This window comes from Fibrisoma montanum, assembly GCF_003583365.1.
In the GTDB taxonomy this organism is placed as follows: Bacteria; Bacteroidota; Bacteroidia; order Cytophagales; family Spirosomataceae; genus Fibrisoma; species Fibrisoma montanum.
On record NZ_QXED01000017.1, the window covers coordinates 1 to 93,272 of the forward strand.

Here is a 93,272-nt window from a genome sequence, read left to right on the forward strand (position 1 = left end):
TGGGGGCGTGGGGGTAAGGGCATGGGGCTGGGGCGTGGGGTTAGGGGTTGGGTGGATTACGATCTTACCCCATGCCCCCGGCCCTTAGTCCCCTGCCCTTACCCCACGCCAATCAATCATTCACCCAGGTAAATCCGTCTTTTTCAATCAGGGCCGTAGCGTCGTCCGGTCCCCAGGTGGCAGGCGCGTAGGTCGGCAGTTCCGACGACGAATCGGCTTCCCAGGCATCCAGAATCGGCTGAACAACCTCCCAGGCCGCATCGACCTGATCGGCCCGCATGAACAGCGTCGCATCGCCGGCCATTACGTCGAGCAGCAGGGTTTCATACGCTTCGGGCTGCTGGCCTTTAAAGGCAGTCTGGTAGCTGAACACCATCTCGACCGGATCGATGTGGAGGGTCTGCCCCGGACGTTTTGCCTGGAACCGCAGCCGAATGTCCATATCCGGCTGAATACTGATCATCAGCCGGTTAGGCTGGAACGCCTGTTTCGTTTCGGCCGGGAACATGTAGTGCGGAGCCGGCCGGAACTGAATCGTGATAACGGTCGTCTTCTCGGGCAGGAATTTTCCGGTGCGCAGGTAGAACGGTACGTTTTCCCACCGCCAGTTGTCGACGTACAGCTTCACGGCCGCAAATGTTTCCGTCCGCGAGTCAGGCTTTACCCCTTCCTCCTGCCGGTAACCGACAGCCTGCTTGCCTTTCACCTCACCGGAGCCATACTGCGCCCGAACCGTTACGTCTTTCACCTGATCGGGAGTAATCCGCCGAATGGCGTTCAGCACATCCACGTTTTTGTTCCGCACCTCGTTGGCATCGAAGGACACCGGCGCTTCGGTAGCGACCATGCAGAGCATCTGGAGCAGGTGGTTCTGGATCATATCCCGCAGCGCCCCCGACTGTTCATAATACCCGCCCCGGCCTTCCAGCCCGACCGTTTCGGCGGCCGTAATCTGCACGTGTTCAACGTACTGCCGGTTCCAGATCGGCTCAAACAGGGCATTGGCAAACCGCAGCGCCAGCAGGTTCTGCACGGTTTCTTTACCGAGGTAGTGGTCGATCCGATAAATCTGCTCTTCGGCAAACAGACCGCCCAGCAGTTCATTGAGTTCGTGCGCACTCTTGAGGTCGTGCCCAAACGGCTTTTCGACCACAATCCGGACGTGACTCTTGTCGTGGCACAGATCCAGCTTACCCAGGTTGGTAGCGATACCGGGCACGAGCTGTGGCGCTACAGCCAGGTAGAACACGATGTTCGGCTGGCTGCCCCATTCGCTGGTTTTCTGGTCGACCAGATCCTTGATTTTTACGTAAGCGGCTTCGTCACTCCCATCCATCTGGAGGTAGGTGATGCAGGGCGCAAACTCGGTCCAGTAGTCCTCGGGACCATTTTTACGACGCGAAAATTCCTGTACGCCCTCCAGCAGCCGCTCCCGAAACGACTCGTCGGTATACTGGCTACGGCCAATACCGGCCACGGCAAAACGCTCAGGTAAATACTTGTCAATGAACAGGTTGTACAGCGCGGGGGTCAGTTTGCGGAGGTTCAGATCTCCGCTTCCCCCAAAAATGAACAGGACAGTGGCCGCTGGCCGTTGGTTGGTAGACGTCATGGAGCGAAACGTTGGCAGTTGCCGTTCAGGTACGGTCACCAGCTACGGTGACAGGGCGGTGCAAGATACTCCCGCCTGCTATGCGGTACAAATTTGGCTATGTTATGGTTTCGTGTTGCCCGACTTTCCGTTACTTTTGGCCTGTAATTTTTGCCTGTAATCGTCTCATGAAAATCGCTATTGGCTCCGACCACGCCGGCTTTCGGTACAAAGAACGTATCAAACAATTCCTCATCGACCTTGGCCACGAGGTTACCGACATGGGCACCTATTCGGACGAACCCGTTGATTATCCCCTGTTTATCCGGCCGGTAGCGGAAGCCGTAGCGCGGGGTGAAGTTGAGCGGGGGGTCGTTCTGGGCGGCTCCGGTAATGGCGAAGCGATAGCGTCCAACCGGGTAAAAGGCGTACGGGCGGCTCTCTGCTGGAACGAAGAATCAGCCCGGCTGGGTCGCCAGCACAACGACGCCAACGTAATCTCGATCGGCGAGCGGATGATGGACGAAGAAACGGCGCTCAAACTCGTCCGGATCTGGCTCGATACGCCGTTTGAAGGAGGCCGCCACCTGAAACGGATTCAGGAACTGGATACGTATTAACCTCTATCAGCGAGCCATAAGCGGCTATCAACCCGGCAATCCGTTCGTTTAACCAGAAAGTGATAGTCCCGGCAGCGGCTACGGCTTTGATCTTTCTGGCTGCTTACGAACAGGACGGCACGTTTTTCTGGTCCATGACGCCCGAAATCGCTGCGGGTTGGTTGCCGGCCTGAATCGGACAACGTGCTTTTTGCCGGTTGGGCATACAAAGCTGAAGTTCACTCCTGCGCGTAACGTTCGGACAGAACGCTCAGGCCAGGTGGCTGTTCCGGCAGCCCGTGGTTCGCTATGGCTAGTTGCGAATCAGGGGATATTTTTCTGAAACGAGTTAATTTCATACTCAACCCGATGCACCTTATTATCCCGAAGAAGTACACTGATTAGCATGGTGGCTGCAATCGGCATATCATCCAGCACGGCCGGCTGCCAGGTAGGCATGTAGTTCAGTGCGTCGACAAACCGCTGAATTAGTTCCTGTTCGGGCTTTGGACGGAAGGCAGCTTCCAGTGTTGGCGTAAGTTTCGACACCGTGCCATCTTCCTCGACGGTCGCCAGCAGTGAAATGAAGGCGGGCGAATTGGCAAGATCGACATTCAGATGAAGGAGCTGTTTGCGCAGATAATCAACCAGCTTTTCTTTTCCTCCGTTAAACTCGGCCTTTCGTATCAATGGTAAGCACGGTGTTACGCTGCCATCCGGAGCGAAGCACTGACCATTTTTTAATTGACCCTGGCGGTAATACTCCCTGCGTTTTAAGGTTCCATCCGGATAATATACGGCCAATGGTCCGTTGACCGTCGCTTTCTTGTAGTCACACGCCAGGCGCAGCTGCCCATTTTCGTACCAGTACCGGGTTTGTCCCTGTTTGATCCCTGCAGTAAAATTGAGATAATGTTCTTCGGACAGCCGCTGGCCGGTTCTGGAAAAACTTCGCAGCGTAGCCAGCCGCCTACGATTATCGTGAAAAATAACCTCGTACACACGGGTTCCATTCTCAAATTGAAAGATACGTTGTTTGGCTGCCTTCTTCGATGTATCATCAATGCAAATTCCACTCAACGAAAAGAGCCAACAAAGTGCTGCAATACCGCTCATACGCTCATCCTGTAAGCCTACGAGTTACAAATAATCTTCCGGTCCGACAAACCCGCCGGCTTTCATACCGACTTGTCTGATCTGATCGAATACACCGGCCAACTGAGCGCTCGGGGCCGTTTGTATCATCCAGCGACAGGGCGCTTCGGTCCGGCACTGGCGCTCTTCCATCTGGTAGGAGAAGCTACCGATCCGAACCAGCAACGCATTGGTATCCGACCTGAAATCGAAAAACACATCCCGCCACTGGTCATTCGCGTCCTCGCTGCTGACATCCCCCCAGAACAGGACTCGTCCGTCTTCGAATAACGTCAGGTTGCCCCGGTGCAGCAGACAATCCGAACCGGGGGGCTTCCACGGCGTGAACGTCCAGTTTTTAGTTGCCAAAACCGCCAGATTCGAACTATGGGTAGTACTTAATGTCTCTATTTCCTGATCCGATAACGCCGACGGTACGCCTTCGTCAAACGGGTTCAGAGGGTTATGCATCGGTAAATGCATCGGATGACTATCCATACATTCGCGAAGTTTTATAAAAATAAGCCAGGATATAGCAAAAATGGCATACAGTTAACAAGTCTACAATAACCATATATGTAATTAATTATTCGGTACACTACAAGGTTATAAAATACCCACCTACCGTTTCGTTATCTCGCTAAACACTTTAGTGCTTCGATTACAATGCCGCCAATCCGTCTCAAATTATCATCTGCGACGTCTCAAAATCGTATTGAGTCGAAGCCGGGTCGCTGATCCGCCACTTTTGAGCCATCAATCACGAACGAATGGCTCACAACATGGCACGTTTATTTACCCTCGTCTGTCTGCTCCTGCTGAGCAGTTCCCTGTCAGCCCAGAGCATCCGGGGCACCGTTACCGAATCCAACGCGCAGCCAGTCCCTTTCGCAGCGGTCAAACTCCTTGCGGCCGCCGACTCGTCGCTGGTCACGGGCACCGTTACGGACGAAGCCGGCCGCTTCTCGTTCAGCAACGTAGCGGCCGGCCGTTATTTCACGCAAGTTTCATTTGTCGGACGGGCCAACGCCACCAGTCCGCTGTTTGCAGTAGCCACCGACCAGCCGCTGACCCTCTCCCCGATCCGGCTCGCTGCGGAGGCCAAAACCCTGAACGCCGTAGTGGTGAAAGCGCGCCAGCAGGTTGTGGAGCAGCAGGTCGATAAAACGGTGCTGAATGTACAGGCCGACGCAACGGCTGCGGGCAAAACGGCTTACGAGCTTTTGCAGCAGGCACCCGGCGTCGTGATCGATCCGAACGACAACATTCAGATGGCCGGGAAACAGGGGGTCAACGTTTATATCGACGGCAAGCCCGCCAACCTCTCCCCGACCGACCTGGCCAACTTGCTTAAATCGACACCTGCTTCGACCATCGACAAGGTAGAACTGATTACCAATCCATCGGCCCGGTTCGATGCGCAGGGCAATGCCGGTATTATCAACATCCGGTTCAGGCGCGACAAGTCCCTGGGGTTGAATGGCAGCGTTACGGGCGGCTACTCGCAGAGCACACACAGCCGGCGCAATGCGGCTACGGATCTGAACTACCGCAGTAAAAACCTGAACCTGTTCGGCAATGTCGGTTGGGTGGGCGGCTACCAGCGCACCCAGATCGCAATCAACCGAAACATTGCGGCCAGTCAGGTATTCCGACGCTTTGAGCAGCGGGGCTACGATGCCGATGGCTGGGACAACGTCGCGTATAAAATTGGCGCGGATTATTTTGTCGACAGCCGCCAGACCGTCGGGGTCGTGGTAACCGGCAACGGAGCCGACAATCGGTATGTTACGTACAGCCTCACTCAGATCAAAAACGCAGCCGGCCGTATTGATTCGAGCCTCGTAAACCGCAACGACAATCCCAATCAGAACAGCCGCATCAACGCGGCCCTGAATTACCGCTACGCCGACACGCTGGGTTTGGAACTAACCCTCGACGCCGATTATACGCGGTTCACCAACGACAACCCCAGCCGCATCACCAACGACTATCGCAATGCCGACCAGCAGCTAATTCGCCGAACCGGCAACGTCTTCGATGCGGCCACGACGATTGCCATCCAGACCCTGAAAGGCGATCTGACCAAAGTCTGGAAGACAAGCCGGACTAAACTGGAAGCTGGCTTCAAGAGTACGTACGTCCGCACCAATAACAACCTGCTGGCCTTTCTGCTACAGGAAGGCGGTCTGACGACGCCCGACGTGACGACGCCCGACGTTAGCCGAACCAACCAGTTTCAGTACCGCGAGAACGTCAACGCCCTGTACGTTTCGGTTAATAAAGAGCTGAAAAAATGGACGCTTCAGGCGGGACTCCGGGCCGAGCATTCCGACGTAACCGGCATCTCCAGAGACCTGCGTGACCGAACCATCAACCGACCGGACGCGGCCCGACCGAACGCGGCCCGACCGGACACAACGTACCTGAACCTGTTCCCAACGGCTTTTGTCCAGTACCAGGCCACGCAGCACAGTCTGTTTCAGGTGAACTACGGCCGGCGGATCGGGCGGCCCAGCTACCAGGACATGAACCCGTTTGTGTACCAGATCGATCCGTATACCAGCCAGCGCGGCAATCCGTTTCTGCGCCCACAGTACACCCACAACGTCGAGTTTGGCTATACGTACAAATGGGCCACTACGCTGAAACTGGGATTCAGCCGCTCCGAGGATTTCTTCACCGACATTACCCATCAGGAGGGTATTATCACGTACCAGACCGTCGAGAACGTAGGGCGGGCCGACGTCATCAGCCTGTCGGTCAGTACGCCTATTTCCCTGACCAAGTGGTGGAACAGCTACGTGTACGCCGGGGCTACCTGGAACCGATACGTGGCTACGCTGGACGAGGGGCCGCTGGATGCCAGCGCCCTGGGATTCAACGCCTACATGCAGCACACGTTTACCCTGCCCAAAACCATCACGATTCAGGTATCAGGTTTTTACAACGCACCTACGCAGCAGACCATCTTTTACACCCGCGGGCTCGGCAGTCTGAATCTGAGCGTTCAGAAAAAGGTGCTCAATCAACGGGGCACGCTCACGCTCGGCGCCGAAGACCTGCTCAACACCATGCGCTGGGCGCAGTCGGTCAACTTCGGACCGCAGCAATTTGACCTGTACCGCAAGTGGGAAAGTCGCCGGGCCAAGGTGCAGTTCAGCTACCGCTTTGGCAGCCAGAAAATCAAGGCCGCCCGCGAACGTACCGGCAGCGAAGACGCCGATCGGATCAAAGTCAAAAGTGCTAACTAACCCCCAATCAATACAATGACACGACGAACGTATCTCTCCGTCTGCCTGCTTCTCGGCGTATCGGTCAGCCTGTTTGCACAAACCAGTCCGCAGCGCGTAGCGTTTGTGCTCAAAAATACGCTGGGTTACCACCGGATGTTTCGGGTTGCCGGTCCCGGTATCGCCTATGGGTTCACCATGAACCGCAACGAACGTACCCCGCAGAACTGGCCTATCGGTTCAAAACTCTATTTCAGCGATGACGGCGAAACCAATGGGCCGCTGATCCTGACCGTTACGGCCGACGACGCCGGCAAAACCCTCACCACCGATGTTGCAGTGCCACCCGCCGGCGTTAAACGAAAGTTCGTACGTAACGCCGACGAGATTACCGTCCGGTTCCGGAACAACAGCATCGGCTTCCGGAAAGTAGCGCTCATTACGTACAAACCTGGTGAGGAAGGCAATGGCACCAGCATCTTCACGATGAGTCCCTATGCGGTTACGAAGCGAACATTCCCCGTAGGCACGAAAGTGTATTTCGCCGACGACCAGCAGGTGAGTACCGTCATGAACGGCGACCGGATCGATACCAGCAAACCCTTTCTGGTTGTGAAGCGGTCGGACGCCGGTTTCACGTATAATATTTTTAACTAAAGCACCTCTAAAAATAGAAGGCCATGAAATCAGTATTCATTTCATTCGTTTGGCTGATGTGGCTGAGCGATTCAACGACGTTGATCGACCCGGGTAAGCAGTTTGTTGTGGGCGGCAATAACAACGGTGCCTTTACCATCAGCCTGCGAAACGTAGGGAATGTACCGGTCGAACTGGCAGAGCGTCAAAGCGACGGGAAAGTGATCGCCCTGGATACGCTTCGGCCCGCCGGGCAGCGGACGCTGACCTATAAACCCGGCTCAGCGGCCCTCTTCACCAATTCCGGCAAGGAGATGGCCGTTCTGAAGCTGACGTTGTCGGGCGACATCATGCTCAACATGCGGTATACCAACTGATTTACTTCCGAGCCGCCCCTATTCCAATAGCTGAAAAAGGCTGAAATCCGTATATTACAGCACTCAACCCGCCTACTCACTGGATGAACTTTTATTTCAATAGTTACTCCACCCCGCTGCTCTTCGGCTTTATGCAGGGCTGGGTGTATGCCATCCTCCTTTGGGTACGGGGCCGGCGCGAGGAACGACTGTCCGACGTACTGCTGGGGTGGGTGCTGGTCGGCATGTGTTTCAACATCTGGGAATACATGCTCGGCTTTGGTGGCCTGGAATTCCTCTGGCGCGAACTGGAGTTTTTTCCGCGCACACTCGGGTTTCTGTTTCCTCCGCTGTGTTATTTCTACCTGAAAAGCCAGTTTAACGCCGATTTCCGGTTCAGTCGGCGCGACCTGTGGCACGCCGTTCCGTTTCTGCTCGACGCCGGGTACCACGTCCTTGTTTTCCTGCAGGGGCCCGCGTTCGTCGAACGGTGGAAAGAAACAGTACACTACCCCTTTCACATCGAAGACATCACCTACGTTCTTTCCACCGGTCAGGATATTGGTTACCTGTATCTTTCGTTACGGCTGTACCGGGAATACCGGGCCTGGATCAAAACGCAGTTCTCCGACACCGAAACGATCAGTTTCCGCTGGTTTCGCAATTTCCTGCTGGCACTCACCATCAGTTCGGTGGTCAGTTTTACGGTTACCCTGCTCGACATCTGGCTGGACTTAACGTACTGGCAGGACTGGTGGGACGAATTGTTCGGTGCCGTCCTGATCTACTACGTCAGCATTGCGGGCTACAGCCAGCCCCAGCCCGCCCGGCGACTTGTTTTTTCCGACACCCCACCCATCCGGCCTGACGACACGTCTGACCGAATAGCCGCCCAGTCAGCGACGGATCCATTACCTGTTCCCGCCAATAACGAGGTCACGATCGAACCAAATCCCGACATTCAGGAATGGAAAGAAAAGCTACTGGTACTGATGGCCCAGGAAAAACCGTACCTCGAACCTGAGTTATCCCTGTCGGATCTCGCCCGCCGGATGCATACCAATTCGTCGGTGCTGTCGCAGGTGATCAACGCAGGAACGGGCCGGAACTTCAATGATTTTGTGAACGAATACCGCGTTGAAGAGTTTAAACAGCAGGTCAGCAAGCCGGCGAATAGTCACCTGAGTCTGCTGGGTATTGCCCTTGAGTGTGGTTTCAACTCAAAAGCGACGTTTAACCGGGCGTTCAAGAAATTCACCGGTGTATCGCCGAAGACGTTTGCGGATGATCCCACAAAGCCCGACAACCTGACGGTAGCTTCCCCGGAAAGCCCCCTGCTAAACCAGTAAGTCCAGGTACTTTTGCGGTCATTTAGAAATTTTTTTAGGATAATTTTTCAGAAAATTTTCAAAAAAACAATCCGTTTACTTTCTGAGCAAAACGTAACATTTTACATATGCCATTTTTAGTACTTGATCTCGAAATGACCGGTCCGGAACCGGACTACAATGAGATTATTCAGGTTGGTGCGGTACTGTTCGACGACAACTGGATTGAGAAAGGCCAATACCTTACCAACGTTTATCCGGAGAACGAAGATGCCTTTTCGTCGCACTCCGAAAAAATCCATAATCTATCGCTGGCCGATCTTCAGGACGCGCCAATGATCTATGATGTGCTGCCCGAGCTGGAGGAATGGATCATCAAGCAGTTAGGTATTCGCAAAACGCAGCAAACGACCGACAATGAGTTTTACCTGCGCAATGTGATCATCTGCGGACAGAGCGTTATCAACGACATAAATTTTCTGAAAGAAGCCTACCGCTACGAAAAACTGAAGTGGCCCTACTCCCGGACACTGGTCGATCTGCACACGCTGAGCTATTTTGTGTTCCGGATTCTGCGCAAAAACGGCCGACCCGTGCCGCGCGGCCTCAGTCTGCGCGATATTGCCGGGCATTTTGGTCTGGAGCGGGAAGGCGATTTTCACAATGCCCTCGAAGACGCCATCCTGACGGCGCAGTGCCTGAAAGAAGTGTTCAGGCTGGGCGATGGCATGACACTACCCTAGCGGCCGTCGGCCCCGGGCCCATAGGCTGGACACCCAGCTCCCTCCGGCAACAAGGATCAGTCCGGCCGCCCAGCGCCACGGACTGGCCCGTTCGAGGGGGCGGGTATCGCCAATCAGGATCAGGCCCGCCCACTGGTTCGGCAATTGTTCGAAGCGACTGGCTGTTCTTAGCCAATCCTGCTTAGCCTTTTGCAGAGCAACGTCTTTAGGCAGCCCTTCCCCTAAATACTTGAATAGTAATCTGGATAATTCGTAAGTGGCTTTGCTGTCGACACCCCACAGGGTTGTCACAACGCTGGGCACTCCTAGTGAGGCTAGCCCCCGGGCCAGACTGAACACCCCCTCTCCCCGTTGATTTACTCCTACCCCCGTCTTGCAGGCCGTCAACACCGCCAACTGGGTGTGAGGCAGCGTACCGTCGCCCAGTTCCGACAACCGTAGGGTGGAGTCGGCGAAGTAGATCACCGGTTCACGGTCAGCACTGTCGGCGTCGGCATGGGTAAACAACTGCAGGATGCGGCAAGCCGGGGCCTGCGTCAGAAAAGCACCACGAGTAGCTTCCTGATGGGTTAATAAAGTAGAGGCACCAAACTGTCGGGCGATTGAACGTAGCGCTTCATCTGACCCCAGCAACGTTGCCTGGTGCAAAGCGGGAGCAAATCGCACAGGTGCCATTCCCAGAAAATTGTTGCCCGACCAGCCAAACACGGGCGAATCAAGCCTTTCTTTCAGGAGCAGGCGGGCCGAATAGATGTAGCTAAAAGCGTAGTCGTTTACCAGATAACGCGGTTCGGCCAGTGAGCCACCACGGTTCAGAACGTCGAACGGAATAACTTCTCCATCCGACGATACAATGACCCGCCCGTTGGGTAAGGTAAGTGGGGCAAGTACTTGCTGGTATAAACGGTAGCCTAATGTCAGAAACCGTCCTAATTCGGATCGGCGGTTCAATGCTTCAGTGGACGCCAATAGCCGCTTAAATTCCCTTACCTCCCGGCTATGTGCGGTGATTGGCTTTTGTGTGAGCGAAGCTCCGTCGGCTGTTACACCCAGAACGTAAAACGCGTTATCGCCTTCAAAGTAGCTTACAAACGACGCCTTCTCTGCTTTCAGATAACGTTGCAGATCATCGAGAGACGTAGTGGTCGTATCGTACCTGTAGCGAAAATAAGACGGACTGGTTTGCTCCAACCGCTTCAGGAAGTTATCAAATTGTTCCTGAGCATTGGTCAACGCTGTCTGCAGACTATCATAGGTCATCGTCCCGGCTTGTTGATTCGACAAGCGCTTTTGCAACGAGGCCTTTGTTGTCCGTAGGCTTTCTTCCTGCTGCGCCTGCTGGGGGGATAGTTGCTGACGAGCACCTAGCTCATTTAGTTTATCAACCAGCATCACCGCCCGACTTTTTTCAATGAACCGAAACGCCTGTTCAGCATTACCCAACCGCCAGCAGGTCTCGATCGCCCGTTCGTAAATACCCCGCGTTTTCTTCCGCCAGTATAACTTCGATTGCTGGCCGGTGTGCTCCCAGCGCATGTAATCAATCATTTGATCCACCTTCTGATACGTATTGAGAGCGTGGATGAGTCGCTGGCGACTATTAGTAGCAATACCGTAATCAAGCCACGTATCAGCTTTGTCCTGCATTAGCGTGAGCAACGCTTCCTTACGAAGCGCCAGCCGAACCGTTTCTGCCGGTGGATTTTCGGTTGGATCTGTTTGAGTAAAGTCACTCAGCAGGCTATTGAGTCCTTGTTGATACAGCGTCAGCGCTTTATCAAACTGACCTGTTTTCCAATAACAGGCAGCGAGATTATCCAGAATTCGGGCCCGAATCAACCTGTTCTTCTGCAGCGCGAGTGCCCGCTCATTGCATTGGATTGCCAGCCCGTACAACTTTTGTTGGTAATACAGAAACCCAAGATTTATCTGCACGGTAGCCTGCAATTCCTCGTCATTGGCCTTCAGTATCATAGAAGCGGCCCGCTTATATGATTCAACTGCCAGGGCGAAACTACCCCGTTTACTCTCAATATCGCCCAGCAAGAGGTAGTAAGCCCCCAGGTTAGTTTGCCCTACGGTATGCGCCAACTGAATCGCCTGCTGAGCATAGGTGGTTGCCTCGTCATAGCGCCTGAGCCAGTAAAGGCCATACGCTTTTTCACGTAGCAACAAGGCTCTTGATGCGTTATCACGGATTAACAACGCCCATTGCTGTCCTTCTTCAGCATGGACAATCGTTTGCTCATAATCCCCTTCCGACGAAGACAAATACGCCAGATTAACCCGGGCCTGAATCCCCCATGATCGGCTTTGAGGCCATTTCATGGCTTTTTTTAAAGCCTGGCCGAACGCTTTTTTGGCCCAATCGACCTTACCTTCTACCGAATACAGGTAGCCCGACAGACAAAAAGCCTGAGCTAGCAACGGATCGGCCTTCGGGTTACGTTGCCCTAAGTGCAAGGCCCGGTTAATGGTTGTTCGTGCCGAATCATTCTGTTCTATGAGCACGAATTGATTCCCCCTGAATACCAGCAGCCAGACATATGCAGAATCCGTCGGGTACCCACAGGCAAGCCATCGTTTTTGCAAGTCACTGGCCTTTTTTAGAGCTGCTTCGGGCTTCAATGTAGTCTGGTGACCGAGTGCCAGCACATCCTCCCGGATGCGTACGCATTGGGCATAGGAATCTCTTCCGGCCGCCAGCCAGCTAGTCAGTATAACTCCTATCAGCCAACCATACCGCATACGGAACACACTTTTGCAGCCTTATTCAACAGGTACCAATAGCCCGTCTGCAATAAAAGCGTTGAGCGAACTAATCAGTCCCTGGTTGGGCATTGCCCTCAACAGCGCCTTCCGCGTTGAATTCTTATTCGGCAAGCGTGCCTGTAAAGCGGCAAACGCGCTGGCGTAAGGTGTTGCATATGAAGACCCCTTTACGGGTGGTAATCCAGGCAAATCAACGAGCGGCTCCTGGAACATCGCATCCTGACCGCTACCAATGCCGACATTCACGAATGTCGGCGAAAAATTCTCTGCGACCGCAAAGCCGTTATTCATCGAATTAACCGTCGTCACCGTAACTACGTTAGCAAACTGACTACTGTAGCAGGCTGGGTAGCGCTTGTCAATATCGAGATTAACCGTCTGTCCCGGATCAAGATCACCCCGGTTTCCGGCTGCATTTATGAGCCATATTTTAGCACGCTGCAACCGGGTTACGTATTGAGTCATCAAGTCATTTTCGACACTATCGTAAAAGCCCCAACTTGCATTGATTATAGTTGGCCGCTCACGCAGATGACTGGACAACAGGTACTCGAATCCGCAAAAGATATTAAACAGCAAGCCAATCCCTTCGCGGTCTATCACTTTCAGGGGCAGTATACGCACCGGACGGTTCAGCGCCTGGCTCACCCGGCTGATAATGGCCGCAATCCGGCTGCCGTGCTTACTTCGCTCGTCGTCATCATACGGGTTATTCTGATCGTGCACAAAGTCCCAGCCGATGTAGTCTGGTTCAATCGACCCACACATGGGATGGCCGCCATTATGCAGAATTGGTATAGATTCTACGTTAGGATATGCAAAGTCGATGCCGGTGTCCATCACGGCCACGATTGGGTAGCCGGACCAACGCGCTGATCTTGCCAGAATACGTCGGAGTTGCTGATCGAAGGAAGCCGGTCTGATGGGTACGACAGAATCACTTCCATCCGACGATTTTTTGACCCTTGGTGGTGGCGGAGGAGGCTGCTCTGTATCCGGACTAAATTGCACATCGTTGGCACTGCTCTTCGTTACCTTCGGCGGTGGTGGAGGTGGCTGCTCTGTATCTGGACTGTATTGAATCGCAATGTCCCCGGTCAGCAGGTGTGCTTCCGAATCCTGTTCGCCCTCCAAAAGCACCAGGTTTGGATTACAACGGCATACAGCAATCACCTTTGCCTTTGCTTTCAGTTTAGATCGGTCCGTCCGAGCATCATCGCCTTCTATGAACACCGTACGGGCCTGATCGAACAAAGGTCTATCAAGCCGGGTAACCAATTGATTCCGAACAACCAAACGGGTCGGGTTTCCGGGATAAGGCACTACGTCAGGAATGTCGCGGCCTTTATTCCTTAACTCAATTATACGATCATGAAAATTTACTCGGTCTCGTGTCAACTGATTGGACTCGTGAGGCTTGCTCATACATAGGGTCAGTAAATAGTGGATTAATCAGTTCAGTCCAGGAGCAATCTATGGTAAACGAAGGCGGCACTTCTCTTGCCTAGATTGACCAATGGCTTAGTCGCAATACTTCCCTTAAACGGTAACAAGCCCAACGAATCAAGTGCATTGAGCTCGACAATGACTATAATGTCACAAATTATGCACTGGCAGAAACAGAAGAGGTTACTTACTTTTTCTGATATAAGTCAAAGTTGCTCTATCAATAGTTCAGCCGCTCCTTTCTCATCCAAGTTCTCATCAATTACCCGTTGAAGCAATATTTTAGCTTCCCGTTTATCTTCCGGTCGACCACGCTTCAAGTAAGCGAGAGCCTGGTAAAATAAACCAGGATTGGCGCTGAGATCCAGTTGGCTTAACCGGCGAAACTGAGTAATCGCTTGGTCGTAGTTTCCCAGCCGGAGGGAAACAACGCCCGCGTATTTCAACGCCGTGTCGTTGTCAGGCTGTCGCTGAAGTATACCCTCGAACACCCGGCCGGCGTCGGCCAGTCGATCCGTATTGAAATACTCTACCCCGGTCTGCAGGCTGTCAGCTTCGCCACCCATTGACGGCGACAGGGTTGAAAAATTGTCGGTGATGTATTGGTCGACCCGGGTGTTCAGGTCGGTGGTTTGCGCTATCTCCGTCTGCCCGTCCAGCCCCGATGAGAAACGCACAAAGTACCAGCCAAAACCCAGCAACAAGACAAGGCTGGCCGCTGCCGCAATCCACCGGCCAGACGTACCGCCCCAGAGCGGACGCACGGGGGTTTCTTCCTCAAAGGCGGTGTCGGGCAGCTGGTGCCGGAGCGTTTCAAACTCGGCCCGGCGCTGCTGGCGGGCTTCCTCCCGCGCGGCCTGCTTTGTCAGCAGATAAAACGCCAGGGCGTCGGCCAGAGCCGGATCCGTCCGGAGCGCATCGTCAAACGCGGCTTTCTCCACCGGCGACAGCTGGCCGTTTACATACTTTTCGATTGTTACAAAATCATCCATACAAATACGTCAATTAAACCGGTGGTCGATCACAAGCCGGGGTATCAGGGTATGTGTCCTGGCCCAGCCGCTAGTCAACTCCCTGCGTCCAGACCGCCCGCAGGCGCTCCAGGCATCTGAGCCGGCTGGTCTTCGCTACAGCAGCGGTGTTATAACCGATCTGCTGAGCGATCTCTTCATCGGAGTATCCTTCGCCCCAGGCCATCAGCATGGCGTAACACTTATCGCCCAGCTCTTTCAGGTGGCGCTGCAGACGCTCCACACTCCCCTGCGCAATCAGGTTCTGCAGCACCGACCGTGCTTCGTCGGGCAGTTGCGCGTAGGAATCATCGAGCGAAAGGGCATCATGAACACTACTCCGATTAGTCGTCTTTTTCCGGATTAAGTCAACACATTTATTCGTAAATATTTGATAGATATACGTTTTGAGTTCAGAACGACCTTCAAAGCGTCCAGTGGTGACGTGTTCTATTACGGAGAGGACCGTATCGGAGTAGGCGCTGGCGGTGTCGTCTTCGCTCAGCCGGTGTTTGTGGGTGCCGGATCGGATCAGGTAGGCGTACTTTTCGTACAGCTTATTTTCAAAATACCGTCGCTGCGTACCTCCGGTCCGGATACCAGCGATCAAGTCTCCATCGGAAGGATGTTTCGGAAATTTCCGCATAGAGGAAGGGGTTGGACACCGGTAAGGTACTGAATTTTAGCAAAAAGTCGGGCACAAACGGGTATTGACTTAACGAAACGGGTCAATCGCCAGGTCATCGGAACCTACCAGACTTCCAGTTCTTCGACCGACAGCGGGCAGCGAAACGACACGATGGTACCGGCCCCCGGTGCCGACTCAACCCTAAGCTGACCGTTCAGAGCAGCCGCTCGTTGCTGCAGGCTCCGGAGGCCGTTGCCGTAGCGGGGCGCATCCGGACCGGGTGAAAATCCGTCGCCGTCGTCGCGAACGGTTAGCCATAAGGTTCGTTCCTCCACCCCCACCGTCACGTAAACGTTATGAGCGTGTGCGTGCCGGATTACGTTGTGCAGCATTTCCTTCACCATCAGGAACAGGTCGCGCCGACCATCCGGCGGCAGCACCCAGGCCGGATCGTTGGCGGGGAGTGTCAGATGCAGTTGCGTGGGCTGGTGTTCGAACAGACCGAGGGCGGTTTCGCGCAGCCGGAACGTAAAGCTCTCCAGCGATGTCTGGCTCGAATTCAGACTCCAGACAATCTCCCGCATGGACGCCACTACCCGTTTGGCCGTCTGCCCGATCTGCTTCAGGGTAGCTTTGGCCTGCTCGGACTGCTGATCCACCTGACGGGCGGCTACCTGGCTGAGCAGGCTGATGCTGCTCAGGTCAGAACCAACATCGTCGTGAATATCGCGGGCAATGTCATCGCGGATACGTTGCAGTTTTTCCTGTTTCCGTTCGTTTTCGCGGAGCTGTTCGATAAGCTCCTCCTGATAGCGAATTTTTTCTAGTTCATTTTCCCGGTGCCGCAGCGACATTCCCAGCGTGAAGCACAGCACTTCGCCAACCACACCCAGTTGCAGGGGCGTGATGGGAAACGTTAAGGCGTTTTCGCCCTGCAGCAGCCACGAATCAGGCAGGTAGTTCATGAACAGCGCTATAATCGAGCCGATCAGCAACCACAACGTACCGGCAATGAAGTACGACACGACGGGCTTACGCAGCCGGAAAATCTGCGGAACAATGTACAGGGCAATCGCGCTGATCGTCAGCCGATTGGCCATATACACCGCACTACGAACGCTGGCCGACACATCGAGCAGCCAGAGTAGCGTGTCGAGGATCAGAGCCCCGACGAACACGCCGGTCAGGCTCCGCATCAGCCGGTACGTCCGCGGGGCCTGCTCGCTTAAATCGATGAGCAGTATCGCAAACCGGATATACAGGATGTAGGCAATTGACTCAGCCAGGGTTTCGGGGTAATAGGCCCCGGGCTGATAATCGGGCAGCGCATACCCAATGTCGCTCAACCGAAAGTCGAGCACCATGCAGGCAATGTACAGGGCGTACTGCCAGTAAATTGGTTTCTGCTGCTGAAAGTAGCTCAGCAGGGAATAGAGCGCCATCATGATGAGCATGCCATCAATCATCAGGCGCGTATCAGCGGATGTGGGCATACGGATAAAGCATCAGCACTATTGCCTGTCGGCTTTTTTAGAACCAGAATTCCGGCTACACCTGGCCGTTTCTACGTACTACTCCGGATTGCTATAAGTAAAAATACGCATTTAACTGCCCGTTGTATCGGCTCTCTGCTATTTTTTCGCAGATTTGTCCGTAGTGGCTGAACGCAATTGCGCCAGTTACTATACGACACTGTCAGCAACGCTTTTCGATTCTACCTACGCCGTACTCCAACTCGTTTACGCCTTCCCTTTTTAACTGCCTCCTGACACGCACCGACCAGTCGGTGCGTGTCGTTTTTAGCGGAGCCGCAACCCCGCCATCACCTGCGCCTTTGTCAGCAGCCGTACATCACCGGGCTGCATGCCTTCCGCGGTCAACTCTTCAATGGCCCAGCGAACCAGCCGGAGCGTGGGAAACCCAACGGCCGCCGTCATTTTTCGCACCTGCCGGTTCTTGCCTTCGTGCAGGGTAATGGCCACCCAAGAGGTCGGGATGTTAGCCCGAAACCGGATCGGTGGGTTCCTGTCCGGCAGGATGGGTTCCGGCACCAAACGGGCGTCGGCCGGGAGCGTATGATACGGTTTGCCATCCACTGAAATCGTCACGCCTGTTGCTAGTTGCTGCAACGCTTCGTCCGTAATTTGCCCGTCCACCTGAACGTAGTACGTCCGGTTGTGCCGAAACTTTGGATTGAGGAGCCGGTGGTTAAGCGCCTTATCGCTCGTCAGCAGGAGTAAACCCTCGCTGTCGGCATCGAGCCGCCCTACGGGGTATACGTCCTTCGCGAAGTCGAACGCCAGATCCGCCAGGGTCGATTTATCCCCTTCCCGACTGAATTGCGACAGCATCAGGTAGGGTTTGTAAATGAGAAAATACACGGTGTCAATGAGCCAAAGAGTGAATGAGTGAATGAGTGAATCAATGCCTGCGATCTACTCACTGCCCGGCGGCCCGGTCTTTCGCCCTTTCACTCATTGACAAATGCACCGGGCAATGATCGGCATGTACCGCATCGGGCAATTGCCGACAGTCTTCCACTTGGTCGCGGAGATTGTCGGTGACGGAAACATAATCGATACGCCAGCCTTTATTATTCGTGCGGGCACCGGCGCGGTAGCTCCACCAACTGTAGGCCACCTCGCCGGGGTGTTTGAACCGATACGCATCGGTCATGCCGCTGCCGAACCATTTGTCCATCCAGGCCCGCTCCTCGGGCAGAAAACCGGTTGTGTTCTTGTTACGAACCGGGTCGTGGATGTCGATGGCCTTGTGAGCGATGTTATAATCGCCGACCACGATAAGCTTCGGCCGCTCCTCGCGCAGCCGCTGTATGTAGTCGTAAAAATCATCCAGGAACTGCATTTTCACGCCCTGCCGTACGTCGCCGGTTGTGCCGGAAGGAAAGTAGCAGTTGAGGAGCGTGAGGTCGCCAAAATCGGTGCGCAGGATACGGCCCTCGCAGTCGTAGGCCGGTATGCCACAACCGGGCATCACGTTGTCAGGGGCGATTCTGGAAAACGTAGCGACGCCGGAGTAGCCTTTCTTTTCGGCTGCGTGCCAATGGTAGCGGTAACCGAGTGCGTCAAACACGGACAGATCCACGACATCGGCGGTCGCTTTTACTTCCTGAAAGCAGAGGATGTCGAAATTGTGTTGCGTCAACCAGTCGGCAAGGCCGTTGCGGAGAGCCGCCCGGATGCCGTTGATGTTGTAGGAAATGAGTTGCATAGGTTTATTTACTATGCTTGTTAGATTCTTCGTTAAGCTTCCGCTGCTCTTCCAGCAAATCGTCAATCATCAGCACGTCGCTTAGGTCCTTTGGTCTGCGTGCTAACACTTTCAGTTCTCGTAAATCATTAATGTGTAGAAAATATATCTTATGCCCCCGCGTAGTCGTAAACAGTCGTGCCCTTTTACGGCAAGTATCATAATCAAATTTTTGATGGGCACTGGTCATCACATCAAGCGGTACGTCGTGAATCCTGACAAACTGCACTTGAGTGAAATCAGCCTCCCGCATGGCCGACACATCTTCCTCGTCATACCCAAAATCAAGCAGTGCTTTATCTCGGTTTGTATTATCAGGCCTTTACCAGACATCGGCGTCTTGCGTGAAGCGTACTATTCCATTTAACACGAGAGCTAATCCACCAGTCAAGATATACTCCAGCTCATATCGATCAGCAACTTCAACAAAGTCAAGGAATTCGCTGCCCTCTACGTCCATGCTGTTTTACTGATTGTGATTTGTTTTCGCAATTTTTCGGGTGGCGTTGTCAACCCATAATACAATCTCCTAAGTTTAATAAAGGCATTCCAGCACTCTTCAGGAGTCATTCTGGCATTTTCCCGAATGATCTCCTTGTTCAGATCGACAACATTGTCATAAAACGATATGCGTTTTTTGACTTTCATAAATTAGTAGCTTAAAAACAGAGGACGCGATTGGCTTGCGTCCTCTGCGTTTCCTTTGCGAACTCTGCGTTTAAGACAATTACAGCGGCCCCGTTACCAGTTCGCCTTCGTTGGGAACGATCTTTTTCCGATCAGTAAACATCAGGGCAAATACCACCAGCACCACGGCCGCAATCCCCGCCGGAACGAGCCAGACCGAGGTCCAGTCTTTCGTACCATCGGGGCGGGTATACATATCCAGCACAATCCCCGACAGCTTCGAGCCGATGCCCATACCCAGCCCGTAGGTGGCCAGCGTAATGAGCCCCTGCGCCGACGATTTGATTTTGGCCCCGGCTTTGTTGTCGGTATAAATCTGGCCCGTCACGAAAAAGAAGTCGTAGCAGACGCCGTGCAGCACAATGGCAATGTACAGCATCCACTCCGTCGATACGGTGCCATAGCCGAAGCAGATGAACCGCACAATCCACGCAACCAGGCCGACAATCAGCATTTTCTTCACGCCCAGGCGGGTGTAGGCCAACGGAATCAGCAGCATGAAAACCACTTCCGACGCCTGCCCCAGCGACATTTTGTTCTCTACGTTCTGCATTCCGCCATCCGTCAGCGAGGGGTTTGCCATGGCGTAGTAGAACGACAGGGGAATACAGATCAGCACCGACGACAGGAAGAAAATAGCGAACGAGCGGTCTTTGAACAGCTTGAATGCATCCAGCCCGATGATCTGCGCAAACGATGCACTGCCGGTCTGCCTCGGTGGGGTATTGGGCAGCAGAAACGAGAAAATACCAAACACAACCGCCGTATACATCGACAACTGGAAGATAGTCACCTTGTCGCCGAAGCCGTAGAAACCCACGATGTTCGTCACCACGATCCAGGCGATGGTACCCAGCACCCGGATACCCGGAAACTCCTTCTCGGGGCTGGTCATCTGCTGCATGGCAATGGACGTAGTCAGGGCCAGCGTCGGTGCAAAAGTGAGGCAGTAGGTCAGAATCAGCCAGAAAAATTGGTCGGGGTTCTGCTCCTGAATCAGGAAGTACAGCACGACGGCCCCGGCTAAGTTCAGGACGCCGAGCACTTTCTGGGCGGCAAAGTAGCGGTCGGCGATCATACCGACAAAAAACGGAGCGACGATCATAGCGAGCGAAAACGCGGTGTACGCATTGCCAACCTGATCGCCCGACGCGTTGAGCTGCGTCAGCAAATATTTACTCATCTGGCCGTACCAGGCTCCCCACATGAAGAATTGCAGAAACATCATGGCGGAGAGTTGAAAACGGGTCGAAACGGTCATTGTGGGTTCGGTTAATTGTTTGAACGGATGAAGATAGACAACCGGCGCTGAAGTGACAAGTGGCAGCCCGCAAAGTTGCCGGTTACGAAATTGATGGTGACAAACACAACGAATGTTCCTACGTTTGTTATTTCTCAATACACCATCGTATCTATGCTTTTTTTTACCTGTTCACGTAAGGCGCTGTCCGCTCTGACTGCGCTTCTTTTATTCACTACGGTTGGTTTCGGCCAGAAAGTTGACCTCGACCGTTTCTATTTCGAAGTCAGTTACCTGAGCCTGCCCCGGGAGTTTGTCGAGCCGGATCAGCGTTCCTACGGCGTTCGCGTCGAAACGGCCGCCACTGTCGGGTCGGCCTATCCCGAAGCCGAGATCTACGAAAAAATTCGCCTGTTCGGGTACCAGAAAACCGAATCGAACCCGACGGTGGGCGTTCAGGTACGGTTTGATAACGTTCGGTTCGAGAAAACCGAGATGCGCTCCCGGACGGTCGAGAATAAAGACCGGGAAGGCAAGGTAACCAGCCGGACAACGTACTACACCCTCACGGCAACGTACAGCGCCGGTGGCGTGTACCGGATCTACGGCCCCCGCGCCGATGCGCCCGCCAGGAAGCGCACCGAAGAGCCGGTCAAAGATGCAAAGCCCAACCGGTTTTTGCAGGCCGTAACGGTCTCTACCGAGTCAACTCCCGCCAGTCAGCCGCTGGCATCGAGCGGACTGTTTCCCAGTCAGATTACGTACAGCACCAAAGAGTTCACCTCGGCCGTTGACGCATCACGCTATTTTGAACAGAACCAGGCCTCGATCAAAACCGAGCTGATCAACAAGTACGTAAACGATGCCATTCAGGACGTGAACGGCAGCCTGAACGGCTGGTATGGCTACGTACCGGTGCAGAGCCGGGAACACCTCTGGATTCTGGATTCGAAGAAACACCCCGAATACGAGGTGCAGCAAGAAGCTATCAAAGCCGTTAAAGACCTGATGAAGACGATGTCGGCCACCCAGCCGGTCGCATTGCTTACGGAGAACCTACAGCCGGTGATGGCGTATTTTCAGGCGCTGAAAACCAAATACGCCGGGGATGACAAGCAGGAGCGGAAAATGCGGTATTCGGCTTACTACAACCTGGCCAAGCTGTACTACTTCCTCGATCAGCCCGACAAAGCCATTGAAGAAGCCAACGGTCTTATCAAAAACGACTACGATCCCTCCGACGGCAAGAAATACGCCGAACTGGCCGAGGACCTGAAAAAAGAGCTGGCCAGACACCGGCTGGAATCCCGCCACATGCCACTGTAACCTACAGTTCAGACCCGGCAGCGCCCGCCCGTGATTTTCGCTTGTCGCGGCAGAAACTGAGTACCGGATGCCGTTCTTTTTTCGTTAAATAGGTATCTTTGATTCTGCTTACAATCAACTATTCATGAAAAAACAACTGATTGCTTTGTTTGCCTTTGTGGCGATTCCAGCGGCTACGTTTGCTCAGACAGCCGACGACGTGCTCACCAAGCACATTGCCGCACTGGGCGGACAGGACAAAATCAACGCGGTGAAAACAGCTCAGTACGAGCAGACTATGTCGGTGATGGGTCAGGAGCTGACCGCCAAAACCGCTGTGGTAGTCGGTAAATCGTCGCGGAGCGATCTGTCGATCATGGGCCAGCAGATTACCAACGTAGTCGACGGCGACAAAGGCTGGGCCGTGAACCCGATGATGGGCGGCACCACCCCGAAGGAAATGACCCCGGAGGAAGTGAAGTTGTCGAAAGCCAACAGCCAGATTCTTGGTACGCAACTGGCTTACCTCAAACAGAACAAGTATCCGTACGAACTGGTCGGCAAGGAAAAGCGCAACGACAAGGATGTCTTCAACATCAAGGTATCGCAGCCCGAAGGGACCTACAACTACTACATCGACGCCAACACCTACCAGTTGCTCGGCTCAAAAGCCCTGATCAATGCGCAGGGGCAGCAGGCCGAAGCCATCGCTACGTATTCGGACTTCAAGCAGGTCGACGGCCTGACGGTGCCGTTCACGGCTGAAATATCGAGCGCGAATCTGCCGGCTCCCGTCGTTGCCAAAATGACGAAGCTGACCCTGAACGCGCCCATCGATCCGGCAATCTTCGCGTTGCCGAAGTAAGCCGCAGCGGTACTCCATGCCCGCGGGCTACGAACCCGACACCGTATGCAAAAAGGCCGGTTCCTGCGCAGGAACCGGCCTTTTTGCGTATCCGGCTACATCTACTCGCTTATTTTCAGTATCTTCCTACCCTCGTTAACCTGAACAACCTGTATTCATGCAACACCATTCCTTACGTATCACCCGCTTCGGGATCCTGGCGCTCAGCCTCAGTATGAGCGCAGCACAGGCACAAACCCTGACTGGCTTCTCCCCGGCCCGCCAGGAAACCCAGCGCAAACTGGAGGCCGAGTTCAAGCAGCACCAGTCGTCCGCAGCGTTTAAGAACCACCTGGAATCGCTCAGCAGCGTGCCGCACGTAGCCGGCTCGCCCGAGAACGAGCGGGTTCGGGACTACATCGCCGAAACCATGCGGAAGGCCGGCTGGCAGGTCGACATTTACCCGCACGACATTTACCTCCCCAAAGGCCCCGGTGAGATTGCCGTAGAACTGGTCGAACCGGTTCGCCAGCCGCTGAACATCCGGGAGTACGTGTTCGGCGAGGACAAATACAGCAAAGATCCGCGTATAATGCCCGGCTGGAACGCTTATTCCGGCTCCGGCGACGTAACGGCGGAGGTCGTCTACGCCAATTACGGTACCAAAGAAGATTTCGAGCGGTTGAAAGCGATGGGCATTTCGGTGCAGGGTAAGATCGTGATGGCGCGCTACGGAGCCAATTTCCGGGGCTACAAAGCCCAGCACGCCCAGGCCGCCGGTGCCGCAGGCGTTATCATCTACACCGACCCGGCCGACAGCGGCTACATGAAAGGGCTTACCTTTCCGGAAGGCCCACAGCCCAGCGAAAGCATCATCCAGCGCGGCTCCCTGCTGACGGTACCCTACACCGGCGACCCGCTGACGCCGTTCGAGCCGGCCCTGCCGATGGATGGGAAAACCAAAATCAAACGACTCGACCCGAAGGACGTAGCGCTGCACAAAATTCCGGTGACGCCCCTGCCCTATGGTTCAGCCGTTGAAATCCTGAAACGTATGACCGGTACCAAAGCCGTACCGGCTGGCTGGCAGGGTGGGCTGCCGTTTACGTACCGGCTGGAAGGTGGCTCAAGCCTGAAAGTGCGCTTAAAGGTGCAGCAGGAGAAAGCCATCACGCGGGTGTATGAAGTGGTCGGTACGCTGACCGGCTCCGAGTTTCCGGACGAGTGGATCATTGCCGGCTGCCACTACGATGCCTGGTCGTATGGCGCAACCGACCCCAACAGCGGCACAGCCATGTTGCTGAGCCTGACGGAATCGCTCGGCAAGCTGGCCAAAGCCGGACAACGGCCCCGCCGGACCATTAAAGTAGCGCACTGGGATGCCGAAGAGTTTGGCGTCATCGGCTCAGCGGAGTGGTCGGAGCAGTTCCGCGACGAACTGACGCAGAAAGCCGTCGCCTACATGAACTACGATGCGGCCGTATCAGGCCGGATTTTTGGGGCCAGCGCGTCGCCTTCGATGAAGAAACTTCTAATCGAAGCGACGCAGGCCATTCAGTATCCCGACTCCAACAAGACCGTTTACCAGCACTGGCTGGCTCAGAGCGCGGGCAAACCCGGCTCAACCCGCGTTACGGGCTCGTCGGCACCGGCCGTGGGCGACAACGAACCGGTTATCGGTAATCTGGGTGGCGGCTCCGACCACATCGGGCCGTACATGCACGTCGGGATTCCATCGCTCAACGCCGGAACGGGTGGTCCAACCCTGTATCATTCGGCCAATGACGACCTGTTTTTCTACAATAAATTTGCCGATCCGACTTACAAAATGGGGCCGATGGTCGAACAGGTGGTTGGCACGATGTCGCTGCGCCTGGCCAACGCCGACCTGCTGCCCTACGACCTCGCCCGCTACCCGACTGATCTGGTAACGCACCTGAAAGCCGCCGAAAAAGCAATCAAAGCCTACGCCCCGACGTATTCCATCGAACCGCTGCTGGCAGCCGTAGCTGAGTTGAAAAAGAACGCCGATGCCTGTGAAAATGCCCGGCAGACGTACCTGCAAAGCGGCCGGACCGACAAACTGGCCGACCTGAATAAAGGGCTGCGGCAACTGGAGCAATCGTTCATCGATCCAAAGGGCATGGCGTTTGGTGCGTGGTACCGGTCGCTCTACGCATCCTCGGACCCGTACAGCGGGTATGCGTCGTGGATGCTGCCGGGACTCCTGTATGAAGCGTCGCTGAAATCGACGGCCAACCTCCCCGACCTCGAAGCGCGGTACAAAAAAGCCATCAATACGTTAAGTGAACGGTTGCAGGCACTAAGTCAGGGTATGGGCGCTCCGGCGATGCTCGGCGGGGGTAGTCGGTAGTCAGTTGTTATCAGCTTGCTTTTGCAGAATTTTGAATCTGTTTTCTACAAAACTTACTACAGGATATACCTCAAACGCATAGCCATCAGTATCGACAAAGTCTGCTTCAGCAAAGCTTTGACTGCGTACATTCCCCGAAATGGATGTACGCAGTCAAAGAAACTCGTATCAATCGCTTATGAATGGATAACCCAACTGACTTATTGCTGTACTTCCGCCAGTTTTACGATATTAAGGCTGATGAATTTGACAAACTGAAAGCCTGCTTACGCCCTAAAGTTTATAATAAAGGCGATTGTATTGTTTGTCCGGGAGACATTCAGCACGAATTGTTTTTTGTACGAAAGGGCATACAAATGTCCTACGCCATTATCGGCGACAAGCAGCACATCATTGCCTTCACTCACTCGCCGAATCTGTCAGCCATTCCCGACTCTTTTTCGTTTCAGAAGCCCTCAGAACACTACCTGCAATGTTTAACGGATAGTGAGTTTCTCGCCATCACCTACCATGAACTGCTCCGTATCTTTGATCAGACGCCCGCGCTGGAAAGGCTGTTCCGCAAATTAACCGAGGCTACGCTGGCAGGTGTTATCCATCGGCATCTTGAGCTGCATGCGTTGTCAATCGAAGAGCGGTTCAAAAGCTTTGCAGCCCGTAGTCCGCAACTGCTACTGACGATTCCTCACAAATACATTGCCTCTTATCTTCATATTGATCCGACTAATTTTAGCAAACTGTTCAACTCCGTGCGTCTGGATTAGCTTGGTTTACACCAACATTTGTTTGGGTTGGGTCAGCTTGTTTTGTCTTACCAATCATAACAGATCATGGAAGACACAACACCAAGCTGGGTGGATCGGCATGAGTATCCGTTTCAATCACGGTATCTGACAATCAATGGTAACCGACAGCATTATATCGACGTAGGCACGGGAGAGACGCTGGTCTTCGTACACGGGACTCCTTCCTGGAGTTTTGATTTCAGGAACGTAATTAAGACCCTTCAGCAGCGGTTTCGCTGTGTCGCTTTTGACCACATTGGGTTTGGCTTATCGGACAAGCCGGTTACCTATGCTTATTCTACGCTGAATCACAGCTTGACCCTGGAAAAAGCGATAGATCAGCTTCAGTTGACCAATATTACGTTGATCATGCATGACTTTGGAGGCCCGATTGGCTTCCGTTATGCGTTAGAGCACCAACAACAAATACGTAAGCTTGTAGTTCTAAACTCCTGGCTTTGGAGTAATCAAGACGATGCAGCTTTTCGACAAATTCAAGCCGTGCTTCGCAGTCCACTGTTGCCATTTTTATACCGGTACCTGAACTTCTCCCCTCGTTTTTTACTACCTGCATCATTTGGTCAGCGAAAGCTTACGAGGAAGCTTAGAGATCAGTACATACATCCCTTTCGTAAGCTTGCAGATCGTAGTGGTCCTTTGGCTTTCGCCCGTTCTTTAGCCAATGATCAGGCTTGGTTTGACCAGTTATGGCAACAGCGTGGTCGACTTGAAAACACACCTATGCTTCTGATATGGGGATTAATGGATAAGCTAATCAAGGCCACTCAATTGCTTAAGTTTCAAAGCGGTTTCCCACAGGCTCAAGTCTACGAACTGCCCTTAAGCGGCCATTTTCCGCAGGAAGAATACCCTAACGAGGTGGCCGAAGCCATTTCTTCGTTCATGAATGGCTAAGGTTGGTGCACAGTAAATTAAAATAAATCGTTGCTGAAAAGTACCTGGATGTGGTCAGTGCATAAAAAGCCGCGGTATCCGCACTGGGTTGCTGTGAGGTAATCAGGCTAATGGATCGGCAATCCTGTACCTTCCCTCCCTAATTCTGTACTAATTCGTGCACTGTAACGGCTACAAATGTAAACGAAAGCATGAGCAGCGGGGAGCCGGTACCGGTTGAGAAAAGCCGGTGAGTGGGTCTTTGCCGGAACGCTCAACCAGAAAGGCAGCTTTCAGTTCACGGCCGAGCAGGTTGGCGGCAACACCATCCTGGCGCAGATCATCCGCATGGTGCAGGAAGCGCACGGCCAACACAAAATAGAGTAAGTCCACACATTCTCTAGGCCAGAAAGCCTTATTTATCGCAAAAAGGGTAGCTTTGTTAGGGACTTTCTTTTCGCCTATCCACTTAACAAGCAGATAGTGCTCATCTGTTTACACTCTTCGTGAAAAGTAAATACAAGCGAGCCGTTTCAGTATGAGCAAATACATGATTCCTAGTGCGCGTGTATTATTTTTTCTGCTCATCACGCTGGCCTTAACCCCTTGGGTAGGAGCTCAGTCGGTTCCTTTACCCCAGCCCCAGGTCATCACCGACCGCCAGGGGCTACCCCAGGCCTTTGTGCCGTCTATTCTTCAGGACAAACAGGGCTTTATCTGGGTCGCCACCCGCGATGGCCTTTGTCGCTACGACGGCCATAAGTTTAAAGTCTTTCAACCCGACCCCGACGGGCGGCCCTCGCTTTCCTTTGCCGGGCTAGACCAGATTGAGATGGACCGACACGGGCGCATCTGGGTTGTTTCCGAGCGGAAGGATATTGATATTTTCGACCCACGGACCGAAACGTTTACCAATTTTTCTCGGCTGGCTGCTTTTCGCCGTCTGATCAAACCCGGTGTAGGATTTTCGTTATTCATAGACCGAAAGGATCGACTCTGGCTCAGGACCAATAAAGGCGTCCTTTGCTGGGACGTCAACAAAAAACAGGGACGCTGGTTTCGGCACCAGGATCAGCAAGCAGCATCGATCAGCAGCGATGCCGTGTACGACGTGTCGGAAGGAGCCGATGGGACGATCTGGCTGGCCACCGCGAACGGCCTGGATCGCTTTGAGGAAGCCACGCTTAGTTTTACGCACCTGCGGCACCAGCCGGGCAATACTCAGTCAGTACCTGAGAACGCGTTTTCCGCTGTACGTTTACGGCCAACCGGAGAACTCGTGCTCTTTTCCCAGCATTATCTCACCCTGCTAAAGCCACGTACTGGTCAGACACGTTCTTACCGCTTGCCGGTTAAGGGAACCGAACTGGTTGTTGTTCACGTCGCCATCAATCAGCAGGGAATGGTTTATTTCCAGCAGAATAATACCCTGTATCGCTTTACGGACCAGCAGGGCATCCAGATCATTACCCACTGGGAACAGGGAAACGATGCCTGTCGTGCGTTGATCATCGATCGAACAAATGTATTATGGGTAGGTACGGCTGGAGCTGGTATCCGCACTTACGACCTACAGCCGCCCCCCTTTCGGAAACGCCCATACCGGCAGAGCTTTTATCAGGATCTGCTTACCAACGATTCGCTGGGACTGCCCCCTATTTCCCAGTCGGCGAGGGCTAGGTTAAGCAAGTTGAGTAGCTATAACTTTCGCTCGACCTTCGATACGGCAGGTCGCTTCTGGTTTAACGTAGGCACTTCGGATCTATACCGGCTGGATCGGAAAACAGGGCAGACTGAGCATTTTCCGCTGCCGATTACCTTCCGCTGGGAAACGACGGTATCCATACCCTGTCCGATGACGACCGATTCGGAGGGACGCGTTTGGGCAATTAATGGTTCATCCGCGTTCTGGTTTGATGAAAAAAAGAGGCAATGGATTCCATTACATTATTCGATAGCTATCCAGCCCCACTATCTAATCACTGAAGTAGTGGTCGATAGAGAAGCTTTTTGGCTAGCCAGTCAGACCAACGGGCTCTGGCGGGTCGACCGCCACAATGGCGAGGTCCGGCAATTTGTCAACCGCCCCGGCGATACCACCTCCCTGAGCAGCAATTCGCTCTACTGCCTGTCGGCCGATCCCGACGACGCCAACCGGTTGTGGATCGGCACCTTTGGCAGTGGGTTGTGTCTGTTCGATAAACGAACGGGACGGTTTCGCCGGTTTACCCAGGCTACTGGTTTGCCCAACAATGTCATCTACTCGGTAAAACCAGACCAATCTGGGTATTTGTGGGTGGGAACCAACAAAGGCCTGTGCCGGATGAACCGCCAGACGTTTACCACCCAGACCTTTACGCGGGATGACGGCATCATGGCCGATGAGTTCAACCGCAACCACTACGTCCGGTTCCCCGAAGGAAACATCCTGATGGGCGGTCTGGAAGGGTTTACCCTGTTCAATCCCCGGCAGATTGGCCAGGACACCTTTGAACCCCGGGTTGAGCTGACTGAACTCCAGGTGAATAACCAACTCATTCAGCCCGATCGGCCAGCACCCGACGGCCGGGACAACACTACATCGGTCAACCGCTCCGCTGAGGGAACCTCTGTTCTGGGCCGGTTACCCATCCAGGCGACCGATCAGCTCACCCTAACTCATGACCAGAACTACCTGACCATCCGCTTTACGGCCCTGCAATTCAACCAACCCGTCAAGAATCGGTACCGCTACCGGTTGGCAGGCTTGGAAGAAGCCTGGAAAGAAACCGACCGGCCCGAGGCCGCTTACACCAGCCTGCCGCCGGGCCACTACGGGCTGATTATCAATGCGGCCAATACGTCCGGAAAATGGAGTCCGTACGTGCGCAAGCTGGCTATCACCATCCAGCCCCCCTTCTGGGCCACCTGGTGGGCCATTGTGCTTTATTGCCTGATCGGTTTGAGCATGGCCTGGGCTTTACTCCAGGTTTACCTGAATCGAATCCGACTCAACCAGACCATTCAGCTCCGTCAGCAGGAAGCCGACCAATTGCGGGCTGTCAATACGATCAAGACCAACTTCTTTACGAACATTACCCACGAGTTTCGCACTCCCTTGACGCTGATTCTGGGGCCCGCCGAACAGCTGATGAGTCAGGAAATCGAACCCAAAAACCGCCGGCGTTTAGTTCAAACGATTGAACAGAATGCGCATCAGCTGCTGAGCCTGATCAATCAACTGCTGGATCTGTCCAAGCTGGAAGCCAGCGTCATGCCCATTCATGAGTCGAGAGGAAACCTTACCGAATTCATCCGGTACTGGCTGAACCCCTTAACCGACCAGGCCACCGCTCAGGGACTTAGCCTAACGTTTACGTCTGAGGTCACGGGCGACTACTGGTTCGATGCCGAGAAGCTGGAACGGATTGTGTACAACCTGACGGCCAATGCGCTGAAATTTACCAAAGCGGGCACCATTACCGTTGCCTTGACGGAAGCCCCGGAACGTATCCGGCTCACGGTTACCGATACCGGTGTCGGCATACCGGCTCAGCACCTGGCTCACATCTTCGACCGCTTTTATCAGGTCGGTGATACGGCATTCCAGCCGCGGTCGGCTGATGATACAACGAGTACACCCGGCACGGGTATCGGTCTGGCCTTGGTTCAGGAACTGGTTCAATTGCAGGGAGGGGAAATTTCTGTTAAGAGTCAGATAAAGCAGGGCACTACGTTCGTCGTCGAGTTGCCGTACAAACGGGCAGAGGGTACGGGGCTGGGGGCGGCTGGGAGCATGGGGCATGAGGTGACGAATGGTACAGAAACAGCCAATGCCAACTCGTCGGAACACCCCAACCTTGCACCCCATGCTGAATTACTGGTTGTAGAAGACAATGATGAACTGGCCCAGTTTATCATCGACAGTTTGCCTTCACACTACCGCATTCGCCGGGCCGTCAACGGACAGGATGGACTCAAAAAAGCGCTGGAGCAGGAGCCCGATCTGATCCTCTCGGATGTGATGATGCCCCTGATGGATGGCTTTACCCTCTGCAACCAGTTGAAAACGGATCTCCGTACCAGCCATATACCCATCATCCTGCTGACGGCCAAGTCGTCGGTCGAGAATAGGCTGGCAGGGCTCTCGCTGGGAGCCGATGATTACCTGACCAAGCCCTTTCAACTCGCCGAACTGCAACTACGAGTGCGCAATCAACTGGTTAGCAAACAGCGGCAGCGGGAGTGGGTGCAGGTTAGTCTGCGTAACCCCGATTCGGCCGCGCCATCGGCCGAACCGACAGACCCGTTTCTCCTCCGCATGTATACTCTGTTTGAAGCCAACCTGAGCGATGCCGGTTTTGGCCTTGAGCAGATGATGAGTGAACTGGGTATGAGCCGCACCAGCCTATTCCGCAAAGTGAAAGCCCTGACTGGCCTGACCGCTCATGAACTCTTGCGCAACTACCGCCTGAAACAAGCCGCCCGGCTCCTGCGGACCGGCATATCGGTGAGTGAAACAGCCTTTCAGGTGGGTTTCGAGAGTCCGGCCTACTTCAGCAAGTGTTTTCGGGAGCTGTATCAGGTGAGTCCCAGCGACTTTATCACCCAAGGCTGAGTGGGTAACCTTCCCCCGTATTTTTTATAGAATCCTCATTTTAGCCAAAATGGACCATTTGTTATTGCATTTGGACCATTTGTTATCGTTCCTGGGGCTACCTGCCGCCTACTTTTGAGCCAGTCTTTCGGTAAGGAAAACCAATGCGTTTCCACGTAATCAGTTGCCATCACTATGTTGAAAAAAAGCCTTAAATGGACCGGTATTGTACTCGGTAGCCTGGTTCTCATGCTTCTTGTCTTTTATGGTATCGTATACGTCCAGACTGAAGCGAGCATTAACAAGGTCTACCAGGTACAACTCCAGCATCTAACCATTCCCGACGACTCAGCCTCGTACATTGCTGGTCGCCACATTGCCGAAATCCGGGGGTGTGTGGGTTGTCATGGTGCCGACCTGGCTACGGGTGAAGTATTTGCCGACGAAAGTTCACCCATTGGCTACATCCAGGCGTCGAATATCACGTCTGGCAAGGGTGGCATTCAATACACCGATGAGGACTGGATTCGGGCGTTGCGACACGGCCTGGGAAAAGACAACAAACCGCTTTGGTTCATGCCCTCACACGAGATCTATGGCTTGTCGAACCAGGATATGGCAGCCCTGATCTGTTACGTCAAACAGCAGCCGCCGGTCGATAAAGCGACTCCGCCAAAGTCGATCAGGCCACTGGGACGGATTCTTACATATCTGGGTGAGTTTCCGTTGCTGCCCGCCGAAGAAATCGACCATAACGCCACCTATGTAGACGACGTCAAACTGGCCATCAATGCCGATTACGGAAAATACCTGGCCGTTACGTGTACTGGTTGTCACTCGGCCAGTTTCAAAGGGGGGCCTTCCCGTTCGCCTGAACAGCCACCCATTCCCGACATTTCATCGACCGGCCACCCGGGCAAATGGACCCAGCAGGAATTTGTTCAGGTGTTTCGTACCGGCAAAACGCCCGAAGGACGGATACTGAGCAAGTATATGCCGATTAAATCCTTTCCGTATTCCGACGATGAATTGAAATCGATTTACCTGTTTCTGCATGATTTGAAGTGAACGAGAGGCCTGGCGGCCAGTCCGCTGGGCTATTCAGTAGCGTATGACTGACAGGTTATAGTGAACTCTGTATAAAGCTCAATGTATGCATCCTCTTCTCCTTTACCCTCAACGCTTTACGTATTCTGATGATACTTATCCAGCAACAGAAACGGCCCTGACACCCGCTGTTCAGAAAAAGTTTGAACGGCTCTGGCACCTGGTCGGCAACACGCCCATGCTGGAAGTTTGCTACACCGACCAGGGACAGCCCCGTTCGCTCTACGTAAAATGTGAGCAATACAACCTGACCGGCAGCATGAAAGACCGAATGGCGCTTCATGTTCTGCATCAGGCGTATCGGGAAGGCAGGATCAGACCGGGTGACCGTATTGTTGAAGCCACCAGCGGCAGTACGGGGATTGCCTTTTCGGCCATTGGGCAGGCGCTGGGCCACCCCGTTACCATTATCATGCCCGCCGGCGTCAGCCAGGAACGGATTGACATCATTCGGAGCCTGGGGGCCGATATCGTGCTGTTCACCAAAGAAGAAGGCGGTTTTATGAGCGCTATTCAACGGACGGAAGACATGGCGGCCTGCGACCCATGCGTGTTTTTACCCCGCCAGTTCGCTAATACCGATAACATTGACGCCCACCGCCTGACTACGGGCCGGGAAATCTGGCTTCAGCTCGAGCGCGTTGACATCATACCGGATGCCTTCGTGGCCGGTGTCGGTACGGGGGGGACGGTGATGGGCGTAGGCCGTTACTTAAAATGCCGAAACGTCGACATTCGTATTCATCCGCTCGAACCCGCCGAATCGCCCACACTATCCGTAGGATATAAAACCGGAGCCCACCGGATTCAGGGCTTCTTTGACGAATTCGTACCCGATATTCTGCAATTAAACGAACTGGATCATGTCGTACAGGCCAACGATGGCGACGCTATCCTGATGGCCCAGAAACTGGCCCGGCAACTGGGTGTCGCGGTGGGCATTTCGTCGGGCGCGAACCTGGTCGGAGCCATTAAGCTACAACGGGAAATGGGCCCCGAAGCCCGCGTGGTGACGGTTCTGTGCGATTGCAACAAAAAATACCTGAGCACCGACCTGGTTCGTAAAGAACCGGTCAGACCAACGTATATCGCTCCCAACATCGAGTGCACGGATTATCGCCCCATCAGCCGCTTGTCAGTTGACCGGCCGGGTATGTTGTAACACTTAACGTTAACGTACTTAGTATGAAAGCATTACTTATTGGAGCTTCGGGCACCATCGGCAAAGCCGTCGATTATCTCCTTACCAAGCAGGGGTTTACGCTTATCGGCGCATCCCGTTCTACACAGCCCAGCGTTGATTTCACCAGCCTGGCCAGCATCGATGCCTTTTACGAGCAAATTGGTGAACTGGATGCTATTTTGCTCATTGGCGGTGATGCGGCCTTTGCCCCACTGGATCAATTGACCGATTCGCAGATTGAGCTGACGTTAGCGAGCAAGCTGATGGGCCAGATTAACATGGCCCGCCGGGGCATCGCCAGGCTACGGCCAAATGGCGTGTTGGTAATGACGGGAGGAATGCTGGCCTACGCGCCCTGGCCGGCAACGTCGATGGTGGCGATGGTCAATGCCGGTCTGGAAGGCTTTGTCCGGGCGGCTGCCCTGGATATGACTCTGGGGCGCAGGCTGGTGATTGTTCACCCCCCGCTGGTGGCAGAAACCGCTGGTTTGTTCGGACTGGATGGCACCAGCTACCCAACAGCGGCCACCGTAGCCCAATCCTATCTGGAAGCCGTGGAGAGCGGCCGGAATGGAACGGCAGTTTTTGTGAGCGGGTACGCTCCTGCCAGCGACTCCGGCTTATCAAACAAGAACGCCGATGATCAGGACAGTCGTGATTTCAGTCTGACCAACTACACTATCTAAATCAACTGCCCACCACCTGAAACAGCCTTTGAAGACGGTCACGAGAGCCGTCAACGTATCGTTTTGGTTCAAAATAGACCATTTGTTATCGCATTTGGATCATTTGTTATCGTCGGAGGGCAGCCTTGCCACCTACTTTTGACTCAGCTTCAGGCGCGGATTAAGGCCTTGTTTACCGGAGCAAACCAAGTCCGGTCCGACAACCCCATTCGCTTTTATCAATCAGTATGCTTAAAACAACTCAGGTTATGCACTGTAAACTACCCATTCTCTCTTTTTTTCTGGTGGGCGGCCTACTCTCCGGTTGCCAGGATCACCGGGTTACGGCCCCCGATGTTCAGCTCACCACCACTACGCTGGCTACCGGCTTAGTGGGACTCATTGGTGTAGAGACTGATGCCAGCGGACGGGTCTTTGTAACCGAACAAGGTACTGGTAAAGACGATGGTCGCGTATCGGAAATCACGCCGGATGGAAAAGTGCACCCCGTCATTACTGGTCTGTATTCCTTTGTACGTCCCGACAATGAATTGGACGCAACGGACCACCTGCTGGTCGTTGATGGTGTGCTCTACATACTGAATGCCAAAGGCCTCTATACGTTCAATCTCAGCTCGTACAAAACCGGCAATGCCCCCATTCCTGCTGCCAGCCTGACTCCGGAGACTATTCAGCAGTTTGTGATCAATTACAACTTTACCGAAGACACCGGCGAATCGCACCCCTACAACATGATTCAGGGACCCGACGGGGCGCTCTATTTCACCGATGCAGCCGCCAACGCCATTGTTCGGCGGTCAGGACCCAATCAATTCGCGGTAGTGACGGCTGTTCCGGGTATTCCTAACCCAAATCCGGCCGGTCCCCCGCCAGGCCCACCTTTTGTTCAATCGGTACCAACGGGCATCACCTACGATGGCAGGCAGTTCGCCATCAGTACGTTGCTGGGCTTTCCGTTCCCGGCCGGTAAAGCGCTCATCTATCGGATGGATCTGACGGGCAAGCTCACGGTTTTCCAGCAGACGTTCAATAGCCTGGTCGACATCGAGAACGATGGCAATGGCAACTACCTGGCCCTTGAATTTGCCGCCTTTGGAGCAATGGGGTGGACGCCGAACACGGGTCGGTTGCTACGGGCCAAAGGGACCAGCAGCGACGTACTGCTCGACAAGCTGAATATGCCAACGGACCTGAAAGTGGTGGATGCGCACACGGCCTACCTAACCAGCATGGGTGACGGGACGGTATCAAAAATTACGTTCTAGACATTTCACCCGTTGGTACTCGCCGGCCTGGCAGGTAGTGCCAACGGGTATATGCATACCAATCGCCTAACCTGGTTCAACGCTATGACTCTTTATTTCACCCTGGGTACTTCGGATGGCTCTACACAGGGCCCCTGTGTGTGTCGTGCGGAACTGGACACGCAACTGGAAGTACTCAACAGCTTTGTCGCTCTTGGCAATGTGCTCGTATCGGCTTATCTGCTCGATGATGAAGGTGTGCGTATTGACTTACCCATTGAAGCCTTTGATGGGTCACCCGTAGCCGCTCCCTTGCGGAGTTTAACAAAGGAATATCAACAACTGCTCGGCGTTTGCCATGGTTCCAGATAACTGGCAACCAACTTACTACCTATCCCAATCTCATCTGCTCATGACCAACTTTTTCGGAAATTACGGTTTTCGAAACGTGGGCACCTTCTCCAACAGGGCGAGTGGCATCATCACCATACCCTACCAGGGTGCTGTGAGGTAATCAGACTAACAGATCGGCAATCCTGTACCTTCCCTCCTTAATTCTGTACTAACTCGTGCACTGCAACGGCCGTACCTTTGTTATGTACAGGCAGGGCTGCTCTGAGCGCTCAGAACGGCCCCAAATAACGAAGAGTATGGAAGCAGGAACTGCCGTTCGGTTGGGTAAGAAAACCGCCGACCGGCCTATCATAAAAAAGACATTTCCGGTGCTGGAGATGAGTTGTGCGGCCTGCGCCGTCAGTGTGGAGTCCATGCTGAAAACCGCTCCCGGGGTGTACGACGCCGGCGTAAACTACGCCAATCAATCCGCCTGGGTGGAATACGACAATACCGCAACAAGCCCCGAGGCTCTGCGCCAGACGGTGCAATCCATCGGCTACGACCTGGTCATTGAAGACGAAGAAGAAGCCCGTCGGCAGCAGGAAGAAGCCCAGCAACGGCGCTACGTAGCCCTGAAGCGGCAAACCATTGGCGCTTCGGTGCTGGCTGCGTTGGTGGTGATTCTGGGGATGTTCGTTATGGAGTTGTCTGGCCGGTTCGCCGTTGCGATTGACCACACGCTGATTCGCTGGGGCTCTCTGATTCTGACGGCCCCGGTCGTCTTCGGTTTCGGCGGACAGTTCTTCGTTAACGCGTTCAGGCAGGCTCGCCACGGTAAAGCCAATATGGATACGCTGGTGGCCCTGTCGACCGGCATTGCGTTTCTTTTCAGCACGTTCAATACAGTTTACCCGGAATACTGGACCAGTCAGGGTTTAGGCTCGACCGTACACGGCCCGACCGAACGCGGCCCGACCGAACGCGGTCCGCACGTTTACTTCGAAGCTGCGGCCGTAATCATCGCCTTTATTTCGCTCGGCAAGCTCCTGGAAGAACGCGCCAAATCGAACACGTCTTCGGCCATTAAAAAGCTGATGGGTCTGCAACCCAAAACGGTACGCGTCCTGGTTGATGGTGCTGAGCAGGACATCCACATAGCCCAGGTAACCGTTGGGCAAACGATCATCGTCCGGCCGGGTGAACGCATTCCGGTCGACGGCCGCGTGACCAATGGCCAGTCGTTTGTAGACGAAAGCATGATTAGCGGGGAGCCGGTACCGGTTGAGAAAAAAGCCGGTGAGCGGGTCTTTGCCGGAACGGTCAATCAGAAAGGCAGCTTTCAGTTCACGGCCGAGCAGGTGGGCGGCAACACCATCCTGGCGCAGATCATCCGCATGGTGCAGGAAGCGCAGGGCAGCAAAGCGCCGGTGCAGAAATTGGTCGACAAAATTGCGGGCATTTTCGTACCCATTGTTATTGGCATTGCGCTTTTGAGCTTAGTTGCCTGGCTCATCTTCGGCCAGAACGCCGGAGCGGGAGACAATGCCTTCGCCCAGGGTCTACTTGCCGCCGTCACAGTCCTTGTCATTGCCTGTCCGTGTGCGCTGGGCCTGGCAACCCCCACGGCCATTATGGTCGGCGTTGGGAAAGGGGCCGAAAACAACATCCTGATCAAAGACGCCGAAAGTCTGGAACTGGGTCAGCAGGTCACGGCCGTTGTGCTCGATAAAACCGGCACGATCACCGAAGGCAAACCCGACGTAACGGATTGGGCCTGGGCCGTAGACCCAACGCAACAGAAACGGTATCAATCCATCCTGTTATCGATGGAAGCCCAATCGGAACACCCACTGGCCGAAGCCGTCGTTCGGGCATTGTCGGAGCGGGCTGTCGAACGCGTTGCCATGAGCAGCTTCGACAGCCTGACCGGTCAGGGCATCACGGCCGAGCGGGATGGCGACCGGTTCTGGGTTGGTAACCGGAGCCTGGTTGAACAACGCGGCCTGCCATTACCGGAGGTTCTAAACGACCTCGCTGATCAATGGCAGCGGCAAGCTAAAACGGTTATCTACTTCGCCAGTCAAACGAACGTACTGGCGGCTCTGGCCATCGCCGACCGGATCAAGGAAACCTCCCGACAAGCCGTAGCCGACCTGCAACAGCAGGGGATTACGGTGTATATGCTCACCGGCGACAATGCGGCAACGGCCCAGGCCGTAGCTCAGCAGGTTGGGATCGACCATGTACGAGCGAACGTGCTGCCCGCCGATAAAGCCGCCTTCGTGAAGGATTTACAAGCCAACGGGCAGACTGTGGCGATGGTCGGCGACGGCATCAACGACTCGCAGGCACTGGCTCAGGCCGACGTAAGCATCGCGATGGGCAAAGGCTCCGACATCGCCATCGACGTAGCAAAAATCACGCTCATTACGTCGGACCTGAATCTGGTTCCCAAAGCGCTGAAACTCTCGCGCCAGACCGTACGGACCGTTCGGCAGAACCTGTTCTGGGCGTTTATCTACAACCTGATCGGCATACCGATTGCGGCCGGGGTGCTGTATCCCGCGTTCGGTTTTCAGCTAAACCCCATGCTCGCCGGTGCGGCCATGGCGCTGAGTTCGGTATCGGTCGTGAGTAATAGTCTACGATTGAAAACCTCAAAACTGTAACATAATATACCTCCAACGCCCTGAAGAGGCTAAAACCATTCGGGTCCATTAGCCCACATCAGGGGTTGAGGGTGTGCATAAAAACTGTCTCAAACGTATAACCAAGTCAAAACTATGGCAACACTAACATTCAAAACCAACATAAAATGCGGTAACTGTGTCGCAGCCGTTACGCCCCACCTCAACGCCCTCGACGGGGTAGAAACCTGGGAAGTTGATTTGAAAGACCCCAACCGGACCCTGACCGTCGAAACCGACGGGGCCGATGCGGGTGCCGTGAAGAAAGCGGTAGAAACGGCCGGCTACAAAGCTGAACCTGTGGCCTGAGGGCTACCCGTATTACGTAAGCGATCTGGTTCCGGAACCAGATCGCTTTTTTTTGGCCTGAAGGCGCGGCTTTATCCAACTGCCGAACAAACATCAGGCGATCCGGTTAATTCAGGCAGTGTTTGTACAAGAACGAATCATCCATGACTGTTATCGGCGAATTAATTAAGAAAGCGATTGATGTATACGGCTCCATAACATCGGAACCTGATCCGGCAAAGGCCCAGCGCGAGGTATTGCGACAACTGCTGGAAAAAGCCCGACTTACCGCTTTTGGTAAAAAACATAATTTCGCCAGCATTCTCGGCAGCGACGATATTGTAACCGCTTTTCAGCAGGAAGTCCCCGTGCATGATTATGATAAGATGTACGACGATTGGTGGCACTACCTGCTGGAAGGGCATCAGAACGTAACCTGGCCGGGTGGTCAGCGGTATTTTGCGCTGAGCAGCGGTACCACCAGCAACAGCAAATACATTCCCGTGACCGACGATATGCTCGATTCAATTCGTAAATCGGGCATTCAGCAGGTGATGAGTTTAAAAAACTTCGACCTGCCCGGCGATTTCTTCGAGAAGCAGATCATGATGTTGGGGAGCAGCGTCAGCCTGATCGAAAAAGATGACCACGAGGAAGGCGAAATCAGCGGGATCAGCGCGGCTAATATTCCGGCCTGGTTCCGGGGGTACTACAAGCCGGGTGTTGAGATCGCGTCGATTAAAGACTGGGACGAGCGCGTGCATCGCATTGCGCAGGAAGCCCCGAAGTGGGACATCGGCAGCCTGAGCGGCATTCCGTCGTGGATCGAGATGATGCTGAAAGAGGTTATTTCACACAATCGCCTGACTACCATCCATGACATCTGGCCTAACCTGCAAGTCTATACGACGGGGGGCGTAGCGTTCGACCCGTACCGGAAAAGCTTCGAAACGTTACTGGCCAGGCCGCTCATCTACATTGATACGTATCTGGCATCAGAGGGTTATCTGGCCACCCAGAAACGGCCCGATACGTCGTCGATGGCCCTGATTCTCGACAACGGCATCTTTTTCGAGTTTGTCCCGTTCACCAGTGAAAACATGGACGAAGACGGGCGGGTGAAACAGGACGCTACCATTCTGTCGCTGGCCGAAGCGCAGGAGAACGTCGACTACGTCCTGCTGATTTCGACGGTGTCGGGTACGTGGCGGTACATGATCGGTGATACGGTCATGATTACCGACAAGGAACGGTCAGAGATCCGCATCACCGGCCGAACGAAGCACTTCCTGAATGTGGTGGGCGAACAGTTATCTGTTCATCAGATGAACCAGGCCATGCAGAAGCTACAGGAACAATACGACATTGAGATTGAGGAGTTTGTCGTAGCGGCTGTGCGCAAAAACGGTGAGTATATCAACAAATGGTTTATCGGCTCCAACCGCCCCATTGACGATCAGAACGTGGCCGAGTCGCTAGACAGTGAGTTGTGCGAACTGAACAAGAACTACAAAGTGGCCCGCACCAAATCGCTGAAAGGCGTGGAAGCCGAAGTGATTCCGGTCGAGAGGTTTCACCGCTGGAGTGAGGAGTACAAAAAGCTCGGTGGCCAGACCAAGATTCCGCGGGTGATGAAAGAAGAGGATTTCCTGGAATTTGAGCAGTACATCCACAGCCTTGCCTAGGAGTCACGGTAATTAAACCCTGCATAGGTAACAAAAAGCCCCACCAGCACTGGTGGGGCTTTTTGTTAAACGGCTCTGGCAGCCGGCTTGGCGTGTTCAGGTTTAAGCACTACTACATCGCGCACGGTGCCGCCCGCGTTGATTTTTTCCACCATCTTGTCCAGCAGCGGTACCGCCCAATCAGGTATGTATCTGTCGGTGGTCTGCACGAAAACCCGCGGAAAATCGTACAGTGTCCGTCCGAGACCAAACTGCACTGCGCAGCGCTTCATGGCGTCGCTGATACCGCCTTTGACCGGCTCGATATCCGTTCGGCTGGCGCCGTCCGTCTTGCGGACCACCATGCCGCCGGGCATCACGACCGAGATCGTGCAGAGAAACCCGCCTTCGATTTCCTTGATTTCATTCTGCCAGTTCGACCAGCCGAATTGCTCATCGAATCGCTGCATAACGCAACGGTTGGTGATATACGGCACGACGATAATCTTCTGACCGTCTTTGGTCTGGCTTTGCACCCGCCATTCAACTTCCTGTGGTGTCAGTGGGGCGGTGAGTATGGTTAACTCCATTGGTTTGTTGTTTACTGTTTGTTCCAATTTACTTGTCGATTAAGATGTATTACTCCACCAGCTTCGCGAGCTCGTTCAGCTTCAGCAAGGCTTCAATCGGCGTCAGGCGGTTGACGTCGATGGCGCGGAGTTTTTCTTTCAATGCTTCGGCTTTCGGATCGCCGGCTTCGAAGATTTTAAGGGCAATCTCCTGCTCCTGACTGGGGCCTGCCTGGCTGATCTTTTCCTTGTTGGCTTCACGGATGTGCGAGGCTTCCAGCTGCTTCAAAATCTGGCCCGCGCGGTTGACCACTGAACTCGGCATACCGGCCATTTGCGCCACATGGATACCGAAACTGTGTTCGCTGCCGCCTTCCTGCAACTTCCGCAGGAAGATGACTTTGTTGCCTACTTCCTTCACGGCCACGTTGTAATTCCTGATCCGCGGGTTATCGTTGGCCAGGTCGTTCAGTTCGTGGTAGTGCGTGGCAAACAGGGTTTTCGGGCGGCAGTCGGAGTGATTGTGCAGGTATTCGGTAATCGCCCAGGCAATCGACACACCGTCGTACGTGCTCGTTCCCCGGCCGATTTCGTCCATCAGCACCAGGCTCCGCTCGCTGAGGTTGTTCAGGATGCTGGCCGTTTCGGTCATCTCGACCATGAACGTCGACTCGCCCCGCGAGAGGTTGTCCGACGCCCCTACCCGCGTAAAAATCTTGTCGACCAGCCCGATTTCCGCCGACGATGCCGGCACAAAGCTCCCCGACTGCGCCATCAGCACGATCAGGGCCGTTTGCCGCAACAGGGCCGATTTACCCGCCATATTCGGGCCGGTAATGATCACGATCTGCTGCGTTTCATCGTCCAGGTAAACGTCGTTCGGAATATACGGTTCGCCGGGCGGCAACTGCTGTTCGATTACCGGGTGGCGACCGTCCTTAATGTTCAGCACCTTGCTCTCGGTAATCTCGGGCCGAACGTACCGATTCTTCAGCGCGATGTGGGCAAACGACGCCAGTACGTCCAGCACCGACAGCACCCGGGCGTTCTGCTGAATGGCCGCGACGTATTCACCGGCCGCGACGATCATTTCGTTGAACATCCGCGACTCAATGCTGAAAATCTGCTCTTCGGCGTTCAGAATCTTGTCTTCGTACTCTTTCAGTTCCGGCGTAATGTAGCGCTCGGCATTGACCAGCGTCTGCTTCCGAATCCAGTCGTCGGGCACGCGGTTCTTGTGCGCGTTCGTTACTTCGAGGTAGTACCCAAAAACTTTGTTGTACGCAATTTTCAGTGAGGAGATACCTGTTCGCTGAATCTCGCGATCCTGCAGTTGCAGCAGGTAATCCTTACCTGAATAGGCAATCTTGTGCAGTTCGTCAAGTTCCGGATTCACCCCCGACCGGATCATGTTCCCCTGGTTCGACAGCGTCGGCGGGTCGTCGCGCAGTTCGGAATCAATCCGGTCGATCAGGAAGCTAACCGGATTAAGCTGGTCGGCGTATTTCTTTAAGCTCGGCGATTCGGGCTTCTGCGACAAAGCCGTTATCAGCAGTTCTTTAATCGGCAGGACGTGTTGTAGCGACCGCTTCAGTTGCAGCAACTCGCGGGGATTGATGCGCCGAACGGCCACCTTCGACACCAGCCGTTCCAGATCGCCGATCTGTTTCAGGTGCCCAACCAGGATTTCCAGCAGTTCGTCGTCCTGATGCAGCAGATCAACCATGTTCAGGCGCTCTTCGATCAGAGCTTTTTCCTTCAGGGGCAGGTTGAGCCATTTCCGCAACAGACGTGCCCCCATCGGCGTAACGGTCTGATCCAGAATCTGAATCAGCGGAACGCCCCCCTCCTGCTGAGCCGCAACGAGTTCGAGGTTACGAATCGTGAACCGATCCAGCCAGACGTAACGGTCCTCTTCCAGCCGCGTGATACGCTGAATGTGCTGGAGGTCCCTGTGCTCGGTTTCGTTGAGGTAGTGTAAAATCACCCCGGCCGCAATGATACCGTCGGGAAGGCCTTCAATGCCAAAGCCTTTCAGCGAGGTCGTCTGAAAATGCTGCTTGAGGAAGTTGTAGCCGAAGTCGTAGGTAAACGCCCAGTCTTCGAGCGTATAGGTATGAAACTTGTCGCCGAACAGGCTGCCAAACTCCGCCCGGTTGCGCTTGCAGTACAGCACCTCCGACGGATTGAAGCTTTGCAGCAGTTTATCGATATACGCCGAGTTGCCCTGCGACGCCAGGAACTCGCCCGTTGAAATATCCAGGAAAGCAATGCCAAACTGATCGTCGGATTTCCCAAAGTGAACAGCCGCGAGGTAGTTGTTCCGGCGCGTATCCAGTACGTTATCGTTGAAGGAAACGCCGGGCGTCACCAGTTCCGTCACCCCCCGCCGAACGATCCCTTTGGCCTGGGCGGGGTCTTCAAGCTGGTCGCAGATGGCCACGCGCTCGCCTGCCCGGACGAGTTTGGGTAAGTGGGTATCCAGCGCGTGATGCGGAAAACCAGCCAGTTCCTCGTTGGCTCCGCCGTTGTTCCGCTTGGTGAGCGTAATGCCCAGAATCTTGCTGGCTTTGACGGCGTCCTCGCCGAAGGTTTCGTAGAAATCACCGACGCGGAAGAGCAGCAAAGCGCCGGGGTACTTGGCTTTAACCTGGTTATATTGCCGATTTAAGGGGGTTTCTTTAGCGGGTTTGGTAGGTTTCGTCGCAGTGGCTGTCTTCACCGAATGAGTAGTATTAGTTTAAACAAATTTAGCGAATTTTAGCGAGGAATTGGCAATGAGTACTAAGTTGCCGTTCCTTACATAATGCTACCTAAGAGTGCCTTGTTAATAGCCATTGATACCGCGTACGATCGCCATAGTAGCGTAGGCACGCCTGAGGGATTGGTCGATTAGTTCAGGTTGCCCCTACGGCGCTGCGAAACAGTTTCGCTTCTTTGCTCTATTGACAGGCCACTCCTACGGAGGTAATAATTAACTTAGAAAGCTAAATCTATAGTCTATGCAATCCTTCCAACACATAACCGCTGATCCTGATATTCTCGGTGGCAAGCCCTGTCTCAAAGGCACCCGCATCAGCGTGGAGCTTGTTATGGAGTGGGTAGCTTCCGGTGCAACGCCTGATGTTATTGTAGCAAAGTACCCACATTTGTCAAAGGAAGCCGTTCAGGAAGCGATTCGAAATGCCACCGATTTGTAACAGAGCCAAGGAACCACAAATTTTTGGGGTCCGTACAACTAATTAACAACAAATCTGGTCCACAAGTTACAACCAGTTAACTTTGTTGAATTGGTATATTTCCTACGTCAACGCTCATGAAAATCTTTCGCTTGTTCTGTCTGTTTATTTTCCTCTCGTTCATTTTCTCGGCCTGTAGCCTCAATAATTTACTTGATCCAATCGATTACCCTCCTTCCAGCTCTAAACTCAAAGGGCCTAAACAAGCGGATCTGGCAACTCAACCCTTTACACTCACAAAAATCGTGGACTTTCCATTTAGAAGTTCAGTTCGCCAGTTTGGATCACGTTATTTGCTTAGTGGATACGCTGGGCAGGAGGCCCGTTATGCGCTTGTCGAAGCTGGGAGTATAACCGAGATAGCCTCCAAGCCACTGAGAGAACTATTTCTCAATCAGGCCGGTGGCATTTGGGGCATAACAGTCAATGGTACTCAGGAAACCGTAAGTCAATTTGTCAATGGACGCTGGCAGGACTATGCCGTACTTTTAGACGACGGTTATTTCTATGGTGTTGTTGATATTAAACCTACTGAGTTTCGTTTCGCTACATCAAAGGGAACAATGGTATGGGACGTTCCGCAAAAAACCGTCAAACAGATTATTACTGCCGAACGAGCCCGCTTTTTGACCAAAAACTATTCAATTGGATTGGATGGCGAAAACATAACCGTATTTGACAACCAGGCCCAGAATCTGCTTGCCTCCTGGGAGTTGAGGGACTACGTTTCTATTAAAAAAGGCATTAGTAATGATATATGGGGGGCTTTTGAGGACGATCAGCGTAACCTATGGATGGTGGTCAAAGACGGCAACTGGGACGGTGTTTTGCTTAAATATGATGGTAGCACGTTGCGAAAACTGTCTCTGATTCCTGTGGGCTATTATGACTCCGGGCGATACGTCTCGAACTTCAACACGGATAACAAAGGCAATCTCTGGCTGAACGTTGATGGTACCAACTACATTTATACAAAAGCCGGACAGTGGATTCTGCCGCAGTTCGGTTCCATCAAGAATAACTATCAGCCTCGTGTTTTCTCAGACGGACAAGGCAATCTGACACTTACCGAAAGCTCGGCGTTGTACTCAATTGATCAGTAGAACTTGGTCATGCCTCCTCAACGTATCATCTCCGTCGTTCCTTCGCAAACCGAACTGCTCTTTGACCTTGGACTGGACGAGGAGATCGTCGGTATCACCAAATTCTGCATTCACCCGGCGGATAAAGTAAAAAGCAAACCCAGCGTCGGCGGCACCAAAACGCTGCATATCGACCGCATTCACGAACTGAAGCCGGATCTGATTATTGCCAACAAAGAGGAAAACATCCGCGACCAGATTGACGAATTGCAACGGCATTACCCGGTTCACGTAACGAACATGGTAACGCTGGCCGACGCGCTGGCGATGATTCGGGACGTAGGCAAGCTGGTCGGGAGAGAGCCGGAAGCGGAGACGATAGTTACGCAGATTGTTCATTCCTTCGGCGGGCAAACTAATTTTTCCGCCGAAGGAATGAACAATCTGCGCTGGTCGGGATGTCAAATCCCGACCAGTTCTGTTTTGGGTTCGAAATCCAAAACAGCAACCGTCGCTTACTTCATCTGGCGGAAGCCCTACATGGTGGCCGGGCGCGATACGTTCATCAACTCGATGCTTGAAGCGGCCGGGTTTCAGAACGCCTTCGGTCACCTGACCCGTTATCCTGAAATTACCGAAAGTGATTTGCAGGCGGCCCGGCCGGACCTGCTTTTTCTTTCCTCCGAACCGTACCCGTTTAAGGACAAACACCTGGCCGAGCTGCAAGCCCTCTGTCCATCGGCGCAGGTGATGCTGGTTGATGGTGAGCTATTCAGCTGGTACGGCAGTCGCTTGCTGAAAACGGCTGATTACCTCAAAATACTGCGGCAACAGATCAGGCTACCAAAGCACTGATCGCCAATCAGAAGCAATTTGAACAAATTTGAACGATGGCTGAATAGGTAGTTTGGCGGCAGTTTTCGACTTTTGATTCGTCAACAGGTTTATTTCCAACCAAACAACACAAACCGCCATGAAAAAAGTAGCCTTTATCGCTGTGTTCCTGCTCGCAGCCGTTCAGTTGTTCGCTCAGGATGACAAGTCAAAACGGCCAAGTCCCCCCGCGCAGGAAAAAGAAACCATCAACGGCAAAACCGTCATGATCGACTACAGCCAGCCGTCGGTGAAAGGTCGCAACGTTTGGGACCCGAACGGGAAAGTAGCGCCCTATGGCAAAGTGTGGCGGACGGGTGCCAACGAGTCGACGACGATTGAGTTCTCCGACGACGTGAAAATTGAGGGCAAATCACTGCCCAAGGGGAAGTATGCGCTCTTTACCATTCCGGGCGAAAAAGAATGGACGATCATCTTCAACAAAACCCCGAAGTGGGGAGCGTTCAGCTACAAGGAAGACGAGGACGTACTGCGCGTAACGGCACCGGCTAAGAAAGCCAGGTCATTCACCGAAAAGTTCACCATCGATGTTAACCCACAGGGTACTGTGGCCATGATGTGGGCTGATACCGAGGTCGATTTCAAGGTTCAATAGGTACTGCTGTAGCGAACCAAATTCCGAAAGGGTGTCGTATCTTCGTCCATCATGACGACGAACGATACCCTTTCTGCTGGTTCTGTAAACCTGGTTCTCTTTGCTGCCAAGCTGAAAGGCGCTGATGCGGATGCCATAGCCCGGTCCGTTGGCATCACTCCTGAACAACTCCGCGATCCCGACGGCCGCATCCTGATCCGGCAGATGCAATCGCTCTGGCGGGAGATTATCCAGGCCACCGGCGACCCGCACCTGCCGCTGCATCTGGGCGACCTGATCAATCCGGTTTCGGTTGGGGTGCTGGCCTACGTCATGATGCACTGCCCAACACTCGGCAAGGCGTTTGAAAAACTCTGCCAGTATCAGGACATTGCCTGCGAAGGGCTAGTCACGACTGGCCAACAAGTCGGTGATCAATATGAGATGACCCTGCGTATCAGCAGTGCCGATATCATCTATCCCGATCACGTCTTTAATTCTGAATTATCCATCTATCTGTCTGCCATTCGGGCGATGACCGGCCAGCCGGTTACGGCTCAGGAGGTTCGGTTTGCGTACCCCCGGCCGCTCGACACCCGCGAGCACGAACGCGTCTTCGCTCCGGCCCGGCTGGTGTTCGACGTGACCGAAACCGTGCTGGTACTCGACGCGGCTCTGCTCGACACGCCCATCCTGAACGCCAACCCGAGTTTGTTTACGATGTTTTCGCAACACGCCGACGAACTGCTCCGCAAACTTCAGCAACCGTCCTTAACGGCCCGGGTCAAGCAGGAAATCGTGACGCTGCTCAAAGGCGAAGAACCCACCCTGGCCACCGTAGCCGACCGACTGGCGATGGGCGTACGGACGCTGCAGCTGCACTTGAAAGACGAAGGCGTTACGTACCAGCAGATACTGGATGATGTACGACGTGACCTGGCCGTTAAGCACCTCCGCGAGCCGCACCTCAGCACGACCGATGTGGCGTATTTGCTGGGCTACTCCGAACCCAGCGTCTTCTTCCGGTCATTCAAGAAATGGACCGGCTCAACCCCGGGCGCGTTTCGGTCTGCGAATCTGCCGACGTACGGTTGGGGGCAGACACTCCGCCAGTCGGCGTAAAATCCGTTTTCAGCTGATGGTTGGCGAACCAGGTTAAGGTTTCGGTCAATGCCTGTTTCAGCGGTGTTTCCTGAAAATCCGGAAAGAGCTGGCGGACCTTCGTATCGTCAAGCACGACGGTGGTCTGGTAGAGGTACCCCATTTCCTTCACCTCGCGCAGAATCGGCATAAACAACCCCATAACCGACACAAACAGTGGGCTGTACACCTGGGTTTTGAGCGGCTTGCCGGTCAGCCCGGCAATCTGGCCGAAGAACGAACGCATGGATGTGTGAACCTGACCGCCATAGTTAAAGACCTGGTAGGGTGCATCCTCGTCTGACGGCACGTCTGACGCGTTTGTTGATGATCTTCCAGCGTCGGCCGTCAGCGATTTTCCAGCGTCTGACGGTACGTCTGACGCGTTTCCCGTCCCCACCGAGCGTAGCATCAACCGCACAATGATCTCAGCCGCATCGTTCGTGTACACCGACTGGTGCGGAATGTCGATGTTGTACAGCCACGGTATGGCTTTGCCCTGCAGGGCGTTTTCGAAAACAGGCCGAACGCCGTCGTTTAGCACGTTTGGTCCCCAGAAGTCGGGCAGCCGCACATTCAGCACCCGACAGCGACCGGCATTAGCCGCCGTTTCCAGCGTGGCTTCAATCGCAACGCGCAACTGTCCTTTTCTGGCAATAGGATTCAGTGGACTATTTTCCCGGATGGGCTCTTTTATAGCACCGAAGCCATAGACATTACCGGGGAAGATAATCGTAGCCTGACTTAGTTCAGCGGCATCTATCACCTTCTGCGTAACCACGTCCATGTTCCCGAACCACTGATTGTAGGGATAATTGATACCGTGGAAAATGAATGACTTGTTAGCTGCTACGCGCTTCAGCAACTCAGCGTCCTGCGCGTCGCCCTCCATGATAGAGAGCGTCGGCTGATTCGGGAACAAGGCTTCGGCTTTGGACCGGTTACGTACCAGAATGGTCACGGCAAACTGGCGGGCCAGCAGATTTTCGGTGACGGCGTAGCCAATGCTGCCCGTAGCACCCAGGACGAGGATTGTCGGTTGTGCGTTCATGTTTATTTCGCGTGGTTACCGACAACGCCCAGGTGGGTGTGCTTGAAACTATCACTGTATTTCAGACCGTAGCCCATCATCCGGTCCATACTGGCGTGACCGAACAGGATGATTCCGGCCAGCATCAGAACGGGCTGCTGCGTCAGTAAGCCAATGGTTCCGACCAGCAGGGCGATGCCTTTGTGGTGACCCAGGTTGTAGCCGATAGCGCCGATACGCGGGTTGATGAAGTAGCCGACCATGCTGATATCCGGCAGCAGGATCAACGCCGGGAACCACCACCAGGCGTAGGGCAGTTGGCTGAACAGAACGATGGACAGGGCGAATTGCGCGAATTCTTCGAGTTTCAATACCGTTTTCATGACTTTCGTTTGCGTTTTTGTTTAAGACAAAGGTCAGCCACAAACGTCGATCAGGAGGTGACAGAACATGAAAACCGAATGACGGATTACGAAAAACTCACCTCAACTACCTTTTTCATATCGTCCCAGAACGACGGATACGACTTGGCCACAACGCCCGGCTCTTCAATAACAATCTCCTGACGCATCGCAACAGGTGCGAACGCCATCGCCATCCGGTGGTCGTCGTAGGTGTGGATTTGAGGGGTAGGTTGTGCGGGGTAAGGGGTAAGTTGGCGAACTTCGTAGCTGTGGTTAGTTTCCACTTCAACCAACTCAGCCTTAATCTTTTGCAGCTCGGCCTGGAGAGCCGCCACGCGATCAGTCTCCTTGATTTTCAGGCTTTCGATGCCAGTCAGCGTTAACGTAACCCCTTTCACGGCCGCACAGACCGCAACAGTCTGGGCCAGGTCGGGGCAATCAGTAAAATCCCAGGTCAGCGACGTTTCGGCCGGGCGTTTGGTCAGTCGAACGCCGGTTTCGGTAAACGTACTGTCGACGCCCAGCGACCGCATGATGTCGACAATGGCGCTGTCGCCCTGCAGCGATTTTTCCTTCAGGCCCAGGAGTTCAATCTCCGACGTTTCGTCTTCAGCCAGAGCCGCAACACTGTACCAGTAACTCGCCCCCGACCAGTCGGACTCCACCGCGAACGTCGTGGGCACGTAGGGTTTTGGAGCAATCGTAATGGTGTTAGTCGTCCAGTCGGCGATTACGTTGGCCCCGAAGTGGCGCATCTGCTCCAGCGTCATCTCGATGTACGGCCGCGAGCCGACAGCCCCCGTCAGTTCAATCGTGAGACCAGTCGGCAGCATCGGCGCAATCATGGCCAGGGCCGAAATGTACTGGCTGCTCACATCCCCCCGGATACTCAATCGATCCACACCCGACGCGTCGAAACCGTGTAATTGAAGCGGTGGATACCCGTCGTTTTTCAGGTACGTAATCTCGGCGCCAAGCGTCCGCAGCGCATCAACCAGAATACCGATGGGTCGCTCACACATGCGCGGGGTGCCGGTCATGATTTTCTGCTGACCCGTCACGGCAAAGTAAGCCGTCAGGAAGCGCATGGTCGTACCCGCATCCAGTACGTCGGCGGTTGACGGCCCGGCGCTCTGGTCCTCAGAGGATAACAGCCGAATCATGGTCTGCGTATCGCGGGCGGTCGACAGGTTCTGGAGCTGGCAGCGGAAGCCAGTCAGCGCGTCGATGATCAGGGCGCGGTTGCTTTCACTTTTGGAAGAAGCTAACGGAATCGTAGCCCGAACAGGGCCGGCAGGAGGAGTTAAACGAACGGCGTTCAAAATAAGCGGGGTTATTGGCAGTCAAAACTGCTGCAAAACAACAAAAATTAGCCCGTATTTTGAACGCCGTTCGCGTTAATGCAAGGTCACGGCCAGCGTTGTGGTCTGATCCGGCGCTTTTAACCGAAGCTGGTACTGTCCCGCGGGGGCGTCGAACGTCAGGCGCTGGGCACCGGCTGGCATCGATTTACCGGACACGATGCGCTTGGCTACCGTCCCGTCTGGTTTCAGCAGATCAAGGTTAACCGGTCCGGCCTGATTGAGGTATACATGAATCGGGTACTGATCCAGATGTGGGTGTTTCAGTACGTCGTACTGCCCGGTTTTCACATTCGGAATAGCCAGATGGAAACCCGTCGGGTAGTTGACCTGATCGAGCCGCATCTTTGACAGAGCGGTTTTTACAACCGGCAGTTTCATGAACAGATCCCAGCACAGGCCCGTCCGGTAGTTCTCCATCATGATCACAATGGGGCCCTGATCGATAGCCAGGTACTGCGGTGAAAACCAGTTCTTTTTCAGGCTGAACGCGTCGGTAAAGCCGTACTCCTTCCAGAGCCGGTCGCCCAGTTCGTTGTAAAAAAACCGCATGGCCTGCATGGAGTAGTAGGGCGTGTAAGGAAAAGCCGACAAAGCCGCCGTTGGGCTGATCGTGCTGTTATCCTCGGTCGGTTGGTGAGCGCCGTAGAAGTTGAAATCATCGCTGGCGGTCAGGCCCCAGTTCTCGGCCGAATACTGATGATCTTTCGGGGCTTCATACACGCAATAGGCCCGGTTAATGAGCGTGTGTTTTACGTTCAGGTTCCAGTAGTTGGTAACATTATCCTGCACCTGCCGCGGGTCAAGCCCCAGGTATGAATAATGCGTGAAGAACAGCGGCCCGCCATACGGGAAGCCCAGCGGGAGTGTATACCCCAGATACGCCTTGCCATTCAGGTAGTTCGGGCTGTTTTTCCAGGTCTTCTGGTACACATCCGGATTAATACCATGCGTCGGCGACGCTACGGCCAGCACGTACGTAATTAGGCACTCGTTATAACCGCGGATCGGCATGTTCATGGCCCATTCGTAGTTGGGCGACCAATGCCAGTGCAACAAGCCATCGTGCACGTACCAATCCCACTCGACCGTTTCCCAGAGCTTCTGGATGCGGTCACGCAGTTCGGTTTCGGCCGGATTGTTTTGAGTAAAGTACTGCTGCGCAATCAGCAGCCCATTAACCAGATACGACGTTTCGACCAGATCACCGCCGTTGTCTTTCTGACTAAACGGAATCGCCTTACCCGTTTTGCCATCGAGCCAGTGCGACCACGCTCCATGAAAACGGTCGGCTTTTTCCAGAAATTTCGCCATGGTCAGCAGCCGGGCCACGGCTTCGTCACGCTTGATCCAGCCTCGTTCCGTTGCCACCACAATCGCCGAAATGCCGAATCCCGACCCGCCACTGGTCACGACCTCGGGCGTTTTGGTTCGCTCGGGTACCAGCCCGGATACCGGATGGCCGAAATCCCAGAAATACCGAAAAGCCGCTTCCTGCACCTTGTCAAACAGTTGCCTGTCGGAGAGTTTTGGGGGCGTTTCGACAGACAGGGATTGCGGTTCAGGGCGACAGAAAGCCAGTAGCAGGCTCGTATTGACGAGTATGAAGAGTATGCTTCGCTTGGTCATGATGAATATTGTGTACAAAATGCTACGTGTCGGTAAGCCGTGCGGCCGCTCAGGGAGAACCGCGTCAGACGTACCGTCAGACGAGTAGCCGAGTACTCATCGTCTGACGGCACGTCTGACGCAGCGCTCACGAGCCGGCAAGCAACCCAGCGTCTGACGGTACGTCAGACGCAACCCTACCCATTACCTCAATAGCCCGGATTCTGCGTCAGCACGCCACCGCTGGCATCGATCTGCGTCTGCGGAATCGGCATGACCTCGTTCACACCCGGCGTAAAATTCTTGCCAACAGCCCGCAGCACCTGAGCCGCCCGGCCCTGACGTACCAGATCCCAGAAACGGTCGTGTTCCATGGCCAGTTCCACCCGACGTTCGCGCCAGATGACCGGCCGCATCTGCGCCTGATCCGTAAACGCTACGTCCGGCAGTACACCCGTCCGGCTCCCGCGCGCCCGGGCCCGAACGGCATTGAGCCGCTGAGCGGCCTGTGCGCCGTTACCCAGTTCGTTGGCGGCTTCGGCGTTCATCAGCATGACGTCGGCATAGCGCAGAATCCGGATGTTTTTGTTTGAGTCGCCAATGCCACAGGCCGAGCGGGTTTCGCTCTGCGCTACGTAGGCTTTCTGATTATACGCCGGATTGGGCGTAGTCCGATTGATGATTACCCCATCGAACAGCGTTTCTCCGGGAAAGATAATGGTAGCCTCCCGACGCGGATCACCCGGCTCATAGGCACTGTTAATCAGGTCGTTGGACGGTACGTTGAACCCCCATCCCAACTGCCCCCGAACGGATTGCACTTCGGCGTACTGCGAACCGCCCCCGCACTGCGGCAGGGCTGCGTTCTGCACTTCAAACAGGGATTCCGAGCTGTTTTCTCCCGCTTCGGTGAAAATGCGCTCATACGGCGTATTGAGATTGTATTCGTTCGACGCGATAATCTCATCCGTAAGTCGCAGGACATCCGCCCAGCGTTTCTGGTACATGGCTACCTTCGCCAGCAGGCCTTTAGCGGCTCCTTTCGTAGCCCGGCCCAGATCGGCCACCGGATACCCCGATTTCTCGGGCAGCACCCCAATGGCTGCGTTCAGGTCCTGCTCGATGAGCTGGTAGATCTCCTCCCGCGACGCCCGCGGCTGCGGTGGATCGCCGGCCTGCACGATATTCGTTACGCGGGGAACGCCCCCGAACGTCCGGACGAGGTTGAAGTAAAAGTACGCCCGCATGAATCGGGCCTCCCCTACCAGCCGGTCGCGCAGGGTAGTGTTGATGGCCGTAATCTCCGGCACGCGCTGAATCACCTCGTTGCATCGGTTAATTCCCTGATACTGTCCCGTCCAGTAATCGTTCAGGATGAAGTTCGTCGGCGTCATTGTGAACTGATCGAACTCCCCCATAAACGGCGCATCCGTCGGGTCGCTGCCCTTCTCGGCGTCGTCGGAGGTCAGGCTCGACACGGCGATGAACGCGAATACGTGCGTTTGCCAGGCCCGCAGGTGCGCGTAGATGGCGTTGGTGGCTTTGATGGCCCCGTCTTCACTCTGGAAAAAATCCTGTACAATCTCCTCCCCCTGCGGATTCCGCTCCAGGAAAGACTCGCTGCAGCTCTGGCCTCCCAGCAGCAGGGCACCGGTCAGCGCGGTAGTCAGAAATCGATTCGTTATGCTTTTCATTTGTTGTTATCGCTATACCCCACCCCCCGAAAGGAACTCTGACGCGGTCGCCGGGGCCACTTTCAGGGATTGGGAATGAAGTTTAAAACGTTACATTCAACCCGGCTGTGTACGTAGCATAGACCGGAATCAGGCTCACATCCACGCCCCGGCTCAGGTCCGCCTGGTTGGCATCGTTGCTGCCCACTTCGGGCGAGAAGCCGGTGTACTTCGTGAAGGTCAGCGGGTTCAGGGCATTCAGGTAGACACGCGCCCGCTGAATTTTAGCCTTATTGATCAGCTTGGCCGGTAGGTTATACCCCAGCTGCGCGGTACGTATCCGGACGAACGAGCCACTTTCCAGAAAATAATCGGACACCTCAAAGTTGTTGCCACCGGTCGAAACCCGAGGCTCCGTCGTCGACGGGTTGGTGGCCGTCCAGCGGTCGATGACGGAGGCTTCGAAGTTCTCGTTACCGAAACGAACGGCCTTCTTCCCGTTGTAGATGCTGTTGCCGTGCGATCCCTGCAGGTCAAGTATCAGATCAAAGCTTTTGTAGCTCAACCGGCTGTTGAAGCCCCAGAACGCCTTGGGCAGCGGAGTACCGAGATACACCCGGTCGTTGCCGTCAATTCTACCGTCGTTGTTCTGGTCGCGGAACCGCAAATCGCCCGGCCGGACGTTGGCCTGCGTGGGGCTGTTGGCAATGTCGGCCTCCGACTGGAAAATACCGGCCACCTCATAGCCGTAGAAGGCCCCGATGGGCTGGCCTACGTTGGTCAGCGTTACGGTACGACCGTTACCCAGCCCACCACCGATGATCGGGATACCGCCGTTCCCCAGGCTCGTCAGCTTGTTGTCCAGCGTCGTCAGGTTCGCGCCGATTTCGTAGTTGAAATCCCCAGCCTGATCGCGCCAGTTAGCCGACAGTTCAAAGCCCCGGTTCTGTACGCTCCCCGCGTTAGTCTGGATGCTCTGGCCGTTGCCAATGTCGGCCGTCAGTACCACATCGTTCGTTTTCCGGTTGTAATAATCCGTTTCGATCGACAGCCGGTTGTTGAAGAAACCCCACTCCAGACCGATGTCAGTCTGGGTGACCACCTCCCACGTCAGGCTCGACGTAACCGGGTTCAGTTCGGTGGCACCGGGATACAGGTTCTGATCCGGGCCGAAAACGGCGTTCAGATTGGGCGTCACACGGGCGTAGTACAGGTAGTTCGGGATGTTGGTGTTACCCAGCTTACCGTAGCTGACGCGCAGTTTCAGGTTGTCGATCTTGCCCCGCAGGAACGGCTCTTCGCTGATCCGCCAGCCCAGGCCCACGGCCGGGAACGTAGCGTATCGGTTGCTGGGCGGAAACCGCGACGACCCATCGCGCCGGACGCTGACCGTCAGCAGGTACTTATCGAGGAGCGAGTAGTTGACCCGGCCCAGATACGAGGCATAGGAGAATACGTAAGGCACCTGTCCGCCAACCCGATCGTTGGCCGTCCGACCGATCTCGTTGCCCAGGTTGATGTACTTCACGTCCTCATTGTAGCCCGGTACGTCCAGCGCCGAGCCGGTCAGAATGTCGAAGCGACTCTGCTGAGCAGTAGCACCGGCCAGTACCGTCACGTTATGAATCTTGTTGAACGTTTTGGTATAGGTCAGCGTGTTCTCCCACAACCAGGTATTCGTCAGATCGTTGGTACGGGTCAACTGGCTGCGTTCGCGGAACTGCGACGCCGATACGCGGTAACGCGGCAGGAAAACCCGACCCCGGTTGTAGCCGACATCCACCCCAAAGCTCGACCGGAAGGTGAAATCCTTCAGGAACGTCACCTCTCCGAATATGTTGCCCACCAGCCGTTCGCCCTGGCTGCGGTCGTCGTTGTAGGCCAGCTGCGCCGTTGGGTTAGCCACCAGGTTCACGTTCGAGAAACCGTACGTACCGTCGGCGTTGATGGGCGTAACGGTCGGGTCGGCCCCGTAGGCGGTCTGTACAACCCCGTTTGGTACGTTGTCTGACGTGTAGTGTGTCAGCGCAATGTTATTGCCCAGCCGCAACACCGGCAGGACCTGGTACGTGTTGTTGACCCGCAGCGAGAACCGTTCGTAGGCCGACCCTTTCACCACGCCTTCCTGCCGGAAATACCCGCCACTGACGTTGAAGGTCGATTTGTCGGAACCGCCCGCGACCGTTACCTGGTGGTTCTGGATGGCTCCCCGCTGCAACACCTGATCGAACCAGTTCGTACCCCCACCCAGCGACTGCGGATTCGGGAAACGGGGGGTAGCGTTGGGGTCTTCGTACGCAAGGGCTTCGTTGACCAGCGTAGCAAATTGGGTGGCGTTGGCCAGTCTGATCCGGTTGGTCACCTGCGTAAAGCCACCGTAGCCATCGTACGTGACCGTTGCCTTACCGGGCTTACCGGTTTTGGTCGTAATCAACACCACGCCGTTTGCCCCCCGGACGCCGTAAATCGCCAGCGATGATGCATCCTTCAGCACATCAATGCTTGCGATGTCGTTCGGAGCCAGATACCGGATGTCGTCCACAAACATACCGTCTACCACGTAGAGCGGATTACTGTTGCCCGTTGTGCCGACCCCCCGAATCCGCACCGACGGGGCCGCACCGGGCGCCCCCTGTCCCGTGGTGATCAACACCCCGGCCGCTTTTCCCTGCAGGGCCTGCTCAGCCGACAGTACCGGCCGGTTGGCAATATCCTGCGCCTTCACCGACGAGATGGCGCCCGTAACATCGGCTTTGCGCTGCGTACCGTAACCGACGACCACAACCTCGTTCAGCGAACGGGCATCTTCCTGGAGCGTGACGTTGAGCGTTGGTCCCTGCACGGGCCGATCAACGGACGTGAAGCCAATGGCAGAAAAGCGCAGTACCTCGCCATCGCTGGCCTGTAATGAGTAGTTTCCGTTAACATCTGTGGTCGTTCCGCGGGTTGTTCCCGTGATGCTGATGCTGACCCCCGGCAGGGGCGAATTGTCTGGAGCGCTTGTGACTGTGCCGGTTACACGCTGCTGCGCCATAACCAACGGCAAGCCAACCCACAACCAAACGTTGAGTAGTATTGCTATTTTTTTCATACTTTGTATTGGATAAATTAAACAAATATACTACTACTGTTTCGCTATATAGTTTATCGAACCAAAGAAAATTTTGTCTATAAATAATCAAAAAACGCGACCCGGGTGCCCGAATCGCGTTTTTTGATTGAATTTCAGCTATTAATTAGTCAACTAAATTTAGTTGAGAATCAGGCGTCGCGCCATTTTATTCCGCAACCGATGGCCCGGGCGGTCGGGGTAGTAACGGGCTTACCCGCCAGCAGTTCCGCGACGGCCTGCTCTACGTATTTCTTATCAGCGGCCGACGCGTCGCGCTGGTTGTTGTCGATGGCGCCAATGTAGGCCACTTTGTAGGCATTGCCTTCTTTTTTCACGACGAACATGTGCGGGGTGTTGGTCGCCCCAAACGCTTTGGCAACGGCCTGCGATTCGTCGTGCAGATACGGAAAGGGGTACGATTTAGCCCTGGCCCGCTGCTGCATGGCACTGTACGAATCGCCGGGGGAGCGTTGCGAATCATTGGATTGTATCGCCAGGACGGGATACCCCTTAGGCGCAAACTGTTCGTTCAGCGCCACGATCCGGCTTTCGTAGGCTTTAGCCACCGGACACGTATTGCAGGTAAAGGCGATGATATAACCTTTTACGTCCTTCCGGCCGGCGAGCGAGATGGACGTACCATCCACGTTCTTCAGCTTAAAATCCGCTACTGTATCCCCGACTTTGTAGCCATCCGACACAAACCGCGTGCTCATCAGCAGTACTGCCAGCAGCATCGCCATTCCCGAAGAAAGCCTCGTTTTTCTCATGGTTATTCTGGTTTATACGCGTTGATTATGGTTTCTAATTCGCCTTCCTTAAACGCCTTGCCAATAAATTTACGAATATGCTTCGACCGATTGACTACCAGCGTCATCGGCAGCGCCCCAGACCATTCCGGCGCTATTTTCTCAATCCACGCGTTCTGATCGGGTTCATCGAGCAGCACCACCCGCGAGCGCAGGTTACGTTTCTTTACGAACGGCTTCACCTTGGTAGTAAGGTCGCTGGGGTCGTCCAGATTAACCAGCAGAACGCTCAGCTTCCGGTTCGCGTATTTCTGGCGGACGGCTTCAAATTGAGGCAGTTCTTTCACGCAGGGCGCGCACCAGGTCGCCCAGAAGTTGACTACGCGCAGGGTATCGTCGGTTTTGTTCAACAGCGACTCCAGCTGGGCCAGCCTGACCACGGACACGGACTGGCTCCAGGCAGGGTGACAACCGCTGCCCACCAGCCACATACCAAAGAATGCCAGACAGGTTTTCATCCCGAAAAGTAAACAGACACTGGTTTAAAGCAAAGTTTTGGGCTCCCCCGCCGGACCGGTGGGGGAACGCTACGAAGATAACGAGCCAGTTAGATTATTCGCTTATCACAGCGTAGAATTGACTAAGGCCGTGTGGCTGTGCGGCTCAGCGACGGGGGGGCATCTTCCAGACGGCTCCCCCAGTTTTTATTCGGCTGCGGCCCCATGTTCAGCACCAGTTCGCCACCGTTCAGGATGTCATCATGGCTCAGGTACGTGCGCGTAAACGGCTCACCATTCAGCGTAGCCGACTGAATGTACACGTTTTGCTCCGAATTATCTCTGGCCTGAATCCGGAACGGCTTGCCCCGGGGTGGGTTGATCGTCACGGCATCGAGCGCTGGGCTGCCCAGCACGTAGTAGGGCGTGCCGGGACAGACCGGATAGAGCCCGGCCATGCTGAAGGCCAGCCAGGCCGACATCTGTCCGCCGTCTTCGTTGCCGCTCAGACCTCCCGGCCCGGTGCTGTACTCTTCCCGAACGATCTGCCGAACTCGAGCCTGCGTTTGCCAGGGCGCTCCGGCGTAGGCGTAGAGGTAGACAATCTGGTTGTTTGGTTCGTTACCGTGCCAGTAGTAGCCACCATCGAACAACGTATCGAGTTTAGCCACAAATCGTTCGCGACCACCGACGCCCTCGATCAGGCCGGCAACGTCCTGCGGCACAAAGTACGTGTACTGCGCCGGCGAACCTTCTGTGATGAAGGAAGAGCGCAGCGCAAACGGATTGAATTGGGCAGTCCAGTTGCCATTGGCGTACCGCCCGCGTACATAGCCGGTTTTGGGGTCCAGTACGTTCCGGTAGTTCATGGCCCGCTTCGTCAGCGCCCGGTGGTCGTCGGTATGACCCAGGGCGTTGGCTAACTGACTCAGGCAAAAGTCATCGTAGGCATATTCGAGCGTTCGCGACACCTGTTCGCGCTTATGAAACGCCTGCCAGACCGAGTCCTCCAGCGGGATGTAGCTGAACTGCAGATACGAGGCCAGGGCCCGGCGACCTTTGCCTGATTCATAGCTTTTGGGGTCCGTATTGACCGTAAAGGCATTCCGACGCAAGTAGGTGTAGGCCGTTTTTACGTCAAAATTCCGAATCCCTTTTACGTACGCATCGGCGATTACCGACTGGGCATGATCGCCAATCATGGCCGCTGTGTAACTGTTCCAGCAGGGAAAAATAGGCATCCAGCCGCCCTGTTCGGCTTTCTTCACCAACGACTGCATCATGTCGCCGGCCCGTTGCGGCTGGAGCAGATTCTGAAGTGGCTGACAGGCACGAAACGTGTCCCACAAACTGAAGTCGCAGTAATACGTAAAGCCCTCGGCCCGCCGAACGGTCGTGTCGTCGGCAAAACCTGGGTAGCGGCCGTCGACGTCGGACACGATGCGGGGGGTCAGGTTGGCGTGGTAGAGTGCGGTGTAGAACAGCGTTTTATCGGTATCGCTGCCCGTGGCCTGCATACGGTTCAGCTCAGCGTTCCAGGCCGCTTCGGTCGGCTGGCGAACCCGGGCCATATCCCAATGGTTAATTTCCGACTGCAGGTTTTTCCGGGCACCGGCTTCGTCGACGAACGACGTACCGACCCGGACCCGGACCACCTCACCAGGTTTAAGGTTCCAGCGAACGTACGCCCCAACGGATTCTCTACGTCCTCCTCCTTTGGCCTGCTTTGCGCCATCGTTCGCTTCGTAGTTGGTCCACGTACCGAACTGCGTCAACGTCCGGTCAAACTGCACCACGAAATAGCCGCTGAATCCGGCCGGCTGTCCGGCGCCCTGATAGATCCGATGAACCGGATTATACCCGACGATCTCGTTGCGCTCGGGGTGGATGGCAACGTATCCCTCGCCTTCATCGCTGTTCGGCTCAATCAGTATTGCGCTTTCGCCCCCCTTACCGAACGTGAACTGAAGCAGCCCCGCCCGCGTGTGCGCCGACACCTCCGCCCGAATATCCGAATCGGTCAGGCGAACGTCGTAGTAAGCGGGCGTCACGGTTTCTGTCGAGTGGTCGAAGCGGGACCCTCGCTCGGTGGGCTGCAACACCAGTTTCCCGGCCAGCGGCATGATGGTCAGTGATCCGTAGTCCTGCACGCAACTACCATTCAGCCAGTGCGTTCCGCGAAAACCGTTGATCCGGGTGTCGTTGTAATAATACGGCGCCCGGCATTTGATTTCGGTAGCCTGCGTTTGCGGAGTCCAGGTAGTCATGGCATGCGGCCGGCCGATGGCGGGGACAATCTGCCCTTTCAGTTCACTCCCTGCTTCGCTGTGCTTTTTAGCCGTAGGGGTCTGGCTCGGGGCCGATCCAATGAGCGGATTGACATAAGCGACCGGTTCTTTCTGCGCATACCCAACCGGGTTTATGAGCAGCACGAAGAGAACCAGAACCGGAAACTTTGTCTTCAGCAAGTAGAGAGTCAAAAGCTGCATAATGGTGATGTTGGTACGTAATTCATCAAAAACTTTTCCTGAAGCGTATTTTAACGATCTGTGCGTCAGAATTTATTAGAAAAAACTTAAAATCTGTTCCGGGCAGCCAACCTGACCAACTTCGAAAAACTCTTTGCTGTTAGCTTCCTGACTACCCATTGTACATGTCTTTAGCTAGCCGGACACTCACGCATGAATACGTTATCGAATGCATCGAATAATCCATTAATCAGGCCCTTCGCCGAATTCTTCAGAACAGAGTCGGCCAGCGGGCTGATTCTACTCGGTAGCAGCGTAACGGCGTTGCTGCTCGCGAACCTGGACGCCGGTGTTGCCCGCCACTTCCCGGCCATCTGGGACAGCACCCTGAGCCTGTCGGTGAATGATTTTCGGCTGGAGAAAACGGTCGCCCACTGGATCAATGATGGTTTGATGGCCTTATTTTTTCTGGTAGTTGGGCTGGAAATCAAGCGGGAGGTGCTGGAAGGCGAATTATCGTCCATGCAGCAGGCGGCCCTGCCCCTGGTCAGCGCCGTGGGCGGTATGCTGGTTCCGGCGCTGCTTTTCACTATCCTTAACTGGCAGGTGCCTACGAGTTCCGGCTGGGGGATTCCGATGGCTACCGACATTGCCTTTGCGCTGGCAATCCTGTATCTGCTCGGCGACCGGGCACCGCTTTCGCTGAAAATCTTCCTGACGGCCCTGGCCATTGCCGATGACCTGGGGGCCGTAGTGGTCATTGCCCTGTTCTACACCCACGAGATTCACCTCGACTACCTGGCCTGGGCGGGTGGCATCTGGGTCTTTCTGCTGGTCCTGAATTGGCTGGGCGTCCGGATCCTGACCATTTACCTGCTCCTTGGCCTGGTGTTGTGGTACTGTACGCTTAAATCCGGGGTTCATGCCACCATTGCCGGGGTGTTGCTCGCCAGCACGATCCCGTTCCGGATTCGGTACAACCAACGAGAGCTGATGCAGTTTCTTGACCACCGCATGGCCGTCATCAGGGACGCCATCCGGACGAACAACGTTCAGCCCCGCGACATCACGGAGGAACTGGAAGACATCAATGAACACACCAGTTCGCCGGCTCAGCGGCTCGAAGCCCAGCTTCACGGGCCCGTGTCGTTTATCATTATTCCCTTGTTTGCTTTCTGCAATACCAGCCTCCTCATTGACGTAGGACTGATTAATCAGCTGCTTTCGCCATTGCCGCTGGGTATCATGGTCGGCCTGTTTATCGGCAAACCGTTGGGTATCAGTTTGCTGTCCTGGCTTGCCGTCCGGCTTGGCTTTGCCAGTTTACCGGCGGGTGTCAGTTGGATGCAGCTAATTGGGGTGGCCTGTCTGGCGGGCGTTGGTTTTACCATGTCCATCTTCGTTACCCTGCTGGCCTTTGCCGGCCAATCGGACTTGCAAAGCATTGCCAAGCTGGCCATTCTGATTGCGTCCCTGCTGTCGGGGGTCGTAGGCTACGTGCTGCTCACCAGCGCTTCGCCCCAGGCTAACCGTACCGACCTGGCCCCCGAAGCGCTTCAGAAACAGGTCTGATGAGGGTGTTGTAAACCGCACCCTCCGGATACCGGAGCACTGATTTGGTCAGGTTACGGAACCGGTACCAACCGCACCGGCCCCAGCAGTCCCGACGGCATCGGCTCCCAGCGCGACGCGTCGAATGGGCGGTACCGAATGTCCACGATGTTGATGTCGTAGAATCGCTTCCACTCGGGATGCTGCCGGTCGTACAGCCGCATGTAGTTGGCCGACAAGTTGGTTACGTCTACCTCCAGCCGGTTCCCCTGCTTTTGTAGCTGACTGGCCGGAATGGTCAGCTGGTACGGCAGGCACCAGGCCGTACCGAGCGGCTGGCCGTTGAGCCGAACTTCAGCTACGTCGCGGACATCACCCAAGTCGAGCGTAAACGACCGGCTTAGGTCCGTGGTGGTCGGCAGGTCAAACGTGGTGGTGTAGCGGGCCGTCCCCCAGAAGTAAACCGCCGAGTCACTGAGGGTTGTCCAGGAAGTCAGCCTGGGCAAGGTGGCGGTTGTGGTCAGATTCGGTCGCCCCTTGCCGAACTGCATCTGCCAGGGATTGGACAACGCAATGGCACTGACTTCGGCTTGTGGACGGCCGCCCGATGGCTGGGCTAACGGTGCCCCTCCTGAGGCAGGCCGGGGTACTACGTTCAGAAAACACGACTGCCCCGGCAGCAACCGCAGCCACACATCCAGTTGGCCAGCCTTGCCTTTACGGACGGCCATAGGCGTCGTTACGCCGGTCAGCGGATTGTAGCTCGTTATAGATTGGCCCGCCGTCGCTAGAGAAATCCAGTCCTCCGTAAACTGATTATTCAGGTTGGCGACAAAATACTGGGTGGTGTCGCCGTGCTTTTTGCGGATAAACGACAGACCACGGTCGGCCCAGGATTCGCGTCGGGCCCCGAACTGATCCAGCGCTGCGGCCACGTTTGCAGTGACCGAAACAGTTTTCAGCCGTTCCAGCGACCGCCCGAGTTGTCGGATTTGCACCGTCCGCTGCTGCCAATTCTGATAACCAGGCACTTGCTGCGGCATCGCGCTCTCAAAAACGATACGTACCCCCTGCTTTGCCAGTGTCGACAAGGCCTGGAGCGTCGTTTCGGGCATGAACGTACTGGCCGGAACGACAATCACGCGGTACGTCGCGTTGCCGGACTGCACCAGGCCGTTCGGTCCGGCAGTCAGGCGCTTGAGCAGGGCGTCCGACACAAAATCAAGCGCGTAGCCTTGTTGCTGAAGCTGCTCACCTAAACGTCCGAACGGCAGTTGCAGCAGCCAGCGGTCAACGTGGTGTACCTCCAGCTGGTGCGTCCCTCCCGACGATTTCGCCGGTTTGGCCCACAGATCGTGCATGGGGAAATAAACGAGTACATCGTTGTCCGGTTCGCTGGTCTGCAACCGCGACTGGCAGCGTTCTACGTACTGATTCAGGAAAGGCAAATGCGGCCAGACAGGCGACGATGGGCCGTAATTGGTAGATGCGTAAAATAGCCAGCCCGGCCACGCTGCCGTCTGCGGAGAATACGTTGTGCCGTGGTAGAACACGTGATTGATACCCGACGTAAACAGTTCGTCGATCTGCGGTTTGATCTGCGACAGCGACACCTTGAAGTGGTCGGCCAGCCACGTACCGGTTTCGGAACTGACCAGTTTTTTACCCGTCAGGTGCGCGGCCGACGACGCGAACTTCATGGCCAGCGGGTTGGGCGTCCCGAAGCGGTCCACTTCGTAGTTTTCGTCGACGCGCAGGCCGGGAATGGGAAACCGGCTGCTGCCGAAGGATTCCGTTTCGGGGATATCGGCCAGAGCGTAGAGATCGAGCAGATTACCCGGCGAACCGTGGGCCTGGTTGCGGCTTTGGTAACCGCGTTGCCGCGCCCAGTTCGTCCAGGTAACCGTGAACCCATCATGCAGCAGGTCGGACAAGGTCTGGTGATAATCCTGATGCACCCGTACGCTGCTGTCGGAGCCGGTCGTATCCAGCAGAGCCGGCAACTGACTGTTCAGATCATAGCCCCGCCGTTTCTGGAACTCCGCCAGAAAGTTGGTTGTCCAATTGGCTCCGTAGGCTTCATACGAGTCATTGTAAACGGCCCGTGGTTTGTCCGGCAACCGGTTTAGGGTCGAATCGAAACGCTGCAAATACTGCAGCATGGCCTCGCGGCTGAAATAATCGACAACCAGCCCCGCTCCCCCCGGCGCGGCCCGCTTCACCTGCTGTTTGGTTAAGGTCGCGGTCAGCTTACCCCCATCCAGTTTCCATTGCTTGGCCGCTATCTCGGGCGTTACGTTCGGGCCGCCAAACGGCCAGCCGGTGCCGGTTGTCAGGTCGACGCCAAGCCCCAGCCGCTTTCCTTCGCGCACGGTGTGGCTGAACACCGCCAGCCACCGCTCGCTCAGAAAGGGAATAAACTGCTGCTCGTAACCTTTTGCGCCGTAGATCGGAATGATATGCACACCCCCCAGCCCGGCCCGGGCAAACTGCTCCAGTTGGTGCGTGATGTCTTTTTCGTTGACGGCGCTGCCCATCCACCACCAGTACGTCCAGGGCCTGGCGGTATTATACGACTGAGCCGACGCCTGAGAACCCAGTACGCCGATGAGCAGCAGACCGCCGATCAGCCGACCAAACCATAAACCAAGTAGTCGCATCGATTCCGGATTACAAGCTCTTCAGATACGCCAGGCTCTGCGGCACCTGCTCCCAGGAAGTCGGACTTTCATCTTCGATGTAGTAGTGCTTAATGCCGGTTTTGCGGGCCGCTTTCAGGATTTCCGGCAGATTGAGCTGACCCGTACCGAGTGCTACGTCGTTCTCCGGCGGGGTACCTCCCGACATGTTGCCCTGAACGCCTTTTTTGAGGTCCTTGAGGTGCATCAGGGCGAAGCGGTTGGGGTACTTCTTCAGCAATTCGGCCGGCGATTGACCCGGAAAGAACGTCCACAGAATATCGATCTCGAAGAAGACCTGTTTCGGGTCGGTGTTCTCCATGATGTAGTCGAACAACGTACCGTCGCCGTAGCGCTCAAATTCGTAGCCGTGGTTGTGGTAGCAGAATTTTAAGCCGCTGTCGCTCAGCTGCTTGCCAAACCGATTAAAGTCCGTTACGGTCTTTTTGGCTTCTTCCAGATCATACGCGTCTTTGTGGGGTATCCAGGCCACCCGTACAAACTCGGCGCCTAGAGTTTTGGCGTTTTGAATCACCGTTTCAGGTTTGTTGAGCAGGTCATCGTAGCTCACCCCGAAACTGGTACAGCGCATTCCCCGCCGATCCAGTTCAGCGCGGAGTTCGGCGGCCGTTTTTCCGAACAGATTAGAAAATTCGATATTCGTGACACCCAGCGCTTTAACGCGGTCGAGCGTACCGGGCACATCCTTCTTAAAGTCTTCGCGGAAGGTATACGACACAATGCCCGGAGGTTGGGGCAGCAACTTGCCAAATTTTTGCGCCAGGGCCGGTATGGCAACAAAGGCGCTCAGGAGCGCGGTGTACAGCAGGCTTCTTTTCATAGATCGGTAGCTACAGTGCTGGAATGGGTCCACCAGCCGTTTTGACGATACGTTTATCTGTAAAGACGAAAAGCCCTAAAATCACATGAGTACCTGACTATAATTTCACAAAAAACACTGCCCCCTTCCGGAAAGCAGTGTGTTCTGTCGGTACCTGATTAATCAATACCCCGGATTCTGGGTGATTTTTTGCCGGTTAATATCGACCTGGCTCTGCGGAACGGGGAAAACGAGGTTGTTTTCCGTCAGGTTGCCTTTCACCCCGATCACCTGCGCTTTGGCCTGAAGCACCGGCAGTGCCCGGCCTGTCCGGACCAGATCAAACCAGCGATGCCCTTCAAACGCCAGCTCGACCCGGCGTTCCTGCTCCAGGGCCACCCGCATCTCAGCCTGCGTCGTAACGGTTTTGTTCGACAGCCTGGCCCGCTGCCGAACCCGGTTCAGGAGCGGCAATGCCTCGGCGGTCCGGCCGGTTTCGTTCAGGGCCTCGGCGTAGAGCAGCAAAATATCGGCGTAGCGGAGCACGTACCAGTTGTCCTCCGAATCGCCGTTGACAACCGGTGGGTCCAGGTACTTGCGGATGTAGTTATAGTCAACCGTCCGGCCGGCGGCATTGACGTAGCTGGTTGCCAGCGATACGTCCTTGCGCACATCGCCCGCTTCGTAGCTGTTGATCAGATCGGGCGTAGGCTGGTTATTGCCGCCCCCACCAAACTGAATCACGGCGTTGCCGGAGTTTTCGGGCGCGTAGGTATTCCCGAAGTTGCTGCCCTCGCCCAGGTTGCCTTTTTTGTACTGTACCTCAAAGATCGACTCTTTGCTGTTTTTGTTGGCCGCCTTAAACAGATCGGCGTAGTTCGGCAGCAGGTCGTAGGTGTTGGCGTCGATTACCTCTTTCAGCTTGGCAGCGGCTTCTGGGTACTTGCGCTGGGTCATGTACACTTTACCCAACAGCGACCTGGCCGCGCCCCGCGTAGCCCGGCCGACTTCCGCTCCGGTGTAGCTCGCGGGCAGTACGGCCTCCGCATCAGTCAGGTCTTTGACGATCTGCGCATAGACTTCGGCCACCGGTGCCCGGCTGTACTCATACCCCTGCAAGGGGTCCGTAATTTCGGTTACGACCAGCGGTACGTCGCCAAACACCCGCACCAGATTGAAGTACATCAGCGCCCGCAGGAATTTGGCTTCGGCGACGTACCGTTTCTTCAGATCCTCGTTCATCGAAACGCCCGCGATCCGGTCGATAACGGCATTGGCCCGGTAAATACCCCGGTAGCCATCCGACCAGCGGGTGTTCAGGAACGGGTTCGTCGTGCGGAGATAGAACTTATCAAATTCGTCCTGGTCAGTCACCGACCCCGACAAAACGGGCCGGGTATCGTCGGACGGAATTTCGGCCACGACGTAGTACTGACCGTATTGACCAGCCAGTTGCAGCGCGCTGTACGTACCGTTGAGCGCGATCAGCATATCCGACTGGGTCCGGTAAAAACTGGCCGTATTAGCCTGCGAAACGGGCGCCAGGTCCAGAAATTTCTCCTGACAAGCCGTTAGACCAAGCGTGAGCAGACTGGCGAAAATATAGGGTGCTTTCATGATGTCTGTGCGATTTACCGATTAAAAACCCAGATTTAAACCAACCGTAATGGTTCGCGCCAGCGGATACGAGCCGTAGTCGACGCCCCCCGTCAGCGGTCCTTCGTAGCCACTTACTTCCGGGTTATAGCCCAGGTAATCGGAAATGGTGAGGGCGTTCTGCACCCCGGCGTACACCCGCAGCGACTGCACCTTGACGCGCTGAAGCACGGTGCGCGGTACGTTGTAGCCGAGCGTAATGTTCCGGATCCGGAAGTAGCTGGCGCTTTCGACCCAGCGCGTCGACACCTGGTTGTTGTTGCCGGTGCTGCGGCTGTTGGCGCGGGGCGTTACGCCGTTGCCAGGCTGCTGGGGCGATTGCCACCGGTCGAGTACCGTTGTCAGCGCGTTGGCATTTCCTTCCAGGTTCTCGAAGAACCGGCGCGACAGGTTCAGAATCTGCCCGCCCTGTACGCCCTGGATCACAACGCTCAGGTCGAAGCCTTTGAAGGAGACGCTGTTGGTGATGCCATACACGAAATTGGGCTGGTTGTTGCCGATCAGCGTCCGGTCGTCGGCGTTGATGCGGCCGTCGTTGTTGATGTCCTCAAACTTGACATCACCCGGCCGGCTGTCGGCGAAGTGCGGGTAGCTGTCGAGGTCAGCCTGGTCGCGGAAAACGCCGACCTGCCGGTAGCCGTAGAAACTGCCCAGCGGTTCGCCGATTACCGTGATGTTGGTTTCGCCAACCCCCGTACCGCTCCGGATGGGGTCGCCGGTTGGCCCGAGGGCCAGCACTTTGTTCCGGTTAAACGACAGGTTCAGATCGGTCGTCCAGGTGAATGCCCCGGTCAGGTTGCGGGTACTGACGGCGAACTCCATGCCCTTGTTTTCGACCTGGCCGATGTTCCGGATGGCCGAGGAGAAGCCCGTCAGCGTCGGCACCTGCACCGACAGCAGCAGGTCGGTAGTGATGCGGTTGTAGTAGTCGACGGTCAGGAAAATCCGGTTCTGCAAGATGCCCAGATCGAGTCCAATGTCCGTCTGGCGGCTCTTCTCCCACGTCAGGTTGCTGTTGCTGATCGTACTGGCCGTCAAGCCATTAACCAGTGCATTACCGAATACGTAGTTGTCTTTACCCAGGACACCAATGGCCGGGTAGTTGTTGGTCGACCCATCAGCATTCTGGAACGCGTTGTTGCCGGACAAGCCATAACTCGCCCGCAGTTTCAGCTCGGAAATAACGGGAATGGCCTTCATGAACGGCTCTTCCGTGACGCGCCAGCCGACCGATGCCGATGGGAACGTACCGTACCGGCGGCTCTGCCCGAACCGCGACGACCCATCGCGCCGGATCGACGCATTGAACAGGTAGCGATCCCTGAAGGCGTAGTTGACCCGCGCAAAATACGACGCCAGCGACCACTGATCCTGAAACGATCCGCCCCCGGTGATTACTCCGGCGTTGACCGTACGGATGTTGTCGTTGGGAAAGTTGTTGGCCGTAACCCGGTTCTCCTGGTAGTCGTTCCGCTGCGCTTCCAAACCAACGAGGGCTTCAAGATGGTGGGTTGTCCCTAAATCCCAGGTGTAGTTGAGCGTATGGTTAGTTACCCAGTTGACGTTCTGCGACGAAATGGCCGCGCCGGTGTTGAGGTTCGGGGGCAGCAACTGGTTCAGGGGCAAGGCCGACGTCTGGAACTGGTTCTGGCGGATGTAGTTCAGATCGCCACCGATCGTGCCGCGATATCGCAGGGTTTTCCAGATAGACAGCTCGGCATAGGCATTACCCAGCAGCCGGAGCGTGTTGAATCGGTTACTGATTTCGGTAATATTAGCCACGGGGTTCGTGATACCGGGATAATCGTAAAGGCCGGCGATAGAGGCCTGGGAGTTATAGGTCACGCCATCGGCCTGGTAGACCGGCAGGAACGGCATGATCGACAGGGCCGCGTTGATGACCCCGTTGCTGGCCCAGTGCCCGTCTGAATTGGCCCGCCTTTCTGTGGTGTAAACGGGTGTAAAACTCACCCCAACTTTCAGTTTAGACGAAAGCTGCGCGTCCAGATTTGACCGTACCGAATAGCGGTCAATCCCCGATTGTTTGATGATCCCGTCCTGCTTCAGGTAATTGCCCGACACATAGAACTGAACGCGATCCGTCCCACCAGCCGCCGACACCTGGTAGCTGCTGATCGGTGCCTGCTGAAAAATCAGGTCCTGGTAATCGTAGTACGCCAGATTCGTGGGGTCGTCGAAGTTGATGCCGGTAAATTCGCCACGGGGGTACCGGTAGCGCTGTCCGGCCGCCCGCTGGGTATTCGGATCATTGATCGACGAGCCCGGCACCCGCTCCAGATACGCATTGTTGGCCGCTTCTTTGGCGAATTCGGCAAACTGCTGCGAATTGAGCAGATCCATTTTCTTACTCACCTGCTGCACACCGGTGTAGTAGTCGACGTTAATGCGGCTCTGGCCCGATTTACCGCGCTTGGTCGTGACGAGTACGACCCCGTTGGCCCCGCGCGATCCGAAAATGGCCGTGGCCGATGCATCCTTCAGGACGTCGATCTTTTCAATATCATTGGGATTGAGCTGGTTAAGACCACCGGCATTGGTTAAGCCACCGGAATTGACCGGCTGACCATCAATCACTACCAGCGGACCATTTCCGGCGCTGATCGACCCCAACCCCCGTACTTTGATGGATGGGCTGTTGCCGGGGGCTCCCGTATTCTGCTGCACCAGTACGCCCGGCAGACGGCCGGTCAGCCCTTCTACTACGTTCGAAATCGGCTGATCTTTCAGCGCCCGGGTTTCGAGGGAGGCAATGGCTCCGGTCAGTTCGCGCCGGTTCTGCGTACCATACCCGACAACGACTACTTCGCTGAGGGTCTTGTCATCGACGGCCAGCGTTACGTCGACGGTGCTCCGGTTGCCGACCGCAACTTCCTGCGTCAGGTAGCCGATAAACGAAAAGATCAGCGTCGCGTTGCCATCCGGTACGCTCAGGCGGTAGGCGCCCTCGCTGTCGGTGGTTGTGCCGCGACCGGTGCCTTTCACCACGATGCTGACGCCGGGCAGGCCGTTGCCGGTTGAGCCGTCGGTGACGCGCCCCGAAATGGTCTGATCGGCCGGCACCGCAGCGTAGCGGGTTTCGGTGTCAGCAGGCTCCGTTTCGTTCTGCGACGTACCGGGCTGCCGGTTCAGAATGATCACCTTTCCCGTCAGTTCGTAGTTCAGCCGCAGGGGTTTGAGCAGGTGGTCGAGTACGTCGGCCAGCGGCTGGTTGTCCATCTGTAAGGAGACTTTTCGATCCGGCTGAATGAGCGTTGAACTGAACACGAACCGCACCTTTACTTTTTGTTCAATATCATTCAGCACCGTTCGCACAGGCTGGTTATCCATCCGCACCGAGATGCGCCGGGTAAGCAGTTCCTGTGCTTTGCCATCATGCCCGAGGGCGACGCCCATAAACAGGCCAAGCAGTACTAATTGTGTCAGCGTGAGCCGCATAGCTGTACGTACTAACTCCGGAAGTGGAGGTTTCTTCATACGTTTGATCGGTTTTGTGGGATTTAAGAAGTCAACGTAACGCCCGGTATGCTTCCGGCCGCCAATCAGGTTTGCTGTTTTGCCGGCGTCACGCTGGTGCGTGACGCCGGTTTTTAGGGCACTCATCAATCTATCATTGGCTAATGGGTTAATTGCTCCTTTCTACTGGCACCCTTTCCCCGACACGACGATCTGGGCATCGAGGACTTCGTACCGGGCTTCAATTGCCTTGCACACAATGGTCAGTTTGTCGTATAGCGACTCGTCGGTGAGCGAGATCGTCAGCAGGCACTGCCGCATCACTTCCCGGTCGTAGATGATGTCGACGCCGTAGGCTTTTTCCAGTGCCTGAAACACCTCCGTCACGGGCGCATCCGTAAACGCAAACGCCACTTCGGCCGGTTTGTCGATCAGCATTGCCGGTTCCTCCACCAGCATCTTGGTCAGGCGGGCTTCCGGTCGCGAAAACACCACCTTCTCGTTGGGAGTCAGCACTACCCCCTGCCAGGCCTGCTCCTGCGACCCGGCCGTTTTCCCGGCCGTAACAACTCCCGGCCGCACCGAAACCGAAACCTGGCCCGTTCGGACTTCGACCATCGTTTCTCTGGCCTGTTCATACGCCCGGATGCGAAAACTGGTCCCCAGCACCTTCGTCACCAGTTCGTTGGCGTGGACCAGAAACGGCTGGCCCGGATTACGGACTACGTTGAAAAATGCATCGCCGGTGAGGTAAACCGTCCGACTGTCGAGGGCAAATCGGGCGGGATAACTAAGCCGGCTGCCGGGCTGAAGCGTTACGCGACTGCCATCGGGTAGGGTCAGTTGCTGTGGTTGGCTGGTAGCGTTATGTTGCTCGGTCAGTTGCTGATCGGCCTGTCGGGTCAGTTGCTGATACGAAACGGTTCGCTCGTCGGGCTGGACTGTCGGCCACAACGCCCACCCCAGACCCAGTATGACGACCAGCACGGCGGCTACCCGAACGGCCGGATGCTGATCCCAGCGCCGAACGGGCAACGAACGCACGGGAACGTCGGGCTGAACATCACCCATGCGTTCAACCGTTCGCCGAATGGTGGCCGTCACCTCCGCGTGGCTTAACTCAGGTTCGGCGGCTTGCAGCGCCAGCACCACCTGGCGGGCCTGCGCCAGCATAGCCGCCTGTTCAGGATGGTCGATACCGTACGTTTCCCAGAACATCTGCTCGGCCGGCGTAGCTGATCCGCGCACCCATCGGCGGAAGGCGTCATCGAATACAAAGTCGTCGGCTGTGTACGTAGAATAGTCAGTCATAGGCTGCTTGATGCCTGTCTACTGACGATTAGTCACGGAACCGGAGCGGATACCAATTTTCCGGGAAAAATTTTTACTTTTTTTAAACGAAGAGCAAACCGAGGGTTTTGAGAACACGCAGAAGTACGTACAACAGGGTGTTTGAGAAAGGCAATTTTTGTCATGCTGACGAGGGAAGCATCCTCAGGTGCAACTCTTTTTTAGCTACCGAAGATGCTTCCTTCGTCAGCATGACAAAATAACCTGACTTATTTTCAGCGATTTAGGTGTTCGTTCCGTAAGATGTTGCGTTTTAGGAGAGCAGGGGAAGCAGAAGGGACAGCAGGGGCAGTTCGGACGCGTACTGGCGGAGTTTCTGCAGGGCCAGCTGCAGCAGGTTGGAGACCGTCTGCGGAGCCACGCCCATTACCCCGGCAATGTGTTCCCGGTCGAGATCATGAAAGAATTTCAGGTAGATAACCTCCTGCTGGCGTTTGGGCAGCAGGTCGAGTAACTGCTTCAGGCGGTAAGCCGTCTGGCGGGTAGCTTCGTCACTGATGATGGCGTCCTGCACCGTGAAATCGGCCTGGAAGCGCAGTTCGTCAGCCTCGCCGAAGGGTTGAAAATACCCCTGTTTGATGGACTTGCGGTGAATTTTACGCCGGAGCGACGCCATCAGGTACGCCTTCGCCGGTATGTGCGCATCCACCGCCGACCGATGCAGCCAAACGTCGACGAAGACATCCTGGATGCAGTCTTTCACTAACTCGTGATCGGTGGTAAACTTGGTGCCGTAGTGGAACAGCGACCGGAACACCGCCTGCATGAGGGATTCCATAACGCCCCCTTCTCCCTGCAGCAATCGCTGCCAGAGACCTTGCAAGGTATTCTCATCAAGGCGGGTAGATGGACGCATACGTTTGGCGGGACTGAGTACTTTTCGCTAGTTCAGACGATCAAAGCTATAACATTGCCAACAATTAATTGCATTATACAAGCGGCAAATTTATCGCTTTGCTAGTTCCTGCTCCCAGATCGGTCGGAGGTCCAGCAGGTATAACTGCCGCCCATTGCCGCCGTGGGTTGAGTCGACGCAGACGAAGTTCCCGTCGTTGCTGGTGCGCGGATGGAGGTCGCAGCGCCATTCGCCGACGTAGCGCTCACCCGCCGGGAAACTCCCCAGATCAATACGTCGGTCGGTTGGCAGATGATAGAGATAGGGCGTCTGGTTCCGGTCGCTGGCCCCGGCGTAGTTGTCGTTCAGAAGCCATTGGTTATTGCGACCCGGTACGTAGGTCTGATGCCCGTTAACGGGCATTTTATCGGTCGGAATACGGTCGATTCGGCCGGTCTTATCTTCCAGGATGTAGAACGACTGCGGTTGCCCTTCGGGCCGGGTAAATGCGCAGATGTGCGTGGGATCACGCCAGACGAAGTGTGACGTAAAGCCCGACGGGTCGATGATAAAACGGTCGGAACCGTCGGGGTTCATGGTAAACATGCGCGTAACGAAGTTGGTCCGGGCCATGATCTGCCGGTCTTCGCGCCGGGCCCGCCAGCGGTGCAGAAACGTCAGGCGGCTACCGTCCGTATTCACCAGCAGGTGATTGAACCAGTGAAAGTTGTCGGCTACGGACTGCCCCTTGTGCAGCATCCCGGCAGCCTCGGCCAGCGACATAAGCAGCTTGGTGTCGCCCGTCTGTACGTCGATGCGGTACAGCCCGATCGCCTTCGGTGCTTTTTCGTCGTAGAACGGATCGCGGATACCGGCGTAGCCGTACCCCGGCCGCAGGTCCTGAATCCGGCTGAACTCCGTGCCGATGCCCCATTTCCCATCGGGACTGAGCGCATAGATCGCTTTGGGCAGCGTCCGACGTTTGCCGGTGGCGACGTCGACAACATGGCTGACGTACTGGTCTCCGACCCGATCGTTCCAGATCACCTCCGACCGTGAACCAGGAATCCATTGCAGCATGCACCCCTGCTGCCAGCCCCAGGCCCGGCTTTCGCCCAGCTCGATCCATTTGTCGTTCCGCTGCCGGTCAACCATGCCGATTTTTATAACGTCGTCAGCCGTCGGCGAACGGCCTTCGAAGTTGACCCGCATCCCGAGCACGTAGCGATTCGTGGGGTCGAATTGCAGCTTGTCGTAGTAACCGAACCAGTGAAAATCCGGTCCGGTCGTCAGCGGCCGGACCGGCACCGCCAGCGGCTTTCCAGTACGGCCGGCGGCCCAGATCTGTCCGGAAGAAGCCCACAGGCCCAGGCCGGCTAAGGCGGTCTGTTTCAGAAAGTCCTGGCGATTCATAAGGCAGCAGGTAGATGACACTACCAAAGGAAGGCACCAGGGTACTTTCTACTTATGCCAGCCATCGTTCGTGGCTGGTTTGGGCCAAAACTACCACCGCACCGACTGGAATCGCCAGCCGGGCTGTACTTTCTGCATCTCAATCTCATCGTCGCGCCTGGTCAGGCCGCAGGTCAGGTAATTCTGGTGCAGCCGGGCCAACGCGTCCCGATCGAGTTCGACTCCTAGTCCCGGGCTTTGTGGCACCGCAACGGCTCCCTCCTCGAACGTAAACCGTCCGGTCGTGACGATTTCGTCCGACTGCCAGGGGTAATGCGTATCCAGTGCGTACGGCAGTTGAGGCAAAGCCGCCCCGAGATGCACCATAGCTGCGAGCGAAATGCCGACGTGGCTGTTTGAGTGCATGGACAAACCCCGCCCGAACGTCTGACAAATGCCCGCAAGGGTAATGGACGACCGCAAACCACCCCAGAAGTGGTGATCACTCAGAATGATATCCTCCGAGCCGAGCACGATACTGGAGACAATCTCCTCAAACGAGGTTGTACACATATTGGTAGCCAGCGGAGTTTTTATGGCTTGCCGGACTTTTGCCATGTTCTCCTGCCCCCTGACCGGATCTTCCAGGTATTCGAGTATGGGCTCCATTTCCCGGCCGTACTGAATCGCCGTTTCGACGTTCCAGAGCGCGTTGGGATCAATTCGTAACGGTACGTCCGGACCGAAGGCTTCCCGTAAGGCGAACATGGCCTCGACTTCCTGACGGGGTTCAAATACCCCCCCTTTCAGCTTGATGGATTGAAAGCCGAACTCTGCACACATGGCTTTGGCCTGGGCTACAACGCCGGCCGGATCGAGGGCGGCTGCCTGCCGGGCGGCTGCCCAACCCGTTGCAGTGGGGTCAGTACCAAAGCCGAGTTCGCCACCGGCGCCTTCGTATTTGTAGAAGAGATAAGCCGAAAACGGCACCCGATCCCGCATCTTTCCTCCGAGCAGATCAACCACCGGCCGCCCAATGACCTTACCGATGATGTCCATGCAGGCGACTTCAACAGCGCTGAAAATGTGAACCAGTTTTCGCTGATCCCAGGGCGCTTCGCCCCGTTGCGCTGAGGTCTCGGTACCGAAACGATTGATCAGTTCCTGTCGGATTTCGTTCAGCTGAAACACATCTTTCCCGATGAGCAAGTCGCTGGATAACGCCAGGGCCGCGTCGATACTGCTGTTGCCCGGAATTTCGCTGATGCCCGAGATACCGTCATCGGTCACTAGCTCGACGATTGTCCGGAGCGCATACGGTGCGTGCAGACCAGCCGCGTTCAATAGGGGCGGATCCACGATCGCAATGGGCGTAATGTGCATCTGGTTAATGCGGGGTCCAGTCTTACCGAAGTGCCCGTTTTCCGTCAACACGCTATGCGGCTTCATCGGCTACGGTCTGGAGCAGTCCTTTGATATACCCATAACAGAAGGCAAATGCCTGAAAACCACTATTGCTGTCCGGGTGGGTCGGTACGTGGTCCGGCATGACCATCCCATTGAATCCAACATCCCGCAGGGCTCTGACAACGTGCAGAAAATTCATATCCCCGTTGTCGGGGTATACCTCCTGGAAATTGTTCCAGCCCCCCTTGATGTTACGTAGGTGAACGTTAAAAATCTGGTTCCGCTCGCCAACCCATTTGATGATGGGCATGATTTCGGTTTTGGGATCTTTCAATCCTTCGGCGATGGAGCCAATGCAGAAATTAAAGCCGTGGTACTCACTGTCGTAGAGCTTAGCAAAGCGCTTGATGCCGTCAAACACATCCGGGCTGTTCCAGCGCGTTATGCCGCGGTAGCCAACGGGCGCCGGAGGATCAGCAATGTGGTTGGCTAATTTGACTTTGTATTCTTTCGCGACGGGCAGGATTCGGTCGAGCAGGTAGGTAATGCGCTCAAACATCTGCTCAATCGATACGTCGCCCGCAACGGTTTTCGGATCGTTCCGCTTGAGCGCTTCTTCGTAGTTCCAGGTGCTGTACATGGCGTTTCCGCGCTTGGGATCGACGGTTTTTCCCGTGCGCAGAACCGGCAGAATTGTGGTGTTGTAATTCAGCACTTTAATGCCGGTTTTTCCGGCCACCTGTATCATTTGCTGCAATATCTCGATTTCACGATCCCGCTCCGGGCTTTTGCCAAGCATGATGTTCGGGTATTCTACCCTATCGATCCCGGCCGAGGTCAACGGGAAGTGATAGGCATCCAGACTAATGCCGTACTTTTCGCAGGCTTCTTTCTTCGCCAGCGAGTCGTCGAGGTCCCAGCCTTTACCGGGAATCGTTTTGGGCGCTCCACCGTCCAGATTGTATACGCCATGCCGAGCTTTGAACTCCAGGTTCTCCTTCGACGTACCGCCCGTCTGACAACCCACCTTCATGAGCACCTTCTTCGGCTTGGCCTTGTTCAGTTCGGCTTTAGCCTCAGCCGACTCCGTTCCAAACGCAGCAGCCCCTGCGGAGCCGGCTGCAACAACGCGGATAAAATTTTTACGATTCATGGTCTTTAGGGTTTAGTGCTTGGTTCTTCTTCCAGTAGCAATACAAGGGCGCTGTGGTCTAGCTCACCGTTTCCCTGAGCCAGCGCTTTCTCCATCTGAGACGCGACCTGGGCGGTGCCGTTGAGCGGAACGGAAAATGTCTGTCCGGTCTGTAACGCAATACCCATGTCTTTGCTATGCAGTCTGATCTTAAAACCGGGCGTAAAATTTCGCTCGATAATCCGTTTGCCATGCAGATCGAGGATGCGGCTCTGGGCAAACCCACCCAGCAGCACCTCCCGCATTTTCTCCAGGTTCACCCCGGCTCTGGCAGCCAGCGTAAAGGCTTCAGCCACGGCCTGAATCGTCATACCGACAATCATCTGATTGCAGGCTTTGGTAATTTGTCCGGCTCCCGGTTCGCCAATGTGCACAATATTTTTGCCCATCGCCTGGAACAGCGGCAGGGCTCGTTGAAAAGCCGATTCGCTGCCCCCGGCCATAATCGACAACGTAGCTCCCTCCGCGCCTACCTGTCCGCCCGATACCGGGGCATCCAGCGCTTCTACGCGCTTTGCCTGCATCAACGCATGGATGTTGCGGGCGGTAGCCGGCGCAATGGTCGACATATCAATGAACAGCGAACCCGGTCGTATACCGGCCAGCACCCCGTCCGGACCCGACACAACCTGCTCAACGTCGGGCGAGTCCGGCAGCATGGTAATCACTACGTCGCATTGCTCAGCCAGCGCCCTGGCAGATGGAAACGACTGAGCACCAGCCGCAACCAAATCTCCGGCCGCTTTGCTCCGACTCAATACCGATACCGGATAGCCGGCTTTGATCAGGTTCAGGGCCATGGGTCTGCCCATGATGCCGAGGCCAATAAATCCTATTTTTTCCATATCTGTCCGGGCCAGGCCGCACGGCGGACCGCTCCCACCTGGCCTCTGTATCTCGAAGTAAGGAGCCAATCCAGTGCCTGGCCCGGATAATTAAACCAGTGGAAACAACTGAGCCGCAATCATGATGACGATAAGCCCCGTGAGTCCCATCACAACCAGCAGGGGCGAAATGGTTTTCAACGCTTCCCGTTCGGTCAGGTTGCTCAGCTTGCAGATAATCCAGAATCCGGCGTCGTTCATCCAGGGTACCAGTTTTGAGCCGCACCCGATTGCCAGGCCCAAGTACAGCGGGTGAAAACCAAGATTGGCGTTCGTTGCCATTCCCGATAGAATACCCGATGCCGTAATCAGGGCTACTGTCGCAGACCCTTGGGCAGTTCGGACGATAGCCGCAATCAGAAACGCCAGCGGAATCAGGGCCATCTGGTAGTCTCTGGTCAGGTCAGCAATGCGTTCGCTGATGCCGGTTTGCTGGAGCATTCCCCCAAACGCTCCGCCTGCCGCGGTAATCAGAATGATACCTCCTCCGCTCATCAACGCTGCCTGAACAAAGGCAGTCATACCTTCTTTGCTGTCTTTCTTCTGATTAGCCAATATGACCAGTGCCGCAATACCACCCGTGACGATGGCAATGTTCTTGTCCCCGAAGAATTGTATAAGTCCAAATAGCTGGCTGCCGATAGACGCCTGCTTGACAGCTACGTTCGGGGTTGACAGCGCATCGAGGGCCGTGTCTGCGCAGATGAAGACCAGAGGAATGAGAACCGGCAGCAGGGAAACCCCCAACGGAGGCAGGTGCGCATCCTCTTTGGCCGCAATGGCCTTAATGTCCTCCAGCCGCGCATCGAGCGAATCCCGTAAAGCAATCGGCCATTTCTGATTAGCCCACTGCGCGAAGAAATACCCGGCCGTGATGGTGAAAAGGCCCACGATCGTCCCCCCGATCATCATCATCCCGATTGGAATGTTCATCTCGCCGATCAGGAACAGAGGCCCCGGCGCGGGGGGTACCAATGAGTTTGCCATAGCCGCTCCGGCCATGATGCAAAGAACCAGCAGCAGGTAGTTTTTGCCGATTCGCAGGGTCATGGCTTTTGCGAGCGGCATCATCAGAAAAATAACCGTGTCGAAAAACACGGGAATACCCAGAAAGAAGCTGCTCACCAAAAAAGCGACGGGTGCCTTTTCGATGCCCGTTAGCTTCAGCATCGACCGGATGATCCGTTCGGCAGCCCCGCTTTCGAGCATACATTTACCGATGATGGCGGCCATGGCAATCAGAATCCCGATTTTGGCGCAGGTGTTCCCAAACTCGGTCGCAATGCGTTCGCCAATGCCTTTTTTAGACAGCGCCACGGCGGCTGCCGGCGCACTTCCTTTGGCGAGCGCGTACTGTTCAACCGTGGTGGCTGGTGTCAGCAGAGCTACCACAAACGCACCGAGCAATAAGGCCAGGAACGGATGCAGTTTCAGCCCGATGATGCCACCAACCACGATCAGTACCCCGACGGCTAAGATTAAGAGAGGATCAGTCATTCAGGAACAGGGTTTAGGAATGGGGAGTGGGTTATGGTTAGTAGTTTGTGGTTTGTGGTTGATGGGTTATGGTTGGTAGTTTGTGGTTTATGGTTTGTGGTTGCTCCGCTCGCTTTAACCACAAACCACGAACTACAAACCACCAACTACAAACCACAAACCACAAACTATTTATACACGGCTCTGAAACCGTCCAGCTTTTTGGCCAGGTTGCGGGCACCATCGGCAACGAACGTAGCGTCGGCTCCGCAGGCAATCATCCGAATGCCGAGGTCATGGTACATCTGGTAGTCGTCCGGATTAAAGAAAAGGATGCCGGTCGCTTTCCCCGCCTTCTGAGCAGCACTGACCGTTTCCCGAACAGCTTCTTTAAAGCGCGGATGATCAAACTGCCCGAAAATACCCAGCTCCATCGACAGATCGGCGGGGCCGATGAACAACACGTCGACACCGTCGATGGCTGCCACTTCATCCAGGTGATTCAGTACGTCGACGGTTTCGATCTGCACCACGCCCAGAATCGTTTCCCTTGCCTCCTGATAATACTGATTGAAATTCTGAGCGAATCCACTGGCCCGCACCATCTTGGCTACCCCCCGGCTACCGTGGGGCGGATAATGCAGGCCGTTGACCACCTTCCGGGCATCGGCCGGATCGGTGATTTTAGGGCACATGATGCCCTCTGCTCCCATGTCGAGTACTCGATGGATTCGTTGGCTTTCGGAGCTTTCCACGCGCACAATGGCACCCGCGGCCGTGTGTTCCAGCGCCTGTAGTTGAAACAACACATCTTTTTCAGTGCCCGCTCCGTGTTCGAGATCAATCAATACCCAGTCAAACCCAGCCTGACCAACGATCTCGGCGGTCAGTGAACTACCCAGGTTTAACCAACACCCATTCAGGGTTTCGCCTTGCTTTAATCGTTGCTTCAGATTCTTCATGTAGCAGGAAGACAGAAAAGGGTACGCTCTACTTTTTATCCCACCAGATTCTGGTATCCAGTAGGTTAGGCCCCTGGCGGGCAATCGCCTGCTCGACGTTGGTTTTGTTCACGTTCAACTCGGCGTCGGTATACGTCAGCCGCCGGATAAAAGGCTCCGTTTTGAGATCGCTGCCGGGATACGGGTTAGGTGTGAGAACCGGGAAACCGCTTCGCCGGAAGTTCGCCCACGTTTCCGGGCCGATCAGAAATGAAGCGACCCAATATTGGGTGTTGATCTGCTCCAGTTCCTTACCAGCCGCCAGCGGATTAGCCTGAACGTAGGCGGTTATCGCCGGTTCGGCAATGGCGGTGCTGGCCCCGTACAGCGCCAACTGCCGCATGTGGGCTCGTATGCCGTTGGCGTACAGAGTCGCGGCATCGCCCGTTGTCCATTTTCGCACGACAGCCTCAGCCAGTAACAGCTGCGTTTGAGCGTAGGTGACCAGAAAGCTCGGAGCCAGCAGGGCGGCCATTCGCGTACGGTCGAGTTGGCTGTAATCCCACAAACTGGCCAGTTTACTGGCTGTCACCGCAGCGCCAATCGTTGTATTATCGTAGCCCAATGGTGCGCCAATCTGCACACCCGGGCTGCGGTTCGCCCGCGATTCTACCTGCTGTGCACCGCTCGTTGCCCCAACGTACCGGACGGCGATGGAAGCCAGCCGCGGGTCGTTCGTCCGGCTGAGGAAACTGACAAAATCGTCGGCCAGATAGAAAAATGCCGATTGCCCCCCGTTCAGCTGCGACCCGACGGGATTGGAGAAGTTGGCGGTATGACGAATAACGGCATTGTCATCATTGGACTGCATAACACCCCCCGCAACAGCCTTGGCTACGTATTCGCCGGCTTTGGTTGGATTCACTTTAGACAGTCGCATGGCGGCTCGCAACAGCAGCGAATAGCCGAGCCGCTTCCATTTCACGACGTCACCGTCGTATAGAACGTCGTTAGCAACTTTAGGTCTGGCTGCGTTCAAAGCCGCCGATGCGGTTTCCAGTTCGGTCAGTATATCGGTGTAAATTGATTCCTGCGTGTCATAAACAGGGGCAATTACTCCTTCCAGATAGCTTTTTCCGGCCTGCGCGTACGGAATGTCACCGTACGTATCCGTCAACACCATGAAGGAATACGCTTTCCAGATGCGCGTCATGTTGTACAGGTTCGAGCGGTCAGGATTATCCTTCGTTTTGGTAATCACGTCGGTTAGTTCCCGGATGATGTTGGGGTAGTACGCATTCCAGTTTCCGGCCGCTACGCTGCGATTGTCCTGGTTGAAATTAGCCGCCGACCCCTGCCCGCTGAACGGCGTAATCATCTGCTTTACGATGGTCGTTTCGTAACTCAGATTTCCGTAGCCGGGTGTACTGGCTACAATGGCGGTGTTTAGCTGATAGCTGGGTTCTACGGCTGTCAGAGCAATCGGGTTTATGTTCATTTCATCAAACCCGCTATCGCACGATGCCAGCCAGAACAAGGCAATGAGCCAGCTTAACTGGCGTATAGTCATCTTTTTCATGGTCGTCCTGATGGTTTGGGAATCAGCAACTGTGAGATCGTTAAAACCGAACATTAAGGTTGAAGCCTACGCTGCGGGTAATCGGCAAACCGGTGGCTTCCAGGCCGATGAGGTTGTCGGAGGGAAAGCCGAACTGCTCGGGGTGAATGTTGGGCACCCACTTCTTCAGCACGGCGACGTTGTTGGCCACGGCATTCAGCCGAACCCCTTTGATAAACAGGGTCGGGGGCAGGAACCGGCTGAAATCATAGCCGAGGGTTACTTGCCGGAGTTGCCAGAGACCGGCGTTGTAGACAAACTCTTCGGCAATGTTCTGCGAACGTACCGTTTCATAGTACGCCTGTACCCCGGATTTGGTCTGATTCGTCTCGCCGTTCGGATTGACCCCGTTGCCGATGACAAAATTTTCGGCCCGTCCGACCAGCGTGGCTTTATGCAGACCATGCCGCCAGGCGTTGTGGTTGGTACCCGAAATCATTTTATGCCCCAGCTTGAAATCAATCAGGAACGACAGGTTTATGCCTTTGTAGGTAAAACTGTTTGTGATACCGCCTACCCACAACGGCAGCGCACTACCAAAGCTGATCTGAGTGGGCGTCCGCAAGGGTCGTCCGTTTCCCGCGTCGAACACCTGCCGCCCCTGAGCATCCCGCAGGTAGCCAAATCCATACAACTGACCTATCGGCAAACCCACCACCTGCCGGAGTTCGCCGGTAAAATCGCCGGTGCCGACGGTAATCATGTTGTCGCTGACGCCACTTCCCAGATTAAGCACTTTCGTGACGTTGTAAGCTGCGTTGACGGTGGTATTCCAGTTGAAGGCAGGTAGTCTGATCGGCGAAAAATTGACCAGCATTTCAACGCCCTGATTCCGGCTTTCGCCCACGTTGATCAATTGGTTAGCGTATCCGCCTGCATTGGATATCTGCGCCCGCAGGATCTGATCCGACGATAGTTTATCGTAATACGTCAGGTCCAGCCCCAGCAGGTTGTTGAACAACTTCAACTCCAGCCCAACTTCTTTTTCAGACACCCGCATAGGGCGCAGATTCGCATTGGGAACCGTGGCACCACTGATGCTGGCCAGGGGCTGCGGGGTGCCGCCAGCCGACGGAAATTGCTGAGAGTTAATGCTGTAGAACAGGTTGTTGGCATAGGGCGACACGTCGGTATCGCTGCCCACTTCGGCATAAGCCGCTCTGATTTTTCCGAACGTCAGCCAGCTCGGGAGCACCGATGCGAAGGCCTGCGAGAAGACAAAACTAGCCGTTATGGAGGGATACAGAATGCTGCGGTTGGCAGGCGACAAGGTAGAAAACCAGTCGTTCCGGACGGTTCCATTCAGAAACAGTACGTCTTTGTAAGACACTTCGGCCGAGCCATACAGCGAGTTCACCTGCCGCTCCGACAGTTCGTAAACGGGGTCGCGGAGTCGGCCATTGCCCAGGGTATAAAGCCCCCTCGTGAAAAAATCCTGAACGAAATCATTGTGGCGGCTGATTTTCCGGTACATCTGATTACCGCCTACATTGACGTTGACGCCGATGCTGCCAAACGTACGGTTCGCACCCAATAGAAAATCGGCGTTGATTTCACGCACGTTTCGGACATCCTGTACGTACTGCCCATTGACAAAACCAGCCGGTGCCGGTGGCTGCCGCTGGCTACCGGTAGGCAGGTTATAATCCTGTTCGCGCGAATAATAATCCTGGCCGACCCGCGCCTGCAGGAACAGCCAGTCCGTAAAATTGTACCGCGCGGTCAGGTTGCCAAAGACGCGATCCGTATTGATATTATCAAAGCGCTGAAGGGCAAAATACGGATTCGTGCGGTTTGTAAATCTCGACCAGACCACCTCATTGCCGTTGGCATCCGTGGCGTATTTTTCCAGCAGGTCCAGCGGCATGGAGTTCGCCATGTTGTAGAGCACCACCGGACTGTAGTCCTGCTCAGCAATGTTGGGCGGGTTTTTCCGGGTTTCGTTCGAGTAATTGATGTTTCCCGACACCGTCAGCTTCTTAGCCAGCGTTTGGGTAAACCCCAGGTTGATCGTTTTTCGGTTATAGCCTGAACCCGGTAAGATCGTTTTATTGTCCAGATTGGATACAGACAGGCTGAAACCCCCAAAATCATTACCCGACGAAAGCGTCAGCGTGTTGGTCCAGGTGTTACCGACCCGGTAATAGTCCGTGATTTGGTTGCGTTGCGGCACGTACGGCACCTCCACGCCATCGAACAGAATCTGCGTCATGCCGGGCTGAAACCTCTCCCCGAAACTCCACTGCCCGGAGGTCGGAAAAGGAGCCGTCGGACGAACGCCATTCTCGCCCTGCCCGTATTCATACTGATAGTCCGTGTAATCGAGGGGTGTATCGGTTGTGAAGTTGGTATTGTACTCTAATCCAATGCCATTCCCGGAGCCTCGGGTCTTGGTCGTAATCATGATTACCCCATCTTTGGCGCGTGACCCGTACAAAGCCGACGCTGCGGCTCCTTTCAGGACCGTCATCGTTTCGATGTTGTCGGGGTTGATGCTGCTCAGGCCGTCCCCGCCGTCGGAAGTCCGGTTGCTGCCCCGCTCAGATACGTCTCCCCTGGCCCCGTAGGTAGTGTTGTCAATCGGCACACCATTGACCACGATCAGCGGTGAGTTGTTGCCCCCGAAGGAGGACTGCCCCCGTATCCGGATTTTACTGGTTCCGGCCGGACCAGACCCCAGCGAGGTAATGTTTACCCCAGCGATCTTGCCCTGTAAGGCGTTCATGAAGTTGGTCGTGCGGTTTACCGTTATCTGCTCCGAGGCCACGGTAGCCGTTGCATACCCAATGCTTTTCGCCTGCTTTTTGATACCCAGCGCCGTTACGACCACTTCACCAAGCGCCTTGCTTTCCGGGGTCATTGACACGTCTATTCTGGATTGATTACCGACGACCACCTCCTTACTTTCGTACCCCACAAAGCTGAATACCAATACCGTAGCGCCGTCGCGGGCGTCGGGCACATCCAGTTGAAAGTCTCCCTGAGCGTTCGTACTCGTACCGCGCTGCCGGTCCGCCGTAGCGGTTCCTTTTATCAGGACACTTACGCCCGGCAGACCCATGCCTTTTTCGTCGGTCACCCTCCCCGCCACCAGGCGCCTGGGTGATGCGGATTCATCGGCCGCTTTGTTCAGATCAACGGCCCCTGTCGCGTCGGAGGCCGGTGGGCCGGCTGACAGAACGATCTTTCTGCCCACCAGTTCATAACTGACTTTGAGCGGCTTTAAGAATTTGATCAGCACTTCCTCCAGCGTGGAGTTCGTTGCCTGAACACTAACCTTTTGCCGGGCGTCGATCACTTCCGAGCTGTACACAAACTGCACGCCCGTTGCCTTTTCGATGTCGGTCAGTACCTTCTTGATCTCCTGGTTTTCGGCGCGTAACGTCAGGCGTTTACTCAGGTACTCCTGCGCATTGGTGGTGTACGCATAGGATACGCCTGCCAGTAAAAACATAACTAAACCTTGCGTCAGCGAAAACCTTGTGAGCTTCAGCCAGCGCTGCCTGTAAAGGTGTTTTCTCATTGTTTTGACGGTTTAAGGGGTTAGGATTGAGAGCCCTCCGTAGAGCAGCCTCTGGGCAAGTAACTCGTTAATGAATAGTCTGCCGGCTGATCACAATCTGACCATCCGTTATCTGGTAGGTTGCCGAAGCTGCCTTGCACAGCAGATCCAGCTTTTCGTAGAGCGATTCGTTCGAAAGCGTAGCCGTAATCCGGCATTCCAGAAAACTCTGCTCATCGAACTGAATCGGAATTCCGTAACTCTTTTCCAATTGGCGCAAAATCACCGACAGCGCTACCGCATCGTATACAAACTGCGTTTCCTGACTGCTTTGGGTAACTATGGCCGGGTTAGCGACCAGCGTCTTGGTCAGATTCCCATCGCTCTTCTCAAAAATGGCGGCCTGGTTCGCGTACAGTATCAGACCGCTTACCTCTTTGTTACCGGCGTTCTGATTAACCCGGGCTCTGTATACCGATACTTTTCCCGAGCGTACCTGAACAGTGATTTTTTTATCCGAGTCGAAGGCCCGCACAACAAAACGGGTACCGAGCACTTTCGTGACCGTTTCGCCGGAGTAGACCATAAACGGCTGGTTACGTCGCGTCACCGAAAAGCTGGCTTCTCCCGTCAGGTACACGGTTCGGGAATCGGCCGCAAAATGAGCGGGATAACGAAGCCGGCTTTTGGGGCTCAGCACCACTTCCGAGCCGTCGGTCAGCGCGACCCGAAGCAGATGCGGGGTATTATTGACCGTCTCAACTAACTGGTTTATTGGCCCTTCCGGTAAGTGAGCCGGTACCTGGCGGGGCTGATCAAAAGACCCGTACCACCGCAGGCCGATAACAACCGCTACAACGGCGGCCACGGCCAGGCCCCACCGAAACGGGTATCTGATCGGAGTCGATGCTTCCTCGTCATTAAGGTCCGATGAAACCAGTTGCCGATAGGGACTGTACGAACCCGCGCTTTCAATCAGCTTTTCCGTTTCGCGTCGGATTTCGGCTTCGCTAATGCGCTCCGGAGCCACGGTTGCCGCCCGCACGAACTGTTCGGCCTGCCGAAACGCTTCCAGTTTGTCGGGATAACGCTCGGGAAACGACAGCCAGAATGACTGCCGGTTACCCCGCCCCTGCACCCACTCCTGAAAGCTCTCGTCCTCGATAAAATCCGCTACCGTATAGGCTTCGTAGTTTTTCATTACGTTGGCTTTGTTTAGAATACGAGGCTCGACAGGGTCTCCGGCAGGTAAAACAGCAGCCCTACGGTGCAGATGGTCCAGTTTTTACGCAGACTGTTCAGGGATTTCTGCAGCAGATTATACACCGATTGCCGACCGAGGTGCATAACCTCCGCAATCTGTTCGAAACTCAGATTCTGGTAGAACCGCAGGTAGATAAGTTCTTTCTGACGCTGTGGTAAGTGATTCAGTACGCGCTCCAGCCGGCGAATCTGGTATACTTCGTGTTCCTCTTCAATCAGTCGGATGTCGGCCGCAAACTCCACCGAAAATGAGTAGTCATCGGAAAGATCGGCCTGATGGGCCCCGTGCGTTTTTGACAACTCGCGCAGGATGCGGGTTTTGAGCACGACCAGCAGATATGATCGTACATTCTCGACCGAACTAATGGTATCCTGTATCTTCCAGAGGTTGACAAACACCTCCTGGATGCAGTCTTTTACGAACTCACGGTCGGCATGCAGACGCATCCCCCAGTGAAAGAGATCGGCGTAGTAAGTCTGCATCAGCTTCGCGAGGGCGTAAATGTCGCCCGCCCGGTATTCCTGCCAGAGTTGTTGTGCTTCGTCTGAGGGTAAGCGTCTGATCATAACCGGGAGTGCCTTTGGTAGGATGATCAATTTTTCAGCAGAAGTTACCCTCTTTTTTAAAACTATTTTTTTAAAAAATTAGAAAATACCTACATATACATAAATAAGCGCTCTTTTACCAGCCGATTTGCCGACCGAAAAAAGAGCGCCGTTGGTAGCAGCCTCAGCAATGGAATTGACGTCAATACGTTCGCAGGACGCGCAGCCGGTGGTTTTTGTTGATCCGGTACCGTGGATTACTCAGTTGCTGAAAAATTCCCCCGCTCATGGCGAGTATACCCGTGACGGGCAGCAACGTGGGGTCAATCTGTCCGGAGTTGATTACGCCGGCGGCAAAATAGACGACCCCCGCAATCGGCAGCATGGTACCGGCGGCCGTGACGAACGGAATCCGGCGGTGAATGTAGATACGCTGCACTTCATCGAGCCGGAACGTAACGGGTTCGTCGCGGTTCATAACCTCATTGGCAACCAGAATACTGAATGTACTGTCTGAAACGTCGTATAACTGCTCGCGGTATTTTTCGCCCCGCGCTTTGAAGTGAATTTCAGTGCCCTGAAAAAACCGATGGCGCCGGAAACCTCCGAGCGCATGGTTCACATCGAGCGCCAGGTACCGCGATGGTCTGATCAGGGCCGTGTAGGAAGCGCCTTTGCGTTGCAGAAGCTGTTCGGTCGTCAAGGTATCGGTCGGCTGGGCCATCAGGCCGGTAGCCGTCAGGGCCAGACAGCCGGTTAAAAGCAGGGGAAGCAGGAAGCGAACAGGAACCAATTGCATAGAATGAATGACGGTAGTTGTTTCCAATAACGCCAAAACCGACCATTCGGCCCGATTTTTTTGGAAAGTTTAACCCTTTCGGCGGGCGTTGGCTAATTTGCGGGCATGATTGACGCCAACCGACTCCGTACCTTCACCGAACAGATTTTTGTGGCCATTGGCTGCTCCGAGGCCGACGCCCGACTCTCCGCCGACGTACTGATCAGCGCCGATCTGCGGGGCGTTGACTCGCACGGCGTAGCCCGCCTACCGGGCTACATCCGGCTGTACGACCACGGCCGATTGAATCCGCAGCCCCGCATTCGGGTGGTGCACGAAACCCCATCGACGGCCGTAGTCGACGGCGACCGGGGTCTTGGGCTGGTGGTCGGGCCGGCCGCCATGCAGATCGCCATCGAAAAAGCCCGCGTGGCCGGCACCGGCTGGGTAGCCGTTCGGAACTCCAACCACTTCGGCATCGCGGGGTACCACGCCCTGCTGGCTACCGAACACGACATGATCGGCCAGGCCATGACCCATGCCGCCCCACTCGTCGCTCCCACGTTTTCGCTGGAGAAAATGCTCGGCACGAACCCCATCGCCGTGGCGGTTCCGGCCCTCACCGAACCGCCGTTTCTGGCCGATTTTGCTTCAACGGCCGTTGCCTACGGCAAACTCGAAATTCTGCAGCGCAAAGGCCAGCCCGCGCCCATCGGCTGGGCACAGGCCGCCGACGGCGGCCCCACCACCGACAGCAACGCGGTAAAAAACGGCGGGGCGCTGCTCCCCCTCGGCTCTGACCGCGAACACGGCAGCCATAAAGGGTACGGTCTGGGTGCCATTGTCGACATCTTTTCGGGGGTATTGTCCGGTGCCAACTACGGCCCGTGGGTACCGCCCTTTGCCACGGCCGGCTTCATGCAGGCCGACGAGGGCGTAGGCATTGGAACGGGCCATTTTTTCGGAGCGATGCGGATTGACGCCTTCCGCCCAGCCGACGATTTCAAAGCGCACATGGACACCTGGATTCAGCGGTTCCGGTCGGCGAAGGCCGTGGAAGGCCAGCGCGTGCTCGTCCCCGGCGATCCCGAGCGGGCTATGGAAGCCGAACGGCTGGTCACGGGCATACCCGTACTGGAACCGGTCATTAAAAGCCTGGACGAACTGGGCGAGCGGTTCGGAGTGAGGTTGTAAGCTAGACACTTTTCCAAAGCAATAAGGTTAAACTGAGCCCTTTGTGTCTGATGGTAGTAAGCAAAATTTCGACAAAGTCAGTCAAAAAGAAACCAGCATAAACTAAGACAACCTATCAAAAAAATCCCTAATCCTTACAAGCTTACAAGAGCCTATTTTGCCTTCTGGCCGTTTTGCCATATATTGTTCCATAAAAACGCTCACCGACTATGTTAGCACAAACTCAGACGCTAAACGGAATGACCCAATCGCAAGGACAGACAGCTGCCGTTAACTTTTCGTTCAGCGATTATCAGATCGAAAACTTTTTCGATGAGATGTTCGCGGGCGATAGTCAGGTAAGGCCCGGCTACACTCCTTTCCGGCAGCGTGTTGAGCAACTGACTCGTGAGGAACTGATCAGCCGGCAGCATGCCGCCGAACGGGCGCTGATGAGCATGGGCATTACGTTCAATGTATACTCCGAAGGCGAAGGTACTGAGCGGATCATGCCCATCGACATCATCCCGCGCATCATCGAATCGGCCGAGTGGAATCAGCTGGAACTGGGTCTGATTCAGCGAATTAAGGCGATCAATATGTTCATTGACGATGTATACAATGAACAGCGCATTTTGAACGACGGCGTCGTACCGCGCGACCTGATCGAATCCAGCAAATGTTTCCTGCCGCCCTGCATTGGGCTGAAACCGCCCAAAGACATCTGGTGCCACATCACTGGTACGGACCTGATCCGGGGCGACGATGGCCAGTTCATGGTGCTGGAAGACAACCTACGGTGCCCGTCGGGGGTGTCCTACATGCTCGAAAACCGGGAACTGACCAAGCAGACTTTTCCGGAAGTACTGGCCCAGACGGGTGTCCGGCCCGTTTCTGACTATCCGACGCGACTGCTTCAGTTGCTTCAGTACATTGCTGATCGACCCAAACCGACCGTGGTGGTTCTGACGCCGGGCATTTACAATTCAGCGTATTTCGAACACTCCTACCTCGCGCAGCAGATGGGCGTTGAACTGGTCGAAGCCCGCGATCTGGTGGTGTCGGGTGGTTACGTAAAGATGCGGACCACCAAAGGTTTCCAGATTGTTGACGTGATCTACCGGCGCATCGACGATACGTTCCTCGATCCAAAAACCTTTAATCCCGACTCGCTGATCGGCGTACCCGGCATTTTCGAAGTCTATAAAAAAGGCCGCGTAGCCCTGGCCAATGCCCCCGGCACGGGCGTCGCCGACGACAAGGTAATTTACGCGTACGTACCGCGCATCATCAAGTACTACCTCAACGAGGAGCCGATTATTCAGAACGTTAAAACCTACATTTGCCGCGAACCGGACGATTGTGAATACGTACTGGAGAACATTGCCGAGCTCGTCGTGAAGGAAGCCAATGAAGCCGGTGGGTACGGTATGCTCATCGGCCCTAAAGCGACCAAGGAAGAACACGATACGTTCCGGGAGAAAATCCGGGCCAATCCGCGCAACTACATCGCTCAGCCAACCATCTCGCTCTCGCGGGTGCCATGCATCGTGGGCGATCATGCCGAAGGTCGGCACGTTGACCTCCGTCCGTACATCCTCTACGGCGACGGTGTGAACGTGATCCCGGGCGGTCTGACGCGCGTAGCGCTCCGGAAAGGATCACTCGTCGTGAACTCGTCGCAGGGCGGGGGCGGTAAGGATACGTGGGTTCTTTACTAAGCGGAGTCTTATTTACTGGCCGGTGTTTATAGCGCAGCAGGGTTATCTTTGCCCTCTCACTATCAATACGCTGTCTTGCCCGATCTCAGCATTATTATTGTCAATTACAAAACTCCTCAGTTGATTCTGAATTGCCTGGCGTCCGTCTACGCGCATACATCAGGCATCGATTTTGAGATCATTATTGTTGACAACCAGTCGAATGACAACAGCCAGGCCCTCATTCAGCAGGCGTATCCGGCCGTTCGCTGGTTCGACATGGGCTATAACGCCGGTTTTGCCCGGGCCAACAACCTGGGCATTAAACACGCGCAGGGCCGGAACGTACTGCTGCTCAATTCCGATACGCTGCTGCTCGACAACCTGCTGGCCCGCTGCGTTCGGGTACTCGACGAAAACCCCGACGTAGCGGCCGTTGGTGCTCATCAACTGAGCCGCGACCGGCAACTCCGGCCTAACCTGTACACTACCTTCGGGCAGATGCGCCGGGCGTTTTACATCATTCCCATTACGCCGTTTTTTCAGAAGCTGCTCTACCGCTTCGTTCCCGACACGCAGTATGCCGACCCGAGTCAGGTTGACTGGCTATCCGGCGCGTTTCTGATGACCCGTCCGTCGACGATTGCCAGGGCGGGCGGGCTGGACGAACGCTTTTTCATGTACGGCGAAGATGTAGAATGGGGGCATCGGCTTGGCCGGCAGGGGCGGATGCTGTTGTTGCCCAATGCCGCTTTCGTGCATCTCGAATACGGCAGCAGTACGGACTATCAGCAGCATGAGGTTACCTACATCAACCGCTTCAAGCCCCAGGTACAGGTGTCGCAGCTGCTCTGGATCCGGAAACAATACGGAGCCGGCGCTTACCTGGTTCTGATCCTGCATTACATAACGATGATTCCCATCGTTTTTCTGTGGAAAATGGCCGTGAACCTCCGTAATCGCCAGCCGCTTTTCAGCGAACTGGATAACCAGCGGGCGTTTGCCGGTCAGGTCCGGATTTTCCTTCGTTTTTTCTGGCAAACCCTGTTTAACCGACCCGGTTTCTACAAAGTCTGACCCGCAGAAAATGTTCGTATTGACAGTATCCTAGAATATATACCGCAGACGTACCGGTTTGCTGGTTTCTGGCGTTAAACGAGAAATCATCAACGTATGAGATTTTTCTATACTCTCGGACTGGGCATACTCGGGTTATGTCTGCTCAGCCCCGGCTATACCTATGCGACGCACGTGCGGGCAGGGGAAATCACGACCCGCCGGCTTTCGCCTAACTCGCTCACTTATGAGATTACCCTGACGGCTTATTTTGACGAACAAAATGGTCGTTTAGCCAGTGATGGTCAGGGTGTTGTCCCGTTTTGTTTCGGCGATGGAACCACCCAGGACGTATCCCGTAGCGTTCGTCAACCCATTGGTTTTGGCTCATCCCTGAACATATACCGGGTTACGCACACATTTCCCGGCCCGGGCACTTACACCATTGGTATACAGATCATTAACCGGAACGCAAACACGAGAAACCTGCCGCCGGCCTCGTTAAACATAAGTTTCTACGTCTCGACAACGATCGTGATCAACCCGGCCCTGCAGATCAACTCTACGCCGGTGATGCTCAACCCGCCCCTGGACTCGGCCCGCGTGGGCCAGCGCTTCTGCCACAACCCGGCCGCCTTCGACGTCGACGGCGACAGCCTGGCCTACCGCCTGAGCGTACCTAAAGATGCTCCGGGCTCGCCGTGCATCAGCCGGAATTACCCTGGTTATCAGAATCCTACGCAATACAGCCGCAACAGCGAATCGGGGGGCCCGGCCTCGTTCTCGATCAACGCCAGCACGGGCGAACTCTGCTGGGACGCCCCCGGCGAGGAGGGCCAGTACAACTTCGCCTTCATCGTCGAGGAGTGGCGTAACGGCGTGCTCATCGGCGAGATCACCCGCGACATGCAGATCATCGTCCTCGACCAGCCCA

General features: G+C 55.3%; 68 protein-coding genes and 2 pseudogenes. 31 read left to right on the top strand and 39 right to left on the bottom strand.

Annotation, left to right across the window (positions count from 1 at the left end; translation table 11 throughout):
• Positions 1-112 precede the first annotated feature (112 nt).
• Positions 113-1,612 (bottom strand): glucose-6-phosphate dehydrogenase, encoded by a 1,500-nt coding sequence (gene zwf / locus DYU11_RS31365; RefSeq protein ID WP_119671712.1) that lies wholly within the window; start codon positions 1,610-1,612, stop codon positions 113-115.
• Between the two features lie 167 nt (positions 1,613-1,779).
• Here zwf and DYU11_RS31370 point away from each other — a divergent pair, with 167 nt between their 5' ends.
• On the top strand, positions 1,780-2,211 hold the full coding sequence (locus tag DYU11_RS31370; RefSeq protein ID WP_119671713.1) for a ribose-5-phosphate isomerase: 432 nt from the start codon (positions 1,780-1,782) through the stop codon (positions 2,209-2,211).
• A 303-nt stretch (positions 2,212-2,514) separates the two neighbouring features.
• Here DYU11_RS31370 and DYU11_RS31375 read toward each other — a convergent pair whose 3' ends face one another.
• A complete protein-coding gene (locus DYU11_RS31375; protein ID WP_158600402.1) occupies positions 2,515-3,192 on the bottom strand; it encodes a toxin-antitoxin system YwqK family antitoxin in 678 nt (225 codons plus the stop codon).
• A 138-nt stretch (positions 3,193-3,330) separates the two neighbouring features.
• A complete protein-coding gene (locus tag DYU11_RS31380) occupies positions 3,331-3,795 on the bottom strand; it encodes a DUF6294 family protein (RefSeq protein WP_119671715.1) in 465 nt (154 codons plus the stop codon).
• A gap of 311 nt (positions 3,796-4,106) precedes the next feature.
• Here DYU11_RS31380 and DYU11_RS31385 point away from each other — a divergent pair, with 311 nt between their 5' ends.
• From DYU11_RS31385 to DYU11_RS31405, 5 genes are all read left to right on the top strand, one after another.
• Positions 4,107-6,578, top strand: coding sequence for a TonB-dependent receptor domain-containing protein (locus tag DYU11_RS31385; RefSeq protein WP_229366145.1), 2,472 nt, complete (start codon positions 4,107-4,109; stop codon positions 6,576-6,578).
• Positions 6,579-6,593: 15 nt separating this feature from the next.
• Positions 6,594-7,214, top strand: coding sequence for a hypothetical protein (locus DYU11_RS31390; protein WP_119671717.1), 621 nt, complete (start codon positions 6,594-6,596; stop codon positions 7,212-7,214).
• 23 nt (positions 7,215-7,237) lie between these two features.
• Positions 7,238-7,570 (top strand): hypothetical protein, encoded by a 333-nt coding sequence (locus tag DYU11_RS31395; RefSeq protein ID WP_119671718.1) that lies wholly within the window; start codon positions 7,238-7,240, stop codon positions 7,568-7,570.
• Between the two features lie 83 nt (positions 7,571-7,653).
• On the top strand, positions 7,654-8,898 hold the full coding sequence (locus DYU11_RS31400; protein WP_119671719.1) for a helix-turn-helix domain-containing protein: 1,245 nt from the start codon (positions 7,654-7,656) through the stop codon (positions 8,896-8,898).
• Between the two features lie 107 nt (positions 8,899-9,005).
• Positions 9,006-9,620, top strand: coding sequence for a 3'-5' exonuclease (locus DYU11_RS31405; protein ID WP_119671720.1), 615 nt, complete (start codon positions 9,006-9,008; stop codon positions 9,618-9,620).
• On the opposite strand, the gene DYU11_RS31410 is transcribed toward DYU11_RS31405, so the two are convergent.
• From DYU11_RS31410 to DYU11_RS31455, 8 genes are all read right to left on the bottom strand, one after another.
• Positions 9,612-12,131, bottom strand: coding sequence for a CHAT domain-containing protein (locus DYU11_RS31410; RefSeq protein ID WP_158600403.1), 2,520 nt, complete (start codon positions 12,129-12,131; stop codon positions 9,612-9,614). The genes DYU11_RS31405 and DYU11_RS31410 overlap by 9 nt on opposite strands.
• Positions 12,132-12,389: 258 nt before the next feature.
• The gene (locus DYU11_RS31415; RefSeq protein ID WP_119671722.1) at positions 12,390-13,817 is read right to left on the bottom strand and encodes a S8 family serine peptidase; all 1,428 of its coding nucleotides are present in this window, start codon (positions 13,815-13,817) and stop codon (positions 12,390-12,392) included.
• 227 nt (positions 13,818-14,044) lie between these two features.
• Positions 14,045-14,830: a tetratricopeptide repeat protein gene (locus tag DYU11_RS31420; RefSeq protein WP_119671723.1), complete on the bottom strand. Its 786-nt coding sequence runs from the start codon at positions 14,828-14,830 to the stop codon at positions 14,045-14,047.
• Between the two features lie 70 nt (positions 14,831-14,900).
• Complete coding sequence (locus DYU11_RS31425) at positions 14,901-15,494, bottom strand: RNA polymerase sigma factor (protein WP_119671724.1); 594 nt, start codon at positions 15,492-15,494, stop codon at positions 14,901-14,903.
• 104 nt (positions 15,495-15,598) lie between these two features.
• Complete coding sequence (locus DYU11_RS31430) at positions 15,599-16,969, bottom strand: sensor histidine kinase (protein WP_119671725.1); 1,371 nt, start codon at positions 16,967-16,969, stop codon at positions 15,599-15,601.
• A gap of 306 nt (positions 16,970-17,275) precedes the next feature.
• Positions 17,276-17,857, bottom strand: coding sequence for a pseudouridine synthase (locus DYU11_RS31435; RefSeq protein WP_119671726.1), 582 nt, complete (start codon positions 17,855-17,857; stop codon positions 17,276-17,278).
• Positions 17,858-17,915: 58 nt separating this feature from the next.
• On the bottom strand, positions 17,916-18,707 hold the full coding sequence (locus tag DYU11_RS31440) for an exodeoxyribonuclease III (protein ID WP_119671727.1): 792 nt from the start codon (positions 18,705-18,707) through the stop codon (positions 17,916-17,918).
• Positions 18,708-19,473: 766 nt separating this feature from the next.
• On the bottom strand, positions 19,474-20,694 hold the full coding sequence (locus DYU11_RS31455) for a nucleoside permease (protein ID WP_119671729.1): 1,221 nt from the start codon (positions 20,692-20,694) through the stop codon (positions 19,474-19,476).
• A gap of 153 nt (positions 20,695-20,847) precedes the next feature.
• Between DYU11_RS31455 and DYU11_RS31460 the strand changes: the two genes are divergently transcribed.
• From DYU11_RS31460 to DYU11_RS31530, 15 genes and pseudogenes are all read left to right on the top strand, one after another.
• On the top strand, positions 20,848-21,999 hold the full coding sequence (locus DYU11_RS31460) for a hypothetical protein (RefSeq protein WP_229366146.1): 1,152 nt from the start codon (positions 20,848-20,850) through the stop codon (positions 21,997-21,999).
• Positions 22,000-22,123: 124 nt separating this feature from the next.
• Complete coding sequence (locus tag DYU11_RS31465) at positions 22,124-22,843, top strand: DUF4292 domain-containing protein (RefSeq protein ID WP_119671730.1); 720 nt, start codon at positions 22,124-22,126, stop codon at positions 22,841-22,843.
• 157 nt (positions 22,844-23,000) lie between these two features.
• Positions 23,001-25,196 (top strand): M28 family peptidase, encoded by a 2,196-nt coding sequence (locus DYU11_RS31470; protein WP_199736856.1) that lies wholly within the window; start codon positions 23,001-23,003, stop codon positions 25,194-25,196.
• A 182-nt stretch (positions 25,197-25,378) separates the two neighbouring features.
• Complete coding sequence (locus DYU11_RS31475; RefSeq protein ID WP_119671731.1) at positions 25,379-25,960, top strand: Crp/Fnr family transcriptional regulator; 582 nt, start codon at positions 25,379-25,381, stop codon at positions 25,958-25,960.
• Positions 25,961-26,026: 66 nt separating this feature from the next.
• Positions 26,027-26,896, top strand: a complete 870-nt coding sequence (locus DYU11_RS31480; RefSeq protein WP_119671732.1) for an alpha/beta fold hydrolase — start codon at positions 26,027-26,029, stop codon at positions 26,894-26,896.
• Positions 26,897-27,075: 179 nt separating this feature from the next.
• Positions 27,076-27,244 (top strand): annotated as a pseudogene (locus DYU11_RS31485) (P-type ATPase actuator domain-containing protein); the annotation flags it as partial.
• Positions 27,245-27,413: 169 nt separating this feature from the next.
• On the top strand, positions 27,414-31,472 hold the full coding sequence (locus DYU11_RS31490; RefSeq protein WP_119671733.1) for an ATP-binding protein: 4,059 nt from the start codon (positions 27,414-27,416) through the stop codon (positions 31,470-31,472).
• 228 nt (positions 31,473-31,700) lie between these two features.
• Positions 31,701-32,519, top strand: coding sequence for a c-type cytochrome (locus tag DYU11_RS31495; protein WP_147368090.1), 819 nt, complete (start codon positions 31,701-31,703; stop codon positions 32,517-32,519).
• An 85-nt stretch (positions 32,520-32,604) separates the two neighbouring features.
• Entirely contained in the window at positions 32,605-33,720 is a 1,116-nt protein-coding gene (locus DYU11_RS31500) for a PLP-dependent cysteine synthase family protein (protein ID WP_119671735.1), read from the top strand.
• 23 nt (positions 33,721-33,743) lie between these two features.
• Positions 33,744-34,427 carry a short chain dehydrogenase gene (locus DYU11_RS31505; protein ID WP_119671736.1) on the top strand — a complete coding sequence of 228 codons (684 nt, stop codon included), beginning with the start codon at positions 33,744-33,746 and terminating at the stop codon, positions 34,425-34,427.
• Between the two features lie 248 nt (positions 34,428-34,675).
• Positions 34,676-35,692, top strand: a complete 1,017-nt coding sequence (locus tag DYU11_RS31510; RefSeq protein ID WP_119671776.1) for a ScyD/ScyE family protein — start codon at positions 34,676-34,678, stop codon at positions 35,690-35,692.
• 84 nt (positions 35,693-35,776) lie between these two features.
• Positions 35,777-36,043, top strand: coding sequence for a hypothetical protein (locus tag DYU11_RS31515; protein ID WP_119671737.1), 267 nt, complete (start codon positions 35,777-35,779; stop codon positions 36,041-36,043).
• A gap of 278 nt (positions 36,044-36,321) precedes the next feature.
• Positions 36,322-38,676, top strand: coding sequence for a heavy metal translocating P-type ATPase (locus DYU11_RS31520; protein WP_119671738.1), 2,355 nt, complete (start codon positions 36,322-36,324; stop codon positions 38,674-38,676).
• A 114-nt stretch (positions 38,677-38,790) separates the two neighbouring features.
• Positions 38,791-39,003, top strand: a complete 213-nt coding sequence (locus DYU11_RS31525) for a heavy-metal-associated domain-containing protein (protein WP_119671739.1) — start codon at positions 38,791-38,793, stop codon at positions 39,001-39,003.
• A gap of 143 nt (positions 39,004-39,146) precedes the next feature.
• Positions 39,147-40,667, top strand: a complete 1,521-nt coding sequence (locus tag DYU11_RS31530) for a GH3 family acyl-acid amido synthetase (RefSeq protein WP_119671777.1) — start codon at positions 39,147-39,149, stop codon at positions 40,665-40,667.
• A gap of 65 nt (positions 40,668-40,732) precedes the next feature.
• Here the strand turns inward: DYU11_RS31530 and DYU11_RS31535 are convergent, their stop codons facing one another.
• Entirely contained in the window at positions 40,733-41,236 is a 504-nt protein-coding gene (locus tag DYU11_RS31535; RefSeq protein WP_119671740.1) for a Rad52/Rad22 family DNA repair protein, read from the bottom strand.
• 49 nt (positions 41,237-41,285) lie between these two features.
• Positions 41,286-43,937 (bottom strand): DNA mismatch repair protein MutS, encoded by a 2,652-nt coding sequence (gene mutS / locus DYU11_RS31540; protein ID WP_119671741.1) that lies wholly within the window; start codon positions 43,935-43,937, stop codon positions 41,286-41,288.
• 280 nt (positions 43,938-44,217) lie between these two features.
• Here mutS and DYU11_RS31545 point away from each other — a divergent pair, with 280 nt between their 5' ends.
• From DYU11_RS31545 to DYU11_RS31565, 5 genes are all read left to right on the top strand, one after another.
• Positions 44,218-44,415, top strand: coding sequence for a DUF433 domain-containing protein (locus DYU11_RS31545; RefSeq protein WP_119671742.1), 198 nt, complete (start codon positions 44,218-44,220; stop codon positions 44,413-44,415).
• A gap of 116 nt (positions 44,416-44,531) precedes the next feature.
• Positions 44,532-45,557, top strand: a complete 1,026-nt coding sequence (locus tag DYU11_RS33110; RefSeq protein WP_147368091.1) for a hypothetical protein — start codon at positions 44,532-44,534, stop codon at positions 45,555-45,557.
• Positions 45,558-45,566: 9 nt separating this feature from the next.
• The gene (locus DYU11_RS31555) at positions 45,567-46,391 is read left to right on the top strand and encodes a helical backbone metal receptor (RefSeq protein ID WP_119671744.1); all 825 of its coding nucleotides are present in this window, start codon (positions 45,567-45,569) and stop codon (positions 46,389-46,391) included.
• Between the two features lie 118 nt (positions 46,392-46,509).
• On the top strand, positions 46,510-47,025 hold the full coding sequence (locus tag DYU11_RS31560; protein ID WP_119671745.1) for a DUF2911 domain-containing protein: 516 nt from the start codon (positions 46,510-46,512) through the stop codon (positions 47,023-47,025).
• Positions 47,026-47,076: 51 nt separating this feature from the next.
• On the top strand, positions 47,077-48,126 hold the full coding sequence (locus DYU11_RS31565; protein ID WP_119671746.1) for an AraC family transcriptional regulator: 1,050 nt from the start codon (positions 47,077-47,079) through the stop codon (positions 48,124-48,126).
• Here the strand turns inward: DYU11_RS31565 and DYU11_RS31570 are convergent.
• The 9 genes from DYU11_RS31570 to DYU11_RS31610 form a co-directional block, all read right to left on the bottom strand.
• A complete protein-coding gene (locus DYU11_RS31570) occupies positions 48,035-49,195 on the bottom strand; it encodes an NAD(P)H-binding protein (protein ID WP_119671747.1) in 1,161 nt (386 codons plus the stop codon). The genes DYU11_RS31565 and DYU11_RS31570 overlap by 92 nt on opposite strands.
• A gap of 2 nt (positions 49,196-49,197) precedes the next feature.
• Positions 49,198-49,557 (bottom strand): DUF4260 domain-containing protein, encoded by a 360-nt coding sequence (locus tag DYU11_RS31575; protein WP_119671748.1) that lies wholly within the window; start codon positions 49,555-49,557, stop codon positions 49,198-49,200.
• An 86-nt stretch (positions 49,558-49,643) separates the two neighbouring features.
• A complete protein-coding gene (locus DYU11_RS31580; RefSeq protein WP_119671749.1) occupies positions 49,644-50,900 on the bottom strand; it encodes a 3-phosphoshikimate 1-carboxyvinyltransferase in 1,257 nt (418 codons plus the stop codon).
• A 75-nt stretch (positions 50,901-50,975) separates the two neighbouring features.
• Complete coding sequence (locus tag DYU11_RS31585; protein WP_119671750.1) at positions 50,976-52,568, bottom strand: glucoamylase family protein; 1,593 nt, start codon at positions 52,566-52,568, stop codon at positions 50,976-50,978.
• A gap of 188 nt (positions 52,569-52,756) precedes the next feature.
• Positions 52,757-54,241, bottom strand: coding sequence for a RagB/SusD family nutrient uptake outer membrane protein (locus tag DYU11_RS31590; protein WP_119671751.1), 1,485 nt, complete (start codon positions 54,239-54,241; stop codon positions 52,757-52,759).
• 82 nt (positions 54,242-54,323) lie between these two features.
• Positions 54,324-57,311, bottom strand: coding sequence for a SusC/RagA family TonB-linked outer membrane protein (locus DYU11_RS31595; RefSeq protein WP_119671752.1), 2,988 nt, complete (start codon positions 57,309-57,311; stop codon positions 54,324-54,326).
• Positions 57,312-57,481: 170 nt separating this feature from the next.
• Positions 57,482-58,102 carry a thioredoxin family protein gene (locus DYU11_RS31600; RefSeq protein ID WP_229366148.1) on the bottom strand — a complete coding sequence of 207 codons (621 nt, stop codon included), beginning with the start codon at positions 58,100-58,102 and terminating at the stop codon, positions 57,482-57,484.
• A gap of 2 nt (positions 58,103-58,104) precedes the next feature.
• Complete coding sequence (locus DYU11_RS31605; protein WP_119671753.1) at positions 58,105-58,599, bottom strand: TlpA family protein disulfide reductase; 495 nt, start codon at positions 58,597-58,599, stop codon at positions 58,105-58,107.
• A 122-nt stretch (positions 58,600-58,721) separates the two neighbouring features.
• Positions 58,722-61,067: a GH92 family glycosyl hydrolase gene (locus DYU11_RS31610; RefSeq protein ID WP_119671754.1), complete on the bottom strand. Its 2,346-nt coding sequence runs from the start codon at positions 61,065-61,067 to the stop codon at positions 58,722-58,724.
• A 192-nt stretch (positions 61,068-61,259) separates the two neighbouring features.
• On the opposite strand from DYU11_RS31610, the gene nhaA reads away from it, so the two are divergent.
• Complete coding sequence (nhaA, locus tag DYU11_RS31615) at positions 61,260-62,618, top strand: Na+/H+ antiporter NhaA (protein ID WP_119671755.1); 1,359 nt, start codon at positions 61,260-61,262, stop codon at positions 62,616-62,618.
• Between the two features lie 53 nt (positions 62,619-62,671).
• Here the strand turns inward: nhaA and DYU11_RS31620 are convergent, their stop codons facing one another.
• From DYU11_RS31620 to DYU11_RS31700, 17 genes are all read right to left on the bottom strand, one after another.
• Positions 62,672-65,257 carry a glycosyl hydrolase gene (locus DYU11_RS31620; protein ID WP_119671756.1) on the bottom strand — a complete coding sequence of 862 codons (2,586 nt, stop codon included), beginning with the start codon at positions 65,255-65,257 and terminating at the stop codon, positions 62,672-62,674.
• Between the two features lie 10 nt (positions 65,258-65,267).
• The gene (locus tag DYU11_RS31625) at positions 65,268-66,116 is read right to left on the bottom strand and encodes a sugar phosphate isomerase/epimerase family protein (protein ID WP_119671757.1); all 849 of its coding nucleotides are present in this window, start codon (positions 66,114-66,116) and stop codon (positions 65,268-65,270) included.
• 162 nt (positions 66,117-66,278) lie between these two features.
• On the bottom strand, positions 66,279-67,712 hold the full coding sequence (locus DYU11_RS31630; protein ID WP_119671758.1) for a RagB/SusD family nutrient uptake outer membrane protein: 1,434 nt from the start codon (positions 67,710-67,712) through the stop codon (positions 66,279-66,281).
• Positions 67,713-67,733: 21 nt separating this feature from the next.
• Positions 67,734-71,246: a TonB-dependent receptor gene (locus DYU11_RS31635; RefSeq protein WP_119671779.1), complete on the bottom strand. Its 3,513-nt coding sequence runs from the start codon at positions 71,244-71,246 to the stop codon at positions 67,734-67,736.
• Positions 71,247-71,408: 162 nt separating this feature from the next.
• The gene (locus DYU11_RS31640; protein WP_119671759.1) at positions 71,409-72,536 is read right to left on the bottom strand and encodes a FecR family protein; all 1,128 of its coding nucleotides are present in this window, start codon (positions 72,534-72,536) and stop codon (positions 71,409-71,411) included.
• A 292-nt stretch (positions 72,537-72,828) separates the two neighbouring features.
• Positions 72,829-73,431: an RNA polymerase sigma factor gene (locus DYU11_RS31645; RefSeq protein ID WP_119671760.1), complete on the bottom strand. Its 603-nt coding sequence runs from the start codon at positions 73,429-73,431 to the stop codon at positions 72,829-72,831.
• Positions 73,432-73,521: 90 nt separating this feature from the next.
• Positions 73,522-74,823, bottom strand: a complete 1,302-nt coding sequence (locus tag DYU11_RS31650) for a hypothetical protein (RefSeq protein WP_119671761.1) — start codon at positions 74,821-74,823, stop codon at positions 73,522-73,524.
• A 90-nt stretch (positions 74,824-74,913) separates the two neighbouring features.
• The gene (locus DYU11_RS31655; protein WP_119671762.1) at positions 74,914-76,251 is read right to left on the bottom strand and encodes an enolase C-terminal domain-like protein; all 1,338 of its coding nucleotides are present in this window, start codon (positions 76,249-76,251) and stop codon (positions 74,914-74,916) included.
• Positions 76,238-77,362 carry a mannonate dehydratase gene (locus DYU11_RS31660; RefSeq protein WP_119671763.1) on the bottom strand — a complete coding sequence of 375 codons (1,125 nt, stop codon included), beginning with the start codon at positions 77,360-77,362 and terminating at the stop codon, positions 76,238-76,240. Before DYU11_RS31660 ends, DYU11_RS31655 begins: the two co-directional genes overlap by 14 nt.
• A 5-nt stretch (positions 77,363-77,367) precedes the next feature.
• On the bottom strand, positions 77,368-78,246 hold the full coding sequence (locus tag DYU11_RS31665; protein WP_119671764.1) for a 2-hydroxy-3-oxopropionate reductase: 879 nt from the start codon (positions 78,244-78,246) through the stop codon (positions 77,368-77,370).
• Between the two features lie 90 nt (positions 78,247-78,336).
• Positions 78,337-79,782, bottom strand: coding sequence for a GntP family permease (locus DYU11_RS31670; protein ID WP_119671765.1), 1,446 nt, complete (start codon positions 79,780-79,782; stop codon positions 78,337-78,339).
• Between the two features lie 167 nt (positions 79,783-79,949).
• Entirely contained in the window at positions 79,950-80,723 is a 774-nt protein-coding gene (locus tag DYU11_RS31675) for an HpcH/HpaI aldolase family protein (RefSeq protein WP_119671766.1), read from the bottom strand.
• A 28-nt stretch (positions 80,724-80,751) separates the two neighbouring features.
• Positions 80,752-82,281 (bottom strand): SusD/RagB family nutrient-binding outer membrane lipoprotein, encoded by a 1,530-nt coding sequence (locus DYU11_RS31680; protein WP_119671780.1) that lies wholly within the window; start codon positions 82,279-82,281, stop codon positions 80,752-80,754.
• A 40-nt stretch (positions 82,282-82,321) separates the two neighbouring features.
• The gene (locus DYU11_RS31685; RefSeq protein WP_119671767.1) at positions 82,322-85,843 is read right to left on the bottom strand and encodes a SusC/RagA family TonB-linked outer membrane protein; all 3,522 of its coding nucleotides are present in this window, start codon (positions 85,841-85,843) and stop codon (positions 82,322-82,324) included.
• Between the two features lie 67 nt (positions 85,844-85,910).
• On the bottom strand, positions 85,911-87,023 hold the full coding sequence (locus DYU11_RS31690; RefSeq protein WP_119671768.1) for a FecR family protein: 1,113 nt from the start codon (positions 87,021-87,023) through the stop codon (positions 85,911-85,913).
• A 14-nt stretch (positions 87,024-87,037) separates the two neighbouring features.
• Positions 87,038-87,652: an RNA polymerase sigma factor gene (locus DYU11_RS31695; protein ID WP_119671769.1), complete on the bottom strand. Its 615-nt coding sequence runs from the start codon at positions 87,650-87,652 to the stop codon at positions 87,038-87,040.
• A gap of 181 nt (positions 87,653-87,833) precedes the next feature.
• Entirely contained in the window at positions 87,834-88,430 is a 597-nt protein-coding gene (locus DYU11_RS31700) for a hypothetical protein (RefSeq protein ID WP_119671770.1), read from the bottom strand.
• 105 nt (positions 88,431-88,535) lie between these two features.
• On the opposite strand from DYU11_RS31700, the gene DYU11_RS31705 reads away from it, so the two are divergent.
• The 4 genes and pseudogenes from DYU11_RS31705 to DYU11_RS31720 all read left to right on the top strand — a co-directional run.
• A complete protein-coding gene (locus DYU11_RS31705; protein WP_119671771.1) occupies positions 88,536-89,603 on the top strand; it encodes an Ldh family oxidoreductase in 1,068 nt (355 codons plus the stop codon).
• 209 nt (positions 89,604-89,812) lie between these two features.
• Positions 89,813-91,303 carry a circularly permuted type 2 ATP-grasp protein gene (locus tag DYU11_RS31710; protein WP_119671772.1) on the top strand — a complete coding sequence of 497 codons (1,491 nt, stop codon included), beginning with the start codon at positions 89,813-89,815 and terminating at the stop codon, positions 91,301-91,303.
• 75 nt (positions 91,304-91,378) lie between these two features.
• A complete protein-coding gene (locus tag DYU11_RS31715) occupies positions 91,379-92,359 on the top strand; it encodes a glycosyltransferase family 2 protein (RefSeq protein WP_199736857.1) in 981 nt (326 codons plus the stop codon).
• Between the two features lie 96 nt (positions 92,360-92,455).
• Positions 92,456-93,272 (top strand): annotated as a pseudogene (locus DYU11_RS31720) (gliding motility-associated C-terminal domain-containing protein); the annotation flags it as partial.

What these genes read in the sequence shown, in the direction of transcription:
- DYU11_RS31630 (WP_119671758.1), bottom strand. Translation starts at nt 67,712, where the DNA reads ATGAAAGCACCCTATATTTTCGCCAGTCTGCTCACGCTTGGTCTAACG.
- DYU11_RS31710 (WP_119671772.1), top strand. Translation starts at nt 89,813, where the DNA reads ATGTTAGCACAAACTCAGACGCTAAACGGAATGACCCAATCGCAAGGA.
- DYU11_RS31640 (WP_119671759.1), bottom strand. Translation starts at nt 72,536, where the DNA reads ATGACTGACTATTCTACGTACACAGCCGACGACTTTGTATTCGATGAC.
- DYU11_RS31655 (WP_119671762.1), bottom strand. Translation starts at nt 76,251, where the DNA reads ATGAAGCCGCATAGCGTGTTGACGGAAAACGGGCACTTCGGTAAGACT.
- DYU11_RS31605 (WP_119671753.1), bottom strand. Translation starts at nt 58,599, where the DNA reads ATGAAAACCTGTCTGGCATTCTTTGGTATGTGGCTGGTGGGCAGCGGT.
- DYU11_RS31525 (WP_119671739.1), top strand. Translation starts at nt 38,791, where the DNA reads ATGGCAACACTAACATTCAAAACCAACATAAAATGCGGTAACTGTGTC.
- DYU11_RS31395 (WP_119671718.1), top strand. Translation starts at nt 7,238, where the DNA reads ATGAAATCAGTATTCATTTCATTCGTTTGGCTGATGTGGCTGAGCGAT.
- DYU11_RS31370 (WP_119671713.1), top strand. Translation starts at nt 1,780, where the DNA reads ATGAAAATCGCTATTGGCTCCGACCACGCCGGCTTTCGGTACAAAGAA.
- DYU11_RS31495 (WP_147368090.1), top strand. Translation starts at nt 31,701, where the DNA reads ATGCTTCTTGTCTTTTATGGTATCGTATACGTCCAGACTGAAGCGAGC.
- DYU11_RS31530 (WP_119671777.1), top strand. Translation starts at nt 39,147, where the DNA reads ATGACTGTTATCGGCGAATTAATTAAGAAAGCGATTGATGTATACGGC.
- DYU11_RS31635 (WP_119671779.1), bottom strand. Translation starts at nt 71,246, where the DNA reads ATGAAGAAACCTCCACTTCCGGAGTTAGTACGTACAGCTATGCGGCTC.
- DYU11_RS31675 (WP_119671766.1), bottom strand. Translation starts at nt 80,723, where the DNA reads ATGAAGAATCTGAAGCAACGATTAAAGCAAGGCGAAACCCTGAATGGG.
- DYU11_RS31705 (WP_119671771.1), top strand. Translation starts at nt 88,536, where the DNA reads ATGATTGACGCCAACCGACTCCGTACCTTCACCGAACAGATTTTTGTG.
- DYU11_RS31555 (WP_119671744.1), top strand. Translation starts at nt 45,567, where the DNA reads ATGCCTCCTCAACGTATCATCTCCGTCGTTCCTTCGCAAACCGAACTG.
- DYU11_RS31415 (WP_119671722.1), bottom strand. Translation starts at nt 13,817, where the DNA reads ATGAGCAAGCCTCACGAGTCCAATCAGTTGACACGAGACCGAGTAAAT.
- DYU11_RS31560 (WP_119671745.1), top strand. Translation starts at nt 46,510, where the DNA reads ATGAAAAAAGTAGCCTTTATCGCTGTGTTCCTGCTCGCAGCCGTTCAG.
- DYU11_RS31625 (WP_119671757.1), bottom strand. Translation starts at nt 66,116, where the DNA reads ATGAAAAGAAGCCTGCTGTACACCGCGCTCCTGAGCGCCTTTGTTGCC.
- DYU11_RS31490 (WP_119671733.1), top strand. Translation starts at nt 27,414, where the DNA reads ATGAGCAAATACATGATTCCTAGTGCGCGTGTATTATTTTTTCTGCTC.
- DYU11_RS31420 (WP_119671723.1), bottom strand. Translation starts at nt 14,830, where the DNA reads ATGGATGATTTTGTAACAATCGAAAAGTATGTAAACGGCCAGCTGTCG.
- DYU11_RS31520 (WP_119671738.1), top strand. Translation starts at nt 36,322, where the DNA reads ATGGAAGCAGGAACTGCCGTTCGGTTGGGTAAGAAAACCGCCGACCGG.
- DYU11_RS31575 (WP_119671748.1), bottom strand. Translation starts at nt 49,557, where the DNA reads ATGAAAACGGTATTGAAACTCGAAGAATTCGCGCAATTCGCCCTGTCC.
- DYU11_RS31570 (WP_119671747.1), bottom strand. Translation starts at nt 49,195, where the DNA reads ATGAACGCACAACCGACAATCCTCGTCCTGGGTGCTACGGGCAGCATT.
- DYU11_RS31695 (WP_119671769.1), bottom strand. Translation starts at nt 87,652, where the DNA reads ATGATCAGACGCTTACCCTCAGACGAAGCACAACAACTCTGGCAGGAA.
- DYU11_RS31650 (WP_119671761.1), bottom strand. Translation starts at nt 74,823, where the DNA reads ATGAATCGCCAGGACTTTCTGAAACAGACCGCCTTAGCCGGCCTGGGC.
- DYU11_RS31565 (WP_119671746.1), top strand. Translation starts at nt 47,077, where the DNA reads ATGACGACGAACGATACCCTTTCTGCTGGTTCTGTAAACCTGGTTCTC.
- DYU11_RS31585 (WP_119671750.1), bottom strand. Translation starts at nt 52,568, where the DNA reads ATGACCAAGCGAAGCATACTCTTCATACTCGTCAATACGAGCCTGCTA.
- DYU11_RS31595 (WP_119671752.1), bottom strand. Translation starts at nt 57,311, where the DNA reads ATGAAAAAAATAGCAATACTACTCAACGTTTGGTTGTGGGTTGGCTTG.
- DYU11_RS31405 (WP_119671720.1), top strand. Translation starts at nt 9,006, where the DNA reads ATGCCATTTTTAGTACTTGATCTCGAAATGACCGGTCCGGAACCGGAC.
- DYU11_RS31390 (WP_119671717.1), top strand. Translation starts at nt 6,594, where the DNA reads ATGACACGACGAACGTATCTCTCCGTCTGCCTGCTTCTCGGCGTATCG.
- DYU11_RS31475 (WP_119671731.1), top strand. Translation starts at nt 25,379, where the DNA reads ATGGATAACCCAACTGACTTATTGCTGTACTTCCGCCAGTTTTACGAT.
- DYU11_RS31455 (WP_119671729.1), bottom strand. Translation starts at nt 20,694, where the DNA reads ATGACCGTTTCGACCCGTTTTCAACTCTCCGCCATGATGTTTCTGCAA.
- zwf (WP_119671712.1), bottom strand. Translation starts at nt 1,612, where the DNA reads ATGACGTCTACCAACCAACGGCCAGCGGCCACTGTCCTGTTCATTTTT.
- DYU11_RS31685 (WP_119671767.1), bottom strand. Translation starts at nt 85,843, where the DNA reads ATGAGAAAACACCTTTACAGGCAGCGCTGGCTGAAGCTCACAAGGTTT.
- DYU11_RS31600 (WP_229366148.1), bottom strand. Translation starts at nt 58,102, where the DNA reads ATGAGAAAAACGAGGCTTTCTTCGGGAATGGCGATGCTGCTGGCAGTA.
- DYU11_RS31425 (WP_119671724.1), bottom strand. Translation starts at nt 15,494, where the DNA reads ATGCGGAAATTTCCGAAACATCCTTCCGATGGAGACTTGATCGCTGGT.
- DYU11_RS31500 (WP_119671735.1), top strand. Translation starts at nt 32,605, where the DNA reads ATGCATCCTCTTCTCCTTTACCCTCAACGCTTTACGTATTCTGATGAT.
- DYU11_RS31660 (WP_119671763.1), bottom strand. Translation starts at nt 77,362, where the DNA reads ATGAATCGTAAAAATTTTATCCGCGTTGTTGCAGCCGGCTCCGCAGGG.
- DYU11_RS31645 (WP_119671760.1), bottom strand. Translation starts at nt 73,431, where the DNA reads ATGCGTCCATCTACCCGCCTTGATGAGAATACCTTGCAAGGTCTCTGG.
- DYU11_RS31590 (WP_119671751.1), bottom strand. Translation starts at nt 54,241, where the DNA reads ATGAAAAGCATAACGAATCGATTTCTGACTACCGCGCTGACCGGTGCC.
- DYU11_RS31545 (WP_119671742.1), top strand. Translation starts at nt 44,218, where the DNA reads ATGCAATCCTTCCAACACATAACCGCTGATCCTGATATTCTCGGTGGC.
- DYU11_RS33110 (WP_147368091.1), top strand. Translation starts at nt 44,532, where the DNA reads ATGAAAATCTTTCGCTTGTTCTGTCTGTTTATTTTCCTCTCGTTCATT.
- DYU11_RS31440 (WP_119671727.1), bottom strand. Translation starts at nt 18,707, where the DNA reads ATGCAACTCATTTCCTACAACATCAACGGCATCCGGGCGGCTCTCCGC.
- DYU11_RS31380 (WP_119671715.1), bottom strand. Translation starts at nt 3,795, where the DNA reads ATGCATAACCCTCTGAACCCGTTTGACGAAGGCGTACCGTCGGCGTTA.
- DYU11_RS31400 (WP_119671719.1), top strand. Translation starts at nt 7,654, where the DNA reads ATGAACTTTTATTTCAATAGTTACTCCACCCCGCTGCTCTTCGGCTTT.
- DYU11_RS31665 (WP_119671764.1), bottom strand. Translation starts at nt 78,246, where the DNA reads ATGGAAAAAATAGGATTTATTGGCCTCGGCATCATGGGCAGACCCATG.
- DYU11_RS31480 (WP_119671732.1), top strand. Translation starts at nt 26,027, where the DNA reads ATGGAAGACACAACACCAAGCTGGGTGGATCGGCATGAGTATCCGTTT.
- DYU11_RS31510 (WP_119671776.1), top strand. Translation starts at nt 34,676, where the DNA reads ATGCACTGTAAACTACCCATTCTCTCTTTTTTTCTGGTGGGCGGCCTA.
- DYU11_RS31465 (WP_119671730.1), top strand. Translation starts at nt 22,124, where the DNA reads ATGAAAAAACAACTGATTGCTTTGTTTGCCTTTGTGGCGATTCCAGCG.
- DYU11_RS31430 (WP_119671725.1), bottom strand. Translation starts at nt 16,969, where the DNA reads ATGCCCACATCCGCTGATACGCGCCTGATGATTGATGGCATGCTCATC.
- DYU11_RS31470 (WP_199736856.1), top strand. Translation starts at nt 23,001, where the DNA reads ATGCAACACCATTCCTTACGTATCACCCGCTTCGGGATCCTGGCGCTC.
- DYU11_RS31690 (WP_119671768.1), bottom strand. Translation starts at nt 87,023, where the DNA reads ATGAAAAACTACGAAGCCTATACGGTAGCGGATTTTATCGAGGACGAG.
- DYU11_RS31610 (WP_119671754.1), bottom strand. Translation starts at nt 61,067, where the DNA reads ATGCAGCTTTTGACTCTCTACTTGCTGAAGACAAAGTTTCCGGTTCTG.
- DYU11_RS31680 (WP_119671780.1), bottom strand. Translation starts at nt 82,281, where the DNA reads ATGAAAAAGATGACTATACGCCAGTTAAGCTGGCTCATTGCCTTGTTC.
- DYU11_RS31515 (WP_119671737.1), top strand. Translation starts at nt 35,777, where the DNA reads ATGACTCTTTATTTCACCCTGGGTACTTCGGATGGCTCTACACAGGGC.
- DYU11_RS31505 (WP_119671736.1), top strand. Translation starts at nt 33,744, where the DNA reads ATGAAAGCATTACTTATTGGAGCTTCGGGCACCATCGGCAAAGCCGTC.
- DYU11_RS31385 (WP_229366145.1), top strand. Translation starts at nt 4,107, where the DNA reads ATGGCACGTTTATTTACCCTCGTCTGTCTGCTCCTGCTGAGCAGTTCC.
- DYU11_RS31700 (WP_119671770.1), bottom strand. Translation starts at nt 88,430, where the DNA reads ATGCAATTGGTTCCTGTTCGCTTCCTGCTTCCCCTGCTTTTAACCGGC.
- DYU11_RS31460 (WP_229366146.1), top strand. Translation starts at nt 20,848, where the DNA reads ATGCTTTTTTTTACCTGTTCACGTAAGGCGCTGTCCGCTCTGACTGCG.
- DYU11_RS31670 (WP_119671765.1), bottom strand. Translation starts at nt 79,782, where the DNA reads ATGACTGATCCTCTCTTAATCTTAGCCGTCGGGGTACTGATCGTGGTT.
- nhaA (WP_119671755.1), top strand. Translation starts at nt 61,260, where the DNA reads ATGAATACGTTATCGAATGCATCGAATAATCCATTAATCAGGCCCTTC.
- DYU11_RS31620 (WP_119671756.1), bottom strand. Translation starts at nt 65,257, where the DNA reads ATGCGACTACTTGGTTTATGGTTTGGTCGGCTGATCGGCGGTCTGCTG.
- DYU11_RS31535 (WP_119671740.1), bottom strand. Translation starts at nt 41,236, where the DNA reads ATGGAGTTAACCATACTCACCGCCCCACTGACACCACAGGAAGTTGAA.